This is a genomic window from Xenorhabdus sp. TS4 (assembly GCF_014467265.1).
Taxonomy (GTDB): Bacteria; Pseudomonadota; Gammaproteobacteria; order Enterobacterales; family Enterobacteriaceae; genus Xenorhabdus; species Xenorhabdus ehlersii.
Genome location: NZ_NKHQ01000006.1, coordinates 63,914 through 179,256 on the forward strand (window position 1 = coordinate 63,914; position 115,343 = coordinate 179,256).

111 protein-coding genes, 9 tRNA genes and 3 pseudogenes are annotated in these 115,343 nt (G+C 42.9%); 41 read left to right on the forward strand and 82 right to left on the reverse strand.

Annotated elements, in window-relative coordinates; all coding sequences use genetic code 11:
* Positions 1-2,305, forward strand: a 2,305-nt coding sequence (locus Xets_RS04415) for an amino acid adenylation domain-containing protein (RefSeq protein ID WP_187651217.1), incomplete at its 5' end; no start/stop codon positions are given.
* A gap of 309 nt (positions 2,306-2,614) precedes the next feature.
* Entirely contained in the window at positions 2,615-3,232 is a 618-nt protein-coding gene (locus tag Xets_RS04420; protein WP_099132011.1) for a beta/gamma crystallin domain-containing protein, read from the forward strand.
* 102 nt (positions 3,233-3,334) lie between these two features.
* Here the strand turns inward: Xets_RS04420 and yfcD are convergent, their stop codons facing one another.
* Entirely contained in the window at positions 3,335-3,853 is a 519-nt protein-coding gene (gene yfcD / locus Xets_RS04425) for an NUDIX hydrolase YfcD (RefSeq protein ID WP_187651218.1), read from the reverse strand.
* A gap of 124 nt (positions 3,854-3,977) precedes the next feature.
* Here yfcD and Xets_RS04430 point away from each other — a divergent pair, with 124 nt between their 5' ends.
* Together Xets_RS04430 and Xets_RS04435 are read left to right on the forward strand one after the other, a co-directional pair.
* Positions 3,978-4,598, forward strand: a complete 621-nt coding sequence (locus tag Xets_RS04430; protein WP_099132013.1) for a glutathione binding-like protein — start codon at positions 3,978-3,980, stop codon at positions 4,596-4,598.
* Positions 4,599-4,746: 148 nt separating this feature from the next.
* Positions 4,747-5,667 carry a TIGR01777 family oxidoreductase gene (locus Xets_RS04435; protein ID WP_099132014.1) on the forward strand — a complete coding sequence of 307 codons (921 nt, stop codon included), beginning with the start codon at positions 4,747-4,749 and terminating at the stop codon, positions 5,665-5,667.
* Positions 5,668-5,730: 63 nt separating this feature from the next.
* Here Xets_RS04435 and Xets_RS04440 read toward each other — a convergent pair whose 3' ends face one another.
* From Xets_RS04440 to Xets_RS04490, 11 genes are all read right to left on the reverse strand, one after another.
* Complete coding sequence (locus Xets_RS04440; RefSeq protein ID WP_099132015.1) at positions 5,731-6,321, reverse strand: UbiX family flavin prenyltransferase; 591 nt, start codon at positions 6,319-6,321, stop codon at positions 5,731-5,733.
* A gap of 45 nt (positions 6,322-6,366) precedes the next feature.
* The gene (purF, locus tag Xets_RS04445; protein ID WP_099132016.1) at positions 6,367-7,884 is read right to left on the reverse strand and encodes an amidophosphoribosyltransferase; all 1,518 of its coding nucleotides are present in this window, start codon (positions 7,882-7,884) and stop codon (positions 6,367-6,369) included.
* A gap of 32 nt (positions 7,885-7,916) precedes the next feature.
* Positions 7,917-8,405 carry a colicin V production protein gene (gene cvpA / locus Xets_RS04450; RefSeq protein ID WP_099132017.1) on the reverse strand — a complete coding sequence of 163 codons (489 nt, stop codon included), beginning with the start codon at positions 8,403-8,405 and terminating at the stop codon, positions 7,917-7,919.
* A gap of 140 nt (positions 8,406-8,545) precedes the next feature.
* Positions 8,546-9,229 (reverse strand): cell division protein DedD, encoded by a 684-nt coding sequence (gene dedD / locus Xets_RS04455; RefSeq protein WP_099132018.1) that lies wholly within the window; start codon positions 9,227-9,229, stop codon positions 8,546-8,548.
* Positions 9,219-10,523 (reverse strand): bifunctional tetrahydrofolate synthase/dihydrofolate synthase, encoded by a 1,305-nt coding sequence (gene folC / locus Xets_RS04460; protein WP_187651219.1) that lies wholly within the window; start codon positions 10,521-10,523, stop codon positions 9,219-9,221. The genes dedD and folC overlap by 11 nt, the downstream gene beginning before the upstream one ends.
* Positions 10,516-11,463, reverse strand: coding sequence for an acetyl-CoA carboxylase, carboxyltransferase subunit beta (gene accD, locus Xets_RS04465; protein WP_099132020.1), 948 nt, complete (start codon positions 11,461-11,463; stop codon positions 10,516-10,518). Before accD ends, folC begins: the two co-directional genes overlap by 8 nt.
* A gap of 125 nt (positions 11,464-11,588) precedes the next feature.
* The gene (locus Xets_RS04470) at positions 11,589-12,287 is read right to left on the reverse strand and encodes a DedA family protein (protein WP_099132021.1); all 699 of its coding nucleotides are present in this window, start codon (positions 12,285-12,287) and stop codon (positions 11,589-11,591) included.
* 70 nt (positions 12,288-12,357) lie between these two features.
* On the reverse strand, positions 12,358-13,191 hold the full coding sequence (gene truA / locus Xets_RS04475) for a tRNA pseudouridine(38-40) synthase TruA (protein ID WP_099132022.1): 834 nt from the start codon (positions 13,189-13,191) through the stop codon (positions 12,358-12,360).
* On the reverse strand, positions 13,191-14,201 hold the full coding sequence (locus Xets_RS04480; protein ID WP_187651220.1) for an aspartate-semialdehyde dehydrogenase: 1,011 nt from the start codon (positions 14,199-14,201) through the stop codon (positions 13,191-13,193). Before Xets_RS04480 ends, truA begins: the two co-directional genes overlap by 1 nt.
* A 54-nt stretch (positions 14,202-14,255) precedes the next feature.
* Positions 14,256-15,383: a 4-phosphoerythronate dehydrogenase PdxB gene (gene pdxB, locus Xets_RS04485; protein WP_099132024.1), complete on the reverse strand. Its 1,128-nt coding sequence runs from the start codon at positions 15,381-15,383 to the stop codon at positions 14,256-14,258.
* Between the two features lie 73 nt (positions 15,384-15,456).
* A complete protein-coding gene (locus Xets_RS04490; RefSeq protein WP_099132025.1) occupies positions 15,457-16,236 on the reverse strand; it encodes a helix-turn-helix domain-containing protein in 780 nt (259 codons plus the stop codon).
* A 149-nt stretch (positions 16,237-16,385) separates the two neighbouring features.
* On the opposite strand from Xets_RS04490, the gene Xets_RS04495 reads away from it, so the two are divergent.
* Positions 16,386-17,288, forward strand: a complete 903-nt coding sequence (locus tag Xets_RS04495; RefSeq protein WP_187651221.1) for a DMT family transporter — start codon at positions 16,386-16,388, stop codon at positions 17,286-17,288.
* On the opposite strand, the gene Xets_RS04500 is transcribed toward Xets_RS04495, so the two are convergent.
* Both Xets_RS04500 and tctD read right to left on the reverse strand, forming a co-directional pair.
* A complete protein-coding gene (locus Xets_RS04500; protein WP_187651222.1) occupies positions 17,238-18,671 on the reverse strand; it encodes a sensor histidine kinase in 1,434 nt (477 codons plus the stop codon). The two genes, Xets_RS04495 and Xets_RS04500, sit on opposite strands and share 51 nt — an antisense overlap.
* On the reverse strand, positions 18,671-19,336 hold the full coding sequence (gene tctD, locus Xets_RS04505) for a transcriptional regulator TctD (RefSeq protein WP_099132028.1): 666 nt from the start codon (positions 19,334-19,336) through the stop codon (positions 18,671-18,673). The genes Xets_RS04500 and tctD overlap by 1 nt, the downstream gene beginning before the upstream one ends.
* A gap of 284 nt (positions 19,337-19,620) precedes the next feature.
* Here tctD and Xets_RS04510 point away from each other — a divergent pair, with 284 nt between their 5' ends.
* Genes Xets_RS04510 through Xets_RS04520 form a run of 3 tightly spaced genes read left to right on the forward strand, consistent with a single transcriptional unit; the run spans position 19,621 to position 22,559 of the window.
* Positions 19,621-20,595 (forward strand): tripartite tricarboxylate transporter substrate binding protein, encoded by a 975-nt coding sequence (locus tag Xets_RS04510; RefSeq protein WP_222941512.1) that lies wholly within the window; start codon positions 19,621-19,623, stop codon positions 20,593-20,595.
* Between the two features lie 13 nt (positions 20,596-20,608).
* Positions 20,609-21,040, forward strand: coding sequence for a tripartite tricarboxylate transporter TctB family protein (locus tag Xets_RS04515; protein ID WP_099132030.1), 432 nt, complete (start codon positions 20,609-20,611; stop codon positions 21,038-21,040).
* A 10-nt stretch (positions 21,041-21,050) separates the two neighbouring features.
* Positions 21,051-22,559 carry a tripartite tricarboxylate transporter permease gene (locus Xets_RS04520; protein ID WP_099132031.1) on the forward strand — a complete coding sequence of 503 codons (1,509 nt, stop codon included), beginning with the start codon at positions 21,051-21,053 and terminating at the stop codon, positions 22,557-22,559.
* A gap of 60 nt (positions 22,560-22,619) precedes the next feature.
* Here Xets_RS04520 and fabB read toward each other — a convergent pair whose 3' ends face one another.
* Entirely contained in the window at positions 22,620-23,834 is a 1,215-nt protein-coding gene (gene fabB / locus Xets_RS04525; RefSeq protein ID WP_099132032.1) for a beta-ketoacyl-ACP synthase I, read from the reverse strand.
* Positions 23,835-24,038: 204 nt separating this feature from the next.
* On the opposite strand from fabB, the gene mnmC reads away from it, so the two are divergent.
* Positions 24,039-26,087, forward strand: coding sequence for a bifunctional tRNA (5-methylaminomethyl-2-thiouridine)(34)-methyltransferase MnmD/FAD-dependent 5-carboxymethylaminomethyl-2-thiouridine(34) oxidoreductase MnmC (gene mnmC, locus Xets_RS04530; RefSeq protein WP_099132033.1), 2,049 nt, complete (start codon positions 24,039-24,041; stop codon positions 26,085-26,087).
* 95 nt (positions 26,088-26,182) lie between these two features.
* On the opposite strand, the gene Xets_RS04535 is transcribed toward mnmC, so the two are convergent.
* From Xets_RS04535 to hutI, 13 genes are all read right to left on the reverse strand, one after another.
* Positions 26,183-26,716, reverse strand: a complete 534-nt coding sequence (locus Xets_RS04535) for a GNAT family N-acetyltransferase (protein ID WP_099132034.1) — start codon at positions 26,714-26,716, stop codon at positions 26,183-26,185.
* Positions 26,717-26,721: 5 nt separating this feature from the next.
* Positions 26,722-27,558: a hypothetical protein gene (locus Xets_RS04540; RefSeq protein WP_099132035.1), complete on the reverse strand. Its 837-nt coding sequence runs from the start codon at positions 27,556-27,558 to the stop codon at positions 26,722-26,724.
* Positions 27,559-28,294: 736 nt separating this feature from the next.
* On the reverse strand, positions 28,295-28,570 hold the full coding sequence (locus Xets_RS04545) for a YfcL family protein (RefSeq protein ID WP_099132036.1): 276 nt from the start codon (positions 28,568-28,570) through the stop codon (positions 28,295-28,297).
* A 16-nt stretch (positions 28,571-28,586) separates the two neighbouring features.
* A complete protein-coding gene (locus Xets_RS04550; RefSeq protein ID WP_099132037.1) occupies positions 28,587-29,144 on the reverse strand; it encodes an elongation factor P hydroxylase in 558 nt (185 codons plus the stop codon).
* Between the two features lie 21 nt (positions 29,145-29,165).
* Positions 29,166-29,966 carry a sulfite exporter TauE/SafE family protein gene (locus tag Xets_RS04555; protein WP_099132038.1) on the reverse strand — a complete coding sequence of 267 codons (801 nt, stop codon included), beginning with the start codon at positions 29,964-29,966 and terminating at the stop codon, positions 29,166-29,168.
* 86 nt (positions 29,967-30,052) lie between these two features.
* A complete protein-coding gene (gene aroC / locus Xets_RS04560) occupies positions 30,053-31,138 on the reverse strand; it encodes a chorismate synthase (protein ID WP_099132039.1) in 1,086 nt (361 codons plus the stop codon).
* 211 nt (positions 31,139-31,349) lie between these two features.
* Positions 31,350-32,285 carry a 50S ribosomal protein L3 N(5)-glutamine methyltransferase gene (gene prmB, locus Xets_RS04565; RefSeq protein ID WP_099132040.1) on the reverse strand — a complete coding sequence of 312 codons (936 nt, stop codon included), beginning with the start codon at positions 32,283-32,285 and terminating at the stop codon, positions 31,350-31,352.
* A gap of 137 nt (positions 32,286-32,422) precedes the next feature.
* On the reverse strand, positions 32,423-33,787 hold the full coding sequence (locus Xets_RS04570; protein ID WP_187651223.1) for an amino acid permease: 1,365 nt from the start codon (positions 33,785-33,787) through the stop codon (positions 32,423-32,425).
* 92 nt (positions 33,788-33,879) lie between these two features.
* Positions 33,880-35,412, reverse strand: coding sequence for a histidine ammonia-lyase (gene hutH, locus Xets_RS04575; RefSeq protein WP_099132042.1), 1,533 nt, complete (start codon positions 35,410-35,412; stop codon positions 33,880-33,882).
* A 14-nt stretch (positions 35,413-35,426) separates the two neighbouring features.
* A complete protein-coding gene (gene hutU, locus Xets_RS04580) occupies positions 35,427-37,121 on the reverse strand; it encodes a urocanate hydratase (RefSeq protein ID WP_099132043.1) in 1,695 nt (564 codons plus the stop codon).
* A gap of 301 nt (positions 37,122-37,422) precedes the next feature.
* Positions 37,423-38,154 carry a histidine utilization repressor gene (gene hutC, locus Xets_RS04585; RefSeq protein ID WP_370588204.1) on the reverse strand — a complete coding sequence of 244 codons (732 nt, stop codon included), beginning with the start codon at positions 38,152-38,154 and terminating at the stop codon, positions 37,423-37,425.
* Between the two features lie 37 nt (positions 38,155-38,191).
* Entirely contained in the window at positions 38,192-39,151 is a 960-nt protein-coding gene (gene hutG, locus Xets_RS04590; RefSeq protein ID WP_099132149.1) for a formimidoylglutamase, read from the reverse strand.
* Between the two features lie 19 nt (positions 39,152-39,170).
* Positions 39,171-40,439 carry an imidazolonepropionase gene (gene hutI, locus Xets_RS04595; RefSeq protein ID WP_187651225.1) on the reverse strand — a complete coding sequence of 423 codons (1,269 nt, stop codon included), beginning with the start codon at positions 40,437-40,439 and terminating at the stop codon, positions 39,171-39,173.
* 181 nt (positions 40,440-40,620) lie between these two features.
* Here hutI and smrB point away from each other — a divergent pair, with 181 nt between their 5' ends.
* Entirely contained in the window at positions 40,621-41,163 is a 543-nt protein-coding gene (gene smrB, locus Xets_RS04600) for an endonuclease SmrB (RefSeq protein ID WP_099132046.1), read from the forward strand.
* Between the two features lie 47 nt (positions 41,164-41,210).
* On the opposite strand, the gene sixA is transcribed toward smrB, so the two are convergent.
* The 4 genes from sixA to Xets_RS04620 all read right to left on the reverse strand — a co-directional run bounded on the left by sixA (position 41,211) and on the right by Xets_RS04620 (position 45,890).
* Complete coding sequence (sixA, locus tag Xets_RS04605; RefSeq protein ID WP_187651226.1) at positions 41,211-41,693, reverse strand: phosphohistidine phosphatase SixA; 483 nt, start codon at positions 41,691-41,693, stop codon at positions 41,211-41,213.
* Positions 41,694-41,807: 114 nt separating this feature from the next.
* The gene (gene fadJ / locus Xets_RS04610) at positions 41,808-43,991 is read right to left on the reverse strand and encodes a fatty acid oxidation complex subunit alpha FadJ (RefSeq protein ID WP_187651227.1); all 2,184 of its coding nucleotides are present in this window, start codon (positions 43,989-43,991) and stop codon (positions 41,808-41,810) included.
* The gene (gene fadI, locus Xets_RS04615; protein ID WP_187651228.1) at positions 43,991-45,301 is read right to left on the reverse strand and encodes an acetyl-CoA C-acyltransferase FadI; all 1,311 of its coding nucleotides are present in this window, start codon (positions 45,299-45,301) and stop codon (positions 43,991-43,993) included. The genes fadJ and fadI overlap by 1 nt, the downstream gene beginning before the upstream one ends.
* A 292-nt stretch (positions 45,302-45,593) precedes the next feature.
* Positions 45,594-45,890 carry a YfcZ/YiiS family protein gene (locus Xets_RS04620; protein ID WP_187651229.1) on the reverse strand — a complete coding sequence of 99 codons (297 nt, stop codon included), beginning with the start codon at positions 45,888-45,890 and terminating at the stop codon, positions 45,594-45,596.
* Between the two features lie 360 nt (positions 45,891-46,250).
* Between Xets_RS04620 and fadL the strand changes: the two genes are divergently transcribed.
* Positions 46,251-47,561, forward strand: coding sequence for a long-chain fatty acid transporter FadL (gene fadL, locus Xets_RS04625; protein ID WP_187651230.1), 1,311 nt, complete (start codon positions 46,251-46,253; stop codon positions 47,559-47,561).
* 67 nt (positions 47,562-47,628) lie between these two features.
* Here the strand turns inward: fadL and mlaA are convergent, their stop codons facing one another.
* A complete protein-coding gene (mlaA, locus tag Xets_RS04630) occupies positions 47,629-48,381 on the reverse strand; it encodes a phospholipid-binding lipoprotein MlaA (protein WP_099132052.1) in 753 nt (250 codons plus the stop codon).
* Between the two features lie 544 nt (positions 48,382-48,925).
* Here mlaA and Xets_RS04635 point away from each other — a divergent pair.
* Positions 48,926-49,106: pseudogene (locus Xets_RS04635) on the forward strand (helix-turn-helix transcriptional regulator).
* Here the strand turns inward: Xets_RS04635 and Xets_RS04640 are convergent.
* Entirely contained in the window at positions 49,093-50,268 is a 1,176-nt protein-coding gene (locus Xets_RS04640; protein WP_099132053.1) for a site-specific integrase, read from the reverse strand. The pseudogene Xets_RS04635 and the gene Xets_RS04640 overlap by 14 nt on opposite strands.
* A gap of 193 nt (positions 50,269-50,461) precedes the next feature.
* Between Xets_RS04640 and Xets_RS04645 the strand changes: the two genes are divergently transcribed.
* Positions 50,462-50,536 (forward strand) — tRNA-Arg (locus tag Xets_RS04645).
* A 161-nt stretch (positions 50,537-50,697) separates the two neighbouring features.
* Here the strand turns inward: Xets_RS04645 and Xets_RS04650 are convergent.
* From Xets_RS04650 to Xets_RS04680, 7 genes are read right to left on the reverse strand one after another with little or no spacing between them, the layout of a single operon-like run.
* Positions 50,698-51,552, reverse strand: coding sequence for a tagatose bisphosphate family class II aldolase (locus Xets_RS04650; RefSeq protein WP_187651231.1), 855 nt, complete (start codon positions 51,550-51,552; stop codon positions 50,698-50,700).
* Positions 51,553-51,561: 9 nt separating this feature from the next.
* Positions 51,562-51,996: a PTS galactosamine/N-acetylgalactosamine transporter subunit IIA gene (agaF, locus tag Xets_RS04655; protein WP_099132055.1), complete on the reverse strand. Its 435-nt coding sequence runs from the start codon at positions 51,994-51,996 to the stop codon at positions 51,562-51,564.
* 9 nt (positions 51,997-52,005) lie between these two features.
* Complete coding sequence (locus Xets_RS04660; RefSeq protein WP_099132056.1) at positions 52,006-52,899, reverse strand: PTS system mannose/fructose/sorbose family transporter subunit IID; 894 nt, start codon at positions 52,897-52,899, stop codon at positions 52,006-52,008.
* Positions 52,889-53,677, reverse strand: a complete 789-nt coding sequence (agaW, locus tag Xets_RS04665; RefSeq protein WP_099132057.1) for a PTS N-acetylgalactosamine transporter subunit IIC — start codon at positions 53,675-53,677, stop codon at positions 52,889-52,891. The genes Xets_RS04660 and agaW overlap by 11 nt, the downstream gene beginning before the upstream one ends.
* Positions 53,678-53,687: 10 nt before the next feature.
* Positions 53,688-54,170, reverse strand: a complete 483-nt coding sequence (agaV, locus tag Xets_RS04670; RefSeq protein ID WP_099132058.1) for a PTS N-acetylgalactosamine transporter subunit IIB — start codon at positions 54,168-54,170, stop codon at positions 53,688-53,690.
* A gap of 14 nt (positions 54,171-54,184) precedes the next feature.
* On the reverse strand, positions 54,185-55,354 hold the full coding sequence (locus Xets_RS04675) for an SIS domain-containing protein (protein ID WP_099132059.1): 1,170 nt from the start codon (positions 55,352-55,354) through the stop codon (positions 54,185-54,187).
* A complete protein-coding gene (locus Xets_RS04680) occupies positions 55,351-56,646 on the reverse strand; it encodes a D-tagatose-bisphosphate aldolase, class II, non-catalytic subunit (protein ID WP_099132060.1) in 1,296 nt (431 codons plus the stop codon). The genes Xets_RS04675 and Xets_RS04680 overlap by 4 nt, the downstream gene beginning before the upstream one ends.
* A gap of 530 nt (positions 56,647-57,176) precedes the next feature.
* Here Xets_RS04680 and Xets_RS04685 point away from each other — a divergent pair.
* The 5 genes from Xets_RS04685 (at position 57,177) to Xets_RS04705 (ending at position 61,900) form a co-directional block, all read left to right on the forward strand.
* Positions 57,177-58,124 carry a glycosyltransferase family 9 protein gene (locus Xets_RS04685; RefSeq protein WP_187651232.1) on the forward strand — a complete coding sequence of 316 codons (948 nt, stop codon included), beginning with the start codon at positions 57,177-57,179 and terminating at the stop codon, positions 58,122-58,124.
* Between the two features lie 173 nt (positions 58,125-58,297).
* Positions 58,298-58,669, forward strand: coding sequence for a YkgJ family cysteine cluster protein (locus tag Xets_RS04690; protein ID WP_099132062.1), 372 nt, complete (start codon positions 58,298-58,300; stop codon positions 58,667-58,669).
* 189 nt (positions 58,670-58,858) lie between these two features.
* On the forward strand, positions 58,859-60,124 hold the full coding sequence (gene mtnK, locus Xets_RS04695; protein ID WP_099132063.1) for an S-methyl-5-thioribose kinase: 1,266 nt from the start codon (positions 58,859-58,861) through the stop codon (positions 60,122-60,124).
* A gap of 9 nt (positions 60,125-60,133) precedes the next feature.
* Complete coding sequence (gene mtnA / locus Xets_RS04700) at positions 60,134-61,228, forward strand: S-methyl-5-thioribose-1-phosphate isomerase (protein ID WP_099132064.1); 1,095 nt, start codon at positions 60,134-60,136, stop codon at positions 61,226-61,228.
* A gap of 27 nt (positions 61,229-61,255) precedes the next feature.
* Positions 61,256-61,900: an L-fuculose-phosphate aldolase gene (locus Xets_RS04705; protein WP_099132065.1), complete on the forward strand. Its 645-nt coding sequence runs from the start codon at positions 61,256-61,258 to the stop codon at positions 61,898-61,900.
* A gap of 89 nt (positions 61,901-61,989) precedes the next feature.
* Here Xets_RS04705 and Xets_RS04710 read toward each other — a convergent pair.
* The 6 genes from Xets_RS04710 to Xets_RS04735 all read right to left on the reverse strand — a co-directional run bounded on the left by Xets_RS04710 (position 61,990) and on the right by Xets_RS04735 (position 62,630).
* Positions 61,990-62,065: transfer RNA gene (locus Xets_RS04710), tRNA-Lys, on the reverse strand.
* A gap of 30 nt (positions 62,066-62,095) precedes the next feature.
* Positions 62,096-62,171: transfer RNA gene (locus tag Xets_RS04715), tRNA-Lys, on the reverse strand.
* Positions 62,172-62,201: 30 nt separating this feature from the next.
* Positions 62,202-62,277: transfer RNA gene (locus tag Xets_RS04720), tRNA-Lys, on the reverse strand.
* A 46-nt stretch (positions 62,278-62,323) separates the two neighbouring features.
* Positions 62,324-62,399 (reverse strand) — tRNA-Val (locus Xets_RS04725).
* Between the two features lie 45 nt (positions 62,400-62,444).
* Positions 62,445-62,520, reverse strand: a tRNA-Val gene (locus Xets_RS04730).
* A gap of 34 nt (positions 62,521-62,554) precedes the next feature.
* Positions 62,555-62,630, reverse strand: a tRNA-Val gene (locus tag Xets_RS04735).
* A gap of 270 nt (positions 62,631-62,900) precedes the next feature.
* On the opposite strand from Xets_RS04735, the gene gltX reads away from it, so the two are divergent.
* The 3 genes from gltX to Xets_RS04750 all read left to right on the forward strand — a co-directional run bounded on the left by gltX (position 62,901) and on the right by Xets_RS04750 (position 64,731).
* Positions 62,901-64,316, forward strand: a complete 1,416-nt coding sequence (gltX, locus tag Xets_RS04740; protein WP_187651233.1) for a glutamate--tRNA ligase — start codon at positions 62,901-62,903, stop codon at positions 64,314-64,316.
* Positions 64,317-64,513: 197 nt separating this feature from the next.
* Positions 64,514-64,589, forward strand: a tRNA-Ala gene (locus Xets_RS04745).
* A gap of 66 nt (positions 64,590-64,655) precedes the next feature.
* A tRNA-Ala gene (locus Xets_RS04750) sits at positions 64,656-64,731 on the forward strand.
* Positions 64,732-64,831: 100 nt separating this feature from the next.
* Here the strand turns inward: Xets_RS04750 and Xets_RS04755 are convergent.
* The 5 genes from Xets_RS04755 to zipA all read right to left on the reverse strand — a co-directional run bounded on the left by Xets_RS04755 (position 64,832) and on the right by zipA (position 69,696).
* Complete coding sequence (locus Xets_RS04755; protein ID WP_244589803.1) at positions 64,832-64,987, reverse strand: hypothetical protein; 156 nt, start codon at positions 64,985-64,987, stop codon at positions 64,832-64,834.
* Positions 64,987-65,202, reverse strand: a complete 216-nt coding sequence (locus Xets_RS04760) for a DUF3820 family protein (protein WP_187651277.1) — start codon at positions 65,200-65,202, stop codon at positions 64,987-64,989. The genes Xets_RS04755 and Xets_RS04760 overlap by 1 nt, the downstream gene beginning before the upstream one ends.
* Positions 65,203-65,311: 109 nt before the next feature.
* Positions 65,312-66,502, reverse strand: coding sequence for a NupC/NupG family nucleoside CNT transporter (locus tag Xets_RS04765; RefSeq protein ID WP_099132151.1), 1,191 nt, complete (start codon positions 66,500-66,502; stop codon positions 65,312-65,314).
* 176 nt (positions 66,503-66,678) lie between these two features.
* Positions 66,679-68,697, reverse strand: a complete 2,019-nt coding sequence (gene ligA, locus Xets_RS04770) for an NAD-dependent DNA ligase LigA (RefSeq protein ID WP_099132067.1) — start codon at positions 68,695-68,697, stop codon at positions 66,679-66,681.
* Positions 68,698-68,760: 63 nt separating this feature from the next.
* Positions 68,761-69,696: a cell division protein ZipA gene (zipA, locus tag Xets_RS04775; RefSeq protein ID WP_187651234.1), complete on the reverse strand. Its 936-nt coding sequence runs from the start codon at positions 69,694-69,696 to the stop codon at positions 68,761-68,763.
* A 220-nt stretch (positions 69,697-69,916) separates the two neighbouring features.
* Here zipA and cysZ point away from each other — a divergent pair, with 220 nt between their 5' ends.
* From cysZ to crr, 5 genes are all read left to right on the forward strand, one after another.
* A complete protein-coding gene (gene cysZ / locus Xets_RS04780; protein ID WP_099132069.1) occupies positions 69,917-70,693 on the forward strand; it encodes a sulfate transporter CysZ in 777 nt (258 codons plus the stop codon).
* A gap of 230 nt (positions 70,694-70,923) precedes the next feature.
* Positions 70,924-71,877: a cysteine synthase A gene (cysK, locus tag Xets_RS04785; protein WP_099132070.1), complete on the forward strand. Its 954-nt coding sequence runs from the start codon at positions 70,924-70,926 to the stop codon at positions 71,875-71,877.
* Positions 71,878-72,319: 442 nt separating this feature from the next.
* Entirely contained in the window at positions 72,320-72,577 is a 258-nt protein-coding gene (gene ptsH / locus Xets_RS04790; protein ID WP_047767271.1) for a phosphocarrier protein Hpr, read from the forward strand.
* 124 nt (positions 72,578-72,701) lie between these two features.
* A complete protein-coding gene (ptsI, locus tag Xets_RS04795; RefSeq protein ID WP_099132071.1) occupies positions 72,702-74,429 on the forward strand; it encodes a phosphoenolpyruvate-protein phosphotransferase PtsI in 1,728 nt (575 codons plus the stop codon).
* Positions 74,430-74,474: 45 nt separating this feature from the next.
* Positions 74,475-74,984, forward strand: coding sequence for a PTS glucose transporter subunit IIA (gene crr / locus Xets_RS04800; protein ID WP_047767273.1), 510 nt, complete (start codon positions 74,475-74,477; stop codon positions 74,982-74,984).
* Positions 74,985-75,132: 148 nt separating this feature from the next.
* Here crr and cysM read toward each other — a convergent pair whose 3' ends face one another.
* The 6 genes from cysM to Xets_RS04830 all read right to left on the reverse strand — a co-directional run bounded on the left by cysM (position 75,133) and on the right by Xets_RS04830 (position 80,803).
* Positions 75,133-76,014: a cysteine synthase CysM gene (cysM, locus tag Xets_RS04805; RefSeq protein ID WP_099132072.1), complete on the reverse strand. Its 882-nt coding sequence runs from the start codon at positions 76,012-76,014 to the stop codon at positions 75,133-75,135.
* 132 nt (positions 76,015-76,146) lie between these two features.
* Positions 76,147-77,235 carry a sulfate/thiosulfate ABC transporter ATP-binding protein CysA gene (gene cysA / locus Xets_RS04810; RefSeq protein ID WP_187651235.1) on the reverse strand — a complete coding sequence of 363 codons (1,089 nt, stop codon included), beginning with the start codon at positions 77,233-77,235 and terminating at the stop codon, positions 76,147-76,149.
* Positions 77,236-77,249: 14 nt separating this feature from the next.
* Positions 77,250-78,095, reverse strand: coding sequence for a sulfate/thiosulfate ABC transporter permease CysW (gene cysW / locus Xets_RS04815; RefSeq protein WP_187651236.1), 846 nt, complete (start codon positions 78,093-78,095; stop codon positions 77,250-77,252).
* Entirely contained in the window at positions 78,095-78,925 is an 831-nt protein-coding gene (gene cysT, locus Xets_RS04820; protein ID WP_222941514.1) for a sulfate/thiosulfate ABC transporter permease CysT, read from the reverse strand. Before cysT ends, cysW begins: the two co-directional genes overlap by 1 nt.
* Positions 78,925-79,923: a sulfate ABC transporter substrate-binding protein gene (locus tag Xets_RS04825; protein WP_255430567.1), complete on the reverse strand. Its 999-nt coding sequence runs from the start codon at positions 79,921-79,923 to the stop codon at positions 78,925-78,927. The genes cysT and Xets_RS04825 overlap by 1 nt, the downstream gene beginning before the upstream one ends.
* A 304-nt stretch (positions 79,924-80,227) precedes the next feature.
* Positions 80,228-80,803 carry an RpoE-regulated lipoprotein gene (locus Xets_RS04830; protein ID WP_244589804.1) on the reverse strand — a complete coding sequence of 192 codons (576 nt, stop codon included), beginning with the start codon at positions 80,801-80,803 and terminating at the stop codon, positions 80,228-80,230.
* A gap of 331 nt (positions 80,804-81,134) precedes the next feature.
* Between Xets_RS04830 and Xets_RS04835 the strand changes: the two genes are divergently transcribed.
* The gene (locus tag Xets_RS04835; protein WP_099132078.1) at positions 81,135-81,377 is read left to right on the forward strand and encodes a hypothetical protein; all 243 of its coding nucleotides are present in this window, start codon (positions 81,135-81,137) and stop codon (positions 81,375-81,377) included.
* A 94-nt stretch (positions 81,378-81,471) separates the two neighbouring features.
* Here the strand turns inward: Xets_RS04835 and Xets_RS04840 are convergent, their stop codons facing one another.
* The gene (locus tag Xets_RS04840; protein WP_074019750.1) at positions 81,472-81,894 is read right to left on the reverse strand and encodes a GNAT family acetyltransferase; all 423 of its coding nucleotides are present in this window, start codon (positions 81,892-81,894) and stop codon (positions 81,472-81,474) included.
* 320 nt (positions 81,895-82,214) lie between these two features.
* Between Xets_RS04840 and Xets_RS04845 the strand changes: the two genes are divergently transcribed.
* Together Xets_RS04845 and Xets_RS04850 are read left to right on the forward strand one after the other, a co-directional pair.
* Entirely contained in the window at positions 82,215-83,432 is a 1,218-nt protein-coding gene (locus Xets_RS04845; protein ID WP_187651279.1) for a site-specific integrase, read from the forward strand.
* A 133-nt stretch (positions 83,433-83,565) separates the two neighbouring features.
* Positions 83,566-83,844 (forward strand): AlpA family transcriptional regulator, encoded by a 279-nt coding sequence (locus Xets_RS04850; protein ID WP_187651238.1) that lies wholly within the window; start codon positions 83,566-83,568, stop codon positions 83,842-83,844.
* A gap of 173 nt (positions 83,845-84,017) precedes the next feature.
* Here Xets_RS04850 and Xets_RS04855 read toward each other — a convergent pair whose 3' ends face one another.
* Complete coding sequence (locus Xets_RS04855) at positions 84,018-84,203, reverse strand: YlcI/YnfO family protein (RefSeq protein ID WP_038205529.1); 186 nt, start codon at positions 84,201-84,203, stop codon at positions 84,018-84,020.
* A 193-nt stretch (positions 84,204-84,396) separates the two neighbouring features.
* Here Xets_RS04855 and Xets_RS23645 point away from each other — a divergent pair, with 193 nt between their 5' ends.
* From Xets_RS23645 to Xets_RS04910, 12 genes and pseudogenes are all read left to right on the forward strand, one after another.
* Complete coding sequence (locus tag Xets_RS23645; RefSeq protein WP_255430562.1) at positions 84,397-84,522, forward strand: hypothetical protein; 126 nt, start codon at positions 84,397-84,399, stop codon at positions 84,520-84,522.
* Complete coding sequence (locus Xets_RS04860; RefSeq protein WP_099132081.1) at positions 84,515-84,922, forward strand: hypothetical protein; 408 nt, start codon at positions 84,515-84,517, stop codon at positions 84,920-84,922. The genes Xets_RS23645 and Xets_RS04860 overlap by 8 nt, the downstream gene beginning before the upstream one ends.
* 48 nt (positions 84,923-84,970) lie before the next feature.
* Positions 84,971-87,340: a primase-like DNA-binding domain-containing protein gene (locus Xets_RS04865; RefSeq protein ID WP_370588206.1), complete on the forward strand. Its 2,370-nt coding sequence runs from the start codon at positions 84,971-84,973 to the stop codon at positions 87,338-87,340.
* Positions 87,341-87,865: 525 nt separating this feature from the next.
* Positions 87,866-88,831 (forward strand): hypothetical protein, encoded by a 966-nt coding sequence (locus Xets_RS04870; protein ID WP_187651239.1) that lies wholly within the window; start codon positions 87,866-87,868, stop codon positions 88,829-88,831.
* Positions 88,828-89,223: a DUF1240 domain-containing protein gene (locus Xets_RS04875; RefSeq protein ID WP_099132084.1), complete on the forward strand. Its 396-nt coding sequence runs from the start codon at positions 88,828-88,830 to the stop codon at positions 89,221-89,223. Before Xets_RS04870 ends, Xets_RS04875 begins: the two co-directional genes overlap by 4 nt.
* Positions 89,224-89,347: 124 nt before the next feature.
* Entirely contained in the window at positions 89,348-90,499 is a 1,152-nt protein-coding gene (locus Xets_RS04880) for a phage major capsid protein (protein ID WP_187651240.1), read from the forward strand.
* Between the two features lie 44 nt (positions 90,500-90,543).
* Positions 90,544-91,092: an HK97 family phage prohead protease gene (locus Xets_RS04885; RefSeq protein WP_099132086.1), complete on the forward strand. Its 549-nt coding sequence runs from the start codon at positions 90,544-90,546 to the stop codon at positions 91,090-91,092.
* A 2-nt stretch (positions 91,093-91,094) separates the two neighbouring features.
* Positions 91,095-91,529, forward strand: a pseudogene (locus Xets_RS04890) (phage portal protein); the annotation flags it as partial.
* Between the two features lie 272 nt (positions 91,530-91,801).
* Entirely contained in the window at positions 91,802-92,710 is a 909-nt protein-coding gene (hemF, locus tag Xets_RS04895; protein ID WP_187651281.1) for an oxygen-dependent coproporphyrinogen oxidase, read from the forward strand.
* A gap of 248 nt (positions 92,711-92,958) precedes the next feature.
* Positions 92,959-94,029: a M4 family metallopeptidase gene (locus Xets_RS04900; protein WP_187651241.1), complete on the forward strand. Its 1,071-nt coding sequence runs from the start codon at positions 92,959-92,961 to the stop codon at positions 94,027-94,029.
* Positions 94,030-94,262: 233 nt separating this feature from the next.
* Positions 94,263-95,321 (forward strand): M4 family metallopeptidase, encoded by a 1,059-nt coding sequence (locus tag Xets_RS04905; RefSeq protein WP_099132089.1) that lies wholly within the window; start codon positions 94,263-94,265, stop codon positions 95,319-95,321.
* 235 nt (positions 95,322-95,556) lie between these two features.
* On the forward strand, positions 95,557-95,793 hold the full coding sequence (locus Xets_RS04910; protein ID WP_099132090.1) for a protealysin propeptide domain-containing protein: 237 nt from the start codon (positions 95,557-95,559) through the stop codon (positions 95,791-95,793).
* A gap of 233 nt (positions 95,794-96,026) precedes the next feature.
* Here Xets_RS04910 and der read toward each other — a convergent pair whose 3' ends face one another.
* The 22 genes and pseudogenes from der to trmJ form a co-directional block, all read right to left on the reverse strand.
* A complete protein-coding gene (gene der, locus Xets_RS04915) occupies positions 96,027-97,523 on the reverse strand; it encodes a ribosome biogenesis GTPase Der (protein ID WP_099132091.1) in 1,497 nt (498 codons plus the stop codon).
* Between the two features lie 162 nt (positions 97,524-97,685).
* Entirely contained in the window at positions 97,686-98,858 is a 1,173-nt protein-coding gene (gene bamB, locus Xets_RS04920) for an outer membrane protein assembly factor BamB (RefSeq protein WP_099132092.1), read from the reverse strand.
* A 16-nt stretch (positions 98,859-98,874) separates the two neighbouring features.
* Positions 98,875-99,495, reverse strand: coding sequence for a YfgM family protein (locus tag Xets_RS04925; RefSeq protein ID WP_099132093.1), 621 nt, complete (start codon positions 99,493-99,495; stop codon positions 98,875-98,877).
* 14 nt (positions 99,496-99,509) lie between these two features.
* On the reverse strand, positions 99,510-100,787 hold the full coding sequence (hisS, locus tag Xets_RS04930) for a histidine--tRNA ligase (protein WP_187651242.1): 1,278 nt from the start codon (positions 100,785-100,787) through the stop codon (positions 99,510-99,512).
* 103 nt (positions 100,788-100,890) lie between these two features.
* Positions 100,891-102,012: a flavodoxin-dependent (E)-4-hydroxy-3-methylbut-2-enyl-diphosphate synthase gene (gene ispG, locus Xets_RS04935; protein ID WP_099132095.1), complete on the reverse strand. Its 1,122-nt coding sequence runs from the start codon at positions 102,010-102,012 to the stop codon at positions 100,891-100,893.
* A 91-nt stretch (positions 102,013-102,103) separates the two neighbouring features.
* Entirely contained in the window at positions 102,104-103,120 is a 1,017-nt protein-coding gene (rodZ, locus tag Xets_RS04940) for a cytoskeleton protein RodZ (protein ID WP_187651243.1), read from the reverse strand.
* A 123-nt stretch (positions 103,121-103,243) separates the two neighbouring features.
* The gene (locus Xets_RS04945; protein ID WP_244208827.1) at positions 103,244-103,615 is read right to left on the reverse strand and encodes a fimbrial assembly protein; all 372 of its coding nucleotides are present in this window, start codon (positions 103,613-103,615) and stop codon (positions 103,244-103,246) included.
* Between the two features lie 127 nt (positions 103,616-103,742).
* Positions 103,743-104,921 (reverse strand): bifunctional tRNA (adenosine(37)-C2)-methyltransferase TrmG/ribosomal RNA large subunit methyltransferase RlmN, encoded by a 1,179-nt coding sequence (locus Xets_RS04950; RefSeq protein ID WP_099132098.1) that lies wholly within the window; start codon positions 104,919-104,921, stop codon positions 103,743-103,745.
* Between the two features lie 238 nt (positions 104,922-105,159).
* Entirely contained in the window at positions 105,160-105,588 is a 429-nt protein-coding gene (gene ndk, locus Xets_RS04955) for a nucleoside-diphosphate kinase (protein ID WP_099132099.1), read from the reverse strand.
* A gap of 327 nt (positions 105,589-105,915) precedes the next feature.
* Positions 105,916-106,218: a hypothetical protein gene (locus Xets_RS04960; RefSeq protein WP_255430563.1), complete on the reverse strand. Its 303-nt coding sequence runs from the start codon at positions 106,216-106,218 to the stop codon at positions 105,916-105,918.
* A 60-nt stretch (positions 106,219-106,278) separates the two neighbouring features.
* A pseudogene (locus Xets_RS27695) lies at positions 106,279-106,365 on the reverse strand (helix-turn-helix domain-containing protein); the annotation flags it as partial.
* A gap of 300 nt (positions 106,366-106,665) precedes the next feature.
* Entirely contained in the window at positions 106,666-107,094 is a 429-nt protein-coding gene (locus tag Xets_RS04970) for an enhanced serine sensitivity protein SseB C-terminal domain-containing protein (RefSeq protein ID WP_099132100.1), read from the reverse strand.
* Positions 107,095-107,193: 99 nt separating this feature from the next.
* Positions 107,194-108,489, reverse strand: coding sequence for an aminopeptidase PepB (gene pepB, locus Xets_RS04975; protein WP_099132101.1), 1,296 nt, complete (start codon positions 108,487-108,489; stop codon positions 107,194-107,196).
* Positions 108,490-108,657: 168 nt separating this feature from the next.
* Complete coding sequence (gene iscX / locus Xets_RS04980; protein ID WP_099132102.1) at positions 108,658-108,852, reverse strand: Fe-S cluster assembly protein IscX; 195 nt, start codon at positions 108,850-108,852, stop codon at positions 108,658-108,660.
* A 14-nt stretch (positions 108,853-108,866) separates the two neighbouring features.
* Positions 108,867-109,202: an ISC system 2Fe-2S type ferredoxin gene (gene fdx / locus Xets_RS04985; protein WP_099132103.1), complete on the reverse strand. Its 336-nt coding sequence runs from the start codon at positions 109,200-109,202 to the stop codon at positions 108,867-108,869.
* A gap of 2 nt (positions 109,203-109,204) precedes the next feature.
* A complete protein-coding gene (gene hscA, locus Xets_RS04990; RefSeq protein WP_187651244.1) occupies positions 109,205-111,052 on the reverse strand; it encodes a Fe-S protein assembly chaperone HscA in 1,848 nt (615 codons plus the stop codon).
* A gap of 108 nt (positions 111,053-111,160) precedes the next feature.
* Positions 111,161-111,682 (reverse strand): co-chaperone HscB, encoded by a 522-nt coding sequence (gene hscB, locus Xets_RS04995; RefSeq protein WP_099132105.1) that lies wholly within the window; start codon positions 111,680-111,682, stop codon positions 111,161-111,163.
* A gap of 42 nt (positions 111,683-111,724) precedes the next feature.
* Entirely contained in the window at positions 111,725-112,048 is a 324-nt protein-coding gene (iscA, locus tag Xets_RS05000) for an iron-sulfur cluster assembly protein IscA (protein WP_099132106.1), read from the reverse strand.
* 78 nt (positions 112,049-112,126) lie between these two features.
* The gene (iscU, locus tag Xets_RS05005) at positions 112,127-112,513 is read right to left on the reverse strand and encodes a Fe-S cluster assembly scaffold IscU (protein ID WP_099132107.1); all 387 of its coding nucleotides are present in this window, start codon (positions 112,511-112,513) and stop codon (positions 112,127-112,129) included.
* A 24-nt stretch (positions 112,514-112,537) separates the two neighbouring features.
* Positions 112,538-113,752: an IscS subfamily cysteine desulfurase gene (locus Xets_RS05010; RefSeq protein WP_099132108.1), complete on the reverse strand. Its 1,215-nt coding sequence runs from the start codon at positions 113,750-113,752 to the stop codon at positions 112,538-112,540.
* A 62-nt stretch (positions 113,753-113,814) separates the two neighbouring features.
* Positions 113,815-114,315, reverse strand: coding sequence for a Fe-S cluster assembly transcriptional regulator IscR (gene iscR, locus Xets_RS05015; protein WP_099132109.1), 501 nt, complete (start codon positions 114,313-114,315; stop codon positions 113,815-113,817).
* Between the two features lie 255 nt (positions 114,316-114,570).
* On the reverse strand, positions 114,571-115,305 hold the full coding sequence (trmJ, locus tag Xets_RS05020; RefSeq protein ID WP_099132110.1) for a tRNA (cytosine(32)/uridine(32)-2'-O)-methyltransferase TrmJ: 735 nt from the start codon (positions 115,303-115,305) through the stop codon (positions 114,571-114,573).
* Positions 115,306-115,343 lie beyond the last annotated feature (38 nt).

Consider the following 115,343-nt stretch of genomic DNA (forward strand, 5'->3'; position numbering starts at 1 on the left):
CCTGCCCGTCTGGTTGCTGGACGATAAAACCCAGCGAAATAACGTGGCACAACAGCCGATCCATAATCCTGATGTGCAACTTAAGCCCCATCATCTGGCTTATATCATCTATACCTCCGGCTCCACCGGTCAGCCCAAAGGTGTGATGCTGGAGCACCGTAATGTGGTGAACTTTATCCATGCTCAGCACCAGATCAGTGAACCACAATTAGGGGATCGTATCCTGCAATTTGCGACCATTGCCTTTGATACCTCGGTATCCGATATTTTTCCCACCCTGGCCGCCGGTGCGACACTGGTTCTGCGTCCTGCTCATATCCGTGTACCGGATGCAGAATTTGTCGATCTGTTAAATAAGCAGAAAATCACTATTATGGATATGCCCACCGCCTTCTGGCATCAATGGGTACAAGAGATGATGGCAGGACGCAGTGGTTTCAGCCAATACCTGCGCACAGTTATTGTCGGTGGTGAGAAAGCGGAACTACGCCATTTGCTGAGCTGGCAATCTATAGCAGAAACGCAATCCTGCCGCTGGATTAACTCTTATGGCCCTACCGAAACCACGGTAATTGCCACCACCTTAACCCTCAATGATAAAGGTCAAGATTCGCCTGAATTGACTGACATTATCCCGATTGGTTATCCGCTGCCCAATACCCGTATTTATATTCTGGATACACACGGCCGGCCGGTTCCCCTAGGTGTCAGTGGTGAAATCCATATCGGTGGAGCAGGTGTTGCCCGTGGCTATCTCAATCGCCCCGATTTAACTGCGAAAAAATTTGTGGCGGATCCGTTTAGCGAACAGTCAGATGCCCGTATGTACAAAACGGGTGATCTGGGACGTTGGTTACCCAATGGTATGATTGAGTATTTGGGACGCAATGATTTTCAGGTTAAGATCCGTGGCTTCCGCATTGAACTCGGTGAAATAGAAACTCGTCTGGCGCAATGCCAGGGCGTGCAGGAAGCCATTGTCCTGGTCCGAGAAATAACACCTGATGATAAACGTCTCGTTGCATATGTTCAGCCTGAATCCGGTGTAAACTTGGTTCCCAGTGAGCTGCGTCAGCAACTTGCTCAACATCTTGCCGAGTATATGCTGCCCAGTGCATTTGTAACCCTTGACACTTTCCCGCTTACCTCTAATGGCAAAATCGATCGTCAGGCTTTCCCTGCTCCCGATCAATCTGCCATCGTAGCCCGTGATTATGAAGCCCCTCAAGGTGAGGTTGAAATAACACTGGCGCAAATTTGGCAAGATCTGCTCGGATTAGAACGTGTCAGCCGGCATGACCATTTCTTTGAGTTAGGAGGACATTCGCTGCTTATTTTGAAAGCCTGCTCTTTGGCAATTGAAAAACTTGGACTTCAGCAGAATATGATGGCGAGCTTGATGACGTTTACCACTATCAAAGAACAAGCCAGAACCATTGAAGATCGAGATAATATCTATGTTGGTTCTATGGTCGGCCTGTCACGAAACATCAAAGCAACACCGCTGTTCTTTGCTCCCGGCGCCGGAGGACATGTGCTCTATTTACGGGAATTGGCGACAGCATTGGAAGGTGCTTATTCCGTTTGGGGTATGCAATCACCAGAGTTAGATGGACGCAGCGATCCCCCACCATACCTTGAGATGAACGGCCTTGAAGCAATGGCCAGCGTTATGATCGATGATCTTAAGAAAGTTCAACCAAATGGCCCTTATTACTTAGGTGGACACTCTTTCGGAGGCTGGCTCGCATTCGAAATGGCCCGACAACTCCTCCAGCAAGGTGAAAGCATTGGCTTGCTGGCTTTAGTTGATTGTGAATCCCCTCTGGAGAGCTTAACCCAAGAGATCGAATCAGAATGGCCTAATAGCCGCTGGCTGGCCGAGTTTGGCAATGTACTTGCTGCATTGGAGGGAGCAGAGGAAAACTTTACCGAAGAAGAATTCCAATCCATGACAGAAGAAGAACAACTCGATAACTTGCGACTTCGTCTAATTGAAGAGGAACTCTTACCGCCTCAACTTGAACTTAAAGAAATCGCCACCTATTTAAGTGTTTTCAAGGCTCACTCTTTAGCAACTTATCAGCCGCAAGAACGCTATCCAGGAACACTTCATCTGTTTCTGGCTAACGATAACCAAGAATATGAAGGACGAGATACCTCTGTTGAGAGCATTATTGATGGATGGAAAACGTTAGTGACTGGAGAAGTTATCTCCGAAACTTTATCCGGTGACCACATAACGATTATGCGTCAACCTTGCATTCAGGGTTTAGCATCCGCTATAGTCGGTGTGAATAAATGAGTATAAATATAAACCACCCATAAATTGCTGGCAGCTAATGGCTGCCTTATCCACTAAAAAACCTCGTTGAAAATAGCGAGGTTTTTTTATCTCAGGAAATTAAAATAAAAAACAGTGATAAAAACAGAATAAAAATAAATCTTACAAATTTAAATGGTATTATTTATTAATCAAAAACAATATAAAACTAAATGAATACTTTTTAAAGGCCAGATTCAATATAAGAGCCACCCCTCACCTTGACATATAAACACACCCCCTTATTCTAGTTATTCATCTCAGTTATCAACCATAAGGAAAAAAGCCATTATGTCTAAAGATAAATTAATTCATGGTGCTATATTCTATACTGAAAAGAATTATAGCGGGGATATTTATGCATATTCAGAAAATAGTCAGGAAGTTAATTTAATTGGTACTCCATTAAATGATAAGTTTCGTTCCGTTAAAATTGGAACAAATTCTATCGTGTTCGCTTGGCGGCATGGAAATGATAGTCAAGCAGGACAAATTTACCGTGAATGGGATACAAGCCAACCAGATATCAGCGATATTCAAGGATTATCAAAGTTTATTGTATCACCCGCAAACCGTGATTTACTCGCGGTAAAATTGATTAATGAATCAGGTGTTGATCAAATATTCAGAGCTCATATTCAAACCTATAAAATTCCCAATCCCGTAGATTGCTATTCAAATGGAGACTATGAAATAGTCGGGTTAATTCCTAAAGATGGTCTACAGTATGTGGCATTCGTTGTCGTCTTTGATCAGAAGAATATTCCGGTTACTCAAGGAGCCGTCTATTTTAAACATGATGATCAAGGTCTTGAAATCATTACTTATGATACAACCAAACCACCCCATATTCGGTTTGAAAAAATAGATGGTTATCATTTTAAATTCTTCCTGGAAAAATTTAATTAATAAAAATGAAATACCAAATTAGATATTTACTAATGTTCATAAAATAACAAAGCATGTAATAAAAAAGGGGTATGTTTTGTAAATAGACATCCCCCTGACAAACTACTCCACTTGATTGTTACGCGCTAACCATAAGGAGAGAGCCTTCAGTGAATCCTGTGTGAACTCATCACAACGCGCCGTGATCTCTTGTGGCGTTAACCAGTAAACTGCGGCGACTTCTTCTTCCTGCAATGCAAATGGTCCATGGCTCACACAACTGAACAAACCACCCCATATACGACAAGTGTCCTCTTCATAATAAAAAACACCATGTTCGGCAAAAGGAACACCTGCAATCCCCAATTCCTCTTCGGCTTCCCGACGCGCAGCCTCAAGCAAAGTTTCTCCCGCCATCACAACACCACCAGCCGTTGCATCCAATTTTCCCGGATAAAAGTCTTTCGTTTCTGTACGATGCTGAACCAGAATTTTGCCCATTCCATCATGCATGACAACATAAGTGGCACGATGCCTCAAATTTTGCGCTCTCATCTGCTGACGAGACGATTGCGCAATGACTTCATTGTCTTCATTGACAATGTCAATCCATTCAATATTTGCTGATTTTTCTTGCATCATTCTAAAAACCTTTTATCAATGAGTTGCATGTTACTTTTTGCAGTAAATTTATAACATTTATAAACAAACGATGGTAAGGTAACATCGTTACATTTTTCAGAAAGTTATTATCGCTGGAGGTTATATGATAGATCTATACTATGCCCCAACTCCAAATGGCTATAAAATCACCTTTTTTCTTGAAGAAGTCGGCATTCCTTACACTATCTATCCCATCAATATCAGCACTGGCGAACAGTTCAAACCTGAATTTCTCACCGTTTCACCCAATAACAAGATCCCGGCTATTGTCGATCATCAACCCACCGATGGAGGAGAGCCTGTCTCTATCTTCGAATCAGGGGCCATTTTACTTTATCTGGCAAACAAAACAGGCCAGCTATTAAGCAAAGATTTGCGTGAACGTACCGCACAACTGCAATGGCTGTTTTGGCAAGTTGCTGGCTTTGGCCCAATGCTCGGTCAAAATCACCATTTCAACCGCTACGCTCCAGAAGTTGTACCCTATGCCATTAATCGCTATGTGGAAGAATCAAAACGTTTATACAAGGTGCTAAATACCCAACTGGAAAAAACGGCTTATCTTGGAGGAGACGAATATAGCATCGCAGATATTGCCACTTATCCGTGGGCGAGATGTCATGAACACCAAAAAATCAACCTACAGGATTATCCGGCGGTTGCTAAATGGCTGGATAAGATCAACCAACGCCCTGCAACACAAGCAGCCTATAAGGAAGCTTAACTCCATATATGTAATAAATTCATCTGATGGCGAGATTTTTCACCATAAAACTTGATATTGGTAACAGATAGCAGCCTATTTCGCTGCCACTTAAGTCATCCCTTGTTATAGTCCAATACACAATTATCTTTTGTTACAGGGGGTGGCTATGCGTATCTTAATTACGGGGGGAACAGGGTTAATTGGTCATCGCTTAACCTGTCAGTTGATTTCTCTCTCCCATTCCATCACCATTTTAAGTCGTTCACCACAAAAGGTGTATTCACTGTTTTCTGATCGCGTTGAATGTTGGACAACGCTAAATGACCAACACGATCTTAATGGCTTTGATGCTGTTATCAATCTTGCTGGTGAGCCTATTATCAATAAACGATGGACACCGAAACAAAAAGAGAAACTTTGTCAAAGCCGCTGGCAGATCACTGAACAATTGAGCAGGCTAATCAAGGCCAGTGAATCTCCGCCATCTGTATTTATTTCCGGTTCAGCCGTTGGCTATTACGGCAACCAGGGGCAATCAGTCGTTACCGAAAACGTTCTTCCTCACAATGAATTTGCCCATCAGCTTTGTGAACGTTGGGAACAGCTTGCCCTACAGTCCCAAAGTGACAAAACCCGTGTATGCCTGTTACGTACAGGCATTGTCTTGGCTCCCAAAGGGGGCGCACTGCAAAAAATGCTGCCACTGTTCCGGTTAGGTTTAGGAGGAGCAATCGGCACTGGCAAGCAGTATATGCCGTGGATACACATTGACGACATGGTCAATGGTATTTATTACTTGCTGGTATCACCTGATCTCTATGGTCCCTTTAATATGACATCTCCTTACCCTGTTCATAATGAGCTGTTTAGTGCCACACTCGCCATTGTATTACATCGTCCTGCTTTTATGCGCATTCCTGCATTTGTGTTAAAAGCAATAATGGGACAAGCCGCAGAGTTAGTCTTAGGGGGTCAACAAGCCATTCCCAAAAGACTGGAAGAAGCCGGATTTGGTTTCCGTTATTTTCAACTGGAAGAAGCCTTGCAAGATGTAATAGAGGAAAGGGACAATGTTTATGTAGCCTGAACAAATATAGGGCAATAAACGATATGCTGTTGTGGTTTCCTCACAACAGCATATTGGCTCAACTTATATGCCATATCCAATGGGCTTAACACCCTGCCAACGGCTAAACAGATCTTCTGGCAAGTCAATATCAAATTGATCAAGCACACGGTTAACCGTCTGGTCGATAATATCCTGAATATGTTCGGGACGGTGATAAAATGCCGGAACAGGTGGCATGATCACCGCCCCAATTTCTGCTGCCTGCGTCATTAATCTCAAGTGCCCCAAGTGCAAAGGGGTTTCTCTCACCCCCAACACGAGTTTGCGCTTCTCTTTCAAAACAACATCTGCGGCACGGGTAATTAAGCCGTCAGTGTAACTATGCACAATTCCTGATAGGGTTTTTATGGAGCAAGGCAAAATCACCATACCCAATGTTTTAAAAGAGCCAGAGGAAATGGATGCGGCAATATCACGATTGTCATGTACAACATCTGCCAAAGCTTGTACATCTCGCAATGTATAGTCCGTCTCCAATGCCAGAGTCTGCCGGGCTGATTGACTGATCACTAAATGCGTTTCAATGCCTTCTATTGGTCGCAAAACTTGCAGCAACCTGACACCATAAATCGCACCACTCGCGCCGGTCAGTCCGACAATCAATTTTTTCATGTTTTCCCCTGAGATTCTGGCTATAACTGCATGATAATAACAACATTATCCTTCATTATATATTTCCAGATCCTCTATTTCGCTCTGGCCACGCACTTTCATGGCATCATCTTTGCGCAGGTTTTCCAGATAGTCGAGGTAACACTGGTCAATGTCTTTCGTGACATAGATACCATCGAATACGGAGCATTCGAATTTTTCAATATCAGGGTTTTCTTCCCTGACAGCCTGGACAAGATCGTGGAGGTTTTGGTATATCAGGGCATCAGCACCAATGATCTGACGAATTTCATCCACTTCCCGGCCGTGAGCAATCAGTTCATTGGCATTTGGCATATCAATACCATAAACATTCGGGAAGCGAACTTCCGGTGCCGCCGAAGCAAAATAGACTTTCTTAGCTCCCGCTTCACGCGCCAGTTCAACAATCTGTTCAGAAGTGGTTCCACGCACTATGGAATCATCCACCAGCAAAACATTCTTACCCCGGAATTCAGCGCGATTAGCATTCAGTTTACGACGAACAGATTTACGTCGCTCCTGCTGACCTGGCATGATAAAGGTACGCCCTACATAACGGTTTTTGACAAATCCCTGACGATAGGGTTTATCCAGAATATGGGCGATTTCCAGGGCGATATCACAAGAGGTTTCCGGTACGGGAATAACGACATCAATATGTAAGTCTTCCCATTCACGGGCAATTTTTTCCCCCAATTTCCGCCCCATCCGCAACCGGGCGTTATATACCGAAACCTTGTCAATAAAGGAATCCGGACGAGCGAAATAGACAAATTCAAACAAACAAGGTGTTAATGACGGATTTTCTGTGCACTGGCGAGTAAACAATTGCCCATTTTCAGTAATATAAATCGCTTCCCCAGAAGCCACATCACGCAGGAACTCAAAACCCAATGTATCCAGCGCCACACTTTCCGATGCCACCATGTATTCATTGCGACCATCTTTCAGTGTTTTCTTTCCCAACACCAGAGGGCGAATGCCATGTGGATCACGAAAAGCCACTACCCCATGCCCAATAATCATGGCAACACAAGCGTAAGCTCCACGAATTTTTTTGTGCATTTTTGAGACTGCCGAGAAAATATCATCAGGCTCTAAGGGGAAATGGGGAAATTGGGCCAATTCATTGGCAAAAATATTCAGTAGAATTTCAGAATCTGAGGTTGTGTTGACATGACGGCGGGCATTTTCAAACAGCATTTTTTTCAATTCATGTGCGTTTGTCAGATTGCCGTTATGTGCCAACGTGATACCAAAAGGAGAATTCACATAAAAGGGCTGCGCTTCAGATGCACTGGAACTGCCCGCCGTAGGATAACGGACATGCCCAATGCCGACGGTTCCCTGTAAACGTAACATGTGCCGTGTTTCAAACACATCCTTGACCAAACCATTAGCCTTACGTAAACGAAACCCATTGTTACCATCAATAGTTGCAATACCTGCTGCATCTTGCCCACGGTGCTGAAGCACCGTCAATGCATCATAAATCGACTGGTTAACCGGTGTAAAACCGACGATACCGACAATACCGCACATGTAGTCTTTCCTCATCAGCCAAGCGGAGAGCGTTATCTCTCCGGCAGGAAACTCGACGCACTTTGTAGGTAGTCAAAAAACCACCTGATAATTTGACTAAATTGTGGGATCAGTTGTGATTGTTGCCAATCCTGACTTTTGGGTAGTGGCGTGAAAGAGTCCGCAATAAACAAAATAGCAGACACCACCAAGACACCACGCAAGGCGCCAAAGCAGATCCCCAGAACCCGATCAGTGCCTGACAGGCCCGTTCGCTGAACAAGTGAACCAATGACATAGTTTACTACTGCGCCAACAATCAGTGTTGCAATAAATAAGATAGCAATCGCTACCCCATTGCGCACCAGTTCATCCTCAAGGCGGGTAAAATAAGCCGCCAGATAAGTATAGAAATGGCTCGCAACAAAGAAAGCACAGCCCCACGTTATCAGGGAAAGCGCTTCGCGAACAAAACCACGAATCAAGCTAACCAGTGCCGAAAAACCAATGATGGCAATGATCGTATAATCAATCCAGACCATATTTTAATCCAAAACAGGCTCCCGACATTCAGGTCGGGCGCATTCTAACAGAAAACGAAAACGTTTGCGTAGTAGATTCATCACTCTACTGAAAATAATTTTCGACAGGTAAACAAACAGCATTTGCTGTGCCAATCAGATTATGGCTTATAATTTTTGATCTGCCCTTGTAATCCCGTAAGTTCCCTTAATTCGGACAAAACAGATTCCAGTGCCTGCCTTGATGCATTCGGTCCTACATAGATTCGGGTTAATTGTCCCTGTACCGGGGAAGAAGGAACTGTATATACCTGGTGCCCAGAAAGACGCAGCCTTGCCACTATTTCGTCAACCTTATCCGCATTTTTTAACGCACCAAGCTGAACAACATATGCTGTTGCCTGAGGAGGCTGTTCTGTTGGCTTTTTAGTTTCTGGCTTGCTTTCAACACGAGGTTCAGGTTTAACCTGTGGCTTAGTTTCCGCTTTCTGTTGAGGAGATGGCTCAGGTTCCACTGCTGTTTTAGGATTTTGAGTAACAGTGACAGGAGGCGCTGTTATTGGCTCTGAAGGCGATGGCCTGGACAACATGTCTATATCTGGCTCTTGCTCCTGTGATTGCATTGCTTGTGCAGCACCTTCTGGCGGTGTAGATGGCATATTTTGTGTCAATGGAGGAATCGAGTCAACATCTTCTTCATCACCAGGTTTTGGCACCAAAGGAATCGAAGCAAATTGCTCTTCGTTATATTTCTTATCGCCATCAAAAATCATGGGCAGGACAATCACGCCCAATGCGACAAGAACGATGACACCCACCAAGCGATTTTGGAATTTACTGGCCACTTTCCTTGCCCTCCTCCAGTGCTTCCATGACATGTGCGACAGTGTGGAAAGAGCCACAAACCACGATAATATCTTGCACCGATGCATCTTCCATTGCCTGCTGCCAGGCTGTTTTTACTTCGGAGAATGTCCGAGTCCGAGCCTGCACAAGATGTCCAGATAGTACTTCGGCCTCTGTTCCCCTCAATTCATGCAATGATGCGCAATACCACTCATCAATCTGTTGGGAAAGGCAAGCAAGTGTACCTGCTATGTCTTTATCTCCCAACATGCCAACTACACCACGGATCTTACTGTCTGGTAAGCGAGGAAGTTCGGCCAGTTTTTGCACTAGATAGCTCGCAGCATGTGGATTATGAGCCACATCCAAAATGACTAACGGATTTTCCCTGACAATTTGGAAACGCCCTGGTAATTGCGCATTTCTTAACCCTGCACAGATCGCTTGTTCATTAATGGCTCGGCTGATTTTGTCATCCTGCTGCAACAAGCAATGTATCACTCCCATTGCAGTCGCGGCATTTGCCAACGGCAAATTAGGTAAAGGTAACTCATTGAATTGTTGCTTACCGCTTAACCAGTTCCAGCTATTTTCACGCTGTGAGAAATGCCAATCAATCCCACGACGAAAGAGCTTAGCGCCTAATTCATCCGCAACTTCAGCAATTGAGTGAGGCATATCATATTCACCCACCACCGCAAAATGTTCACGGCGGAAAATACCCGCTTTTTCACGACCAATGTGTTCGCGATCTGCGCCCAACCAATCTGTATGATCCAATGCAATACTGGTGATTGCGGCAATATCGGCATCAACGATATTGGTGGCATCCAAACGCCCACCCAGACCAACTTCCAAAATCACAACATCAAGTTTCGCTTCTTTAAAAAGCTGTAATGCTGCCAACGTCCCATATTCAAAATAGGTTAATGAGATGTCGCCACGTTGAGCTTCAATCGCAGCAAATACACGGCAAAAGTCTTGTTCCGCGGGTTCTTTCCCCTGAATACGCACCCTTTCGGTGTAGCGTACTAAGTGCGGGGAACTATACACGCCGACTTTAAGCCCTGCAGCCAGAAAAATAGATTCCAGGCTATGACAGGTGGTTCCCTTGCCATTGGTGCCTGATACTGTGATAACTTTTGGAGCCGGGTTCAATAAGCCTAACTGGCGACCCAGTTTACCCACACGTTCAAGCCCCATATCAATGGCTTTGGTATGCAGGTTTCCCAGATAGGAAAGCCACGTCATCAGTGGCGACGTGGCTTGAGGAATTTGTGAAATATCAGACATCTTCTTTATTAGGATTGATGTTTATATCAGCTTCGACATCGGCAGAATCAACAACGATTGCTTCTACTGGCTCTGCTTTTGTGCCCGGATGGGGTTTGTGGGTCAACATGGCAAGCAGGCTGGCAACCTTATCGCGCATGTCTGGACGACGCACGATCATATCAATCGCACCTTTCTCCAACAAGAATTCACTGCGCTGGAAACCTTCCGGTAATTTTTCACGCACAGTCTGCTCGATGACACGAGGACCCGCAAAGCCAATCAATGCCTTAGGTTCAGCGATATTGATATCACCCAGCATACCCATACTTGCCGTTACCCCACCCATTGTTGGGTTGGTCAACACACAGATATAAGGCAAACCACGATGTTGCATTTTTGCCAGCGCAGCACTGGTTTTTGCCATCTGCATCAGTGACATCAACGCTTCCTGCATACGCGCCCCGCCACTGGAAGCAAAACAGACAAATGGACAGTTGTCTTCCAGAGCCTGCTCAACAGCACGCACAAAACGAGCGCCAACCACAGACCCCATTGAACCACCCATAAAATTGAACTCAAAGGCACCAGCCACAACTGGCATATCATGCAGCTTACCCTTCATAACGATGAGTGCATCTTTTTCTTGCGTCTGCTTCTGGGCTGCAACTAAGCGATCTTTATATTTTTTGATATCGCGGAATTTCAGGGTATCTTTGGGTTCCAGTTCACTGCCTAATTCTGTGCCAGTACCTTCATCCAAAAATGAATGCAATCTCTTACGGGCTGAAATGCGCATGTGGTGGTCACATTTTGGACACACTTCAAGATTACGCTCTAATTCAGCACGATAAAGTACCTGACTGCAACTGTCGCATTTTGTCCAAACTCCTTCAGGGATGCTTGCCTTACGAGTTTGTATAATTTTGCTTTTGTTTAGAATCTTTTCAATCCAGCTCATTAATGAACCTTTCCGTCTGAATCTGGCTGCTGCCAGCTTTTGTTTTACGTGCCATTAAACCACAATGCTATTGCAGTGTGGATAAAAAACTGCTCAAACCTGTTTACGGTTTATCTATCTTCTATTTATCTATCTACTGCACTGCCTGCTGCTTTTTTCGATGCAGCGCGGCGATGACGCCAAATTTCTATGATGCCAGGCAGAATAGAAATAAAAATAATTGCAACAATCAATAACTTCAGATTTTGTTGTATAACTGGCATATCACCAAATAAATAACCGGCATAAGTGAATAATAGCACCCAGATAAATGCACCGATTACATTATAAGCAGCAAAGTGGCGGTAAGACATTTTCCCCATTCCTGCCACAAACGGTGCAAACGTTCTAACAATTGGCACAAACCGAGCCAAGATTATTGCTTTACCACCATGTTTTTCATAAAACTCATGAGTCTTATCTAAATAACTGCGGCGAAAAATCTTTGAATTGGGATTGGTAAATAATTTCTCACCAAAAATTCTGCCAATGGTATAGTTGATAGCATCACCAATAATCGCGGCCGTAATCATCAAAGCCACCATAATGTGTACATTCAGATCATTGGTATCTAATGCAGATAGTGCGCCAGCCACAAACAGCAAGGAGTCCCCTGGCAAAAATGGCGTGACCACCAAGCCTGTTTCACAAAATATAATCAGAAATAGGATGCCATAAACCCAATCACCATAACTAGCAACCAATTCAGCTAAATGAGCATCAATGTGTAAGATAAAATCGACAATGAATTTCGCAAAATCAACAAAATGAGTCAAAAACTCCATAATATTCCTCGTTATGACCAAACATCCCTGTCACTATTCGAAAATGTCAGATTAAATGATTTGCCAGAAACTAATCATTTTCCAGAAACAGAGGCCCCATAATTGGTTCAGGTAAACCAAAACGCTCAGGATAATCCACAGCAACTAAATATAAGCCTTCAGCCTTAGCAGTTGCTGCCGCTTTTGTCCTGTCTTTTAATGCCAATAGTTCAGCCATCCAGCCAATATCCTGGTTACCGCAACCAATCTCCAGTAAGCTGCCAACGATATTGCGTACCATGTGATGAACGAAAGCATTCGCCTTAATGTCCACGACAATATAATGCCCGTATCGACTAACGTTAACATGCATCACATTGCGCCACGGTGAATTAGACTGGCACTGCACTGCCCGGAAAGAGGTGAAGTCATTTTCTCCCAATAAGCTCTGTGCCGCTTCATGCATTTTTTTCTCATCCAATGGATAATGAAAATGCGTGACGCCGTGCGCCAATACCGCCGGACGATAGCGATGGTTAAAAATCACATAGCGATAACGGCGAGCGGTTGCACTAAAACGGGCATGGAATTCATCATCCACCGTTTTAACCCAACGTACTGCAATATTTGGTGGCAAATGGGTATTTACCCCCATTGTCCATGCAGCATCTTTACGTTGGGCCGAGGTTTCAAAATGCACGACCTGCCCAGTCGCATGTACTCCTGCATCCGTTCTACCCGCACAAAAAACTGAGATCGGCTCATTCGCGACTTTCGACAGGGCTTTTTCCAGGCATTCCTGTACGCTTTTCACTTCTTGCTGACGCTGCCAACCATAATATCGACTGCCGTCATATTCAATCCCCAGTGCAATTTTCACTTTTTCTGCCTCTGGCACAGACTGACTCAGCTCTGTATCAGACATCAGTAAAATTGCTCCTGCATCAGTTTCTCGGCGATCTCAACTGCCATCAAAGCGCCACCAAAACGGATATTATCGGCAACTGACCAGAATTGCAGCATCTCTGGCATACCATAGTCATTGCGCAGACAGCCTATGCTCAAGCTATCACTGCCCGAAGCATCAGTGACCTGAGTCGGATAATCCCCCTCTTCTGAAACCTGAATATCTTCAAGGCGTTCAAATTCACTACGGGCTTCTTCTATGCCAACCGGACGCAGCGTTTCCAAATTCACCATTTGGGCAGTGCCATAGAAAACCGAAGATTGGACACAGTTTACGGAAACCGGCAATCCTTCATCTTGTAGTACTTTGCGAATTTGATCGACAATACGACGCTCTTCGCGCACCACACCTTCAGCATCAGGCAACAACGGCAGCACATTGAAAGCCAATTGTTTGCTGAAACGGCCTTCATCCGGTGGAATTCCATTCAATAAACGCGCACTCTGCCCTGCCAAATCATCAATGGCTGCTTTGCCATGAACAGAAACTGGCAATATATTGGTTAAATGTAAACGGGCAATGCCCGCCGTATCGATCAATGGCTTGATGGCGGTCAGAACCTGACTCGTTGAGCTATCTGCCACAGCAATGATGTTACGGTTACGATATTCAGCCAATGCATAAGGGTTAACGCCAGGAACAACCAGAGGCACATCTGGCTCTGCTGCAAACAAGCCGCTGCTATCAATCACCAGGCAACCAGATTCTGTTGCTTTTTCAATATGTTGTGCAGTTATTTCCATCGTCGCGGCAAAAAAAGCGAGTTGTACCTGTGACCAGTCAAATTCTGCCGCATCACGAACCGTGATGTTTTTTCCGTTAAAACGCTGGATCTTTCCAACACTTTGTTCACTGGCAAGAAGATGCAGTTCACCAACCGGAAATTGACGTTCCTGTAATAACGCCAATATCGCTTCACCTACTGCGCCCGTTGCACCCAAAAGCGCAATATTCCAACCTTCTGACATGTTGGTTCTCTCCACTTCTCTTATTTTGCTGACAGACAGGGATCCCTGCCTGTATTAAATCACTTTTGCATTAAACCCAATTCTGGACAGTAATTGAGCACTCTCTTCTGAGTCACAATGCACGGTCAGGGAAGACCATTCCCGACGTTCTGGATAGTATTTGCGTAATCGATCAAAAGCACCTTCCTGATCCGCAACCTGACGTAAGGGCGCATCATCACGGCGCACATCATACACTAAATGCATTAAACGCTTGAGGAGACTTTGTGTCACTTCCCCCTGCACTGTGACCTGATTAAAATCTGGTGTCGGCAACAGATCAGCCAACTCCGTCTGGCGAGATTGCCCCAAGAATTCACAATAGGCCTCAAAAACCTGAGTTGTACCCCGTGCTTTGCCTTCCAAGGTATAACCAGCAATATGTGGAGTTGCAATATCAACCAAAGCTAACAGGGGTAGAGAAAGGTTAGGCTCTGGTTCCCAAACATCAAGCACTACACGTAACTTTTTCCCATTTTGTAGCACGGAAAGTAACGCTTGATTATCAACCACCTCACCACGGCTGGCATTAATCAAAATACGGTTGTCCGGTAATGCAGAAAGTAATTCTGCATCAGCCAAATGATAAGTCTGGTACGGACCAGAGTCATTAAGAGGTGTATGGAAAGTCAGAATATCTGCTTCTTGAACTAATTTTTCTAAAGACCAAAACTCCCCCTCATCACCACGATCTGCACGGGGGGGATCGCATAATAACGTCTTCACGCCCAAAGCCGCCAGTCGATCAGCTAATCGCCCTCCGACATTGCCAACACCGACAATACCGACCGTTTTATCTTTAAGCTGAAATTGATCTTGCTCAGCCAATAGCATCAATGCCGAGAATACATATTCAACCACGGCAATGGCGTTACATCCAGGAGCAGCGGAAAAACCAATCCCTGCCTGAGATAACCATTGCTGATCAACATGATCCATTCCCGCAGTGGCAGTTCCAACAAATTTCACCGAACTGCCTTGCAATAAAGACTCATTGACTTTAGTGACAGATCGAACCATAAAGGCATCAGCATGTTCCAAAATTCCCTCAGGCACTGGACGCCCCGGAATTGCCTGCACTTCACCTAATTGCTGGAAGAGTTGCTCAGCATAAGGCATATTTTCATCAACTAAGATTTTCACTTTTCTCATCCAATGGCTTAAATGGGCGTGATCGACTATTCTGCCATTTTATCCACATAAAACCTATATGCCCTTAGCCTTTTCTGAAACGTTCTGGCGTTGTGCCCGCAATCTGCTGAAACATGGCGATGAAAGCTGATGATGAGCTATACCCCATATCAAACGCGATTTCGTGAATACTTTTCCCCTGTTCTAATAAGGATATGGAATACAGAAAACGCAGCCGCTGCCGCCATTCACTAAATGACATTCCTAACTCCTGCTTACAGCGCCGCGATAAAGTTCTCTCTGAGGTATAACGCTTTTTGGCCCACTCAGCTAAAGAGGTATTATCCGCCGGATTGCGTTCTAACATCTGTAATACTGGAGCGAGCAACTTATCTTTTGAAGAAGGTAAGTAGGTACACTGCCTTGGTGACAATTCCAACTGATCAATCAATATTTGTGCTAACCGCCGATCTTTTTCTGTTTCCGGCTGCCAGATCTTTCGTTCAAAAAAATCCACCATAATGGCATTAAAGATGCCACTCAATCGAATAATACAAGGTTGTTGTGGTAAGGTATCCGTCCGTTGGGGGGAAATATCAATTATCCAAAATCGCAATGCCTTCCGGTTATAACTCGAATGGGCCGCATTTTTCGGTATCCAGATACAAAACTCTGGTGGAGCAAGAAAACGCTGCTTTCTCACCTGTATTTCCATCACGCCACAAACTACATAAATTAATTGACCAAAAGGATGCGTCTGTAACTGACATTCAGTATCAGCATTCAATATTTCATCACGAAAAGAGAGTATATCTGGCATGATTGGTTGAAATATAGCTTGATTCCTCTCCACCCGTTCTACCATTTTTACTCCCGTAATCTTTTATCCATAAAATAATAAAGGGTAAATATCTTGTCTTAATTGCCATATCTGTTGTCTGATTATCAATATATATAATAAATTGGTCATTGCTAAACTAAATAGACGAAACACTTACATAAATATCCAGCCTAATGAAGAATTTATTATTCCCCTTTGTCGCTGTGCTGATCTGGTCAATCAATGCCGTTGTCAGTAAAGCGGCTGCCACCCTTATTGAACCGGCTGCAATTGCTTTCTACCGATGGTTTATTGCCTTTCTGGCCCTGACGCCTTTTATCTTATTGCCAATCCTGAAGCAGCGGAAAATCGTTGCTCAATATTGGTGGAAATTATTGATTTTGGGTTCTCTGGGCATGGTGCTTAACCAAAGCCTGGCCTATTATGCAGCCCACACTGTCAGCGCGACAATCATCGGCATTTTCACTTCATTGATACCATTATTAACTGTCATTATCAGCATCTTTGCCTTGCGGGCTGCCCCTACTGTTGGTATCACCCTCGGCACCGTGCTGTCTCTATTCGGCCTTGTGTGGTTAGTCAGCAAAGGGGAGCCATCTTCCTTATTGCAACACGGTCTGGGTATTGGAGAAGTGATGATGTTTATTGCAGCAGCTTCTTATGCCTTGTATGGGGTTTTAACCAAACGCTGGGCAATTCCATTACCCAACTGGCAATCACTCTATGTACAAATTGGGTTTGGCGTTTTATTGCTTTTACCCAATTTTATGATGACAGATGATATTCAGTTAACCGCTGATAATATTTCTCTTGTTCTGTTTGCCGGCATTCCCGCATCCATTCTTGCACCCTATTTGTGGATACAAGGTGTCATTCGCATTGGAGCAAACATGACTTCTATTTTTATGAATCTGGCGCCCGTATTTACTGCCATCATTGCTATCGTGGCTCTCCATGAAGAAATGCACAGTTACCACTTAATTGGAGGAGGTATTGTTTTAGTTGGTGTGATACTTGCGCAACAGTTACGCATCCCGCTCACTCATAGAAAGCCCGAATATAATTCTCACCAATAATCCACCCAATACCTCACTGGGTAAAAGCTGGAGAGTGGCATTGTGGTATCGGCAGATTTCTTTAACAATAGTCAACCCTAATCCCGTCCCCTCCAGCCCAGCAGCGTTGTCCAATCGGTTAAACGCCATAAGCGATTGACAAATATCTTTTTGATCGATACCCGGTCCTGAATCATCGATCTCAAGGAAAGCCTGTTTTTTATCTGCCATTATGCTTACTCTTCCCGTCACCACTCCCATTTGCGGGGTATATTTGATGGCATTATCCAGCAAATTGGCACACATTTCGGCTAACAATAGGGGATCTCCCCTGATCCATAACACATCTTCCCCTTCGTAACCTAAATCAATATTTTTGCTTTCTGCTGGCTGTAAACGAGAAAAACAGACTTGTTGCAATAGTTCCACGATATTGACTGGCTGATAATTTTGTATTGCTTCTTTTTCATGCACTTTAAGCTGTGAAAGTTGCAATAGGCGATCAGTCAGTAATATCATGTTATCCAAACTCTTATCAATCGCCGTCAGTATATTATCCCTTTGTTCTGGATCTTGACTGCCACATGCTACTGCAACCTGTGTTTTCAATACCGCTAAAGGTGTTCTCAATTGATGAGAAGCGTCCGCACTGAATCGCTCTTGGCGTCCAACCATTAATTCCAACCGCCCAATATATCGGTTAAACGATTGCAGTAATGGAGCAAGTTCTGACCACGGTAAAATATTTGGTAATGGTGTTAGATCATTAGCAGAACGGAGGCTCATAATGCCTGAAAGTTTTCGTAACGGTTTAAGCAGAAGTTTGAGCAGAATGTAAGCAAGGAGTAATGTCAATAATACGACTGCCCCCTGATTAACCAACGAAGATAACAACAATTGGTTAGCCATATATTGGCGAGAATTCACAGTTTCTGCCACCAATATCAACGCCATCCCCATGATGTTGCCTTCATTGACCGGTTGATACAATCCCACTACACGTATAGGTTGCCCCTTGTATTCCGCATTATAAAAATAGGCTAATGCTGTATACAAGGATGAACGCTGGATGTTCTGCGGTATCCGAGGAAGGTCATCATAACCGGAAATCGTCTTTCCTTCCGGCGAGATAACCTGATAGTACAGGCGATCATTTGTATTGCGCTCGAAACTGTCCAAGACAACATAAGGTACATCAACGATCAAGTTATGATCCCGAACAGACAAGCGTTCAGCGACTGTTCTTGCTGATGCAAGCAGAGTTCTGTCATAAGCCAGCATTGCGGCATTTCTCACACTAATATACTGACTATAAACAGAAGCACAGCCCAGTAACAGTAGAGGTACACCAAAGAACAGCAACAATTGGTGGAATAACAACCGTGGTATTTTGAGATATTTCATTATACCAGTCTCTCCAACCGATATCCCAACCCACGCAATGTCCTGATCTCTACATCACTGTTGAGTAATTTTTTCCGCAACCGATGAACATACAGTTCTATGCTTTGTGGATTCGCCTCATCCGATAGGGAGAATACCTGCTCAAACAGTTGTTGTTTAGAGACCGGACGCCCTCGACGATGAAATAGTGTTGTTAAAACAGATAGCTCTCTGGGGGTCAGTGCCAACGGGACATTGTTCAATACAAAATACCCTTCGCCTTCATAAGATAATGAACCAAATTTCTGTTCCTCTTGTGGTATAGCTGAACTACGACGCAACAATGCACGAACACGCGCTTCCAGCTCTTGAAAATCAAAAGGCTTGGTCAAATAGTCATCAGCACCAGAGTTCAATCCTTTCACACGATCCGTAACCTCTGTTTTGGCAGTTAATAACAGTACGGGTAAGTTTTGACCACGCTTACGCAACCGCAATAACAGAGACAAGCCATCCAATCTGGGTAAAGCCACATCCAGAATCAACAAGGCATAATTTTCAGTCTGCAAAAGCTGATCTGCCACAATACCATCTTTCGCCAAATCAACCACAAACCCAGCATTATTCAATGCTTTTTGTAACCAATGTGATAATTCTGGGTGATCTTCAACCAATAAGAGCCGCATGAATAATACCTATTGTTAAAAATTAACCAGAGAAATAAAACGGAGATATCGCATAATTGCAATATTAAGATTCAGCAATTGCTTAGGGGTTAACAAAAAAATATTAATACAAACAAACAATTAACAAGATTATGTAAAACACTACGCAAATTAAGCGATTAAGGTCACATCCAGACAACTTTTGTTGTTAATGAAAGGTAATTGAAAGGTTTCGTTTTTATAAATAAACATGCACCAGAAATTTGTTATTCATATCCTTTACTGGTGCTATGTGAGGAATAAAAATGAGAACTTTTAAAACGTTATTAACCGCTGCAAGCCTGTTTATTTGTGCCTGCGCTTTTGCAACTTCTACTCCCAATAGAACCGAATGTATTGCACCAGCCAAACCTGGTGGAGGCTTTGATTTAACCTGTAAACTCATCCAAATTTCACTATTAGAAACCAAAACTATCGACTCTCCCATGAGAGTGACATTTATGCCCGGAGGTGTCGGTGCGGTTGCCTATAATGCCATTATTGCCCAGCGGCCTGGTGAACCCGGCACTATCGTTGCCTTCTCTGGGGGTTCCTTATTGAATCTTGCGCAAGGTAAATTTGGTCGCTACAACGTCAATGATGTACGCTGGCTAGCCAGTGTCGGCACAGACTACGGCATGATTGCTGTACGCGATGATTCTCCTTACAAAACACTGACAGATTTGATGGAGGCTTTTAAAAAATCTCCCGATAGTATTGTGTTTGGCGCAGGTGCTTCCATCGGTAGTCAAGACTGGATGAAAACCGCATTACTGGCAAAAGAGGTCGGTATTGATCCCCGCAAAATGCGCTATGTCGCGTTTGAAGGTGGCGGAGAACCTATTACTGCCCTGCTGGGTAATCATATTCAGGTCGTATCCGGTGATCTAAGTGAAACTTTACCTTATCTCAATGGCAATAAAATTCGCATACTCGCTGTTTATGCAGATAAACGTCTGGATGGTGATCTGGCAAAAATTCCAACAGCAAAAGAACAGGGTTATGACCTTGTTTGGCCAATTATTCGCGGTTTTTATATAGGGCCAAAAGTTTCTGATGAACAATATCAATGGTGGGTAGATACCTTTAAAAAACTCCAACAAACTGACGAATTCAAAAAACAACGTGAACTGCGCGGGTTATTTGAATTCAATATGACTGGCAAAGAGCTGGATGACTATGTGAAAAAACAAGTTATTCAATATCATGAAATGGCCAAATCCTTTGGTTTAGCAAAATAACAGGGGTAGCATCATGAGCGATCGTATCTTTGCTACTGTATGGCTAGTGCTATGTGGAATAGGGTTGGTTATTGGATGGGGTATCCATAGCGAATATAGCTATGAACCTCTGGGTCCTCGTCCATTTCCAATTGCGATTATTTCACTAATGGCACTCTGTGCTTTATTGTTGCTGTTTAAAAAACCTGATCCTATTTACTGGCCGACACCACAAGTGTTACGTCGCTTAATTTTATTGATTGCCACACTAACCATTTATGCATGGTCATTTGAGTGGTTGGGTTTTCCACTAGCAACCACATTATTGACTATCTGTGTGGCACTACTCTTTAACGCTACTCTTCTTGCCGCGATTATTTCTGGGATATTTCTCGGCAGTTCGCTCTTTTTTGCCTTTGATCGTCTGTTAGAGGTCACACTGCCCGTCGGCAGTTGGCTCAGCTAAGGAGACAACGATGGATACTTGGATTTATCTGAGCCATGGTTTTGAAGTCGCATTAGTACCCAAAAACCTGGTCATTGCATTGATAGGCTGTTTTATCGGTACTGTTGTTGGGTTACTGCCTGGTCTTGGTCCCATAAATGGGGTGGCGATCCTGCTGCCATTGGCTTTTGCGTTAAAATTACCCGCTGAATCTGCCCTAATTTTATTGGCAACTGTCTACATTGGTTGTGAGTATGGAGGTCGTATCTCTTCAATCTTACTGAATGTACCGGGAGATGCCGCTGCCATTATGACAACGCTTGATGGTTACCCGATGGCAAAACAAGGGAGAGCCGGCGTTGCACTCTCTATTTCTGCCGTTAGTTCGTTTTGTGGCTCGCTTTTGGCTATCATGGGTATCATTTTATTCGCTCCACTTTTGGCTCAGTGGTCTTTGGCATTTGGGCCAGCTGAGTACTTTGCACTCATGGTATTTGCCATTGCTTGTCTCGGCAGCATGATGAGCCAAAACCCCATAAAATCACTACTCGCGGCCTTAATCGGTTTGGCTTTAGCAACCGTGGGCGTGGACGCTAATTCCGGCGTTTATCGTTTTACCTTCAATAACGTGCACCTCTCCGATGGTATCCAATTTATTGTTGTCGTCATTGGGCTATTTTCAGTCAGTGAAATTTTATTGATGTTGGAGAGTACTTCTTCGGGGCAAAAAGTCATTAGACAAACAGGGCGCTTGCTATTCAATAGAAAAGAAGCGGCAACGTGTGTAGGGCCAACCTTACGTTCCTCAGTGATCGGCTTTTTTGTGGGAATATTACCCGGCGCAGGGGCTACAATCGCCAGTGCAATTACATACATGACTGAAAAACGGCTCAGCGGTAACAGTGATTCATTTGGTAAAGGTGATATCCGTGGTGTAGCTGCACCAGAGGCAGCCAATAACGCATCAGCATGTGGTTCATTCATCCCCATGCTGACTCTCGGTGTACCTGGTTCAGGTACAACCGCTGTGATGCTAGGTGCTTTGACACTTTACAACATCACTCCTGGCCCTACCATGTTCACCGAGCAACCTAATATCGTCTGGGGACTCATTGCGGCTTTGTTGATCGCCAATATTTTGTTACTGATCATGAATATCCCAATGATTGGGCTATTTACCCGTATGCTGAGTATTCCAATGTGGTTCTTGGTTCCTTCAATCGCCATCGTTTCCGCAGTTGGGGTATATGCTATCCACAGTACTACTTTTGATCTTATGTTGATGATCGGATTAGGCGTTTTCGGCTACATACTGCGAAAAATGAATTTCCCAATGTCACCACTGATTTTAGGTTTCGTCTTAGGCGAAATGCTGGAACAAAATCTACGGCGGGCATTATCAATCAGCAATGGAGATTTTGAGATCCTATGGAGTAGTACTATTACACAAGTTTTGCTAGCTCTGGCAGTATTGGTAATTGTTATTCCACCAGTTCTGCGCATCATTAATAAACGCCGCAATAAAATCACGGCTCCTTAATAAAAATAGCCAATCCACATAATCAATGGATTGGCTGTAAATTCTTTATGACTTAAAAAATCAGTTTGAATACTTGCGCATCACCAGGGATGCGTTTGTACCACCGAACCCGAAGCTATTGGACATCACTGTGCTTAGCTCGCGTTCGGTAGGTTCAGTAATAATATTCATGCCCTGCGCTTTTTCATCCAGGTCTTCAATATTAATGCTTGGTGCAATAATTCCATGCTCCAACATCAACAAGCTATAAATCGCTTCATGGGCACCCGCTGCACCCAATGAATGCCCTGTCATCGCTTTAGTGGCGGAAATGGCAGGTGTATTGTCACCAAAAACTTCTCTAATAGCTTCCAGTTCTTTCAAATCACCAATTGGTGTCGAAGTTCCGTGGGTATTGATGTAATCGACTCCACCTTCAACACCATCTAATGCCATCTTCATACAACGTACAGCGCCTTCTCCCGAAGGAGCGACCATATCTGCACCATCTGAATTTGCGCCATAACCGATAATTTCAGCATAAATATGCGCACCACGGGCCAGTGCATGCTCTAATTCTTCAACAACAACAATACCACCCCCCCCAGCGATCACGAAACCATCGCGATTCTGGTCATAAGTACGGGAGGCTAGTTCTGGGGTTTCATTATACTTAGTGGAAAGTGCTCCCATTGCATCAAATTCACAAGCCATTTCCCAGCTTAATTCCTCACCACCGCCGGCAAAAATAATATCTTGCTTACCAAGTTGGATTAACTCAACGGCATGACCAATACAATGTGCCGAAGTTGAACAGGCAGAACTGATGGAATAGTTGACTCCCTTGATCTTAAACGGTGTTGCTAAACACGCTGATACGCCAGAGGCCATTGCCCGTGTGACCATATAAGGCCCCACACCACGCAACCCACGAGCACGCATGCCATCTGAACCAGCGACTTGGTTATAGGGAGAGCCTCCTCCTGAACCAACAACCAATCCAGTACGAAGGTTAGAAACTTGTTCATCGGACAGGCCAGAATCTTTAATTGCCTCATCCATTGCCAGATAAGCATAAATAGATGCGTCACTCATGAAACGTAAAGTTTTGCGGTCAATCAAACCAGAAGTATCCAGTTTTACATTACCCCAAACGTGGCTGCGCATACCCATTTCTTTAAATTTTTCAGAGAAAGTTATCCCGGAACGACCTTCTTTCAGAGATTCCAGCACCTCTTTCTGGTTATTACCAATACTGGAAACAATACCCAGACCGGTGATCACTGCACGTTTCATTACTTACCTCATCAATATGTTTACCTGCGGGATTTACTCACCCGCACTTTAGCGTACACTTGTACGCCGAACAAGTCCGATCAGGTTAAAAATTCAAGGAAAAATTGATCTGGACTCAACTCTGAATCTTTACTATGGGTGGTGCAACTGAATGAAGACCGTTAAAATCCACATATTATTGTTATCAACAGTACAGGCATTATTGTGAAAAGCAGTGCTATCAACAACGCAACCCTAAGCTGGAATGAGCAGGGCACTCCTATTTCAGAGCATTTTGATGATGTTTATTTTTCAAATCAAGATGGCTTGGAAGAAACGTTATATGTATTTTTGCAAGGCAATCATTTTCCTCAACGTTTTAATACACATTCCCGTTCAGAATGCGTTATTGCAGAAACAGGATTCGGTACTGGATTGAATTTTCTGACACTTTGGCGATCTTTCTCTCATTTTAGACAACAATATCCTGAAGCTGCATTAAAACGACTGCATTATATCAGTTTTGAAAAATATCCATTAAAAACAACTGACCTGAAAACAGCACACCAACGTTGGCCAGAACTTAAGGCGTTTTCTGCCCAATTATACCAACAATGGCCCTTACCACTGGCAGGCTGCCATCGATTAATTCTGGATAATGGCGCTATTACCTTGGATCTTTGGTTTGGCGATGTAAATGATCTATTACCGAAGATAAATTCCAGCCTGACAGGGAAAGTTGATGCCTGGTTCTTAGATGGTTTTGCGCCAGCAAAAAATCCACAAATGTGGAGTGAACAGTTGTTCGCTGCAATGGCAAGATTTTGTCGTCCTGAAGGTACTTTTGCAACCTTTACCTCCGCCGGAATAGTCCGCCGAGGATTACAAGCAGCAGGCTTTAATGTCACTAAGGTTAAAGGATTTGGACGTAAAAGAGAGATGCTAACTGGTACTTTATCTCCATTAAGTAACCCACTTTCCTTACCTTATACACCATGGTTTTCTCGCAAATCCGCTACCTGTACCAATGATATTGCCATTATCGGTGGTGGTATTGCTAGTACATTAACTGCACTTGCTCTACTGCACCGTGGCGCCAAAGTTACGCTATATTGCCAGGATGCTCAACCTGCCCAAAATGCGTCCGGCAATCAACAAGGGGCCCTTTATCCTTTACTAAATGGTAATGACGATCCATTAGAACGCTTCTTTACATCAGCATTTACTTTTGCCCGCCGTCAATACGATCAGTTAATTGACGAAAATATATCGTTCGATCATCAATGGTGTGGCGTCAGCCAATTAGCTTATGATGAAAAAAGCGCGAATAAAATAAGCAAAATGCTACGAACAACATGGCCAGAAGAAATTGCACTCGGTATGAACCGCGATCAATTAAGCCATGTAAGTGGACTAGATGTAAATTATGATGGCATTCACTATCCACAAGGAGGATGGTTATACCCCGCACAACTGACTCAAGCAGTGATTAAACTGGCTGAGCAACGTGGAATGCAGGTTTATTTTAATCATAAAGTAACTGAGCTCATCCAAAGTGAAAACGGCTGGCAATTGCAGATTGAACACAAAGAAAACCTGCAATGCAAGGATCACAACGTTGTCATTATTGCCAATGGTCACTGTCTGCCACAATTTGAACAGACTAAAAAACTCCCTGTAACCGCTGTTCGTGGTCAAGTTAGCCATATTCCAACTACAGATAGCCTAAGTCAATTAAAAAGTGTACTGTGCTACGATGGCTACATGACTCCCGTTAATCCTAATAACCAATATCACTGTATCGGCGCCAGTTATCAACGCAATCAGTTAGATACACTGTATTCTTCTATCGAGCAACAAGAAAACCGAGATCGTTTACTAAAATGTTTTCCTGATGTTGGTTGGCCACAGGAAGCTGACATTTCAGAAGAGAAATCTCGCCAGGGTATCCGGTGTGTCATTCGGGATCATATGCCAATGGTCGGTAATGTTCCTGTTTTCAGTAAGCTTATGGATAAATATGCAAATTTATCTCTGCAAATAAACGCTAATAAAATCATTGAAGAATCTCCTTGTTACCCAGACTTATTTGTTCTTGGTGCGTTGGGTTCACGTGGATTATGTTCTGCTCCTTTAAGTGCCGAATTATTGGCTAGCCAAATTTTTGGGGAACCTCTACCGCTTGATGATGAAACATTAGCGGCTTTACACCCAAATCGCTTTTGGGTTAGGAAGCTATTACGTGGCAAAGCAGTAAGAACAGAAAAACCTTAAAGTAGTTTATTCTGTTGCATCAGGTATGGAAACAATCATGCCTGGTGCCCCACGGTCTTTATTCCCAAAACTGATATTATTTCAAATTCAGTATGTTATTTAGGTATGGTGGTCATAGTAAGCAAACGTCTCATTGCACAACGTTGTTCTTCAGCAAATCCATCATCAATTTCACTTTGTAGTATTTGCTGCAATGACACAGAAAGTTGCTGCGAATCTAAGATCTCAAATCCCAATTTATGGTAAAAGGGTGCGTTCCAATTAACATAACGAAAAGTTGTTAATGTCACAGCGTTAAGATGGCGTTGTTCAGCAACCTGAATGACTTTTTCAATCAATGCCCTTCCGATACCTTTTCTCTGCCAATTTTCATGCACAGAAAGCTCCATAATATGTAACCCATCATCTAATGGCTTAGCTAAAATAAAACCAATAGGACAAGAGTTTTCGTTAAGGGCAACCCAGCTATTGCCTTGCATAATATAGTCCAAATGTTGCTGCTCCGTTTGCACATAACCATCAACTATCCAAGCCAGTTCAGATATAAACCTAAATAATTTCGCAGCAGAATGTTCTATTGCGGGTAAATGAGTTACATCTGATTTTTGTGTTAAGCGAATAGAAGACATTGTATTCAAATCATAAACCTCATTGCTGCAATAATGGCACCAGAAAAACCAAACATTATTGTTACCATCCATTTAGTTTGAGCAACTATTTTATTGGATAGCTCCTCACTTACAGTTGATATTTTCTGATGTATAGATGATATATCACTACGTACAACTACCATATCCTTCTGCAAAGTCGATATGTCACTACGTACAACTACCATATCCTTCTGCAAAGTCGATATATCGCTACGTACAGCTACCATATCCTTCTGCAAAGTCGATATATCACTACGTACAACTACCATATCCTTCTGCAAAGTCGATATATCGCTACGTACAGCTACCATATCCTTCTGCAAAGTCGATATATCACTACGTACAGCTACCATATCCTTCTGCAAAGTCGATATATCACTACGTACAGCTACCATATCCTTCTGCAAAGTCGATATATCGCTACGTACAGCTACCATATCCTTCTGCAAAGTCGATATATCGCTACGTACAGCTACCATATCCTTCTGCAAAGTCGATATATTATTGCTTACAGATCCCATATTATTCTGCAAGGGTAATATATTTCCACGCATAGAAGATATTTCTTTATTAATCAATACATTAATAGACTCAATATCCGCTTTTGTTGCATAATTTGATTTTATAACAGCAACATCCATTTTTATTTGAGCAACGTCTGATTCCAGATTTTCAACCCTTTTTTCCAGTGTTGTATTCATCACTTTTTTCTCAGCAAATTTTAATGAGTCAGAATTTATCGATTCAGGTAACAAAAGTATTTTGTTACTTTCAGTATGATCTCTGTAACCACTCTGAACAAAATTATTTTCCAGCTTCATGCCACTATTTCCTGAATAATCCTTTTCTGATTTTGACTTTCCAAGGGAAATTTATCTGTTTTGTTAATATAAAATTTTACTGATTTTTTATTTAGCAATATTTCACCTACTCCATCAGTCTTTTAGTGCGGAATTACCATCATTATTACTGTTCATTTGTTCTGAACAAGGATTTGTCCATATACCAGAGATATCTTATTGCATATCAACCTCTTATTATTTATGGTTTTCCGTTAGTTAATCAGGTAAAAATCACTTCATTTTCCAACATATCATTGTCAAAACTTTAGCATCTCTACTTATTTTAATCATCAGTTGTTCTATTAATAACATGATTAATAAAAATAAATAATAAAATAATTATATTAACAACCGTTAAAACAGAACACATTTATACATTATTTAGATAGCAAGTAAAAAACCTTTTTAAATAACAACAATAAATAGAATTTCATTATTTTGTCCACCGCATTATATTCATATTAAACATATTAACACCCTAATCATTTTAATTGTAAATAATTAAAAACACATGTAGGATAGATTTAACAACCAAATTACTGTACTTTATATTTACTATAAAAAGATCAATAAAGATTTAATTATCACTATTTATTCTCATTATTGAGAAGCACTACGAGTTTTTTTGTAACTGAAGATGGGAAGTTACTCAGTTAAAGCAAAAATAAAGGGCTACATGAATAGCCCTAAATAAAGTTATTTTTATATCAAAGAATTAATCTTTTGCACCATTCAGCAATTTTTGCCAAGTTGCCAAAACCAAAATCTGATCCGGTGGAGTCAGTTCTCCCACTTTAATTGCTTTGTGGATGCTTTCTTCAACACGCTGATGGAGCTGTTCGATAGTGTTTGCACCTTCTTGCTCTAATTCAGCAACAGCTAATGTCAGATGCCCGCGGAGGTAACCACCAGCAAATAATTCATCATCACTGGCCTGTTCAACCATATCATCAATTTGCGCCAGAATACGTGTTTCAAACTCTGCGAGCATTATTTTTTCCTCAAAATCAATTTCTGTTAGCAAAGAGATCTTCCGGATAAGGAAAATGCTCTGCTTTTAATGGAGGCGTATTGTAGAACGATTGCAGACCTTGAATAAAGCGTTCAGCTCGTGCGGGTATCCCATTTTCAAGGTATTGCATGACTTGCGCATGCACTTTCTGCTGAAAAGCCAGGCGATCCGGCTCAAAATCGCCTTCAAGGTTGTCACAACTGATATTAAAGGGAAACCCCGCTGCTATACAGAATAACCACTCCAGCGATTGTGGTTTAATCTCCACCTTTTCAAACTTCTCCTGAGTTTGGGCATCGCGCCCATCAGGGCAATACCAGTAACCAAAATCGATCAGTTTGCGACGCTCTTCACCCGCAATGCACCAATGAGAAATTTCATGTAATCCACTGGCATAAAATCCGTGGGCAAACACTATCCGGTTATAGTTAACTTCATCATCTGCAGGCAGATAAATCGGCTCATCATCACCTTTTATCAAACGGGTGTTATAGTCATTGCTAAAGCAATTATCAAAAATTTCAATCAGTTGCTGATAATGATGTGCGGTCATGTATTAATGCCAGATCCTAAATCAAAAATAAAATGCCAGCCAAGAACGGACTGTATCTCCGTGATGATCATAAAGAAGTTTGATGCTCATCAAAAAGGAAATTGTCACCAACAGCGGACGAATAAGTTTCTTCCCTTTGCTCAGTACTAAACTCGCCCCAAATCGCGCACCGATTATTTGTCCTACCAACATCACAACTCCCGCCAGCCATAAGATCTGTCCGCCAAGAACAAAGAATCCTAAGGCTCCGATGTTAGATGCAAAGTTCAGTACCTTGGCATGAGCCGTTGCTTTTGCCAAATTGTAGCCACAAAGCATGACATAAGAGAGTGCAAAAAAAGATCCCGTCCCTGGCCCAAACACGCCATCGTAAAAACCAATACCACATCCGGCAAGGCAACCAAACGCAATTGGACCAAGACGATGTTGCCGATCTTCTGCCCCAATATTCGGCACCAATAGGAAATAAACGCCGATAATGATCACTAATGCCGGCAATAAATAACGCAAAAAATCCGGTGAGATAAATTGAACCAGCAAAGCTCCTAACATGGCGCCAATTATCGTCATGAAGATAGCAAAACGCTGGGAACGCAAATCCACTACGCCACGGCGGATAAAATAGAGGCTGGCAGAGAAAGAGCTACCTATAGCCTGTAACTTACTTGTTGCCAGCGCTTGGACAGGAGAAACGCCCACCGATAGCAACGCAGGGATGGTCAATAATCCACCACCTCCGGCAATGGAATCGATAAACCCTGCCACCATCGCAACTAAAAAGAGGAAACCGTAAATTTCCGGCCCCAATAATGACCATTCCATTATGCATTTCACCAGAAAACTGCTTGCCTATTCTCATGATACCTTTCAGCACCAACCAAAGCGGGTATCAGGAGCCTCTTCCCTAATTACCAGCGTGGAAGTGATGATATCACATCAGCACATTGTGCCCGCTGGCGCAGTAAGTGATCCATCAGTACAATTGCCATCATTGCTTCTGCGATAGGTACGGCACGAATACCAACACAAGGATCGTGGCGGCCGCGAGTTACCATATCCACTTCTTCTCCCTGACGATTGATAGTTCTGCCTGGCACCATAATGCTGGATGTTGGTTTCAAGGCGATATGCGCAATAATTGGCTGACTACTGCTAATTCCGCCTAAAATGCCGCCTGCATGGTTACTGGTAAATCCCTGTGTCGTCATTTCATCGCGGTTCTCGCTGCCACGTAAGTTGATAACACCGAAACCCTCACCGATTTCAACACCTTTGACCGCGTTAATGCTCATCAAAGCATGAGCGATGTCTGCATCCAAACGGTCAAAAACCGGTTCACCCAATCCGGCAGGAACGTTTTCGGCAACCACACTCACTTTCGCACCGATAGAATCCCCCTCTTTTTTCAATGTACGGAGTAATTCATCAAGCTGAGTCAACTTACTTGCATCCGGGCAGAAAAAAGGATTCTGTTCAACAAGATCCCAATCTTTCAGTTCACAATGAATATCACCCATCTGAGTCAGGCAAGCACGAATAAGAATACCGTGTTTTTCGAGTAGATATTTTTTAGCAATTGCCCCTGCTGCAACGCGCATAGCGGTTTCACGGGCAGATGAACGCCCGCCACCACGGTAATCACGCACCCCATATTTCTGTTCGTAGGTATAGTCAGCATGGCCAGGGCGGAAAACATCTTTAATTGCACTGTAATCTTGTGAACGCTGATCGGTGTTTTCAATCATCAGGCCAATGCTAGTACCGGTTGTCACGCCGTTAAAAACACCAGAAAGAATGCGAACTTGATCGGGTTCACGACGCTGCGTCGTATAACGGGAAGTTCCCGGACGACGCCTGTCTAAATCGATTTGCAAATCAGCTTCTGTAATAGCAATACCCGGTGGAACACCATCGACAACGCATCCCAGTGCGATCCCGTGAGATTCACCAAATGTGGTGACACGAAAAAACTGTCCAATACTATTTCCTGCCATTCTTACCCTGCCATCATTATTTATGCGTTACAAATGAGATCGAATAACAATAACTCACCCAATGATTAAAACCTATCTTATTTCAGTAATTTTATTTGCCTTTTATCCTTAATCTTTCGAGCAACAATATTGCTAGCTGCTACTCGAAATCCACTGGATATAGATACAATTATGAAATATCTGTTTTAACCATTGGATGAATGAAAAAATATCAGTCTTTGAATTGCTGGAAATATTCGTGATATTCAACAAGCTGCTGGCGAGTCAGCACGAAAACACCATCACCATAATCATGTTCGAATGTCAGCCATTTGAATGGTACTTCAGGGTATTGCTCAATCAGGTGTACCATACTGTTACCTACTTCACATACCAGTATTCCATCTTCTGAAAGGAAATCCGGGGCAGTTGCCAGAATACGACGAACCAAATCCAACCCGTCAATACCTGCAGCCATGGCTAATTCAGGTTCATGATCGTATTCCTGAGGAAAATCACTCATATCTTCTTCATCGACATAAGGAGGGTTAGTGACAATGATGTCGTATTTCACCGATGGTATATCATGAAATAGATCTGAACGAATCGGGATTACACGGTGAGAAAGCTTATGATTCTCTATATTTATTTCTGCAACTTCCAAAGCATCTGGAGAAATATCAACAGCATCAACTTCGGCTTCTGGGAAGGCATGGGCACAGGCGATTGCAATACAACCGCTTCCTGTACAAAGATCCAAAATTGTCGATGGCTGACGTGAGATAAGTCCTTCAAAATGGTTTTCAATCACATCTCTAATCAGTGAACGTGGAATCAAAACTCGCTCATCGACATAAAATTCATGACCACAGAACCAAGCTCGATTTATCAAATAAGCAACAGGAATACGTTCATTAATACGACGTAAGACAAGTTCCACGATACGTTGACGCTCTGTTGATGTCAGGCGTGAAGCCATCATTGAATCAGGGACATCCATAGGCAAACGCAATGAGGGGAGAACTAATTGCAAAGCCTCGTCCCACGGATTACATGCAGTATGTCCACAATAGATATCCGATTCGCTAAAACGGCTAGTAGACCAACGCAACATATCTAAAATAGTACGCAGCTCTGCAACAGCCTCATCGACTAAAATCTTATCCAAAAAACACCTCCAAACAACAAAAAAGATATATCAACTCGTTAGTTTGCCATGATCCAGAACACAAATCAGCTTTCTTAACACTGAGTTATCTTAGGATGAAATTGTATTCACAAAATACATAAGGTCGTATGGGAGGGTTAACCATGACTTGGTTTTTTTACCCATAAATAATAGCTGATAGTCAATAATACTATCCATACTATCCCTACGTATAATGCAATCCGGGTATTAGGGAAATAGCCTAATACCACAATAACAAATGCCATAAAAGCAATGGCTAAAGTCGGCGCAACAGGCCAGAAGGGAACGGGGAATTTAAGTTGCTTGGCCTCCTCTGCCGGCATTTTTCGGCGCATAACATATTGTGACAGCAAAATCATCAGCCATACCCAAACGGTTGCAAATGTTGCGATGGAAGCAATGATGACGAAAACTTTTTCCGGCAACAAATAATTCAAAAGGACGCCCACCAACAAGATCCCAGACATTGCCAGCACCGTAACCCACGGTACTCCGTTTTTAGTCAGTTGGGTAAAAGAAGCTGGTGCCTGTTTTTCCTGTGCCATGCCATACATCATCCGTCCGGCACCAAAAATATCACTGTTGATCGCGGAAATTGCAGCGGTAATCACGACAATATTTAAAATATTGGCTGCGGAATCAATTCCCAGGCTGGAGAAGATCTGGACAAATGGGCTGCCATTTTGTCCCACTTGATTCCACGGATAAATGCACATCAAAACAAACAGTGTAAGAACATAAAACAGTAAGATACGGAACGGAACCGCATTGATCGCACGTGGGATAGATTTTTCTGGATTTTTAGCTTCACTGGCCGTGATGCCGATGACTTCAATGCCACCAAAGGCAAACATAACGACTGTAAACGAAGCAATTACCCCCGCTATGCCGTTTGGCATAAATCCACCATGTTCCCATAAATTCGACAGGCCTGTGACATGCCCTGCTTCCTGACCAAACCCATACATCATGATGGCAAAACCACCGACAATCATGGCGATAATCGCAGCAACTTTGATGATAGACAGCCAAAATTCCATTTCACCAAATACCTTGACGTTACATAGGTTGATTGCGCCAATAAAAAAGACAATGCCAAGAACCCAAATCCACTGGTCAACATGGGGAAACCAGAGCTTCATATAGATGCCAAATGCGGTGACGTCAGCAAGACAAACAACCAGCATTTCAAAGACGTAAGTCCATCCGGTCAGAAAACCTGCCAATGGCCCTAAGTATTGGGTGGCATAATAAGAGAAAGAGCCAGGTGCAGAGCGATGTACCGCCATTTCCCCCAATGCCCGCATGACCATAAAAACGGCTGCACCACCAATGGCATAAGCCAGCAATACCGCCGGTCCTGCGGCTTTAATAGCGCCTGCCGAACCATAGAAAAGACCTGTGCCAATTGCCGAACCCAGAGCCATAAACCGAATGTGGCGAACGCTTAACCCGCGCTTGAGTTGTGAAATGTTTTGCATGATTTATCCTTATGTCTTTTATTATTAGATTGGAAGAGATAAATACTACGATAAGGCCGGATTTTATCCGGCCTAAAACGATGTGTTTGTACTTAGTTTTCTAAGATATTCCCAGCAGGCAACAAAGCAGAAAGTTGCTGCTCGGCCAACAACTGAATTGTTACATCAATATCCGGAGCAAAAAAGCGGTCTTTATCATAATGTGTAACTTTATCACGAAGAATATGGCGAGCTTTTTCTAATACCGGACTACTCTTCAAGCCATGACGGAAATCCATGCCCTGGCAAGCTGTCAACCATTCAATTGCTAAGATCCCACGCACGTTATCTGCCATCTCCCACAGGCGACGGCCCGCTGCGGGTGCCATTGAAACGTGATCTTCTTGATTGGCAGATGTCGGCAGACTATCGACACTGGAAGGATGCGCCAGTGCCTTGTTTTCACTTGCCAGCGCAGCCGCCGTCACCTGTGCAATCATGAAACCAGAGTTAACACCGCTGTTTTCAACTAAGAATGGTGGCAACTGGGACATATTGCTATCCATCAGCAAGGCAATGCGACGTTCTGACAATGAGCCGATTTCTGCCAAAGCAATAGCCAGATTATCTGATGCCATAGCGACGGGTTCCGCGTGGAAATTACCACCAGAAATCACCTCATCTTCTTCGGTAAATACCAGTGGGTTATCAGAGACTGCATTGGCTTCAACCATAATAACATCAGCAGCATGGCGGATTTGGGTTAAACAAGCCCCCATCACTTGTGGCTGGCAGCGCAATGAATAAGGATCCTGAACTTTCGGGCAGTTTTTATGGGATTCACAAATCTCACTTTGTTCTTCCAATATCAAACGGTAAAGGGCTGCCACATCAATCTGGCCTTTCTGTCCACGTACTTCATGGATACGGGCATCAAAGGGTTTACGGGAGCCAAGAGCGGCTTCAACAGACATGGCGCCACAAACAATCGCTGATGCGAGTAAATCTTCTGCGGCAAATAGCCCTTTTAAGGCAAAAGCGGTAGAAGCCTGCGTACCGTTGAGCAGTGCCAAACCTTCTTTTGCGACAAGACACATCGGCTCAAGTCCTGCTTTTTCCAGTGCCTCTTTTGCCGGTAACCATTCACCACGATAACGGGCTTTACCTTCGCCCAACAATAACAAGCTCATATGCGCCAAGGGTGCTAAGTCACCGGAAGCCCCTACCGAACCTTTGCTTGGAATACAGGGATAAACCTCAGCGTTGACCAAGGCAATCAGTCCCTGAATGACTTCCAGACGAATGCCAGAATAACCACGGGCAAGGCTATTAATTTTCAACACCATAATCAAGCGGACAATTTCATCCGGCAGAGGTTCACCCACTCCCGCCGCATGTGACAACACGATAGAACGCTGCAACTCTTCCAAATCCTGCTCTGCAATACGGGTATTCGCGAGCAAACCAAAACCGGTATTGATACCGTAAGCCGTTTTATTTTCACTGATAATGCGATTCACACAAGCAACACTACCTTCAATGGCAGGGAAACAGTGTTCGTCCAAACTAATGTGAACAGGATGCTGATAAACATGACGTAATTCTTCAAGCGTCATTTTTCCCGGATGAATAGTAATATTTTTCATTTTAACAACGCTCCTTATTTCGCATCAGTCACTGGCAGGTTTAACATTGGCAGGTTTAGCCCCTGCTCTTTCGCACACTGGATAGCCAATTCATAGCCCGCATCAGCATGACGCATAACGCCCGTTGCCGGATCATTGTGTAATACACGGGCAATGCGCTCAGCAGCTTCATCAGTTCCATCACAAACAATGACCATGCCAGAATGTTGAGAGAATCCCATACCAACGCCACCACCATGATGCAGGGAAACCCATGTTGCACCACCAGCCGTATTCAGTAAGGCATTCAGTAATGGCCAATCAGAAACAGCGTCAGAACCATCTTGCATGGATTCAGTTTCACGATTAGGGCTGGCGACAGAGCCAGAATCCAAATGATCACGGCCAATCACGATTGGTGCAGAAAGTTCCCCTCGGCGAACCATTTCATTGAATGCTAAACCTAATTTGGCACGATCTCCCAACCCTACCCAACAAATACGTGCAGGCAAGCCTTGGAAACTGATGCGCTCTCTCGCCATATCTAACCAGCGGTGTAAATGGGCATCATTCGGCAACAGTTCTTTTACCTTGGCGTCAGTTTTATAAATATCCTCAGGATCACCGGAAAGCGCCGCCCAACGGAAAGGTCCTATGCCTCGACAGAACAGCGGGCGAATGTAAGCGGGAACAAAGCCAGGAAAATCAAAAGCGTGTTCAATACCCACCTCTTTCGCCATTTGGCGGATATTATTGCCATAATCGAAGGTAGGTATACCCTGTTCCTGAAAGGCCAACATAGCTTCAACATGTGCGGCCATTGACGCTTTTGCCGCTTGGATCACCACTTCTGGCTCACTTTCGGCACGGCGGCAATACGCTTCCCATGTCCAACCAGCCGGCAAGTAACCGTGTAATGGATCATGGGCACTGGTTTGGTCTGTTACCATATCAGGACGCACGCCACGGCGTACCAGCTCAGGTAAAATCTCTGAAGCATTACCACACAATGCTATCGAGATTGCTTTACCTTCCTGGGTATAACGTTCAATACGCGCCAAAGCATCATCCAGATCAACGGCCTGCTCATCCACGTATTTGGTACGCAGACGAAAGTCAATGCGACTTTGTTGGCACTCTATGGTTAATGAAGAGGCACCTGCCAATGTCGCAGCCAGTGGCTGGGCACCGCCCATACCGCCCAAACCCGCCGTCAGTATCCAACGTCCGGTCAAGTTGCCGTTGTAGTGTTGGCGGCCTGCTTCGACAAAAGTTTCGTAAGTTCCCTGAACAATGCCCTGACTGCCAATGTAAATCCAACTACCGGCTGTCATCTGGCCATACATAGCCAGCCCTTTGGCATCCAATTCGTTAAAATGTTCCCATGTCGCCCAGTGTGGCACCAAATTCGAGTTGGCAATTAATACACGCGGGGCATTCTCATGGGTTTTGAACACCCCCACAGGTTTACCGGATTGCACCAGCAGGGTTTCGTCATTTTCCAGATTCTTTAAGGTTTCAACGATTTTTTCATAGCATTCCCAGTTTCTGGCTGCACGACCAATGCCACCATACACCACCAATTCACAGGGATTTTCCGCCACATCGGGATCAAGGTTATTCATGAGCATACGAAGTGGTGCTTCGGTTAGCCAACTTTTTGCTGTCAGTTGCGTCCCTCTGGGAGCGCGAATGGTTACGTTGCTGAATTTATTATTTTGCGTCGTCACGGTTTTTTCCTATCTCATCGTTGTGAATTTTATTAATTGTATAGTTGTATATACATGTACGTTCAATAGGCAAAAATGTGACGGAGATAAAGTTAATGATGCGGGTAAAATATTTTTTTGATGAAAATCAAAAAGATGATATTGATTTATTTCGTGATAAACAGGGAAATATTTTTGCTGGTTTTGTGTTTAACATCACATTGATTTTACATTATTGTTACAAGGACTAATGAAAAACCTCTTCTCCCCAAAGGAAAAAAGAGGTTTTTGCAGCCTGATTTTTTGTAGCTCCATTAGGGAACTATGAACTAAAACGCCCTTTCAATTTATATCGATACCCAGGAAACAATAACCTGGCACTGGAAACAATAAATTCTCTCGACCAGGTTCGTCGGCTGATTAACAAACAGGGCGTATTTGCCTCAATTTGTAATAACCGACAAGAGAGGGCATCTCCCGCCACGGCTTCAACGATATGTTCCCCTTCTGTCAATGGCGCTACCTGGGATAAATAATCATGGGCCGTTTGCTGACGGAAATCTTGCCGCAAATATTCCGGTGCTGCCTGAACATTGACAAAGCGATCTTCAATTTGCACAGGTACATCATTTTCATAATGTACAATAATGGAATGGTAGAGCGGCGCACCTACTGCAATACTGAATTCCTCAGCCTGAGTCATATTGGCGCTCACTTCAGCGAGTTTCAACACCTTGCAACTATGTCGGTTAGAGCGGGAAGCAATTTCATCTGCAATACTGTGAATTTCAAATAACGCAGATTGTCCTTTCGGCTCAGAGACAAACGAACCCACCCCTTGCAGACGGAATAGAAAACCTTCTGCCGTTAGCTCCCTTAATGCCCGGTTAGCCGTCATGCGACTACAGTTAAATTGCCTGACCAATTCCGCTTCCGAAGGAATCCGATCATGCGGTTTCCATTCCCCTGTATAGATCTTTTCAATAATCGCTTGTTTAACTTTTGCATATAAAGGTACTGGCTTGGTATATATATCTGGTAAATCGTCTGTCACTATTCCTTCCTTCTCACTTTCTACTCTTCCCACCAGCCTATTTATTCCACCAATGCACCAACTGCCATGCAAGGCGAGCCGCCGCTTTCCCTCCCATTCCCTGGATATCATATAAAGGGTTAAGCTCAACTAAATCTACGGCTTGCAATTTTTTGCTCTGACAGATGAGTTGAACTAATGGCAATAAACGCTCCAGCGGAACTCCCAACGCCGCAGGTGCAGAAACGGCTGGCATTTGCCAAATTGGCAGCACATCCAAATCGATAGTCATATAAATGATATCAACCTGATTAATGATATCTTGTAATTGCTTCTGTACCTTATCCAACATGGATTCAACACAGTGGGTATCCCAAATAATGGTGACATCAAGATGATTAGCCTCATCCAGTAATGCCTGGGTATTTGATGCCAAGCTGGCGCCAACACAACTGTAATTAAATGGACGCTGATGTTGCTGGCAGTAATGCGCAAGTTGCCGAAATGGGGTTCCTGATGTAGGCTGCGGCGAATTTCTCAGATCCAAGTGGGCATCAAAATTGATGATACCGACACGCTGCTCCGAAAACGCACGGTAAATTCCCATCCCATGAGCAAAAGCCGTTTCATGCCCACCGCCAAAAATCAGCGTTTTCATATTATGCTGCTGGCATTCATAGACAGCATCACTGAGTGCCTGCTGTGCTTCACTCAATTCCCCAGAATTAGCGCGAATATTTCCCAAATCCACCAATCTATCATGACCATCATAACTCGCCAGGTTTGCCAAGGATTGGCGCAAATATTCTGGTCCTAACTTCGCTCCCGGACGTCCCTGATTAAGTTTAACGCCTTCATCACATTCAAATCCCAATAGCGCAATATGATGAGGAAATTCAGCTGGAGAAAAACTGGCCGGCTGTTTTATTGTCTGGAATAGACGTAAGGCGTTATTGGCTTCTGCAAGATCATTGCGCCCTTGCCAAATGTTTTCTGATGTTGGATGCCATAAATTCATATTTTTTCCCTCACCACCATTAATTAAAGCCATTTAAGTCATCACGATGCGTGATTTCACCATGATAAATACGATAAACCAACGGGTTATGTCCCAGTTCATATAAAATATCAACTGGATTCTGGGCATCCCAAACGACAAAGTCCGCTATAAAACCTGCCGCTAATTGACCGTGACTATCCGCTCGTCCCAGTGCCTGAGCTGCATGAATAGTCACTCCTCGCCAAGCTTCTTCTGGTGTCAAGCCAAATTGTACACAAGCCATATTCATAATCAGGCGCAAGGAAGCAAAAGGACTCGTACCGGGATTAAAATCTGTTGAAATAGCCATTGGAACACCATATTGACGCAATAATGCAATAGGAGGACGTTGAGTTTCTCTCAGAAAATAAAATGCCCCCGGCAATAACACTGCTACTGTTCCACTACGGCTAATGGCTTCAATACCCTTTTCATCCAAATGCTCAATATGATCAACGGATAAACCTTGATATTCAGCAACCAGTTCACTTCCTCCCAAATTGGAAAGTTGCTCAACATGACCTTTTACGGGAATATTTAAGCGTTTTGCGGTTTCAAAAAAGCGTTTGGTCTGATTCAAAGTGAAACCAACTGTTTCACAGAATACATCTACAGCGTCGAATAACTGTTTTTGCCAAAGAGTAGGCAGGATGGAGTCACAAACTAAATCAATATAGGCATCAGGATCATGTTTATATTCAGGTGGGACAGCATGGGCAGAAAGTAATGTTGGGCTAATTTCGATGGGATTTTTCTGTGCCAATGCCCGCACAACCTTCAATTGTTTTTCTTCATTTGCCAGATCCAACCCATAACCTGATTTCATCTCAATCGTTGTCACCCCTTCGGCCATCAATGCATTGAGACGCTTCTGGGATACGTTTTCCAACTGTTGAGCCGAACTATTGCGGGTGGCATTAACTGTGGAATTAATACCTCCCCCTTTGGCGCTAATTTCTTCATAAGAAACCCCATTCAGGCGTTGTTCCCACTCAGAGGCTCTATTGCCACCAAAAACTAAGTGAGTGTGGCAATCGATTAAGCCAGGTGTGATCAAGCGCTGTTCTGCGTCAATGATTTTACATTGATTGGCGGGTACACTATCTGTCGGCAAAATCGCTAAGATTTTTTCATCCCGCACAATAAGGTCATGCTGTTCTAACATGCCGTAATAACTTTCACCATCAACGTTTTTAATTGCAGGGTTCATTGTGGCAAGTTTGACATTGCGCCATATAACATCAGTGTCTCTTAGTTCAATCGACATTGTACTATCCTGTTATTTTTCTCGTTTGTATCAGAACTCATGTTGTATATACATTTATTTTATAACCAAACATAATTGTCAAATCATTTTGTGAACGATTTGTTACTTAAAATGATAACTGCCAGGAAAAATCACAAAAAATCATGTACACTTGCCAAAAGTGTGAGTAAATGAATGTGTAATGAAGAAGAAATATCAATTAAACTCAGAAGACATCAGTCTATTCAGAACGTCTGTTACAGGAACCCGTCGTATTACGCAAGATACGGTTTCCCATCCCCCGAAAAGAAAAAAAATCAACCATGTTGCCCCTGAACGCTTAATGCAAGAACAAGCTGATGCCAGTTACTATTTTTCCGATGAGTTCCAGCCAAATTTGGATATGGAAGGCCCGACTCGTTACATTCGGGAAGATGCCAGTCATTATGAATTAAAGAAATTGCGTCGTGGAGATTATTCCCCTGAACTTTTTCTGGATTTACATGGGCTAACTCAGTTACAGGCCAAACAAGAAATTGGGGCATTAATCGCTGCCTGTCGTCGTGAGCATGTCTATTGTGCCTGCGTTATGCATGGACACGGTAAACACATTCTCAAACAACAAACCCCGCTATGGCTTGCCCAACATCCTGATATTATTGCTTTCCATCAAGCCCCCAAAGAGTGGGGAGGGAACGCTGCGTTACTCATTTTGGTGGAAATGGATGAGTTTACGCGGCGCTAATTTGGTTTTTATATTTAATTAAATTGCCTAATAATTAAGGTGTCTGGTTAGGATTTCGCCGCCAATTGTGCAGGTGATGTTTGCCATAACAGACACCCTTTTTCTGTTTGGGGTTCCAACTCGACACAAGCAATGCTGGATGTAGCAAACATTGGCGGAGTTTGTCCAGGGCAAAGCTCAGACACCAAATAGCCGACTAACGGTAAATGGGAAACTACCAATACAGATTTATGCCCTTGTGTTGACAAAACGTGCAAATAGCTGGCAACCAACATGACATCTCCTGATGGCGTTAACTCAGCCAGTATTTCTTCATTGTCAGGAAGTACCAAATTTTCTCGCACCACCTTTAATGTTTGTTCTGCACGGACATAAGGGCTGACCAAAACACAATCGATGTCAGGCGATGGCTGCGAAAGCCAGCCAGCCATTGTCTGTGATTCCTGGCACCCTCTGGGTGTAAGTTCCCGTGCTGCATCACTGATTGCATTCAAGGCAGCATCACCATGACGCATAATAAAAACGTACATAATCCACCGTTTAGTTAATTGCGAACCTATCTCAGAATAATCATTTAATTCCTATAAAACATCGACTCTTAATTAAAAGAGCCGATCTAACTGTTTTAACAAGAAAAATTAAAATTATGCGTGAAATTTATTTTTCTGTTCAGCCATCTGGATTAAACGCTCACAGGGAGCAAACCTTTCGCCATATTGCGCCTCCAGACGACGTAGGATTTCTACAACTTTATCGCTGCCAAGCCTATCAATATAACGGAATGGTCCTCCCAGGAATGGCGGGAATCCGATGCCAAATACAGCACCAATATCACCATCACGAGGACTTCTGATAATTCCCTCATCCAAACAGCGCACTGCTTCATTCAGCATCAGCATCACACAACGCTGGGCTATGTCAGCAGGCAACATTTTTATAGCTGGCTTGATCTTTAATAAGGAATAAATCGATGCGTCCACTTCTTTGTTAGGTTTTTTGCCAAAAGGCCAGAATGAACTTTTTTTACTCGCATACAAATAGAAACCGCGGCCATTCTTTTTGCCCTTTCGGTCATCCCGCAAAATTGCATCCAAAATCTCTGGCGCTTCAAATCGACTTCCCAATTCTTCTACCAAAACAGGGATAATTTTAGTGCCTACATCTATGCCAACTTCATCCAGCAGATTGATTGGGCCAATAGGAAAACCGAAATTCATTAAAGCATTATCAATATGTTCAATCGGCTCACCTTCCAATACACAATAACCAGCCTCATTAATGTAAGGTGTCAGAATTCGGTTCACATAAAAACCTGCTTTATCCCCGACAACAATCGCTGTTTTTCCCTGTTTCTTGGCCAACGCCACAACAGTTGCGATCGTTTTTTCACTCGTTCCCGCATGTGGAATGACTTCCACCAACGGCATTTTGTCTACAGGGCTGAAATAGTGAAGGCCAATTACCTGTTCTGGTCGAGTCGCCGCTTCAGCGATCTTATGGATTGGCAATGAAGAAGTGTTAGATGCAAAAATAGTTTCGGGTTTCGTATTTTCTTCAATTTCTGCAACCATTTGGCGTTTCAATACTAAATCTTCAAATACCGCTTCAACTATAATATCAGCTTGCTTAAACCCACTGTAATCCGTCGTTCCTGTCAATAACGACATCTGACGAGAACGCTCACTTGATTTCAAACGACGCTGTTTTACCCGCTTAGAAAGGAGATCCCATGTATATTTCAATGCCTGATTAATGCCTTTTTCATTAATATCTTTAATGCGAGCAGGCAAATTTCCCCGCGTCACAGTCACATTGGCAATACCGCCCCCCATCAGGCCTCCTCCCAAAATCCCCACATGTCTGATTTCCGCGGGCTGTTCTGAAGAGCCAGTTTCATTCTTCAACGTTGTAGAAGCAAAGAACAGGCTCCGCAATGCTTCTGATTCCTGTGTCATCGCCAGTTCACCAAATGCCTTGGCTTCAAACTGAAAACCTTTCTCTGAGCCTTTTTCCAGGCCAGCACAAATCACATTGATGATTTTCTCTGGAGCAGGATAATGGCCACGAGTTTTTTCTCGCGTTTTTTTATGAACCATTTGGAATAACAACGGCCTGCCTAACGCACTTGCCAGTATACGCTGCGACCATGCCAATGGCTTACGCTTCACGATGCCTTTTTTAACATATTGCACAGCAACATCTAGCAAGATATCTAAAGGAACTGCCTCATCTACAACACCCAACCGTTGCGCCTGTTTTGCCTTAAGCTGACGGCCGGTCAATATGATGTCCAAAGCAGCACTGACACCAATCAAACGAGGCAATCTCTGCGTTCCGCCTGAACCTGGTAATAACCCTAGCTGAACTTCCGGCAAACCAAGACGGGTTTTTTCATCCAAAGAACAGATACGCGCATGACAAGCCAATGCCAACTCCAGCCCACCACCTAAGCACGCGCCATGAATTGCTGCCACAACAGGCAGAGGATAATTAGCAATCTGCGCAAACAGTTTTTGCCCTTTTTCAGCCAATGCTGTCGCTTCTTCCTGGGTTTGGCAATTCGCTATCATGCTAATATCAGCACCTGCAATGAAGGTATCTGGCTTACCGGATACAATAACCAGCCCTTTCAAGCCTGAAACTTGTCGTGCTTTTTCAAACATGATCAGGAACTGTTCAACAAATTCGGCTTTCAGTGTGTTAACTTTCTCTCCTGGTACATCAATGGTGATAATTCCCACCTTGTCGTCCCTGACAGAAAAACTGAATACCGATTGCTCCGGTTGCATTACTGCTGACATAACCGTTTCTTTTTCAGCCTGAACCATTATTCCACCTCCAATACCATTGCTGCACCCAAACCACCCGCGGCACAAGCTGTTGTTAATCCAAACCCACCCCCACGGCGACGCAATTCATTCAACGTTTGGGTAACCATTCTGGCTCCTGTCGCCGCGAAGGGGTGCCCATAAGCAATTGATCCACCCAATACATTGAATTTATCCATATCCACTTCACCAATTGCCTGAGTACGCCCCAACTTTTCACGGGCAAATTTCTCACTGGCAAACATTTTTAAATTCGTTAGTGTTTGGGCAGCAAATGCTTCATGCATGTCGATAAGAGTCAGTTCATTCAAAGTGATACCAGCACGCTCCAGTGCCAACGGGGTTGCATAGGACGGCCCCAGTAACATGTCCTGCCAAACATCAATGGCAGAAAATGCATAACTACGTAAATACCCCAGTGGAACCATACCGAGTTCTTTGGCAACGGATTCACGCATTAACATCACTGCTGCTGCACCATCCGTTAGTGGTGTGCTGTTTGCTGCAGTCACTGTGCCATGTTTACGATCAAAGGCCGGACGCAATTTGGCATACGAAGCTAACGTCGAGTTTTTTCTGATGTTGTTATCTTCTGCCAAGGTTTTGCTGTATGGCGGGAAATATGCCGATATAATTTCCTCTTGCAAAAGCCCTTGCTCCCAGGCTTTGGCTGCCATTACATGAGAGCGGTGCGCAAATGCATCCTGATCTTCGCGACTGATATGATAAGTTTTTGCCATCTGCTCAGCGGTATCCCCCATTCTCAACCCCGTGGAATACTCAGCAACAGCAGGAGATACAGGCAATAAATCACATAATTTCAATCGGCTGAGTAATTTTAATCGTTGGGGGAGACTTTTGGCTTTGTTCATGTCAACTAACGTGCGCGCCAATGACTTAGTCACTCCGATAGGCAAAACAGATGAGGAATCCGCGCCTCCAGCGATCCCTATATTGACTACTCCTGCCATAATACTTTCAGCCACGTTTGCGATTGCCTGAAAACTCGTTGCACAGGCACGGGAAACACTATAAGCATCAGTATTCACACTTAAGCCTGCCCCCAAAACAATTTCCCTTGCAATATTTGGAGCTTCCGGCATTTGAACAACCTGCCCAAAAACCAATTGGTCGATCTTCTCAGGCGACAAACCGCTCCTAATAACCAGCTCGCTTACAACAGCCTTTCCCAAGTCAACAGCCGGAATACCGTGGTAGAAAGTTGCTTGTTTCGCAAAAGGAATGCGCAACCCGCTGACAATAGCGACACGTTCCCTTTGCGGTATTACTTTTGTTGAAGAACGACCCATAGCAACTCCTAATTATTATTAACTAAATCAATTGATTGATTAAAAATATTTACTTACCTCATAAGAGGTCAGACCTGATGATGCATTGTTAACGCAATGTTGGAAAATAGCAAATAGGTATAAACTAAAAATGAGAACAAACTCAACTTTAAACTATTTATAATTTATACAACTTAAATGAAGAATAAGTGGCAGGAGTACAAAGAAAAGGCCATAATTTACAATCTATTACTAGCGATTTTCTCACTGTTTGGCATGACAAAACAATGAGAAAACCGTTGTTCAGCGTGAATTAACGCAAGCCTAACTGAAAAATGAGAGCTTCTGCTTGACAACTAAAGGTAAAATCCACAGATAGTTGCATTCCACCGTCAACTGCTTCGATGCTGTGATGTATAATACATGGATCAGATTCCACTGATTTAGCCTTTTTGATCAATGCATTAAGCATAACTTCGGCTTCTTGTTCACTCACAAAAACACACTGGTAAGAAGCGGTGCAATCTTCATTATCAATAACGGTTCCCACATCAACACAGCAGCAAGCAGCCGTTTCTTCGGCACTACAGCGGTTAATCGCATCAGACATTTAAATTTCTCCGGCTAAAAAACATGCTGATAATTCTACGTTCTCCTGACTACTGATAACCAGCATTTACGCTGTTTGGAGCCATTTATCTCACAATTTATTGATCTGACCACACCAACAGAAATCCATTTACACTTCATTAACGGAAGCTGTCTACTTTTTGTTAAGCAAGTCCCAATTTAAGAATCATTTTAGTTATATTTAGAAAACATTCTTGCAACATATTCTATTATCAAGCCTATACTTCGTGCACTGGTCTGATTTGTCATTGTTGTCATTGCGACAAATCGACTCTACAATCCCGCGCTCTCAGCTACTTGAGTGGCATGTTAATAATAATTAGACAATGAGGTTTTGGTTATGGACCAGAAAAACCTATTTACACGTTCAGCGTTAGCAGTGGCGGTTGCAATCCTCTCATCCAACGCTAGTGCTGCTGGTTTTCAATTGAATGAATATTCATCATCAGGACTAGGCCGTGCATTTTCTGGGGCTGGTGCCGTTGCAGATAACGCTTCCGTAGGCAGTCGTAACCCTGCGGCCATGACCTTATTTGATCGTCCATCGTTTTCTGGTGGTTTGGTGTATGTCAACCCAGATGTTGATATTACCGGAAAGTCACCTGTGACTGGTCAGAGCACAGATGCTAAAAACATCGCACCACATGCATGGATCCCAAACCTGCATTTTATCACTCCAATCAATGATCAATGGTATGTTGGTGCATCAGCCGTGAGCAACTTTGGCTTATCCACGGAATTCAGTAATAATTATCCTGCTGGCCTAATTGGTGGGAAGACATCACTCAAAACGTTGAACTTTAATCTAAGTGGTGCTTACAAATTTAATGATCAATTCAGCTTTGGCTTAGGTGTCAATGCTGTTTATGCCGATGCCAAAATCACTCGTCATATGGGTGAAACTGGTTCTGCAACATCCACAATGACAGGACTTAATACCCAAGCAACTACTGAAGCTGCCAAATTGGAAGGTAAAGATTGGGGCTATGGCTGGAATGTAGGATTCCTATATCAGTACGATGAAAACAACCGTTATAGCCTGACGTATCGTTCCAAGGTCAAAGTTAAGTTCAAAAAGGGGGATTACAGCAATGAAATGCCAGCTCTGCTCCCCGGTGGCCTCGCTGGCAACACCATTAAAGGTACTCTGGATCTGAACTTACCTGATATGTGGGAACTTTCGGGCTATAACCGTGTTGCACCACAATGGGCAATTCACTATAGCTTCTTGTATACAGGCTGGAGCGAATTTAAAGAATTACGTGGTAAAAGCAAAGATTCCGGTGCTACCTTATTCCAAAAGCACGAAGGTTTCCGCGATGCTTACCGTATCTCGCTAGGTACAACTTACTACTATGATGATAACTGGACATTCCGTACCGGTATCGCCTTTGATGAAAGTCCTGTACCAGCCAAAAATCGTTCTATCTCCATTCCGGATCAAGATCGTTTTTGGTTTAGCTTAGGAACCACTTATGCATTCAATAAAGATGCTTCTGTGGATGTCGGTGTTTCCTATATGCGCGGTAAGAAAGTACATGCTAGCGAGAAACTGCAAGAGAATGCACCTGCTCCTTTCAATACACCATATGAGTTTGATTCCAAAGGAACCGCATGGTTGTATGGCATAAGCTTTAACTACTCGTTCTAGTACATATTAGAACCGAATCTAAAAAAAGGATAGCACCGCTATCCTTTTTTTAGTTATAGGTAACGAATTAATCTATAGAATCCAATTCATCTTGAATACTTGCCGCATTAGGATTTTTTTCCGGCTCCAACTTGCCACCATTAGCCATAAAATCGTGGCGTTGGAAGTAAGCATCGCGCATCATCAAATAAGGATCTGAAGAGTTTTTTAGCAGGCCATCAGAGTCCAGCAAGCGAGCGCGGGTTTCTATACCTTCGAACACCCATTTGCCTACCAACATCCAACCAGTAAGATAACTCAATACGGGATAAGTCATATCCGCAAAGTTACCGCCTTCATCACGCAATGTAAAACTACCGTAACCGGGCAGAACAACATATGGGCCATACCCCACGTTATAGTGTCCTAATGTGCTACCAAAGCGCATTGGATCTTCTTTTGCCAGTTTGGGATTCGCCATGGAAGCAACATCAATAAGCCCCCCCATTCCCAACAAGGTATTCAAAAAGAAACGGTTAAAGTGTTTCGCACCTTCATGAACATCTCCACGCAAAAAACTGTTAACCATGCTGGCTGGTTCTTCAAGATTACTCATAAAATTGCCAATGCCATTTCGCGCTGGCATCGGCATATAATTACGCCAACCTACAGCAACCGGGCGCAGTACATACGGATCGAGAACATCATAATTAAAGTTGAACATAGCACGGTTAAACCCTTCCAGCGGATCAGAACGCCCCTGTTCCATCATATTCGATGAACTGGCACATCCCACAAGTAAGACTGCTGTAAGAGCAACCCCGCTCAGACGAGACTTCATATTGTTCTCCATATAATTATTTTTAGATATTAACTATCACGCTGCATACCAGCTAATGCACCCAATATGTAAAATATACCGCCAATCTTTCATTAATGGTAATCAAAAAGAGGGGTGATTATATAGGCAAACAGTTCGTTATGCCTTATCTTTGACAAGAAAAACAGGTATACAGCGTTTCGTTGTCCCCTTAGTGGATATAACGAACCAATAAGGTAATTAGTTGATAATTAAATAAAAAATATTAAATAAATATCTTACAAGTACACCAATATCTACACAACTTCAAAAACAACCCTCTTTTTCTTACTTCTTATTTTACTATCTCTATCTTAATCCCGACAGTTACCTGTGGTTATCTTTCGGGACCCGTCCCAAATGCGTTCCACCTTTTTAGTCTCTTGATATTTCATATTGTCATTTATTAACTTAACCGCAATTCTCGATAAATACACACCTAAATTCAAACCATTCAACCACATGAAGTTCAGCGCTAAATCTGTGCTGGCGTATTATGTGAGGATAATTCAGAAGGAGATGAAGGATGGATAAAAACTTAATTGAAGAAAAAGAGGTTTTTGATATGTTAGGAAAGAAAAGAACGGCAATATATCGGCTCAGGAAAAAAATATGGATTTCCTGAACCAGTTCTCAATCATCCCGCCCGATACAGCCATTCAGCTATACGTGAGTGGCTCGACAATGGCGGAGTCAACCGTTCGTGAGTTGCTTAATATGCCAAAATACTTTATCTGCATATAGCTCATACGCCTCTTTTTGTTCATCAATCCAATCGTGCTTGTTGTACACAGCCATCACCCCGCCTAATTCGTGCCCCAGCATCTTCTCGGTGACATGGGGTGCAATCCCCTCGCTTGATAAATTAGTCACCAGCGAACGTCTAAAATCATGTGTACGCCATTCAGGTATACCGATAGACTTCCTTAGCTTGTTCATATAGAGGTTTGCTGACGATCTGTCTATGGCTTTATCCAATTCCTGTCCAGGAAACAAAATATCATTACCCATGTTTAATAGTCGTTCTATATATGGCGTGATCTGCTTAAATATAGGCCTTCTAATTACATTGCCCATTTTCGAGTGAGCTACCGGAGTCGTCCAGATCAAATCATCCATATTAAATTCATTGGCAGTAGCTAGCCGTAACTCAGATAATCGAGCACCCCATAACAAAAGGAGTTGATGTAATATTTTGTTGGATGAAACTATCTTATTATTTTCCAGTGCTAACCAGACCTTAGCCAGTTCCGTGTAAGTTAAAACTCGGCTACCAGTGTCTGGTTTTTTGCCTATATTTTTCACGCTAAGTTTCATGACCTCGCATGATGGGATAAATTGCCTTCCTATGCACCAGTTAACCACTGAGCGCATTTGAGTTAAAAGCACTCTGGCTTTTTTAGGGTTTCCCTTTTCCTGTTTGTCGAAAAACTTAACCCAAGATGACACAGGTATGCTAGCTACTGGTGTATCCAAGAATTGTGTGTACATCGTGTTGTACACGACGGACTTATAAAGTATCTGAGTATTGGGTTTTAGCGTAGATACGTACTTATCCCACCAGTAGTCAAGGCAGTCTTTTAATGTTGCCTCTTCTTCAGAATGAGAGAAATACATTTTTGGATCAAGACCCTTTATGTACAATGAGCGCATATTACCTACTGCTACTCGTGCGTCCTTTAATGACATCTCAGGATATCGACCAACAGTAAGGCGAACGGGCTTGCCATTCCAGCGATATCTGTGCTGAAATGTTATGGTTCCGTTTGGAGTGATCCTGACACTCAAGCCGTCACCATCGGTTAATTCAGGTTTGCCTTTGTAGGGCTTGTTGTGGATGCCACGAAGTTTAGTGTCGCTCAATGCCATAGCTATAACCTGTACACAAGATGAAATGTGATTATGTACTCAATCTGTACACAATGGCAAGTGAACGAACCGACTACAACGAAAAACAAACGACAACAAAACGAAACAAACAAAGGCAAAAAACTTGATTAAAACAGGCATAAAGAGATAAGATACAAACGACTCAAAACAGTCTGAAACAAAGCAGTAAAAAGTCCCCTTAGTTAAATGGATATAACGAGCCCCTCCTAAGGGCTAGTTGCAGGTTCGATTCCTGCAGGGGACGCCAGAGTCAACTAAACTGCAATAAAGTACATGATGGGATTGTCTATCTGAAGGAATTGGGTACTTGTCATACAGGTCAGTATCAACACCATGATCAGGCAAACCACAGGTATAGAGAAGTCAGCCATTGTGATCTCTATAAAGGGTGGCTACCCTGATTTATGATTACATCATTCCTGCGCTACCGCAAATGCGGATTTTAGTTTCGACCACCTTGCGCATTGCCTCTTTACCCGGTGTGATATATTTGCGCGGATCGTTTGCATCCGGGTGTTCAGCAAAATATGCTTTAACCGCGTCAGCAAAAGCAATTTTCAGATCTGTCGCCACATTCACCTTGCAGATCCCGAAATTAATCGCATGCCGTACCATCTCCTCAGGGATACCTGATGCACCATGCAGAACCAGTGGAATATCAACCTGCTGCCTGATAGCGGCCAGGCGATCAAAATCAAGGTGTGGCTCTCCGTGATACAGGCCATGCGCTGAACCTATCGCGACCGCCAGTGAATCAATGCCTGTACGAGCAACATATTCTTTCGCAGCCATAGGATCAGTATAGAAACTATCTTTGCTATCGACGGCTAAGTCATCTTCCTGCCCGCCGAGCCTGCCTAATTCTGCCTCAACACTGACATCGTAGTTCTGACAAAATCGAACCACACGGGATACCGCCTCGATATTCTGCTCAAAAGGCAGATGTGAACCATCAATCATCACAGAACGGATACCGGACTGCACTTTATGACAGATATCATCATACTCTTCATGGTGATCCAGATGCAGTGCTATCGGCAGATGGTTGATATACGCCGCTTCACGACAGATAGACACCATATATTCCAGCCCTGCGTAGGTAAAGGTGCCAGGTGTTCCCGCCAATATCACCGGTGATGACAGTGCGGCAGCGGTTTCTACCACCACCTGCACTGTTTCAAGGTTATGGACATTAAAGGCAGGTACAGCGTATCTGCCACGCTGCGCTTTTTTCAGCATTTCCCGGTTAGAAATCAGATACATGTTATCTCCTCAGATACCATCAATACCCTGTGATGCCTGTCTTTCACGCTGCTGCTCATGCCACAGGCTGGTCAGCCCACGATGTCCGCATTCCAGTGCCATGTCGCGAAACTCGGTGACTGTCATACCGTCACGCTCAAGCATCATTTCCGCAGCCATCTGCATATTAGTACCAGTAATGACCTGATATGCAGGATGATTTAATGCCATCTGCGCAGCCTGTCTGAACGGAGAACCGCCGAGCAAGTCAGTGAGAAAAACCAGCCCTTCACCCTGATCACATTGGTAGCACGCAGCCTCCAGTGCTTTTTTCAGTGCCTCAGTACACATTCCTTCTGGAAAATCCACGGCTACACACTGCTCTTGCGGACCGATAACCTGTTCTACCGCCTGCAACAGACCACTGGCAAAACCGCCATGTCCGGTTATCACTACACCTAGCATCTGCACTCCTTATAGAAAACCGACGAACTTACCGACAATCCCAAACACCACTGTGATACCAATCAATTTCACAGGTGATGCTCCCTTCTTCATCAGCCAGTAAACCAACAGAGTAAAAGCCAGAGGCAACAGATTAGGCATCACTTTATCCAGTACATCCGTCTGTAGAGCGAGCTTCGCTTCGCCGGCCTTCAAGACTAACGGTGTGGAAAGATGAACGTAGGAAGCCACCAGTGCGCCTATTACTGTCATACCGACAATTGAAGCCGCATGAGAAATGTTCTTGGTGTGCGCTTTCAGCATGGCAATCGCTTTGATTCCTGCCCGATAACCGTAATGTGCCAGTCCGAAACGCAGGACAAAGTGCGCAATGTTGAACATCAGCAGAAAAATAATTGGCCCGAATAAACTGCCCTGAAGTGCCAGAGAGGCACCAATGCCGGCACAAATAGGTAGTAGTGTTAACCAGAATAAAGCATCACCAATCCCGCCTAAAGGCCCCATCAATGCAACTTTCACAGCACGGATGGTAGACACCTTCTCTTTACTCCTTTCCATCGCTAGTACAAGCCCAGAAAGGAAAGTGACGTCAAAGGGATGGACATTGATAAACTCCATATGCATTTTCATGGAGTTGGATAGGTCCTGTGGATTTTTATGGATCTTGCGCAGTGCCGGTATCAGGGTATATAACCAGCCCCCTGCCTGCATACGCTCATAGTTAAACGATGCCTGTAATAATAGTGAGCGCAGCGCCATTACGTTAATATCGCGGTTTGTCAGTTCAGGACTAAGCTCATTGTCAATATAGTCGTCCCGATCAACCTGGCTGGTTGCTATAGCCTGAGCCATCCTCTGTTCCGCTTTTGCCGCCAGCGCTTCATCTGAGTCATTAAATGCCATCGTTCATCTCCTGTGCAGTAGTCTGAGAGCCAGTACTCTGATCGTCGTTGCTGTCGTTACGGGTACGATTAAAAAAATCAATCAATGCAATTGCGAATGCGCCAAGTGCTACTGCAATAATCGGCATATTCAGGAAAGTCACAGAAATAAAACCTAGAATGAAGTAGGCCACATAGGTTTTTTTCATCATAAACTTCATTAGTAATGAGAAACCGATAGCAGGCATCATTCCCCCTGCTACCGCAAGGCCATCAAGCAGCCATTGTGGTGCTTTCCGAACCATTGTGCTCGCCGCATCTGCACCGAAATAGACAGGCAGGAAAGCAACAATAAAGTAGAAAAAGAACAGAATGAGTATACCGAAATAGTTGACCCATTCTACACCACGCCAGTTCAGTTTTCTCACCATTTCATCGCACTTATGCATCATCGGCGAATAGATAGTAAACAACAGTGTGATACAACCCTGTACGGCTATCGAAAACGGCACAGCTATTCCTATCGCCACTTTCGGATCGGTATGGGCCATGATCGCAAACGTTGTCCCAATCACCCCGCCGATAACCACATTAGGCGGTTGCGCTCCGGCCAGCGGCACCATGCCCATCCAGACCAATTCCAGCGTTCCACCAACCAACAAACCAGTCTGTACATCTCCTAAAATCAGTCCGACTAAAGGACCAATCACTATGGGACGGTGAATGTGAGTCAGTCCGTTAAACAGGTCAACACCGGCGATCCCTGCCAGTAAAGCGATAAGTAGTGCGCTAGTAAGCATACTGGCCTCCTCAGCTAATCAGCTTAGAGACAGATTCACCTGCTTCATCCGGCACCCTACGGATTTCACAAGTGATTCCCAATTTATCCAACTCACGGAATGCATTGATATCAGCGTCATCAACAGAGACCGTTTTGTGGATCTGTTTTTTTCCTTCCGAGAAATGCATATTTCCGACATTGACAAATTTGATAGGAACACCTCCTTTAACCAGAGTAAGCACATCCTGAGGTGTTTTGCAGACAATAAAAATTTTCTGCCTGTCCGCCGCCTTGTGAATGACAGCGATTGTTTTCTGCAATGTGAAATAGCGGGTCTGCACACCGTCAGAGACCACCATATCCATTAAAGATTGGGCAACAGGGTCGGCTGATGCTTCATCATTTGCCACCACAACCAAATTCGCGCCCAGTGAATTTGTCCAAGTCACGCCAACCTGACCATGAATCAGACGGTTATCGATTCGGGTCATCAATATGTTTGGGGCAGACATACTCACTCCTATTATTATTTTGTATATTGATAAGGGTATAATTGGACACCTTTTACAACTCGGTTTACTTCCCCTGTCGGGCAAGGATTATCGGGTGATAAGCTATGTGACAACGAGGTATTGAATGCCAACAACTGGAAGAAGATAAGATATGGAAACATCAGCCAAATATCAGAAAACCCGCTATTCAGTTCAACAGCTCCCGGCAGTGGCAGGCTGCTAAGCGGAATAATCTGTTTTGCCAGTTCATCATGTTTCAGTTCATTGAGCAGATCGATATCATAACGGCGGCAATACGCTTCTGCCGACAGCATCACGATAACTAAGGTATTTTCATCAATCATGAATTTAGGCCCGTGACGTACACCGAGTGTAGAGTCAAAACGGGTTGCCACTTTACCGGCTGTCAGTTCGAGCATCTTCAGAGCGCCTTCTTCCGCAATACCGGTAAAACAGCCGGAACCCAATGCTACCATTCTGCTGAAACCAGACTGTGATACTTTCTGAACCCGCGGCAACCATTCTGAAAAACACGTTTCACAGAGAGTGGCCATCTTTTCGACTGACTTATCTGCCCGTGCAAAATCCAGTTTGCCAAGCAGTAACAATGTCGCCAACGTCATGCAACTGAAGCTGGATGTCATTGCAAAACTACGATCATGGGAACCTTTAGGCATAATCAGCGCACAGGCATTGTTCTTGCCCTCTGCGCGCTTGACCTTTGCATAATGGGCAAGCGCACCATCTGGATTACAGGTAAGTATCAAGTGATAAACATCATCTGCTAACTGATCCGCCAGCTCAATTGCCCCGACACTTTCCGGGCTGTTACCGGAACGTGCGTAGGAGACCAGTAAGGTCGGACGCTGTTTTTCAAGATACTGCCACGGTGTCGGCACAATATCCGTTGACGCATAGGCGTAGACATCCAACCCACAATGTTCACGTAACCACGGAGCCATCGCTTTACCGATAAAAGCGGAAGAACCGGCACCACAGAGGATAATCTGTAAATCAGGCTTAACTAACAATGAAGACAAAAAAGGCTGCCACTGTGCCGCACTGGATTCCAGTTCACGATAGAGTTCACGCCATAAACGGGGTTGATGGGCAATCTCCTCTGCGGTAAACAGCGCATTGTGTTCTTCCAGCCATGACTGTGAATATGACAGTATCGTCCTCATGCTACAGCTCCTTCACTCTGTCCCTCACACGCTAGTGCGTACTGAAGTAAAACGGTTCTCACTTTATCCATCACCCACGCTTTCGGATCATGTTCCAGCCGCCCTGCTTTTACTGCTTCGGCCTGCTCAGGTAGGTACTGACTTAGCATCGACAAGGGTATTGGATTATTACGCAGGTTATTCAACAGATTATTGACTGCCGTTTCTGCCTTTGGAGCTGCCCAGTAGTAACGGATGCGGTCACTAAGACTGTATTGGCGGTCGATATATTGCTGATGTGCACTACCTTGGTAATAAGGACTCCAGTACTGAGGCTGTTCATGCATGATTTGCTCCAGCGTACTGTGCAGGTGAGCTGCATTCAGCTCACCATTCCATTCACGGTCTAGCTTATCGAGAGCAAACAACCCCTCACGCAAGGCAAACGTCAGCGCCGGCCCTACCTTTAGGATGGCAAAGTGGTCACGCACCAATTCACGGTAAGCACGCAGAGTCTGATAATCCGTAGAATGAGCCTCATAAACCAAATGGGGGACGGTTTCGATAAACTGGCTTAGTGTTTGTGCTTTCGCTGACTTGTAATGTTCAACATTATGATGATCAAATTCGACGCCAGGCTGAACCACAAGGCCAATAACCCGCGGCCAGACATCCGCTAAACCGTGCTCTTGCCATGCGTGTTGATGAATTTTCAGCGTCGTTTCTGCTGCCTGAGGTGAAGTGATCTGCATCCCTGCCATTGACGCCTTAGCACCTCCCGGTACAGGAACTTCAGTACCAATCACATAAACAGGGCGTTCACCGCTGTGCTCTTTCCAACTACGCTCAGCAACCTGACACAGCCTCGCTGCACGGGATGCTACGATTCCATCACTAAGCGGCACCGGATCATCTGCACAGGACATTGAACAATCGAGATGAATTTTCCTGAAACCTGCCGCAATATAATCGTAAATCAGTGTTTCAGAGAGCTGCATAGCCTCTTGCGCGCTACGGTTCTGCCATGCATTAGGACCCAGATGATCGCCACCGAGCCAGACTCTTTCGCGGGGAAGCCCTATTTTGTCAGCAATTTTCCAGATCATTGCGCGGAAATCTGCCGGTTGCATTCCGGTATATCCGCCGAACTGATTAACCTGATTAGAAGTCGCCTCAATAAGTACCGAAGAGTTTCTCTCTTTGGCTAAACGAATTGCACTTTCCAGCACCCAAGGATGCGCCGAGCAGACAGAGTAAATCCCTACGTTCTCGCCTGATTTATGGCGACGGATCAACTGTAATAGTGGCTGCATAGTATCTCCAGTCTATTCAGATAGGGTTAAAAACATTCGTTTTTAATTAAAATAGATATTTCTTATTCATCAACCACAATGACATCGACATCAAAAAAATCAGCGCCTGACGATAATCCCAGCTTCAAGGTCAAAACCGTCCACATCAAGAAACAATTACAGCAGAGTGGATCAATCGAAAATGTGATCCTTATTAAAGTTCATTTTTAGAGAAAAACCACCCCCGAAAATATTTCATTTTCATTCAAATCGAAAGCATGATCTTTCATTCGGCTTATTCGTTCTTCTACTTAAAGGCAGTCAGGAACTATAATTAAAGGAATTAAAAAATTAACAAACTTTAGTATTTTTTACGGCAACGACATCACGAATAAATTAAAAATCAATCATCACATTGATTTTGTGGATAAAATAGCCTGTAATCTCGACTATATGTGAGAAATTTGCTCAGTGGTGTTAAAGAATGGAATTAATTTAACTATAATGAAATCAACTTTAAACGATAGAATTTTTAATTCTGACAATGCTCTATGAAAATAGCCATACTACGTCGAAATGGACTTGGTGATCTCATTTGCACTCAACCATTAATAAAATTTTTACAGAAAACATATCCTGACGCAGAGATCAGCCTATTTATAGATTCTGGCAATGCTGAACTTGCTCATTATTTGTACCCTGAAATCAATATCTGTATCATCCCTAAAGGAAATAAATACCTGGCTATTATTAAAACTGCATTAGCATTTCGTCGAAAAAAATTTACTATTGCTATCTCAGCCAAACCTACACCTATGAAGCTAAATAATCTATTCTTATGGCTATTAGGGGCTAAAAAACGCTATGCTGTTGTTACAGATAAGCATTGGCATGCAAAGTTAATTAACTATCCAGTGAATCAGGAACAAGTTAATGGTTACCATCAGGCATTAAAAGTATTACGTACATTTTCACCTAATGAAAATAAATTATCTGCTGAACTTTTTCCTTGTATCAAATTTAACAATACCTTTCAACCTATTGAACCGCAGACTCCCATGATTTTATTTTCTGTATCTAACAATAGAAAATACAGTCTCATAAATAATGAACGTCTCACTTTAATAGCAAATAAAATTCTAGAAAATCACCCAGATACAAAATTTTTTATTTCTTCATATCAGCATGACACTCCTTTAGCTGAGGATTTAAAATTACGTATAGGAAAAAATAGTGAAGTTGTAGTATCCGATTCTCTGGATTCTTTTTTAGCTTTATTGAATAGCATGACACTCATTGTTGTCGGTGATGGTGGTATTTGTCATTTAGCAGCCGCGCTACAGAAAAAGCTTGTTGCCTTTTATGGTGTAACAAAACCTGAAAATTGGGCACCACTGGCTACAAAAGATAAGTCTATCACATTATACGATCCTGAAAATGTCAACAATATTGATTTAAATAAAGTTTATCCAGCTATATTTTCTTTGCTAAAGGAGTGATTTATTAAATAACTTCAATTACATCCAAAAGATATAAATTTATCTTGAAAATAGATATAATTTGACAACATAATTTATTTTTAAGGAGGCTCGCTTTCCATTGGAGAACAGGCTTTTGAGGAAAGGTTATTTTACCTAAGTATATACCTTAAACATCAGATAGTGACTCTGGTATGAGTAAGACGTTAATTTCTCAATCTAAGTTACAAGACAATCCCTGTATTAGCTGCGGTGCTTGCTGTGCATATTTTCGTGTTTCATTTTATTGGGCTGAAGCTGAGGATGGTGGCGGTACAGTTCCCGTATCTATGACCGAAAAATTAAATGATTTCATGCGCTGCATGAAAGGCACAAACGAAGCTCACCCCCGATGTATCAATTTATGTGGTGAAATTGGTAAATCGGTTTCCTGTTCTATCTATGATAAAAGGCCCTCTCCTTGCAGGGAATTTCCCCAGGCCTGGGAAACAGAAGATTATAATGAAAGTTGTGATCGTGCCAGAGCTGCTTATGGCCTTCCCCCTCTGCCAAAATCTCAACCATAGTTGATACTCGTTTGATATTAGTCGAATAAAAAACAGAATATTTCACTCAAGAGGAATTCGTTAGTCCCATCACAGACACCTTACTTTTGCATATCTATAGTTAACAAATGTAAATTTCATTACAGCAGAATGAGTTATCGCTGTGCAATTTATGAACTTTCCTTCATGAAATTATCAGGATGAAAAATAATGTCTGCTCATCTTCCTACAGGATATATTCCACAAACTTGCGAATCTTTATCACATTATCTTGCTAAAAATTTACCAACCACCATTTCACCAGGCGGTTCCCCTGAAACCTGGCAAATTCAAGAAGTGGGTGATGGAAATCTTAATTTAGTATTTATCGTCTCTGGAAAAGAAAAAACGATTGTCGTCAAACAAGCCCTGCCTTATGTACGGGCTGCGGGTGAATCATGGCCACTTTCCCTTGTTCGTGCGCATTTTGAATATCATGCTCTAATTGAAGAAAAAAAAGTCGCCAAAGAATATGTTCCTGATGTCTATTTTTATGATGAGAAAATGTCTCTCTTTGTCATGGAGTATTTATCTCAGCATATCATCCTGCGCAATCGCCTTATTGCCGGAGAAAAGTTTCCCCATCTCGCCGAAGATATTGGCATTTTCCTTGCGAATACGCTGTTCCATACCTCCGATATTGGCATGGCTGGTAAAGATAAAAAAAATCTTACTGCTCTCTTCGTTAATAATCATGAACTTTGCAAGATCACTGAAGATCTGATTTTTACTGAACCCTATTTTAACGCAGAGAGAAATAACTGGACTGCCCCCCAACTTGACGATGAGATTGACTCCATTTGGCAAGATCGAGCACTCATTCAAGCCGCCATGCAGTATAAGTATCAATTCATGACGCAAACACAAGCTTTGCTGCATGGTGATCTCCATTCCGGCTCAATCATGGTGACGCCAAATTCCACCAAAGTTATTGATCCAGAATTTAGTTTTATGGGGCCAATGGCGTTTGATATCGGTAACTATATCGGTAATTTATTGATGGCTTACTTCGCCCAGCCAGCCCTGCGAGAAAATAATGCCCAGTGCGTTGATTACCAGACATGGCTTTTAGGGCAAATAGAAACAACCTGGTCGGTGTTTGAACGCCATTTTCGCCAATTATGGAATGAAAAAGACATTGGGGATGCCTATCCTGTCGTGCTTTATCAACAGGGCACATTCGATGCTTCCTTCTTAAAAACAGTGCAAGATAACTTTCTATCCACCTTATTTAAAGACACACTCGCCTATGCTGGCTTAGAAATTAATCGTCGTATTGTTGGGTTTGCCGGTGTTGCCGATTTTAAACAAATTGAAGATCAAACCCAGCGCGCTATCTGTGAAAAACGGGCACTAAAACTGGCACGAGAATTGGTAGTCAATGGAGAAAATTATCCCACTTTTTCGCTAATCAGACGTTATATTGCACAGTGTTAAGAGATTGATATGAAAATTAACGGCATTCATTACCGTTCTGTTTGGCTTGCCAGCGATGGTTATACCGTCGAAATTTTCGACCAAACCAAACTTCCTTTTGAAGTGCAGACTATTCAACTACGCACTATGCAAGATGCTGCAACAGCCATCAAAGAAATGTGGGTACGGGGAGCGCCTTTGATTGGTGCCGTCGCCGCATATGGTATGGCTTTGGCAATGCATCAAGAAAGTAGCGATGAAAGTCTGCAACAAGCTTACAATGTTTTGGTGAAAACCCGCCCTACTGCGATCAATTTAAAGTGGGCTTTGGAGCGAACTTATCGAGTACTAGAAAATCTCGAACATTCACAACGTGAAACAACGGCTTATCGTATCGCCAATGAAATTGCAAATGAAGATGTGGAATTCTGTCACAAAATTGGTGAGCATGGATTAAAAATAATCCAGAGTATCGCAGAAACCAAATCAACAGGCGAAACGGTCAATATTTTGACTCACTGCAATGCCGGCTGGCTCGCGACGGTAGATTGGGGGACGGCTCTGGCGCCAATTTATATGGCACATGATGTCGGGATCAAGGTTCATGTCTGGGTTGATGAAACCCGCCCACGTAATCAAGGAGGGTTAACTGCTTTCGAATTGGGTTCACATGGTGTACCACATACTTTAATTGCTGATAACGCCGGTGGGCATTTGATGCAACATGGCAAAGTGGATCTCTGTATTGTTGGCACAGACCGGACAACTGCTCGAGGCGATGTATGCAACAAAATCGGTACTTACCTCAAGGCATTAGCAGCCAAAGCCAATCAGGTGCCTTTTTACGTTGCCCTGCCATCTCCTACACTGGATTTAACAGTCTGGGATGGCGTAAAAGAAATTCCCATTGAGCTACGTTCAGGTGAAGAACAATCCCACGTATATGGCATCACACCTGAAGGTCTACGAAGCTGGGTCAACACAGCGCCACATGGAACATCTTGCGAAAACTATGCTTTTGATGTTACACCTGCTGAACTTATCACCGGATTGATTACTGAACGTGGGATTTGTGATGCCAGTGCGGAAGGATTACGGGCGCTTTTCCCTGATCTGTGTGGGTAACCGTCATTATCATGCAAGGTAAAAATGATGAATAGAGAGCAAATCGCCCAAGAGATTATTGAAACTTGTCTCAAAATGAACGCGCTTGGATTGAACCAAGGGACATCGGGCAATATCAGTGCCCGCTATCAAGCCGGTTTTCTGATTACTCCCAGTGGCATACCTTATGAAAAGCTAACGGCTGATCAAATCGTATTTGTCAGTAATCAGGGGGAATATGAAGCCGATAAGGTGCCTTCAAGCGAATGGCATTTTCATCTCTCTTGCTATCAAGCACGTTCTAATCTCAATGCCGTTGTACATAACCATGCTGTTAATGCCACGGCAGTCTCTATTCTCAATCATGCCATACCTGCTATCCACTATATGGTTGCCGTTACAGGTACTGATCATGTTCCCTGCATTCCCTATGCCACTTTTGGGACGACTGAATTAGCTGACAATGTAAAAAAGGGGATCGCATACAGTAAGGCATTATTGATGCAGCATCATGGCATGATTGCAATGGAAGTTAATCTGGAAAAAGCGCTATGGCTGGCCAATGAAATTGAGATATTGGCACAACTTTATTTAAAAGTGCTGCCAATTATAGGAACAGTTCCGATACTTTCTCCGGCAGAAATGCAGCAAGTGCTGGAAAAATTCAAAAGTTATGGACTAAAGGTAAAATAGCCGCGAGATTCTATATATCAGAAGAAAAAGTATTAAGGGGATATTACGCTAAGGTAAGCGATTTCCTGATAAGAAATGCTGGGATGAAATGGTGGGTCGTGCAGGATTCGAACCTGCGACCAATTGATTAAAAGTCAACTGCTCTACCGACTGAGCTAACGACCCGATTAGGTAATTCTGATTTTGGTATCTAAATGGTGGGTCGTGCAGGATTCGAACCTGCGACCAATTGATTAAAAGTCAACTGCTCTACCGACTGAGCTAACGACCCGATTAGATAATTTTGATTTTGATATTTAAATGGTGGGTCGTGCAGGATTCGAACCTGCGACCAATTGATTAAAAGTCAACTGCTCTACCGACTGAGCTAACGACCCATTCTAAATATCAATGTGATACTGGAGACGAAACAACCCGATGAAGTGGTGGGCGATACCAGATTCGAACTGATGACCCCCTCCTTGTAAGGGAGATGCTCTACCAACTGAGCTAATCGCCCACTTCACGATGACTATTAACGACATCAATACCACTGATTTATGATTGGTGGGCGATACCAGATTCGAACTGATGACCCCCTCCTTGTAAGGGAGATGCTCTACCAACTGAGCTAATCGCCCAATCACAAAATCATTTTTATCACTACGAGAAATATGGTGGGCGATACCAGATTCGAACTGATGACCCCCTCCTTGTAAGGGAGATGCTCTACCAACTGAGCTAATCGCCCCGTCGTGATGGAGTCGCATTATAGGGATAGTTCGAAGTGAGTCAACGCTTTTTATCACTAAAACAATCGTTCGTCGTAAAATTAAACAGAATGAAACAATTATAGTCACGTAATGGTATCATTTAGGCGGGTTATTTTAGCTTTTCTCAATAACCTGCCGTTAACGCCATTGAGGAATTGAAGTGCAGTGATAAAATAACTCCCACTGTTGTTACTTCAATCATCCAACACGCTCTCTAATAAAGAGAAACGTAATTAAGGCAATTCCTGATGAGTAAAATTAAAACCCGTTTTGCACCAAGTCCTACTGGCTATCTGCATGTTGGTGGTGCGCGTACTGCTCTTTATTCCTGGTTATACAGTCGCCACAATCAAGGTGAATTTGTTCTTCGCATCGAAGATACCGATCTGGAACGTTCTACCCAAGAAGCCATCGACGCAATTATGGACGGGATGAACTGGTTAAATCTGAATTGGGATGAAGGCCCTTATTATCAGACCAAACGTTTCGACCGTTACAACCAGGTTATTGATGAAATGTTAGAGCAAGGTACTGCTTATCGTTGCTATTGCTCTAAAGAGCGTTTGGAACAATTGCGTGAAACTCAGATGGCTAATGGTGAAAAACCACGTTATGACGGAAAATGCCGTGATAACGAGTGCCAGCATAGTCACGATGAGCCACATGTTGTGCGTTTCCGCAACCCACAAGAAGGGTCTGTCGTTTTTAATGACAGTATCCGTGGCCCGATTGAATTCAGTAACCAAGAGCTGGACGATTTGATCATTCGCCGTACCGACGGCTCACCAACTTATAACTTCTGTGTGGTAATTGATGATTGGGATATGGAAATCACCCATGTTATTCGTGGTGAAGACCATATCAACAATACCCCACGTCAGATCAATATCCTGAAAGCGCTTGGCGCACCTGTCCCAGAATATGCCCATGTTTCTATGATCCTCGGCGACGATGGTAAAAAACTGTCCAAACGCCACGGTGCAGTCAGCGTAATGCAATACCGTGATGATGGTTATCTGCCAGAAGCACTGTTGAACTATCTGGTTCGTCTGGGCTGGTCACATGGTGATCAGGAAATTTTCACCGTTGAAGAAATGACTGAACTGTTTAGCCTTGATGCCATCAGCAAATCTGCCAGTGCATTCAATACGGAAAAATTGCAATGGTTGAACCATCACTACATTAATACTCTGCCAGCAGAAAAAGTTGCTGTACATTTAGCGTGGCATATTGAACAGCAAGGTATTGATACTCGCACAGGTCCAGAACTGGTTGATTTGATCAAACTGTTGGGTGAGCGCTGCAAGACCTTGAAAGAAATGGCTGAATCTTGCCGTTATTTCTATGAAGAATTTGCCGAGTTTGATGCAGATGCCGCGAAAAAACATCTGCGTCCTGTTGCTCGCCAGCCATTAGAAGTTGCCCGTGCGAAACTGGCAGCGATAACTGAATGGACACCTGAGAATATCCATCACGCTATTCAGGCGACGGCTGACGAACTGGAAGTTGGGATGGGTAAGGTAGGCATGCCACTGCGTGTTGCTGTTACAGGTGCGGGTCAGTCTCCGAGTGTTGATGTAACAATCCATGCTATTAACCAAGCTCGTTCATTATCTCGTATTGATAAGGCACTGGTTTATATTGCTCAGCGTGAAGCGCAATAAATCGTCATTTACCGATGTTACGTCATAATGTGGCGTGAATAATCAAGGCACTCAATTTATTACAGTGCCTTGATTTGTTACCCTCCAGACTGGTCACTGACGGCTTTTTCAGCGCTTACACAGAGAATGTTAATGAATTCATTGACAGAATTCTCTGGTTTTCATATGATTCGCCCCGTTCTACAGAATTTTGATTTGGGGCTATAGCTCAGCTGGGAGAGCGCTTGCATGGCATGCAAGAGGTCAGCGGTTCGATCCCGCTTAGCTCCACCAAATACTTATCTTACTTACTCATCAGAGTAATCAGTATTTGGTATTCAAAACCTGAACCACATTCGTGGGGCTATAGCTCAGCTGGGAGAGCGCTTGCATGGCATGCAAGAGGTCAGCGGTTCGATCCCGCTTAGCTCCACCAAAATTCTTAATCCCTGAAGACGCAAGTTTTCAGGGATTTTTCTTATATCGCTGTATTCGTAATCCCATTAAGGGTTAAGGTCGATTATTAAAAAAATTGGCTATAAGAGCCTGTCCCTGTCATCATTTATTGTATTTACACGTTTCATTGGATGACTATTTGCCATCCATTCTCTGACATCTGTAGGCAGGGTTTGCATGTACGGAGTATCAACATAACCTGGTCCAACTGCAATGAACAAAAAAACTTTATCCATCAGGTTCCTTTCAACGGTTTTACCAGCGAGTCCAATCCTTCAATTTTTATTGCAAGCGTCATTTCCATCAATGCTCCCAGTTTTCCCTGTGGGAACTCCCCTTTGCGGGCAAACCAAAGTAAATACTCTTCCGGCAAATCAATTAACATTCGCCCTTTATATTTACCAAATGGCATAGCTGTATTCGCTATTTCCAACAAGTTTTCTTTGTTCATCATAATCAACCTCATTATCTCACTATGAATATAAGACTATGAATATAAAAAAGTGGCGTCCGCCAGAACGCCACTTTCGATTGTTTTCTATCAAATCTAATGAAACAGATTAGAGGCTCAAAATCAGTCCGGTAATTGCTGCGGACAGGAAACTCACCAGCGTTGAACCAAACAGCAATTTCAAGCCAAAGCGCGCAACAGCATTACCCTGTTGTTCATCCAGCCCTTTAACAGCGCCAGAAATAATCCCAATGGAACCGAAGTTAGCGAAAGAAACCAAAAATACGGACAGAATACCTTTCGAATGTTCACTTAGTTGAGCAGACATCTCTTGCAGGCTCTGCATCGCCACAAATTCGTTGGAAACCAACTTGGTTGCCATGATACTGCCGACTTTCAGCGCTTCATCACTTGGAATACCAATGATCCATGCAAACGGATAAAACACATATCCCATACACTCCTGGAAAGTAATACCAAATACCAGATGGAAAATTGCGTTAATTCCTGCAATCAAGGCAATAAAACCGATCAACATCGCAGTGACAATCAAAGCAACTTTGAAACCCGCCAGAATATAATCGCCCAGCATTTCAAAGAAACTTTGCCCCTCGTGGAGGTTGCTCATATGGATATCTTCTTCATTCTCAACAGAGTAAGGATTGATGAGAGATAAGATGATAAAAGTGCTGAACATATTGAGGATCAGTGCCGCAACCACATATTTTGCATCCAGCATCGTCATGTAAGCCCCGACGATAGCCATAGATACGGTAGACATTGCTGTTGCCGCCATCGTATACATCCGGCGTTCAGACATGTTGCCCAACACATTCTTATAAGCAATGAAGTTCTCTGACTGCCCCAGAATCAATGAACTCACCGCATTAAATGATTCCAGTTTACCCATGCCATTGATTTTAGACAGTATTGTACCTATTACACGAATAATAATTGGCAATACTTTGATGTGTTGCAAAATACCAATCAGGGCGGAAATAAAAATGATAGGACACAATACATTTAGGAAGAAAAAGGCCAGATTTGCTTCTATCATGCCACCGAAAACAAAGCTGGTCCCTTTCGCTGCATAAGACAATAGATGGACAAATAAATCGTCAAATCCTTTAACGACCCCCAAACCCACGTTAGAGTTCAGGAAGAACCAGGCCAGAAAGAGTTCAATTATAATTAACTGAATAATATAACGAATCTTAATACCCTTCCGGTTATTACTTGCCAAAACCGCCAGGCCGCCAATGACCACTAATGAGAGGAAAAAATGTAAAATATGAGATATAGACATAAAGAAGAGCTCCAAACACGATTCTGTGCAAATTTACATCTGTATTTTATGTAACACATAATAGTAAATTTTGATTACTATCACACTAATTTACTATTTAGGTGGTTACATGTCTCTATTTAGCTAACTCGATCACACTTTAATAATCGCCTCCCTAAGTAGAAGACATATTATCCACCCAATAAACGGAGCATTTCCTCTTCATCAATAACGTAAATTCCCAGCTCATTAGCCTTAGCTAATTTGGAACCCGCAGCTTCACCTGCAATAACCAGATCTGTTTTCTTAGACACGCTTCCTGTCACTTTTGCACCTAAGGCTGTCAGCTTATCTTTAGCTTCGTCTCGGGATAAACGACTCAATGAGCCCGTCAATACTATTGTCTTGCCAGCCAATGGACTGTCGACTTCATCAAAGTTCAAGCTTTCAGTCGATTCCCAGTGAATACCAATATTGTTAACCAGATCATCAATCACCACCTGATTGTGTGGCTCATTAAAGAAATTCACAACATGGCGGGCAACAACATTTCCCACATCCTGCACCGCAATCAGTGCCTCAATGTCCGCTGCACGTAATTTTTCTAACGTGCCAAAATGTGCAACCAGGTTGGCAGCTGTCGCTTCGCCAACTTCACGAATACCCAAAGAGTAAATAAAGCGTGCAAAAGTGGTTTTCTTCGCTTTCTCCAAGGCATTAATGATATTTTGCGCAGACTTAGGCCCCATACGATCAAGACCCGTTAATTTTCCGGCTGTCAGTCGGAAAAGCTCAGCTGGCGTTTTGACATACTCTTTATCCACAAGCTGCTCAATAATTTTTTCGCCCATGCCATCAACATCCATAGCACGACGGGAAACAAAATGTTTCAGTGCCTCTTTCCGCTGCGCTCCACAGAACAAGCCTCCTGTACAACGAGCGACTGCTTCACCTTCGACACGCTCTATATCTGAGCCACAAACCGGACAATGTGCGGGAAAAATCACTTCCTGAGTTTCTGCTGGCCTGTTTTCATAAACAACGCCCACGACTTGCGGAATAACATCTCCAGCACGACGAATAATCACCGTATCACCAATACGCAGCCCCAGACGTTCAATTTCATCTGCATTATGCAGCGTGGCATTACTCACCGTAACACCTGCCACCAATACAGGCTCCAGACGAGCAACCGGAGTAATGGCGCCAGTACGTCCTACCTGAAACTCGACATCACGGATGATAGTTATCTGCTCTTGAGCCGGAAACTTGAAAGCTGTCGCCCAACGTGGCGCTCGGGCAACAAAGCCCAACCTTTCTTGTAATTCGAGGGAATCGACCTTGACGACAATTCCATCAATATCAAAGCCCAGTGTCGGCCGCTTCTGCTCAATGTCATGGTAAAAATCCATCACCCGTTGAGTTCCCTGGCATAATTTCACATTGTCATTGACAGGCAGTCCCCACCGCTTGAATTGCATCAGGCGTTCATAGTGGCTTGCTGGTAACTCTCCGCCTTCCAACACACCAACCCCATAGCAATAGAAAGTAAGTGGACGCTTGGCAGTAATGCGAGGGTCAAGTTGACGCAATGATCCAGCCGCTGCATTGCGGGGATTAGCGAAGACTTTATTTCCTGTGCGACGCGCTTCTTCGTTGAATTTTTCAAATCCGGCTTGTTTCATAAAGACTTCACCACGGATTTCGACGCGAGCGGGAATATTATCCCCTTTCAAACGCAAGGGAATGGCACGAATAGTACGAACGTTGGCGGTAATATTCTCCCCCGTTGTCCCATCACCACGAGTCGCTGCCTGCACCAATTCCCCATTTTCATACAGCAAACTGACCGCCAAACCATCAAGTTTTAACTCACAACAAAACACCAAATCCTGGCTGTCTTTCAGACGATCACGAACGCGTTTGTCAAATGCCAGGTAGCTCTCTTCATCAAATACGTTATCCAGAGATAGCATAGGGATCTCATGGCGTACCTGCTCAAACGCCGTTAACGGTGCAGCTCCCACTCGTTGGGTAGGAGAATCCGCAGTAACCAGTTCTGGATGCTGCTCTTCCAGTGCTTTTAATTCTCGCATCAAACGATCATATTCTGCATCAGGGATCTCTGGCGCATCCATAACATGATACAAATATTCGTGATGACGTAATGTAACTCTTAATTCTTTGATTTTTTGTATAATATTTTCCATGACTTCTCACCAGAGATGAAAAACCCCCGACTAGCGGGGGCTTGATACTAATAAAAAGAGAGGTTATTCACTGACATTGAGCGTATCACGGATACGCGCCTTATAGAGTTCGATCATCTGTGGTGTCAGCAACTTGCGCTCACCATCCAGAACTACGCCTCCCACATCGGCAGCGATGCGCTGTGCTGCCTGTAACATCAGTTTAAAATTCTGATTGGAATCACCATATGAAGGCACAAGCATAAATATGGAAACACCAGGAGTAGTGAAATCTGTCATTTGGTCTGGGTCAAATGAGCCAGGTTTTACCATGTTAGCTAAACTGAATAACACAGCACCGCTACCCGATGGATTTAGATGGCGATGAAAAATATTCATCTCACCAAACCGGAAGCCTGCCTGTAAAACGCTTTGGAACAAGACTTCACCATCCAGTTCCTGCCCATGATGAGCGGCCACATGCAACACCAACACTGTCTCTTTTTTAGTCTGTTCAGATTTAGACTGTGCTTCATTTTTCGCTGCCTTTGGCTGCCCTTCCACAATGTCAGAGTCTGACTCTGCTACCCTGGCTTCTTTCGATTCAGCGGATTCAATCGGGTCGAACAAACCAAGTTGTGGTTCTTCCTGTTGATCATCGACACCTTTTACCTTGACTGTAGAAGCATCAGATTGATGCCTTGCAAGTAAAGGATCAGTACCATCATCAGGCACTATGGCCGACGATTCAGACGCATGACGTTCGATAACCGGCTCTGCGCGGTGTTCAGTATGCGGTTTCGCCGATTCCTGAACATTCGATTTTGACGTATTATCAAACAGTTCATCGCCATCATCATCCTTTGGCTCTTCCTGACGCCCCTGTTTATGACGTTTAACTGGGCGATCACGAAAGAGTGATGAACGCTCTTTACGGCTGGTCCACAACCCATGTAATAGCAAAGCTATTATGGCTATCGCACCAACAACGATTAATATCAGACGCAAATCCTGCATCATTGCTATCTCTGTTGTTTAAATTAATTGCCATCACGGCGGAATATTCTTTAGATAAGAGTATTTGTCAAATAAGACAAGTGCAAGTCTCTACATACTTTTCTTACCATAATGAGAGAATTTCTCTGTTTTTTTGGATGTTTTTTACTCATAAAACGACTGGTCAGTAGAAAGTCCTGCCTATATCATACCGTCTCAATCATCTAAGGGAGAATAAGAAAATATGACGAATTCGACAAAGTTGCCAAAACATGCGAGTGGATTTCACTATATTGCCCAAGGTTGGCAACTAATAACCCGTCCTGGCATTAAGAGATTCGTTCTATTACCTTTATTGGCTAACATCTTATTGCTAGGTGGTTCATTTTGGTGGCTATATCATAAACTGGGTGACTGGATACAATGGACTCTCGATAAAATACCAGACTGGATGCAATGGTTAAGCTATTTAATTTGGCCACTTGCAGTTATCTCTATCTTACTGGTTTTTACTTATTTTTTCAGTACACTAGCTAATTTTATCGCTTCACCATTCAATGGCTTGCTGGCAGAAAAACTGGAAGCTGACTTAACAGGCATTCCGGCACCAGATACTGGCGTTATCGACTTACTCAAAGACACGCCCCGTATTCTGAAACGCGAAGTAGTGAAAATTCTTTATTATATTCCGCGTGCACTTATCCTATTGTTACTTTACTTCATTCCAGGAATAGGCCAAACCATCGCTCCTCTCCTTTGGTTTATTTTCAGTGCCTGGATGCTGACAATCCAATATTGTGATTACCCGTTTGATACTCATAAAGTCAGTTTTACCACTATGCGCAATACATTACGCCAAAATAAAATAGATAACCTGCAATTCGGCGCAGCAGTAAGCATTCTGACCATGCTCCCAATTGTGAATCTGTTTATCATGCCCGTTGCGGTTTGTGGAGCCACTGCGATGTGGGTTGATCGCTACCGTGCTCAATATGCCCTGAATCACACTTTATCAAACTAATTTAATCTTCTGTTTACTACCTTTTGCCTACGACAAGCCCCCTGACAGGTCATAAGCATGTCTGGGGGCTTTGTTTAAAAATTCATGCCAATCTTAAATAATCAGAAGAATATAAAATGACCATCAATTATTCTTTTATATAATAAGAATAGACTGAAACCTTATTTCCATAAATAGGATGTTAGCGTATGGTTAATCAGTATTTACGGTATGTTAGGGGCAAACGAACAATGAGCAAAATTTATGAAGATAATTCGTTGACTATTGGTCACACTCCGCTAGTACGTTTAAAAAATTTCGCAAATGGTCGCATTCTCGCGAAAGTAGAATCCCGTAACCCCAGCTTTAGTGTCAAATGCCGCATTGGTGCCAATATGATTTGGGATGCTGAAAAACGTGGCATTCTGACCAAAGATAAAGAACTTATCGAGCCAACCAGTGGTAATACAGGGATTGCACTTGCCTATGTGGCAGCTGCCCGTGGTTATAAGCTGACATTGACCATGCCTGAAACAATGAGTCTTGAACGACGTAAGTTGCTAAAAGCACTCGGCGCAAATTTGGTGCTGACCGAAGGTGCAAAAGGCATGAAAGGTGCGATTGAGAAAGCTAATGAAATTCATGACAGCAATCCCGACCGTTATATACTCCTGCAACAATTCAGCAATCCTGCCAACCCGGAAATTCATCAAAAAACTACTGGCCCTGAAATTTGGGAAGATACTGACGGTAATGTAGACGTTTTTGTTGCTGGCGTAGGAACTGGCGGCACAATCACGGGTGTTGCCCGTTACTTAAAAAATACTCGGGGCAAACAAGTTACCATCGTTGCGGTAGAACCAGAAAGTTCACCTGTTATCAGCCAAAAATTGGCGGGTGAAGAACTTAAACCAGGCCCACATAAAATTCAGGGAATTGGCGCTGGATTCATTCCTGATAACTTAGATTTAACATTAGTTGACCGTGTATTTAAAATCAGCAATGAAGAAGCGATGCAAATTGCACGTGAAATCACTGAAAAAGAAGGTATTCTTGCCGGTATTTCTTCAGGTGCTGCTGTTGCGGCGGCCATCAAAATAGCGCAAGAAGATGCATACAAGGATAAAAATATCGTGGTGATTTTGCCTTCGTCAGCTGAACGTTATCTCAGTACAGCACTGTTTGCTGACTTACTCGGTGAGTAAAAATCACTCTATAGAATTTTTCACTACATTGACAAAAAGGCACCTCTAGGGTGCTTTTTTGTGCATCAGATCAAAGTTTAAAACTTTCTTAGATGATTTATTCAAGTAGCTTTAGTATTTAACCAGTAATTATTTCGATGCACGAAATTAATCACCAACCAGATGGCAAATAAGGGTGTTCAATTGAAAGCCTTCTTCGGATAGCGAGTATTAACACCAAATCAACAATTGAGTGCATCAAGTATGTTAATTTTTTGATAATGATTATTATAATCCCACTAAATTTCAAGTTAAAATTAGCAACGCAATAACTTGAAAAGCGAAGGGAATACGCTTTACTTCATTATCATTTTAACGGTTGTATAAGCCGCAGGGAATTCAGCTATATCCAATGGAATTCTCTTAGCTTATCAACGAATATTTAAGTTATTGAGGAAATACTATGTTCCAGCAAGAAGTTACTATTACTGCACCAAACGGTCTCCACACTCGCCCTGCGGCACAATTTGTCAAAGAAGCAAAAGGCTTTGCTTCTGACATTACTCTAACTTCTGGGGGCAAGTCTGCCAGCGCAAAAAGCCTGTTCAAATTACAAACGCTGGGATTGACTCAAGGTACAGTCGTAACGATTTCTGCTGAAGGCGAAGATGAGCAACAGGCTGTTGAACATTTAGTTAAATTAATGGGTGAATTGGAATAATCGTCCGTTCAATCAAGCCAATCTATTTCATTCAGCTTATCCCCAGGCCAATAAAATCTGGGGATATTTAGGGCATCTCCTAAGTCTTAATGAAAGGTAATCACCCGCAGTAAGGTCATATAATATGATTTCAGGCATCTTAGTATCACCAGGAATTGCTTTCGGTAAAGCGTTATTACTGAAAGAAGATCCCATCATTATCAATCATAAAAAAATTATTCCTGAACAAGTCGAACAAGAAATTTCCCGCTTTAAGCAAGGCCGTGACAAATCTTCCGCACAATTAGAGATTATTAGAGAAACAGCCGAAAAAAATCTGGGTGCAGAAAAGGCCGAAATCTTCGAAGGCCATATTATGTTGCTGGAAGATGAAGAGCTAGAGCAGGAAATTATTACTCTTATTAAAAAAAATCTGTTAACAGCAGATGCAGCCGTTCATTCCGTTATTGAAGATCAGGCCAATGCGCTGGAAGAACTGGATGATGAATATTTGAAAGAGCGAGCCGCCGATGTCCGTGATATTGGTAAGCGCTTACTGAAAAATATTCTGGATATGCCAATTATCGACTTAGGTTCCATTGAAGAAGAAGTCATCCTGGTTGCCAATGACCTGACCCCATCAGAAACCGCACAACTCAATCTGGACAAGGTATTAGGTTTCATTACTGATCTTGGTGGCCGGACTTCTCACACTTCCATTATGGCTCGCTCTCTGGAATTACCAGCGATTGTTGGTACAACCAATGCGACCAAACAAATCCAAAATGGCAGTTACCTGATTCTGGATGCCGTCAATAATCACATTTATGTGAACCCATCTGATACCGAAATCGAGAAACTGAAAACAGCGAAAAGTGAGTATCTGACAGAAAAAACCGAACTGGCGAAGCTGAAAGACTTACCGGCCATCACATTGGATGGTCATCAAGTTGAAGTTTGCGCCAATATCGGTACGGTACGTGACATCGCTGGCGCTGAACGCAATGGTGCCGAAGGTATTGGTTTATACCGTACTGAATTCCTGTTTATGGATCGTGATTCTCTGCCAACCGAAGACGAACAATTTGAAGCCTATAAAGCAGTTGCAGAGGCTGTTGGTAATCAAGCCGTCATTATTCGTACGATGGACATTGGTGGCGATAAAGACTTACCTTACATGAATCTGCCAAAAGAAGAGAACCCATTCCTTGGCTGGCGCGCGATCCGTATTTGCCTTGACCGTAAAGAGATCTTACATTCTCAATTACGTGCTATCCTGAGAGCTTCTGCATTTGGTAAACTGCGCATTATGTTCCCAATGATTATTTCAGTTGAAGAAATTCGGGAATTGAAAGCTGAGCTTGCGTTACTCAAAGAGCAATTACGCAATGAAAACAAAGCATTTGATGAATCGATTGAAGTTGGCATCATGGTGGAAACGCCTGCTGCTGCAACCATTGCTCATCATCTTGCAAAAGAAGTTGACTTTTTTAGTATTGGGACAAACGATCTAACTCAGTATACTCTTGCGGTAGACCGTGGTAATGAGCTGATTTCTCATCTCTACAACCCAATGTCACCAGCAGTGTTGAGCTTAATCAAGCAGGTTATTGATGCCTCACACGCAGAAGGTAAATGGACAGGCATGTGTGGAGAGCTTGCCGGTGATGAGCGCGCCACGCTGTTGCTCTTGGGCATGGGGTTGGATGAGTTCAGCATGAGTGCAATATCAATTCCACGCATTAAAAAGATCATCCGTAATACTAATTATGATGATGCAAAAGCACTGGCAGAGCAGGCCTTGACTCAGCCAACAGCAAAGGAATTGATGGATTTGGTTGACACTTTTACCAGAGAAAAAACACTCTGCTAAAAATTAGCCAGAATACGGTCCCATTAAACAATTAGGAGAAGATTCATGGGTCTGCTTGATAAATTAAAATCTCTGGTTTCAGACGATAAAAAAAATAGTGGCAGTATTGAAATTATCGCGCCATTGTCAGGTGAGATAGTCAACATCGAAGATGTTCCAGATGTTGTTTTTGCCGAAAAAATCGTTGGTGATGGTATCGCGATTAAACCAACCGGCAACAAAATTGTCGCTCCTGTTGATGGCACCATTGGCAAGATCTTCGAAACTAATCATGCTTTTTCTATCGAATCTGATAGTGGCATTGAGCTATTCGTCCATTTTGGCATTGATACCGTTGAACTGAAAGGTGAGGGTTTTAAACGCATTGCCGAAGAAGGTCAACGGGTACAAAAAGGTGATTTGGTTTTAGAGTTTGATCTGGCATTTCTGGAAGAAAGAGCTAAATCAACCTTAACTCCTGTTGTTATTTCTAACATGGATGAAATTAAAGAGTTAACGAAAGTAAATGGCTCCGTAGTCGTAGGTGAGTCAGTCATCATGCGAATCAAAAAGTAACAGAAGAATCATTGAAGGATATTTGCCTCTTTTTCTGTTAACCGATTCATTTTAATTGATGAACTGTTCGTAAATCGTCACTGCTTTATCAGGCTAGTCAGTAAAGTGTCTGATAAAACAGGACGATTTTTTTACGGATGATAAAAGGTTAATTAAATACCCCTGTAGACAAGTACCTGTCACCACGATCACAAATAATCGCTACAATGACTGCCCCAGGGTTTTCGGCTGCGATGCGTAACGCGCCAGAAACTGCGCCACCAGAGCTTACGCCACAGAAAATACCTTCCTTTTGGGCCAACAAACGCATGGTATTTTCCGCTTCCGTTTGGGTGATATTCAGAATCTGATCCACCAGCTCTTTCTGATAAATGCCGGGCATATAAGCTGGAGTCCAACGACGAATACCAGGAATATGACTATCTTCCGCAGGTTGTAATCCGGTAACTTTCACTCTGTCTGACTGAGATTTCAGATAGCGGCTCACCCCCGTAATTGTGCCTGTCGTTCCCATACTGGAAACAAAGTGCGTGATCCGTCCCTGTGTTTGCTGCCAAATTTCTGGGCCAGTAGTATTAAAATGAGCCAGTGAATTATCCGTATTATTAAATTGGTCCAGAACTTTTCCTTCCCCATTCTTCTCCATTTCTTGCGCCAAATCCCGCGCACCTTCCATTCCCAATTCTTTACTGACTAAAATTAATTCAGCACCGTAAGCCCGCATTGATGCCTGTCTCTCAAGGCTCATATTTTCAGGCATCAATAATTTTAGGCGATATCCTTTTACCGCCGCGATCATCGCCAGTGCAATACCGGTATTACCACTCGTTGCTTCAATCAAAACATCACCCGGAGCGATTTCCCCACGCAATTCCGCTTGCAGGATCATCGAAAGCGCTGCTCTGTCTTTTACGGAACCCGCCGGGTTATTGCCTTCCAACTTTACCCAAATCTCAGCGTCAACACATTCTGTAATTCGTTCTAATTTTACCAGTGGTGTATTACCTATAAATTCTTCCAAGCTTGCCACAGCATTACCTAGTTCGTATGAGAATGGATAAACAAATAATCATATTAAGGAAACTGTAGCAAGACATTAAGCAAAAAATCCCTACTTCCTTGCATTGCGGGAAATAGGGATTCAATATAAAGATGAATTAAATCAGGCAGATTCAGCAAATCGCAACACTTTTAATGGCAAATCCCCGGCATACAAGCGAGCACCTGTGCCGCCAATAAAATAGTCATTTCCCCTAACCGGTATGGATGAATCATCCCGCCAAATCACTGACAGGTATTCATCTCCCCATCCTAGCGGTTGAACAGATAGGAGGAAAAAATGACCGCGCGGACTCACTTCCACAACCTGCACTGGCAAAGGACAAGCAAGTGTTTGCTTAGCACTAAGCGTCATATCCCAAGGCCGAAAAAATACATCAACATTTCCTTGATGTAGCGGTGTGATATTCAATGGAAAAATTTTCCCGCCAATCCAGAGTTGGGAACCTTTAATTTCACCATTCAGTTTGTTTATTTCCCCCATGAATTCAAGGACAAATCGGCTTTCCGGTTCATGCCATACTTGCTGAGGAGTACCAACCTGTTCAATGCACCCTTGATTCATAAGTACCACCCTGTCAGCCACTTCCATTGCCTCTTCCTGATCATGGGTAACGAATACGCTGGTAAACTTCAATTCTTCATGTAACTGCCGCAACCAACGACGCAATTCCATACGAACCTGAGCATCTAATGCACCAAAAGGTTCATCCAACAAGAGGATCTGTGGTTCAACCGCCAATGCCCTTGCTAATGCCACACGCTGTTTTTGCCCACCAGAAAGCTGCGATGGATAACGTTCTGCCAAATGGGTAAGTTGCACCATATCCAGCAAAGCCATAACTTTACTACGCAATGCCTCAGCATGGGGACGCTGACGACGAGGAAGAACCGTCAGGCCAAAAGCCACGTTATCAAATACCGTCATATGGCGAAATAAGGCATAGTGCTGGAATACAAACCCAACACGCCGATCTTTTGCATGTAGCCGGCTGACATCTTGGCCGTGGAATTTCAATTGGCCCGCATTCTGCTGCTCAAGCCCTGCGATGATCCGCAACAGTGTCGTCTTGCCAGAACCCGATGGGCCAAGCAGGGCTACCATCTCACCAGATTCAATATCCAGTGAAATTTCATTCAGTATCTGAGATCGACCAAAAGATTTACTGATTTTACTGATTTCAATACTCATATTCCGCTCCTAACCTACCCTTGCTGGCGGCTTAAACGCCATTGCAATGCACTTTTGACAATCAGAGTAATAATCGCCATCACCGCCAATAAGGCCGCAGCCGTAAATGCGCCAACCGTGTTGTAATCTTGATACAACAGCTCAACCTGCAAAGGTAGCGTATAGGTTTCACCACGAATGGCCCCTGATACTACAGACACAGCACCAAATTCCCCAATCGCCCGCGCATTGGTCAAAACAACGCCATATAACAATGCCCAACGAATATTTGGCAATGTCACACGCCAGAACATCTTCCAGCCGGAGGCACCCAATAATAGGGCGGCTTCATCTTCCTGATTACCTTGACTCAACATCACCGGCACCAATTCACGGACCACAAACGGACATGTCACAAACACTGTCACCAATACCATACCCGGCCATGAGAACATCAATTGGATGTCATAACTCCCCAACCAGCTTCCTAACCAGCCATTCGCACCATAAAACAACAGATAAAGTAATCCTGCTACAACCGGCGAAATCGCAAACGGAATATCAATTAATGTCAGCAATAATTGTCTGCCTGGGAATTGGAAACGTGTCACTAACCATGCCGTCATCACACCAAAAACTACATTAAGGGGAACGGTAATAAGCGCAATCATCACGGTTAGCCAGATAGCGTGCAGCATATCGGAATCGAAAAGGTTCTGGGCAACCATGTCGATTCCTTTAGAAAAGGCAGTCAAGAAAATCCATGCTATCGGTATGACCAACAACAGAAGCGAAAAAAATACACCAGTGCCGATCAGTAACCATTTCCCCCAATTTATAGCGGGACGTTGTGCCACTGTGTATGTGGAAAATTCAGTCATTAATGTCCCCCTATCCGTTTACCAAAGCGGCTTTGCAATATATTGACGCTAAACAGCAGTAATAACGACGCTGCGAGGATAACGGAAGCGATCGCACTAGCAGCCGGATAGTCAAATTCTTGCAGGCGGACAAAGATCATCAGTGAGGCAACTTCGGTTTGCCAGGCAATATTGCCGGCAATGAAAATCACGGCACCAAATTCTCCCAGACTACGAGTAAAAGAGAGCACAGTTCCGGCAATCAATGCAGGTGAAACCTCTGGTAATATCACCCGCCGAAAAGTTTGCCAACGGCTTGCTCCCAATGTCTGTGCCGCTTCCTCATATTCAGGGCCTAGTTCTTCAAGCACAGGCTGAACAGTGCGCACCACAAACGGCAGGCTAGTGAATGCCATTGCGACCGCAATCCCCAGCCAGGTATTGGCGACTTTGATATCAAAATGACCAAGCCAGGCCCCATACCACCCAGTTGCAGAAAAGAGTGTCGCTAGCGTTAAACCAGCAACCGCCGTCGGTAAAGCAAATGGCAAATCCATCAAACCATCTAATAAACTACGTCCAGGAAATTGATAGCGCGTTAATATCCAAGCCATCAACATGCCAAAAAACATATTGAACAAACTGGCAACCGCTGAGGCCAACAATGTCACCTTATAAGCGGCAACAACCTGTGGGTTGATGATGACTTGCCAATATTGCACCCATGTCATACTGGAAAGCTGTACTACCAGAGCACTTAAAGGCAATAGCAGGATAAGGCAGACATAAAACAGGCTACAGCCTAAACTCAGCCCAAATCCGGGCAAGACTCGTTTGCTAAATACCCACATTATTTGTGCCCTTCTTTCAATAACTGATCAAGCATACCGCCAGTATTGAAGTGAGTTTTCATTACTTGAGGCCAGCTACCGAATTGTTCTTCGAGGCGAAACAGTTTGGTTACAGGAAAACGGGAGTGCTGTGCTTTCATAACATTTTGATCGATTACACGATAATTGAAGCGGGCTATGATTTGCTGGGCTGCCGGACTATACAGATAATCTAAATACGCTTTAGCAACTGCTTCCGTACCGTTTTTCTGAAGACTCTTATCCACCCAGGTTACAGGGAATTCAGCCAAAATATTCACTGGAGGTACAATGACTTGGTAATTATCTTCCCCATACTGTTTACGAATGTTATTGACCTCAGATTCGAAGCTAATCAACACATCCCCTATTCCCCGCTCAATAAAGGAAGTTGTTGCCCCACGACCTCCGGTATCAAACACCGCTACATTCTGTAAAAAATGCTGCATCAGTTGGCGAACCTTAGCGGGATCATGCGGATTTTTTTGCTGAAAAGCGCCCCATGCGGCCAAATAGGTATAGCGTCCATTACCTGACGTTTTTGGGTTTGGAAAAATTAACTTGACGTCATTTCGCACTAAATCTTCCCAAGTTTGGATATGCTTGGGATTACCTTTGCGCACCAAAAATGCCATGGTGGAATAATATGGAGAACTGTTATTCGGCAAACGCTGCTGCCAATTAGCGGGAATGAGATTGCCGCGATCGTGCAAGATCTGAATATCTGTGACTTGGTTATAAGTGACGACATCTGCCCGCAATCCATGCAAAATGGCCAATGCTTGTTTAGATGAACCTGCATGGGACTGCTTTATAGCCAGTTTATCCTGCGGGTTCTGTTCATTCCATTGTTTTTCAAATTCCGAATTCAAGCTCAAGAATAATTCTCGTCCAATATCATAAGAACTATTCAGCAACTCAACAGCCAAGGCGTTAGAGCTATAAACGTTGAGACAGGCACAAAACAACAGGCTAGTCATTCCGCTTAATAATTTATTTTTTATTGCCACTATTTTCATCTAACACCTTACTCATCACACCATTTGACAACACTTTCTCTACTGTATCCAGAATCCTTATAACAGGGTAGTTTACTGACTCCTGTTTTATATACCGAATTTTTATGAGAAATGATGAAAAGCGATAAGATGTAGAAAATATCAGGTTACAGGTGCCAGCCGCTTTTCAAGTAACTGAAACGGTTTGAACTCTGGCACTCTGCCCTCATCATACAAATGGATTAAAAGATTTTTTACTTGATATAAAGCTAGTTGTAGGCGTTTATCAGGATTTCCAAATAATACGCGAAACTTTCCAGCTCTTCAAAACATCATCAGAAGGCATTAACCCTTCAGGGCCTTCCCAAGCTCCGGTAAAAACATAACTGATATGCTGACTTTGTGGAGCAGTGCAAATGACTGTAGGCGGCACAGTGAAATCATGGGAGCGCTGACATTTTCCAAATGCCTGCTTATAGAGATCGGAGAAAGGTGTGCCTATTTTCGTTCCCCAAACTGTTTTAACCTCATCATCCAGCACGTCAATACGATTAACTTTACCATTGACCAGACCATGAAATTCCAGTTTTACCTGACCTTCTTCCATGCCCTGAATAACACTCACTAACTTGCCATCTTGCATCTCCATACCACTACGCAGACGATATTTTCCCGCCAATCCTTTTTCGATCGCAGATTGGGACATATCCGTCTGTTTATTGATTTTTCCTATACCCTGCTCAGAAACGCTTAAAGAACTACCAAACCAATTAAAAGGTGATAAAGTAGGCCATGACATTCTTAAAGTTCCAGCACAAGCCGTCAATAAGAATGAGCATCCGACTAAACTGCTGGCTACCATAACTCTCTTCTGTTTAGAACAGAAATTAAATGCAAAAAATTTATCCATCGCTGTTTTCTTACCTTTGGCTCTATGGCGTTGTCATTTGATATCTATCAGACCACATTCTAAAAAAAACATTCAATTGTAAATATACAAACCATTCATCAACAGAAACATCAAAATTATGTTTAAAAGATGTTATTTATCAAGTATTGCACATCTATTTATAAGATAAACTGTATGGTCAAATAGTATTTTAAATCTTCATCCGTACCTGACTGCCAATGATTATTTTCATATTTCCCTGTTATGGCTCATTGGCTAGGTGATATAACCCAAGAGAGAAATAATGAATACTCCTTATCAATATCATGTTAATTATCAACAGCCTTCTGACTGGATTGTATTAAAAGGAAAGTCCACATACTCTATACCTGAGCATTATTTTCTATCTAAGGATGAGAATGGGAATATTAAAGTGATACTTTACATTGACAATGAAAAGCCGGTAATGTCAAAAGATCTTCTTGTTATAAAAAACAAATATATGAGAAGATGGGTACACTCTATTCATGCTTCATCAAAAAAGTAATGATTCAAAAAGATAATGGCTAAATAGAGAGGTATATAAATAGTATGATTCCATTCAGCCATTTCATGGCTTGTATATTTATCTAACGATTCATTTAATCAATAATCAATCGCTTGCTAAACATGACATTTTCTTGGCCCAAATAATCATATTCCATTTTTTCACACATGCAGATTGTTGCATCATTTTCTTCTGGAACCACAATCAAAATACTGGGGCAACCTCTGGCCAATAATTTCTTTTCCAAGCGGGAGATCAATGCATTGGCTATTCCCCTGCCTCTGAATTCAGGATGCACTCCCAGATAATAGGCATGACCACGATGTCCATCATAACCGCCCATAACTGTACCAACCACTTCTCCCGCAACTTCAGCAACCAGAAATAAATCAGCGTCATGAGTAAGTTTACGCTCAATATCTATTTCTGGATCATCACCAGAGTTAATCAAATCACAACGTTCCCAAAGTGTGATAACGGCTTCAAAGTCGTCTTGCCGAAATACCCGAATTTCCATAGTTAGTAAGCCTATTTAATAAGCAGTTGAATCAATGTTAATTATCACTGCTTTTATTTTGGAATCAATATGAAAATGCGTTTATTGGTACTAGCAGGTATACTGCATATCTTTATAAACTAACCAAAATGAAAGCAGAAATGAATATACCTAATATATATTAGTTTAATGTTTCGATGTTTGTCTATGATTATTGTTTTTATTTTAAAATCAAATGATTAATTATTTATCTACCTGTATATTGTTCCAGTGCTTATTGACGTTTTACCTCTCTTGCAGCACACTATGTATAAACAATTATATAAATATCTTTAATGATCATGGCTGCCGAATTAAACAAGCTCAGTGATAAAAAACTTAAAACCCTACACGGAAAAGAAAGGAATAAGATTGAATTTTTTGCCGATGGCGCTGGATTGAGTGCAAAAGCATCTAAAGTTGGTGGTATTAGTTGGGTCTTTACCTACCGACTTGATGGTAAAAAGTTAAACCGTCTCACCATTGGGCGCTACCCTGATATGTCCCTCAAGCAAGCCCGTGAAACACGGGATAAATGCCGTAACTGGTTGGCATCCGGTAAAGATCCAAAGCTGCAATTTAATTTAACGATGCAGGAATCATTAAAACCAGTCACCGTAAAAGACGCCATTGAGTATTGGATCGAACACTATGGCAGAGACAATCGAGCCAATATTGATGCCCTCATTCGCCAATTAGAAAAGCATATTTATCTCTATATTGGTGAAATGGCATTATCTGACTGTGAAATAACATATTGGCTACAATGCTTTGATAAAATGAAAAAGGAAGCTCCTGTGGCTGCTGGCGGGATGCTTCAATTATGCAAACAATCTCTAAGATTTTGCCGTGTAAGAAGATATGCAATTAGCCATGTATTGGATGATTTGACTATTTCTGATGTCGGAAAAAAACAAACTAAAGGCCAGCGTTATTTAGAAGATAATGAACTTGGTCAATTATGGGAATCTATAAGATCAGGAAGCTACCTGCCCTATTATAATAATTTATTGAAAATTTTGATTGTATTTGGTTGCCGGACGAGAGAGATCAGATTATCTAAATGTTCAGAATGGAATTTGAATTCTATGTTATGGACTGTCCCAAAAGAAAATAGCAAGACAAGTGAAAGAATTATTCGCCCGATACCTGAGCGTATGAAATCATTCTTAGAAAATCTTGTTTATCAAAATAATAAAAATGATTATCTATTAGGAGAACTTAAAAGCACCGAAACAGTATCTGAGTATGGAACGAAGATATGGAGAAGATTAGGCCATGTAGATAAATGGTCTCTGCATGATTTAAGGCGTACTTTTTCCACAAAATTAAATGATATGAAAGTAGCTCCACATATCGTAGATCAACTTTTAGGTCATATCTTGCCGAGCGTCATGGCGATATACAACAAGAGCCAATACCTACCAGAGAAACGAGTTGCTTTAAACCAGTGGTGCGAGCGACTGGATCTATTAGCGGGTAATCATGATAACGTGGTTATATTAAAAACAGCTCAATAATGGGAACTAATGAGTTTGATGATGAACATGATCATTGTGATATATACGTAACAAATGTGGCTTTCTTTCGTAATAATTTCTATTAAGTAAAATACCCTCACAAAAACAATTAAACAGTGAGGGTAACATAATCATGCAATACAGCACTCCTATACCAGAAGAACGTCGCTCCATCCTTTCCGAATATGGTGAACCTTATGATCGTCTTATCCGTGAAAAAGAACGCCAGCACATCACCTCTATTTCCAGAACGTCAGCATGGAAACTGGAAAATGAAGGCCGTTTCCCTGCCCGTAAGCCATTAGGTCGCAATTCCTGTGCTTGGTTGCTCAGTGATTTGCTGCATTGGGTACGTAATCCGCCCACAGTAGAAAACGTAAATAACCCGTATAGCCGTAAACGTACCAATTAAAGAATAACATCATGGAAAAATTAACAACCTTAATTGGTTGCGATCTAACTCACTCTAAAATCAGCTTAATTTTTGGGAATCAGTGGATTAATGGTAAGTACTAGCTATAGAGGTTCTTTAAGATTAAGCAGCCATCAATTTGAGAGACAACCCTCTTTTAGAGGGTTAATTGATTATTCTTGCTCAGATGATGCTTTGGATTTGCGCTGGCGGCGTTTAATTTCACCTGTCATAGCCGAAATTATAAATTGTGCGGTACTTTCACCCTCTTCTTTAAGTTTTTCCATTGAGTCAACAAGTTCATGCGGTACACGTGCTTCTAATTTTTTTGACTTTGCATTTATTGCTTTCGTTGCCATATCTGTATCCATTAGTAGTTGGTGGCTGACAGTATACACAAAAAATTTTCATGAAAAAGGATTGACGTGGCTGACACTTAAAAATAACATGGTGGCTGACACCTTGAATCATTCAAGGAACAAAAACAGCGACGCCCCGAAGTGCGGTAACACTATCGAGGCGTCTAACCACAACATTATCGGAGCTAATGCTATGGCTGACATACAGTCTAACCAAACTCGCCTAAAATTTACATTCCTAATTGCATCCGGCACTCAGCGGCTGGCTGGTATGTCCTCACTGATCTTCGTATCACGTCAGGAGATACACCATGAGTAATAAACCTATCTCATTAAAACAGGCGCTATATCGCGCAAGTCTGGGTGTTTCACTCTTCACATTTATTACCAAAAAAGCCAAAGATGAATGCGAAATCAACTTAAATAATCTGATTGCACTGGCGGGCGATATTCATCAGGAGGTTCACCGAGCTTTGTTGAAACATTCTCCACAGCCTCTTGTGAATAAATTATTAAATTGCGTTGTGTATAGGAAATCCGACCCATTAGATCAGGCCGCGTTTCGGGCGGGTTTATGCATCTCTTTATATGAGATCATTCTTGAACAGTCTAGCCAGCACTGTTCCGAAGAATTACATGATTTGCTTTCACTGGCCTGTGATATCAATCAGGAAGTTTACTATTCGCTTTATGCGGCTGTTAATGGCGAGGACAAGTGATCATGAGTCAGGGAAATAATATTCAAAAAAGCCGGTCCGTTAGATGTTATTCGTGCAGTGAAGCAATCCGCCGCCAATTATTGGCAAAACCTGTTACCCGCTTGTGGCGTTGATATTCCCGCCAAGGGAAAGCATGGTGCTTGCCCGATATGCGGCGGAACTGACCGTTTTCACTTTATCGATGATAACCATAACGGCGACTGGCATTGTCGCCAGTGCGATGAGCCGAATCACGGTGATGGGTTGGATTTGGTGGCAAGAACCAAAGGGATCACCGTCTTTGCCGCGGCTAAGCTGGTGGCGGATGTGCTGGCAATGCCTTTGCCGGAACCCAAGATCGCCAAAGAACAATCTAGAGCAGCAAAACCTATTGCTGAACGCATCATGGCACTGGTTGCCACCGCTGTTAAGGGCGAATCTCAATATCTGCTGAAAAAGGGGCTGCAATGCCCCAATCAGCGGTTATTAAAAGATGGTTCGTTGCTGCTGGTGACTCAAACGCTGGATGGCACAATCACGGGCGCACAAACCATCAAGCCGAACGGTGAAAAACGCCTTGTTGCAGGTACGCAGAAGAAAGGCAGTTTTATCCCCATATCCAAAATTACCGGAACGCCGGACATTTTCATTATCACCGAAGGTTACGCCACCGCTTTAACGGTCAGGCAGTTACATAAAGGCGTTGTGCTGGCGGCCATTGATGAAAGTAATTTACTCACGGTTGCCGAACAGTTCAGAACACAGTGGCCCAACGCAAAAATCATCCTTGCTGCTGATAACGATTGGCACGAACCGGAAGAGCGGGACAAAAATGGTAGGTTAAAAAAGAATGTCGGCAAGATAGCGGCAGAAAAAGCCTCTATAGCGATTAACGGCTGGGTAACGTTACCGCCTACGGAATTAAAATCTGATTGGGACGATTATCGCCAGCGCTACGGCATTAAGATGGCAAAGCAGGCATTCAGCAACGGGTTATATCAGGTTGGGGAGCAAAAACTCATGGAAGCAGAAGCGGTGATTATCCACGAAACAAAGCCCAAAAAGGCCAATAACAATCTGGCACAAATGGCAGCCAGTCAGCGCGGGGCGCTATTGGTTGAGCGATACAGTAAAGTGGCAGTTAATCCTGATAGTGAAATGGTTTACCACTATAACGGTACAACATGGGAAACCGTGTCGGATAATGAGCTGCGCCGCGCAATGGTGGCAATCTTTGACCAGCACGAAACTCCTTACAGCCCGAACGGGATCAATAACGCTATCTATGCCATGAAATTACAAGTGCCTGTTATCGGCGAGCAGCGGCAGGATTTAATCGGGTTTCGTAATGGAGTGTATGAATTATCGACACAACAATTTACTCCTCATCAGTCGGAACACTGGTTAATGAACCATAACGGCATTGCATTCACCCCGCCTGCTGTCGGTGAAAATTTGCCGGATCATGCCCCAGATTTTTACCGCTGGTTATCTCATGCGGCAGGAAGCAATGAAAACAAAATGAATCGCATCAAAGCGGCCTTGTTTATGATTCTGGCAAACCGCTATGACTGGCAGCTATTTATTGAAGTGACGGGCGAAGGTGGCAGCGGTAAAAGCATCTTTACCTATATTGCAACCTTATTAGCAGGGGAGCACAATACCGCCAGTGGCAACATGCGAGCGCTGGACGAAGCCAGAGGCCGCTATCAATTCGTTGGGAAAAGCCTGATTACGCTGCCCGATCAGGTTAAATATGTCGGTGAGGGCGCAGGCATTAAGGCGGTGACAGGCGGCGACCTGATTGAAGTAGACGGAAAATATGAGAAACAGTTCTCAACTGTGATTAAAGCCGTGGTACTAGCCACCAATAATGAACCGATGAGCTTCACCGAACGCAACGGCAGCATAGCACGGCGGCGGGTGATATTCCCGTTTAACATTCCGGTCAAAGAGTCAGAGAAAGATCCACACTTGCCGGAGAAAATCCGTCGGGAACTGCCCGTTATTATTCGCCATTTATTAAACGAATTTGCCGACCAGAACAAAGCTAAAAAGCTGCTACAGGCACAACGCGATTCTAACGAAGCATTAACGGTGAAAAGCAATTCCGATCCGTTGTATCGTTTCTGCGGTTATCTGGTAACCGTCAATGAGGCTACTGGGATGAAGATGGGTAATAAGAACATCAGCCCACGCGCACCGAGGCTGTATTTGTATCACGCTTACCTCTCTTTTATGGAAGCACACGGCTTTGAACGCCCGCTTACACTGACCAAGTTCGGCGAATCACTGCCTAAAATTATGATGGAATACAAAAAGGAGTATCGGAAAGTGCGAACCAAGAAAGGTTACTCTTATAACGTTGAGTTATCAGAGGAGGCCGAAGAGTGGCTGCCGTCTGTGCCTGAGTGTGGAGGATTTAAATCCCCTCAATAAACTTTTTATGTTTTAGTCTGCATCCCCTACATCATTTTAAATATCTATCTGTATTTAAAGGAAAATAATAGAGGTATAGTTATTTCTTAGCTATACATCAAATATACATTCTCTTCATTAGGATAAAAAAGGGGTGAATAGGGGTTACAGTTAATGAATATTATATTAATTGCCAAAAACCCAGATGTAGCAAGGCTTTCAGGGGAATGTGCAGAGGGTGCATAACTGAGAGGAGAAAAAAGATTTATAGGGGGTATCTCTGGCAGGCAAATAAAAGCCGGATGAGTCTGGGATAATAAATTTAGTGCATAATTTTTTTATTATGGTATGACTGAAATTAAAATTAAGTAATTGTCTGATTTTGCTTAAGAATAGAGATTCATCACAAATTTAAAGGAGGATCTTTTCCATGCTGGAATGGGTAAGCATTGTTGTTATATCCTGCTTAATTGATGCTACATCGGAAATCTTGACACAAGTCAATCAATTATTAATTTGATATTGAGTGCTACGGAGAATTGAGGAATGACACATAAGAAATATAATCCCACTTGGGATGGCTATATGGGGGATGTTTTAAGGGGGAATGTGGGAATTAATCAGCTAAAGCCTCAACATGAATTTTTTGATGCTATTGGTCTAGAAAAAGTATTGAGGGATAATACCCAGTATCACTTTGTTCTCACATTATCAGAAGCTCAAAGCATTATTGAGGATATCAGTCCCCGCCGTCCACAAAGTCCAAATCATGGAGAAGCATTTGCAAGAGGTATGAACGAAACACACCTAAGTTATGAAGAAGCATTTGCAAGAGGTGTGGACGCAGGAAACAAGAAAAAAGATCCTATGGCGCGTGTATTTTCTGTCACTGATCCCATATCTACCTACGCAGGAAACATCTATGATTCACGTGGATTCCATGATGTTGTTCGAGAATTTAAGAGCTTAAGCATTAAAGCGGTAGAACATGTAGGAAAAAATGGGGAAAGGTATATTCACATATCAGGGCATGCAGGTCTTCGGAATCGTATCATGGGGACACGATATCGTGCCCAAAATCCCCAAATGCTTGGAATGGGAATTGGGCAGCAGGGTCTTAATGCAAGCGTTGTTCAAGGAGTTAGATTCTCCATCATTTTTTCTATTGGATATCGAGTAATAGAAAGTATTTTTAAGGATGAATATACGCTAGCCGATTTTCTTGGAAATGTAACCATGGATATGGCTAAAACTGCTATTATTGCTGCTTCCTCCTGGGTTGTAGGATCACTTTTAACTGCCACTGCATTTTTAGGTGGAAGTATTATTGCCGTTGCTCTGATAGTTTTAGCTGTTGGAGTTCTAGCGGCTTATATTTTAGATACTCTTGATAAGCAATATGGGATAAGTGAAAAATTAATAGCACTTTTGAAAGAAGAAATGAAAAGAAAACCAAGAACACCGGAAGCGGATTTACAGCATTTTTTTAATGAATTAGGAAGGTTTAGGTGAATAGTAAATACCTCCAAGCATTAGGTGTGCTAATATTATTATTGTTAGTAATATTTACGGTTATTTTCGTTATTGGCGATGCTGTTTCATTAATATTAATGAAAGATGAAATAACATTTTCTGCCACTGTTGTTATTGGTGTCATGACTTCACCTCTATTATTTTACGCGTTATTATGCTCTATTTTTTTCTTTATTTTTAATAGGCAACCTAAATTTAATAAAGTGATTGTTAACTTTATGGTTTGGTTGGCAATTTTATCATTCATCATCAGCTTACCTGTCTCTTTTTATGTTAGCTATAAGTTAAAAAATGATGGTTATCTGACATGTGATAAAATATCGTGGATGTCACCAACAACCTACGTAAAAAATTTATTACTTTGTAAATGAAATGTTTTGTAAATATTTTATCTTCATGTTTCCCCTTGTTTAGCCTCTAAATCACAGAGGCTTTTTTATTATTTTTCACGGTGTTAAATAGTGTTTTAAAGAAAATAACTATTCCAAAAACACCATGAAAAAACTACTCGAATTACGCCAACAGAAAGCCGATTTAACCCAGCAAATGCGTTCGCTGCTCACCAAAGCCGAAGACGAAAAACGCTCACTCAATCCCGATGAAGCCAAACAGTTCGACGAGCTGCGCAGTCAGTCCGATGCCCTGAATGCAGAAATTGCCCGTTATGAGGCGTTATCGGATGAAGAACGCAATCAGGCCAAGAACCAGCCTACCAATGAAAAACTCAGCAATGACGAACTCCGCCACTATATTGTGACCGGAGAAACCCGCACCTTGTCTACAGGCGTCCCCTCAGAGGGCGGCTATACCGTTATCCCCGAACTGAATAAGCAGATCATGCAGCAATTGGCTGATGAGTCAGTGATGCGCCAAATCTGTACGATCAAAACCACTCGCAGCAACGAATATAAACAGCTTGTTTCGGTCGGTGGTGCGGCGGTGGCACACGGCGAAGAAGGTAAGTCACGCGGCGAGACAACCACTCCGAAAATGGAAGAAGTCAGTATTAAGTTGTTCCCTGTCTACGCCTATCCCAAGACCACGCAAGAGATTATCGACTTTAGCGATGTGGATATCTTAGGCTGGCTGACCGCCGAGATTGCCGATACCTTCATTGATACCGAAGAAACGGATCTTGTCAGCGGTGACGGCAGCAAAAAAGCCAAAGGCTTTCTGTCTTATCCCCGTGACACCCAAGCTGACAAGGTACGTGCATTTGGTACGCTGCAAAAGCTGGAAGTTGCCAAACTGGAAGCCGATAGCCTAATTGACCTGAAATTTCTGCTCAGGAATAAGTACCGTAAGAATGCGGTGTGGGTAATGAACTCCACGACCGCCGCCCAAGTGCAGAAGCTGAAAAACGGTAATGGGGATTACATCTGGCGCGAACGTTTACAAGCGGGTGATCCCGATATGTTGCTAGGCTTACCTGTCCATTATCTCGAATTTATGCCCGATGGCGTGATCGGTCTGGGTGACTTCAAACGCGGTTATTTCATTGTTGACCATGAAACAGGTATTCGTACCCGTCCCGACAATATCACCGAGCCGGGATTCTATAAGGTACACACCGACAAGTACTTAGGTGGCGGTCTGGTGGACTCCAACGCCATCAAGGTGCTGGAAGTGAAAGCAGCCAGTAAATAAGCGAGAGGGGCGAAAAGCCCCTTGACTGCCTTGGAGTCCATAAGATGAATAATGATTTTGAAATCCGCACTGCCTCCCTGTCTGCCAGTGATAAAAAACTGACCGGTTATGTGATTAAGTGGAACAGCCGATCCCAAATCCTGTGGGATGAGTTTGTCGAACAGTTCGCCCCGAATGCATTTAGTGCCAGCTTAACAGCAAGTGCAGATGTCAGGGCATTGTATGAGCATGATCACATGAACCTGTTAGGCCGTACTACATCTGGCACGTTGAAGTTGACCGAAGATGCCACCGGATTACGCTTCGAACTAACCCCGCCTGATACGCAATTGGGGCGTGATGTGCTGACTCTGGTTGAACGGGGTGATATTTCCGGTATGTCCTTTGGATTCAGGGCGCTAAAAGATCAGTGGGATATTGGTCAGGAGCCTTATATCAGGACGGTATTAGAAGCGGAACTGAGGGAAATCACCATCACCAGTTTGCCCGCCTATCCTGAAAGCGGTGTTGAGATTGCCAAGCGCTCTTTGAATGCTCTCAAATCCCATGATGTGGATTTGTGTCATTACTGGCTGCAACTGTCTGAGGTGTAGTTATGTGGCCTTTTAAGCGTAAAGCCGCTGAGACTCGTAGTATCAGTATTGATGAGTTTCTTTCTCTGGCGGGTATGTCTAATACCAAATCCGGCGAGCATGTTTCCCCCTCAACCGCCGAGGGTTTACCTGCCGTGATGAATGCCGTCACGGTGATTAGTGAAGCCATTGCCACCATGCCCTGTTATCTCTATCGGGTTCAGCACCAGCACGGGAAAGAATCCCGCGAATGGTTGAGCGATCACCCGGTAGATTATCTGCTTAATGAATACCCGAACGACTGCCAGACCCCGTTTCAGTTTAAGCGAACACTGATGCGCCATTGCTTACTGAATGGTAATGCGTATGCGGTCATAGTCTGGGGAAAAGACGGACAGCCACAATCCTTGCACCCTTACCCGCCGTCAGCCGTTGTCGCGCAACGATTATCTTCTCACTAGCAGTAACATTCGTAGTTGTCCCTCCTAAAAACTTTCAGCGAGATAAACCGCAACTTCTTCACAAGATCAGAACGGTTAGCACATTAGCCTCGTTTTATTGATCACAAATTCACTCTTATTCTTTCTTTTCTCTCACATTGTTCTTATCTTATGTTTTGTTTATAGGTTTGTTCAGCGTTCTATGTATAAACAATTATATAAACAAACAAAAGATATCTCATTAAAAAATGAGGTTTATTTATTTAATATCAATTAGTTACATTATAAATATGAATATACCTAATATATATCAAGTTAAGAATTTTTTCCTCTCATTACAGGATCACCTCTGCAAGCAGTTAGAACAACTTGATGGTCAATCAACCTTCATGGAAGATTGCTGGCAACGAGAAGATGGTGGTGGCGGAAGAAGCCGTGTGTTGACGGAAGGTAAGGTTTTCGAAAAAGCTGGCGTGAATTTTTCACATATTTCCGGAGATTCAATGCCCGCTTCTGCTACGGCTCATCGTCCTGAGTTAGCAGGTCGCAGTTACCAAGCAATGGGAGTTTCTCTTGTCATTCATCCACTTAATCCCTATATCCCAACCAGCCATGCAAATGTACGTTTCTTTATTGCTGAAAAAAAAGGTGAACCTCCTGTATGGTGGTTTGGCGGTGGCTTTGATCTCACGCCTTATTATGGTTTCGAAGAAGATGCTATTCATTGGCACACCGTTGCCAAAAATTTATGTCAACCGTTTGGCGATGATATTTATCCTAAATATAAAAAATGGTGTGATGATTACTTTTTTATTAAGCACCGTAATGAACCACGTGGCATTGGTGGCTTGTTTTATGACGACCTGAATACGCCTGATTTTGATACCTGCTTTAATTTCACGCAAGCTGTCGGACATGGATTCCTATCTGCCTATTTACCTATTGTAGAAAGAAGAAAAGATTTAACCTGGGGTGAGCATGAAAGACAATTCCAATTATATCGTCGAAGCCGCTATGTTGAATTCAATCTTGTTTGGGACAGGGGAACGCTTTTTGGCCTGCAAAGCGGTGGAAGAACTGAATCCATATTAATGTCCATGCCCCCATTAGTACGTTGGGAATATGGCTACTCCCCAGAAGCAAACTCTCCTGAATCTGAATTATATACTTCATTTCTGATAAAAAAAGATTGGGTATAACAATTCAAAACAGGAATACAAGACAATTTCTTTATTCCTGTTTTACTCCTTGTTTATAAAAAATTTAATCTGAAAAAGATGGGTTATTTATCATAATACTGATAAAAACATTTATTATTTTTCATTAGCAATACCCTGCCATAAAAAGTCAATACTCACACTAATGACTCTCCTATTAATTACAGCTAGTATTCACTCCGGGCCCGAAAAAACGAATACAACATCTAACAACAAAACAGGGTATTATTATGAGCAATAATCAAACCAACATATACAGCTTAATTCCTCCATTTGTTCTGGAACATATCTCTGATGACTGTGATGCATATACTAATCAATATGTATTAAAGACATTAGGTCATGTTTATCAATTGATGAATGCTCCTGCTGAAGAAACTATTTCTCAACAGGATAAACAAGAAGCTAAAAAAGAGGTGAACGATAAACTACATCGCACTATCTATGATGCTAAAAATAAAGAGGAATTTCCAGGGGAAGAGTTATCTCGCAGTGAAGGTATGCCAGAGAGTTCAGATGATTCAGTTAATGAGGCTTATGAGTATATTGGTAAAACTCATGAATTCTATAAAAAAGTTTTCGGTCGCAATTCTCTTGATAACAAAGGAATCAAGTTAGTTGCTACAGTACATTATGGAAAAAATTATCTGAATGCATTCTGGACCAGAAAACAAATGGTATTTGGTGATGGTGATGGAAAATACTTCAATCGTTTTACCTCTGCCATTGATATTATAGCTCATGAGTTAACCCATGGTGTTATCGAAAGCGAAGCTGGACTGGATTATGTCTATCAGTCTGGCGCACTTAACGAATCCATCGCAGACGTATTTGGCATTATGGTAAAACAATATGTTAATAACCAAAAAGTCGATGAATCCAATTGGCTATTAGGCCAAGGTTTACTGGGACCAAAATTTAACCCAGAAAATAAATCCGATGTTAGCTTACGCACCTTTATTAACCCCGGAAGTGCATTTTCTGGAGATAAGCAAGTTGGTCATATGGATCAATATGAAGATTTCCCCTTCATCATTGATAATGGCGGCGTTCACATACACTCAGGCATTCCTAACAGGGCATTTTATTTAATGGCGATGGAGTTAGGAGGCTATGCCTGGGAAAAAGCAGGAAAAATTTGGTATGAAACGCTACTGGATAAACGTCTATCTTCAGATGCAGATTTCGAAGATTTTGCCAAACTGACGATTGATAATGCTGAAAAATTATTCAACAAGAAAACGTCAGATATTGTTAGTCATGGTTGGAAAGAAGTTGGTGTTCTACTTTCCGAAGAATAATTAAATTACCATTAATAAAATACTAATTCATATTTTAAGCAGTAACGTAAAGATAATCCTGAAATAAATGATAAAGGGTTAAGGATAACCCTTTATCATATTTATAAATTAATATTTTATATCCCAACAAAAACACCTTCCATTAGTAGAAAAAATCATCATTTAGATTAATAATTAATTAAAGTCCCTAGAGATAAAAATATGCATAACATCTAAAAAACGGGGGTATCATTATGCGCAATCATCAAGACAAATTAAATAAATCTGGTATCATCCCACCATATTTATTGGAATACGTTGTTAAAATTTGCGGCCAAATCGATAAAGCATACATATTAAAAACATTAGATCATGTTTACAATCTAATGAACAGCTCTGCTGAAATGGATATATTAATTCATGGATATCAGCCAGGTTTTGACAATAAATTAAATAGAACTATTTACAATGCTGAATATAATGATCAATACCCAGGGGATAAATTAATTTTATGCGAAGGCATGGCTGTGATTGATGATATTGCAGCTACTGAGGCTTATAATTATCTTGGTAAAACATATGAATTTTACCAGGAAATTTTTGGCCGTAATTCTATTGATAACAAGGGTCTTAAATTAGTTGCTACTGTGCATTACCAAAAAAACTATATGAATGCATTTTGGGATAATAATCAAATGGTCTTCGGTGATGGTTATGCCCCTTATTTTAACTATTTCACTTCCTGCATTGACATTACTGCACATGAACTAACTCATGGAGTAACTGAAAGTGAAGCAAATCTTGACTATGCCTATCAATCGGGTGCATTAAACGAATCGATCTCAGATGTATTCGGTATTATGGTAAAACAGTATGCAAATAACCAAAAGGCTAACGAATCTGATTGGTTGATAGGTCAGGGAATATTTGGCCCTGCACTTAATCCGGACAATGATCCTAATGTTGCCTTGCGCTCATTCAAAAATCCTGGAACAGCAAACCCGAAAGATAATCAAGTTGGTCATATGGACCAATATCAAGATTTATCCGTCAGAGATGATAATGGAGGTGTCCACAAGTATTCTGGTATTCCTAATAAGGCATTCTATTTATTGGCAACAGAGTTGGGAGGGTATTCTTGGGAACAAGCTGGAAAAATTTGGTATAATACATTATTAGACAAACGATTATCCCACAAAGCCAGTTTTAATGATTTTGCACAGCTAACCGTTGATAATGCTAGCACATTATTTGGCAAGGAAATTTCAGATATTGTGACTCATTCATGGAAACAAGTCGGAACTTTACTCTAAAAGTTGTAATACCTCTCTAATCATTCAAGACCAGGGAAGGTCTTGATTACGTTTATATATTTACTCTTAATTTAATTAAACTAATCATCTTATCCCTCCATGCCATATCATAAAAAGTCATATCATAAAAAAATTTACATTTTTAGTAGTGACTAACATGGTTAGTTTGGCTACTATTCAGATTGGGACAAATATACACCAACACCATAACATACATACAAAATAGGGCATTATCATGATTGACAATAAAGCAAAAAAACAAAATATAATCCCCCCTTATTTATTGGAGTATATTGCAAAAACCTGTGATGCTAATGACAAAGAGTATGTTTTGAAAACATTAGATCATGTTAACAAACTCATGAAGCAATCAACCAAAGAAGATGCCTTAAACTCTGAGGATGATCCTTTATTGTATAAAAATAGAAAAAATCCTGAACCAGAAGATAGTTATTCATTACCAGTAAAGTAGCGTTACTATCTGATTTATATACTTTTTAATATAATAAAAAAGAAATACCTAAATTAATAAAACTCAATATACAATAAATCCATTGATAAGTTTGAAAGATTTTAAAGCTAATTAGATTAATTTTTAAAATCATTTCTATCTGCTCTGTTTTATGATGGTTAAATTATTCTTTAAATACATAAATAATAAAGGGCTAAGAATAGCCCTCTATTTATATCAATATTTTTAAATAATTACCGTTTTTTCAGATGTTCCATTAAACGCTTACGTTTACGGAGCTGAGTTGCTGTTAATGTATTTTTCTTATCCGCATAAGGATTAGCCCCTTCTTTAAATTGGATGCGGATAGGTGTTCCCATCACCTTCAAAGAACGACGGAAATAATTCATCAAATAACGCTTATAGGAATCAGGTAAATCTGTTACTTGATTACCGTGGATAACCACGATAGGTGGGTTATATCCACCTGCATGGGCATATTTCATTTTCACCCTACGACCACGGATCATTGGCGGCTGGTGATCATCTTCTGCCATGCGCATTATACGGGTCAATAAGGAAGTACTAACGCGGCGAGTTGCACTTTCATAGGCTTCCAGAATTGACTCAAATAAATTCCCAACACCACTACCATGTAGTGCAGAAATAAAGTGAATACGGGCAAAATCAACAAAACCCAAACGTAGCTCAAGCATATCCTTAACGTGATCTTTGTCTTCCTGATTCATACCATCCCATTTGTTGATGGCAATAACCAGGGAACGACCACTGTTAAGAATAAAACCAAGCAGAGAGAGATCTTGATCAGAAATCCCTTCACGAGCATCCACTACCAGTAACACAACATTGGCATCTTCAATCGCCTGAAGCGTTTTAATCACAGAGAATTTTTCAACCGTTTCAGTGACTTTTCCACGCTTACGAACGCCCGCTGTATCAATCAAAATATATTCACGGCCATCACGCTCCATGGGAATATAAATGCTGTCACGGGTCGTACCAGGCATATCATAAACGACAACACGCTCTTCACCCAGAATACGGTTGGTTAATGTGGATTTACCCACATTAGGACGGCCAACAATTGCAAGTTTCAGAGGCAAAGTTGTAGGATCAAATGCCTCCTCCTCTTTTTCTTGTTCAGCAGAAGCATCCAATTCGGCTTGCTCCATTTCTGCCCAATAAGCTGCGTTAGCCTCTTCTTCCGTTAATTCAACGTCTTCTTCCGTTTCTTCTTTATCAGAAAACGGCAACAACACACGTTCAATCAATTGTGTTACACCACGGCCGTGAGAAGCTGCGATGGAATAAACATCCCCTAAACCTAGTGAATAAAACTCAGCTATAGAGGTATCAATATCGATACCATCGGTTTTATTCGCCACCAAAAAAGTTGCTTTTTCACGACTACGCAGATGCTTGGCAATCGAATGGTCAGCAGGCATCAATCCCGATCTGGCGTCAACCATAAATAGAACAATGTCTGCCTCTTCTATGGCCATAAGAGATTGCGTAGCCATATGCGTTTCTACGCCTTCTTCCGTACCATCGATACCCCCCGTATCAATGATGATGAATTCCTGCCCTTCAACCTCTGCCCGTCCATACTTACGATCACGGGTTAAGCCAGGGAAATCCGCTACCAGCGCATCTCTGGTTCGGGTTAATCGGTTAAATAAGGTGGATTTTCCAACATTGGGGCGCCCAACCAGCGCAACAACAGGTATCATTTTCTTGATGCCTCATGACTAGATTTAAATCGATACCCTGCTGAAAGTGACATCTCAATATTGTTCATCACAGCAAGATACAAAGATACTAAAAAGACGAAACGGCCCCTGTTATTGTCCAGGAGCCGTATAATTTCGTGTTATTTAAAACACGCTCTGAAGTTAGCGGGTATACAGATAAACTGTCCCGTCCTTCGCTTGCAACATCAGTTTATCGCTGGCAACAACCGGACGACTCAACAGGCCGGAACCATCAACCTTGTTCTGCGCCACAAATTTGCCATCAGCCATATTCAACCAATGCAAGTAACCTTCAGCATCACCAACAACCAGATAGCCATTGTACATTTCCGGAGCTGTCAGGTTACGGTGCAAGAGATCATTTTGCGACCATAATGTCACGCCATCACTCTTGCGCAGGGACAAAATACGATCATCTTGATCAACAATGAAAATGTTGCTGTCAGTGACCACCATATCATGCACCGATCCCAGATCACGCTTCCAGATGATTTGGCCTGAACGCATATCCATTGCCACCAAATTGCCATTATAAGCAATCGCGTAAATAACATTGTCAGAAATGACCGGAGTCATATCGACATCATTCAAGCGATCTATTTCGGTAGAACCCGTTACCTGAGAAATACGCTGTTGCCAAATTAGTTGCCCCTCAGACAACAGCACCGCACTAATACGGCCATTGTCACCACCTACAATAGCTGCACCATAGGCTACGGCAGGAGCGGATTCACCACGAACGGATAATGAAGGTGTATCCATGTTAACTGACCAGGCAATATTACCATCAGTTTCGTGTAATGCCTGCAACATACCATTGCCGGTATGAATCAAGACAAAACCATCACTCACTACAGGACGGGACAACGCTTCGCCAGCAACCGTCGATTCCCATTCAACCTTACCGTTCGTTGCATCCAGCGCGATGATTTTTGCTTTTTCTGTTCCAACATACAGACGATCACCGGATACAGTCAAACCACCAGAAAGCAGCGCTGGCAAACGAGATGACAATAAACCTGCTTTTTCTGACAGATCCGTTGCCCATATCTCTTTGCCGCTGTCTATATCAAATGCTTTGACAACACCATGACGGTCAGCAACATAAGCTGTTGAACCCTGCCAGGTTGGTGATAAATGAGAGTAATACTCCCCCGTACCACTCCCAACGGACTTATCCCAAACGATACGAGGTTTGAATTGATTTTCAACCTTCGGTAACGGTGACATTGTTACCGTATCCTGTTCACTTGAACAACCTGCCAGCAGAACAGAAGCAACCAGCCCAACCAAGAGTGTTTTTCGCAGCTGCATTATGAAGTTGGCTCCCTTAGTTGGATAAATTATTAAGTTTGATTTTCATAAAATCCTTAATTACCTGCGGGCCATCAAGTCCAAGCCCTGTGGAATAAGCTGCACGTGCGCCAGCAATATCCCCTTTTTTAGCCAGAATATCCCCACGAATATCCTCAACCATAACCTGCCAGCCTTTGCCTTTGACCAAATCCAGCGTTTTCAACGCAACTTCTGCTTTATCTTCCGCCAATTGAACCCGAGCCAGACGAAGGTTAGACAATGCCTGCATATTCTCATCTTTGGCTTTACCGGATGCCGCTAGCAAATTTTTCTCTGCCTGAGCCAGATCATTCTGAGCAATAGCCTGTTTTGCCAGTTCCAGATCAGCCATAACACCGTAGACATTGCCCGTTTCATTAGCGAACTTTTCTACGGCAACAACATTTTCTTTCGACCCCGACGCCAATGATTTGTTCAATTCTTCAAATACTGCCGCCGTATTATGTAATTGGTTGGTTTGATGACTCTGCCAGTAACGCCAACCCAACAAAGCACCAATGCCTAGCACCAGGCCAACAGCAAGGTATTTACCGTTGGTAGATAAAAAACGCTTGATCGCGTCAACTTGTTCAGTTTCTGTGGTATAGACTTGCACTAGAGTCTTTCTCCTTAGCCTAACAGTTCGCTCAAACGCGCTGCGACCGCTTGTTGTGACAACGTTTCTTGTTCACCGTTGCGTAAATCTTTCACTGTAATATTGCCTGCCTGAATTTCATCTTCTCCCAAAATCAAGGCAACTTTGGCACCGTGTTTACTTGCACGTGTCAACTGTTTCTTAAAGTTACCACCGCCATGGTTGGTCATCAAACGCAATTCTGGCAGTTGATCACGGATTTTTTCGGCCAATATCAATGCCGCTTGCTGGCTACCTTCACCAAAGGAAGAGAAATAAACATCGGCAACGGTCAGATCTGCAACAAAGTCAGGATTGACCTCCTGCACCAACAGGACCATACGTTCCATGCCCATGGCAAAACCAACCGCTGGTGTTGCCTTACCGCCCAATTGTTCAACCAAGCCATCGTAACGACCGCCGGCACAGACGGTTCCCTGCGCACCCAACGCTGATGTCACCCATTCAAAAACCGTACGGTTGTAATAATCCAGGCCGCGAACCAGACGCTGGTTAATGCGGTATTTGATCCCTGCGCTATCAAGTAGCTGACACAATCCATCAAAGTGCTCTTTTGACTCGGCATCAAGATAATCAAACAACTCCGGCGCATCATTTAAAAGTTGCTGAATTTCAGGGTTTTTAGAGTCCAATACACGCAGTGGATTGGTATACATACGGCGTTGACAATCCTCGTCCAATTTCTCTTTATGTTGTTCAAGGAATGCCACCAGTGCCTCACGATAATCTGCACGGGCTTCTAATGAACCAATTGAGTTCAATTCAAGTGTGACGTGATCAGCAATGCCGAGCTCGCGCCACCAACGTGCTGTCATTAAAATAAGTTCAGCATCAATATCTGGCCCTTGTAAGCCAAACACTTCAGCGCCTAACTGATGGAATTGACGGTAACGGCCTTTTTGTGGACGCTCATAACGGAACATAGGCCCGATATACCATAAGCGCTGTTCCTGATTGTACAGCAGACCATGCTGAATACCGGCACGGACACATCCTGCGGTATTTTCTGGGCGCAGGGTCAAGCTTTCACCATTGCGATCGTCAAAGGTATACATCTCTTTTTCGACAACATCAGTTACTTCCCCAATTGCACGTTTGAATAACGGGGTCTGCTCTACAATCGGTGTCCGAATTTCGCTAAAACCGTAACCTGACAGCACACGCTTTACTGTAGATTCAACTCGTTGCCAGATGGCCGTTTCAGCAGGAAGGCAGTCGTTCATGCCACGAATAGCTGGGATATTTTTTGTCACGTTTTATCTCTTATTAATATTTATACAATGCCACCGATTATAAAAGCGAATACTTGCAAGGTTCAATCTGCAAGCAAATCTATATGCTCATATCCCCAATAAATTACTCATCAAGCTGATTGATGCTGATTCGGTTCTTAGCATCAAGGATAGCTGCCTTCGCCCGAATCTTCGCCTCAAGTTGATCAATCAAGTTGTTATTGTCAAAACGCTCTTTTTGACGAATACCATCTTCATAAAAACCGCTTTTTGTTTTCGCTCCCGTTACGCCAAGCGTTGAAACTTCAGCTTCCCCAGGGCCATTCACGACACAACCAATGATAGAAACATCCATTGGGGTAATTAAGTCTTCAAGACGCTGCTCAAGCGCATTAACCGTCCCGATAACGTCAAATTCTTGGCGCGAACAAGTTGGACAGGCAATGAAATTAATGCCCCGTGAACGAATACGCAATGCTTTCAGAATATCAAAACCGACTTTAACTTCTTCTACTGGATCTGCGGCCAACGAGATACGCAGCGTATCGCCAATTCCTTCTGACAATAAAATGCCAAGCCCAATTGAAGATTTCACCGCACCAGCACGGGCTCCGCCTGCTTCCGTAATCCCCAAATGCAGCGGTTGATCAATTTTTTGCGCCAGTAAACGGTATGCCCCTACCGCCAGAAAAACGTCCGAGGCCTTGACGCTTACCTTAAATTGATCGAAGTTCAGGCGATCAAGAATATCTACATGGCGCATTGCCGATTCAACCAACGCTTCTGGTGTGGGTTCACCATATTTTTCCTGTAGATCTTTTTCCAGCGATCCACCATTAACCCCAATGCGAATCGGAATGTTATTGTGGCGGGCACAATCCACAACCTGACGAATACGCTCTTCGTTACCGATATTGCCAGGATTGATACGCAGACAGTCAACACCATATTCTGCAACTTTCAAGGCAATGCGGTAATCAAAATGAATATCGGCAACAAGAGGGACATTGACTTGCTGTTTGATGGACTTGAACGCTTCGGCTGCATCCATTGTTGGAACAGACACCCGAACAATATCAACACCTACACGCTCTAACGCCTTAATTTGATTAACTGTCGCTTCAACATCTGTTGTTCGTGTGTTAGTCATTGATTGCACTGCAATCGGTGCGTCATCCCCGATGGGAACATTACCGACATAAATACGTGTTGATTTACGTCTTTTTATCGGTGATTCATTATGCATTTTTACATTACTCCCCTACATCCCTGTATTTTTGTTTATAAGAATTACAACTATGCTGTGGTGAATAACTCTGCCAAAACAGTTAAGGCATTTATTTTAGTGTCAGTTTAGCCGTGATGCCTTTCTTCACGAAGGAACTCAGATCCACGGGTTTTCCCTGGAATTGAACCTTAACCTTGGCAGGTGCGCCAATATTCACCGAATAAGGTAATTTACCGGAAAGTTTTAGACTATCCCCTTTCTTTTTGATGCCGCTAAACAAAACCTTACCTTTAGCATCTTTGACTGCCAGCCAACATTCATCGCTGAAATCTATCACTAATTCATCGTTACTGGCCGTATTGATATTATTTACATCAGTCGATGAGGGACTCACAACAGCGCTATTCACCTCTGCATTGGCAGCAGCAGTTGTATTTTCTGGCGTTGCATTGGTTGCAGACTGATTTGTTGTTGTGGATACCGGCACGCTGGAAGATACTGGAGCATTACTGTTTACTTCAGTGCCATTTGCCTCTGCCGACGATGTTTTTCCTTGGGAAACACCATTTTGAGTAGCCGTTACGGATTGATTTTCTTTAAGAGGTGCTACATTATTTTCCCCAGCACTTGGAGCCAGTCGGTTATTTTCAGAATCTGTTATCTGACTATTCTGAGCATTTGATTGTGTGGCCATTGAAGACAGTTCTGTTTGTTGTACTTTATAGTTCTGCCACCACCACAGGAATGTCATTCCCAACAACACAATAATAACAGCCCATGTTATCTTCATTAACCAACCGTCACGTTTCTTGCGTTTTTTCCCCGCTGAAAAACTTTGCATAGGCGCCGTTTTTATAGCCTTGGAGGGGATCTGTTTATCCAAGGTACTCAAGATTTCAGATTCAGGCACCTGAACCAATTTTGCATAGGCACGAATATAACCACGAAGGAATGTTGGTGAAATATTTGACGGGATATTATCTTCTTCAATATCACGAACAGTGGACAGTTTAAGACACAAGCGATCTGCCACAGTTTGCTGAGAAAGCTCATGTTTTTCACGAGCCTGACGCAGAATCTGACCTGTTGTCAGATTGGCTTCTTCTGGATAAGTTTCAGTCTTCATTAGCAAGGGATACTGGTACTGTTCTGGGTTAAAGAATTTACGCAAATTAAGTTAATAGAACATATCACTTAATTTGTGTAGCGAAATCATCTAAATACTGCATACTGCGTTGAACGCGAAAAATCATTTATCACAGCGATAACGACCTGTGTCGCTTTTCATGCTTGCCGTACTTTCCATGATCAATTGCTCAGCTTTTTCATACTGCTTTTGTTCACAAAGAAAAATATAGTAGTGATGCACTACGGTATCACTTTCAGCCGCATACTGCATCGCCATTCTATAATGCTGACTGGCGGTTTCTGGGCGGCCTGCATATTGTTCATGCAGTGCCATGCCCAGATGTGCCTCTGGATGATGAGGTTCCGCCAGCAAGACTTTTTGAAAATGATACTTAGCGGCCGGTAAATTTCGTTCCGCCAAATAAGCCTTCCCTAGCTGCAATCGTGTATCTATGGCAACAACCTGATGGGCGCGATGCGTTGATCGTTCCACACATCCCGTTAACAGGACAAAACAAACTATAGACCAAATTATTGATTTCCGTATCATACCATCTTCATTTATAAGGATATGTTAAACTTTGCCAGATTTTTAGCCATTAATAGATATTAAACAAAAATTAGACTGTTTTTACCTGAATAGGTTCACCTGCAAGGCGTTTTTTCATGGTTCGCTTGGTTCTGTCAATGACATCACCGGCAAGCTGCCCACATGCTGCATCAATATCATCTCCCCTCGTTTTACGCACGATGGTTGTAAAACCGTATCCCATCAGGACCTTGGCAAAACGATCTATACGGCTGTTCGAGCTGCGCCCATAAGGTGCACCTGGGAACGGGTTCCACGGGATCAGATTGATCTTGCTAGGAGTATCTTTCAGGCATTCGGCCAATTGATGAGCCTGCTCAACGCTGTCATTGACATGATCAAGCATCACATACTCCACCGTAACACGTCCCTGGTTAGCATTAGATTTTGTCAGGTAACGACGTACTCCCGCCAAGAACTCGTCAATATTGTACTTGCGGTTAATGGGCACAATTTCGTCGCGAACGTCGTCAGTGGGTGCATGTAAAGAAATTGCCAGTGCAACATCGATCATATCTCCCAGTTTATCCAGTGCAGGAACAACACCAGACGTTGACAATGTCACACGGCGTTTCGACAAACCAAAACCGAAGTCATCCATCATGATTTCCATTGCTGGCACGACATTATTCAAATTGAGTAATGGTTCTCCCATTCCCATCATCACTACGTTGGTAATGGGGCGACGGCCACTGGATTTCAGTGATCCTATAATCTTGGCGGCGCGCCAAACCTGACCAATAATCTCGGAAACTCGCAGATTACGGTTAAAGCCCTGCTGAGCAGTAGAACAAAATTTACACTCTAAAGCACATCCCACCTGAGATGAAACACACAATGTCGCGCGATCATCTTCTGGGATATAAACCGTTTCAACCTGTTGATCACCTACGGTAATCGCCCATTTGATAGTGCCATCAGCAGAGCGTTGCTCTTCTGCAACTTCGGGTGCTCTGATTTCGGCAACTTGTTGCAATTTCGCCCTGAGCACTTTGTTGATATCGGTCATCTGCTCAAAATCGTCATAGCAATAATGGTAAATCCATTTCATGACCTGATCGGCACGAAAAGGCTTCTCTCCCATATCGACAAAAAATTGACGCATTTGTTTACGGTTAAGATCGAGCAAATTGATTTTACCGTTTTTCTTTTCAGGTGTGACAGATACGGCGGAAGTTGCAGGTGATACGGTTTCGTTAAGTTGGGACATTGTTACATCGCCTCGTTGTTACACTTTCGGCTCTATGCTGATCTGATTTCAGCATTAAGTTTTCATGCGGTGACTGCCAATTCAATGATCATTCTCTCTTTTAATCAGAGCCATATTGAATGGACATTGAAATAAAATAATAAACGCCCCGCTGAATCAAATCAGTGGGGCGCATCATTGTACAAACTTTACTGTTTATATGCTACTTAGAAGCTATTGCTACATACAACGAAAAGCGTTAGCAGCGAGGGAAGATTTCATCATCACTGAAAAAGTAAGCAATTTCACGACTTGCAGATTCAGTAGAGTCAGAACCGTGAACCGCATTTTCAGTAAAACTATCGGCATAATCTGCACGCAGAGTACCAGCCAAGGCATTATCAGGATTAGTGGCACCCATCAGATCGCGGTGACGTTGAACGGCATTTTCACCTTCCAGAACTTGTACCATAATTGGGCCAGAGGTCATGAACTCCACCAGACCATCAAAGAAAGGGCGGCCTTTGTGTTCAGCATAAAAACCTTCCGCTTGTTCGCGCGTCAAATGCAACATTTTGGCTGCGATAATTTTAAACCCTGCACTTTCAAAACGGGCATAGATAGAACCGATAACATCTTTCTTCACTGCATTGGGTTTAATAATGGAAAAAGTACGTTCAATTGTCATTGCGTAACCTCTTTGGCACTTTCAGTGATGATTCATTTTAATTTTTACGCCCCAAACAAAACTGAAGGGCAACTCTACCCTGTATCTGACAGGGATAAAAATAGGCGTTGATTATAGGAGGAGAGTTTCTGCTTGCCTACAAAAAACACAACATTTTATTAAAACTTTCTTAGCGAAAATATCATTTTTTAGCATAAATCACATTTTCGCTTCGTTATACACGATGAAAATAATCATTTTATAAAAATAATGCCTGTTCAGGCGATAAATTCCCAAACAGGCATACTGACCAAGATCATTGAATTAGTATTTTTCACTCAATGTCGATTATAAAACCTTCTCTGTTACACATTGAATAAAAGGCTTAATTTCGTCAGCCCTTTTCTTGCTTATATCTTGTTTACTTTCATCAGAGACTATAAATTTTCCTGTGAACTTTTCTTTAGGATCCTGGGTAGTTTTATCTGACGTACCAATAATACTGATAGTATATTTGTGTCCCGTCGGTAATAGATCTGTACACTCTCTTAGCATTCCCTGACGGGAAGATCCCTGATCTGTTATTTTTTGACTATTAGTTACTGATGTATCAGCAAATGAAGCAGGTATATAAAATGCGCCCAGCAGCAAAACAAATAAAAAATTTTTCCTCTTTTTTCCTCACTGTTTACGTTGAATTAATAATAACCACTATGCTATTGACTTGCTCTCATCGTCTTTGAATTCCAGTACATCTCCCGGCTGGCATTCTAAATATTGGCAAATGGCATGTAAGGTAGAAAAACGCTCTGATTTTCATCGTATATATCACATGTTTGGTAAAGAATACGTGAAATGATAGTCAGGCAAACTGAATACGTCTTATATTTATACCCCATGTTCTTGCCAACTTTCGACGTCCATCACAATATTTGTTTAGCCAGCGTTATCAAATTACATGAAAGTAGATTACAAGAAAGTCACAGGGCAGAATAGATGAAACAGCAATGTTATGCGTTACGTTTAAAATAAATTCTATTGCTGTAGTAGCTGGTTTCATGACGAAGAAAATAGTGTCATGGTAAAGCAATCAAGTTGTTATTGATTAACAATAGGGATGGTATCACGTAACCAACTCCCTAATTTTCGCTGATAAAAGGGTTGGGTATGATGAATCAAGAAATGGCTGATACCCCCTTCTTGTTCATCAAGCAGGCAAAAATCGACAGATTCCTCTTCATCAAGATATTTGCAAGCCAGTTCGCCGGCTTCTTGAATCAACAAATTAATCTCATTTTCTGTCAATGTCACACTGAATTCCAAGCCAATTAATACATTGGGTTTTTCATCCACACTTTTATCATGGGCCATAATTAAAAAAGCCTGTCGAACAGATTTATGTTGTTTAAATAATTCAATTAGTGACTCAATAAGCTGAGTCGGCTGTTCTTCTGGCTGACTTAGAGTAATAAGGCTTCCGCCAGGAACCTCTATTTCAGTAGCGATAGATCCATTTAATAAGCTCATGAAAATCTCCGACGGTACTGTTTGAATTGAAGTTAAGGTCATCGATAAATTCAACAATAGCTCCCCACAAGAGGAGCTATTAAGAATAAGTGTTTTAGTTTATTTCGCTTTTGTCAGCAATAAATTGGCAATGGTACGTACACCATATCCCGTTGCACCCGCAGCCCATTGTTCAACAGAGGATTTACGGTAAGTTGCTGAACAGTCAATATGTACCCAACCTTTTTTGTAATTTTCGACAAAGTGCGACAAGAATGCTGCTGCGGTACTTGCTCCTGCCGAATGTGCCGGTGACGCAATGTTGTTCAGATCAGCAAAATTGGATGGCAGATGGCTACGATGGAATTCAGCTAGCGGTAAGCGCCAGAATAATTCATTTTCATTATCAGCCGCTGCCATTAAGTCAGATACCAGTTGATCATCAAAACCTAATATTGAGTGGTAATCATTTCCTACTGCTGTTTTCGCTGCGCCAGTTAAAGTGGCAGCATCAATAATAAGTTGTGCTTTTTCTGCACTGGCATCAATCAAACCATCAGCCAGAACCAGACGCCCTTCCGCATCTGTGTTCATCACTTCAACAGTTTTACCATTGCGGTAGTGAATGATATCGCCCAATTTGAAAGCATTACCACTCACCATATTATCTGCGATACTCAGGAACAGTTTTACACGATGTTTTAAACCACGGCTGATTGCCAGAGCCAGTGCCCCCGTTAATGTCGCTGAACCGCCCATATCTGATTTCATAGAATCCATGAAATTAGAAGGTTTGAGGCTGTATCCACCGGAATCGAAGGTAATACCTTTACCAACCAAACAGGCAAAAACAGGTGCTTTTGCATCTTTTGTTGGATTGAAATCTAATGCCAAGAACACGGGATCACGAGAAGAGCCACGGCCGACGGTATATACCCCCGCATATCCCTGTTCACGCAACTCATCCCCTTTGATGATGCGATAACTAACAGCATCACCCGCTACCCCGCGCAATAAATCGATAGCTCTTTGGGCAAGCTGTTCTGGTCCCAAATCTTCTGCCGGAAGGTTGATGGTATCACGCACCCAATCAATGAATTTGATCCTTCTCTCCAGCTCCTGTTTTTCCGCCGCAGGGAGTTGTGGCCATTCAATTGTACGTAATCCCTTAGGTGAACGAAAGCCCAACCAAAATGACCAACTTTTTTCCAGATCCCAGCCATCACCCACTAAAGCAATATTGCGAATTCCTTGCCCGTCAATTTTACGCCCAGCACGTTGAATTGCGCCCAGCTTGCCATTGCCTTCCAAATGAATCGTGATCCCCTGCTCATTTGAGCTAATTAGTGCTTTTTCACCCCAGCAAGCGTTAGCTGGCTCATAAGACAGTGTTATGGGCATGATTTGTTTTGTCATTTTTTCTCACTTCTTATCTTATTTGTTCACTGTTTCACAGTGAGGGTTTATAAAAAAACTGGCGATTGCCAGTTTTCCACTAAATACAGACTATGCCAAGCTATTGAGCAAGAATCGGTGAGCTTACACTATTTTTTATTTGAAGTTTTGCCTTAGGCAAATTGCCCACTATTCATATTCATCCAGCCATACCAGCAAGATAGCTTCCAATATTTTTTCGTTGGATTTCTGTGGATCGTCATCAAAACCATCCAGCTCACAAATCCATTCATGCATGTCGGTGAAACGCACTGTTTTTGGATCTACATCAGGAAATTTATCATACAGTGCTTCGCCAATATCACGACTGTCAGACCATTTCATTTTCTGTTCTCCTGTCAGTGTTCGCGTGCATGGTTAATGGTGTATTTGGGGATTTCAACGACTAAATCCTCATCGGCAACTTTGGCCTGACAGCTCAATCGACTTTCTGGCTCCAATCCCCATGCCTTATCCAACATGTCATCTTCCAGTTCAGAGCTTTCTTCCAGTGAATCAAAGCCTTCCCTGACAATACAGTGACAAGTGGTACACGCACAGGATTTTTCACAGGCATGTTCAATTTCAATGCCATTACGTAATGCAACATCCAGAATGGATTCGCCTTCCTTCGCTTCCAATACTACCCCTTCAGGGCAAAGTTCGTTATGAGGTAAAAATACAATTTTAGGCATAATTAAATCTCATCCACAGAATGACCCGCCAAAGCCCGGCGGATTGATGTGTCCATACGGCGTGCTGCAAATTCTTGCGTTTGCTTGTCCAATTGTTTTATTGCACTTTCAATTAGCTCAGGAGAGGTTCCCTGAGCACTTTCAATTAATACATGTGCAGCAGAATCAATAGCAGCCAGCTCTTCTTGACTCAGTAAATCCGCATCTTTTTCCAATGCACTGGTTAAATTTTCCAGCATTCGAGCTGCTTCTACTTTTTGTTCAGCTAATTTGCGGGCCTGAACATCTTCCTGTGCATTAGACATGGAGTCTTTGAGCATATGGGCAATTTCTTCATCCGACAAACCATAGGAAGGTTTCACCTGAATCGAAGCTTCAACACCTGTGGATTTTTCTAATGCACTGACGCTTAACAGACCATCGGCATCAACCTGAAAGGTCACACGAATGTGTGCACCACCAGCCGGTAATGGTGGAATACCACGCAGTGTGAAACGCGCCAGTGAACGGCAATCATTTACCAGTTCTCTCTCGCCTTGCACCACATGAATGCTCATCGCACTTTGCCCATCTTTGAAAGTGGTAAATTCTTGCGCTTTGGCAACAGGAATGGTGGTATTACGTGGAATGACTTTTTCAACCAGCCCTCCCATTGTCTCCAGACCAAGTGACAGCGGGATAACATCAAGTAGCAGCATTTCGCTGTCTGGTTTGTTGCCCACCAAAATATCAGCCTGAATTGCAGCACCAACAGCTACCACTTTGTCTGGATCGATAGCAGTTAATGGTTCGCGGTCAAAAAACTCCCCCACCATGCTACGTACCAACGGCACTCGCGTTGAGCCACCCACCATGACGACCTGCAAAACCTCGTCAATCGTTACACCTGCATCTTTCAGCGCCCGACGGCAGGAAAGTAATGTGCGTTTGACCAAAGAGGCAATCAATGCGTTAAATTCGGTACGGGTAATACTGCCTTGCCAGTCAGCAATATCGATTTCCGCCTTATTAGCCTCGCTCAAGGCAATTTTGGTTTGGGTAGCGACATCCAGCAATTGACGCTGTAATCTGTGATCGTTATCGTTGATCCCAGCCTGTTCACGTATCCAATTTGCTAACAGCGAATCAAAATCGTCACCACCGAGGGCAGTATCTCCCCCCGTTGCCAGCACTTCAAACACCCCTCGGCTAAGGCGAAGAATAGAGACATCAAATGTTCCGCCACCAAGATCGTAAACGGCGATTATCCCCTCCTGACCGGAATCAAGACCATAAGCCACGGCTGCCGCAGTGGGTTCATTCAAGAGACGAAGAACATGTAAACCCGCCAAACGAGCAGCATCTTTAGTGCCCTGACGCTGGGCATCATCGAAATAAGCAGGCACGGTGATCACAACACCATCAAGTTTACCATCCAAGGTTTCTTCTGCCCGTTGCGCCAACGATTTCAATATCTCAGAAGAAACCTGAATAGGATCTACTAGCCCCGCCACGGTATTGATCAATGGCAAACCATTTTCACTGGCCTGGAACTGGTATGGCAGGTTAGGATAACGCTGTTGAACGTCAGCCAAAGAGCGTCCCATCATCCGCTTGACTGAACTGATTGTATTAGTAGGATCAGACGCAGCCTGTTGACGCGCTTGCCAACCAACTAGAATCTCTTCTTTGCCATACTGTACAACAGAAGGAAGTAAGTGACGGTTATCACTGTCTGCCAATGTTTCCGCCTGACCGCTACGGACGGTCGCAACCAGAGAGTGAGTTGTACCAAGATCAATCCCCGCAGCCAGCCGACGCTGGTGCGGTGCGGCAGATAAACCCGGTTCGCTGATTTGTAATAAAGCCATATGTGCCCCTATAAATCTATATCAGCATAAATCTATATCAGCCGAAATTTATTCAGCCAAAAATCATTCTAAACAATACGATTCAGCTAAAAATCAGTCAAAAGTCCGCTAAAAATCATCCAACAACCGCTCTTCCAGTTGTTCAACCTGCTGTTGCAATTTATCCAGAAAGCGTAATTTACGGACTGTATCGGCTGCAATTGACCATTCGGCAGCATTGAGTTGCTGTTCCATCTGCTCACTACGTGTTTTAATCATTTTATGCAAGCGAGAGGAAAACTCGTTCAAGGCTGTTTCTGAATCTACGCGATGTTCAATGGCATCAAGCTCTTCACGCAATTCCAACTGCTGCATCAAAAAAGCCGTATCCTGCATCGTGTGCTGCTCATTGGACAGATCAAATCCTTGCTGAGACAGCATATATTCTGCGCGTTTCAGGGGATGTTTTAGGGTCTGATAACCATCATTGATGGTAGCAGCTTGTTGGAGTGCCAGCGTTTTTTCACGTTCTGGCTGGTTGGCAAAACGATCAGGATGAAACTGGCGTTGCAATTCCTGATAACGAGTCGCCAACTGTTCACGATCAATCGCATAACGTGCCGGCAACCCAAACAAAGTAAAATAGTCCATAAGTTACTCTTAGTTTCGCAAAATGCGGGTCAAAAAATGGGGTTAAACGTGGAAACTTTCTCCACAGCCGCATTCGCTGGAAACATTGGGGTTGTTGAATTTAAAGCCTTCATTCAGACCTTCTTTAACGAAATCCAACTCAGTACCATCAAGATAAATGATGCTTTTACCATCAACGATGACTTTCACGCCCTTATCTTCAAAAATCTGATCTTCTTCATTTATTGCATCAGCAAATTCAATCACATATGCCATACCAGAGCAGCCGGATGTTCTCACTCCCAAGCGCAACCCGACACCTTTTCCTCGATTGGTAAGAAAAGCCAAAATACGTTGGGCTGCACTTTCCGTCAGGGAAATTGACATACAACACCTCACTTTAAAACCAGTAAAGGTGGATATTGCTGCAATATCCACCAGAATTATTTTCTTTTTGTGAAAAAGTTATTTGGCCTGGCGCTTGCTCTTGTAATCAGCAATAGCCGCTTTGATAGCATCTTCTGCCAAAATAGAACAATGGATTTTCACTGGTGGCAGTTCTAACTCTTCAGCAATATGAGTGTTTTTAATTGCCTCAGCCTGTTCCAACGATTTACCTTTCATCCATTCTGTTACCAAAGAACTGGATGCAATTGCTGAGCCGCAGCCATAGGTTTTGAAACGTGCGTCTTCAATGATACCTTCATCATTGACTTTGATTTGCAGCCGCATGACGTCACCGCAAGCGGGTGCCCCTACCATGCCACTACCCACTGTTGGATCTTCGTTATCGAATGAACCAACATTACGTGGGTTTTCATAGTGATCAATTACTTTGTCGCTGTAAGCCATGTCGTTACTCCTGAAACCGTCTGATTAATGATGAGACCATTCGATGGTGCTAATATCCACACCCTGCTTGAACATTTCCCACAATGGAGAAAGATCACGCAAGTGGCCAATCGCGTTGTGAATCAACTTGATTGCATAGTCTATTTCTTCTTCTGTGGTAAAACGTCCCAAAGAGAAACGAATAGAACTGTGCGCCAGTTCATCATTCATGCCCAATGCGCGCAGGACATAAGAAGGCTCCAGACTCGCTGAAGTACATGCCGAGCCAGAAGACACTGCCAGATCTTTCAATGACATCATCAATGATTCACCTTCAACATAGTTGAAGCTGACATTCAGAATGTGTGGCGCTCCCTGTTCCAAATCACCATTCAGGTAAACTTCTTCAATATCTTTGATACCGTTCCACAAACGCAGACGCAAACCACGCAGACGTTCTGCCTCTGATTCCAGCTCTTCTTTCGCGATACGGTAAGCTTCACCCATGCCAACAATCTGGTGAACAGGCAATGTACCTGAACGCATACCGCGTTCATGACCACCACCATGCTGTTGGGCTTCAATACGTACGCGAGGCTTACGGCGAACATACAGTGCACCAATTCCCATCGGGCCATAAAGTTTATGGGCAGAAAAGGACATCAGATCAACTTTTAGCAGGCTGAGATCAACAGGCAATTTACCAACACTTTGGGTGGCATCAACATGGAAAATAATGCCACGACTGCGGCATAATTCACCAATGGTCATGATATCCTGAACAATACCAATTTCGTTATTGACATGCATGATGGAAACCAGAATGGTGTCTTCACGCATGGTCGCTTCCAACTCTTTCAGATCAATCAGGCCGTTGTTCATTGGCGCCAGATACGTGATCTCAAAACCTTCGCGCTCCAGCTGACGACAAGTATCTAAAACCGCTTTATGCTCAGTTTTGCTGGTGATAATGTGCTTGCCTTTCTTCTGATAAAATTTTGCAGCACCTTTAATTGCCAGGTTATCTGATTCTGTCGCACCTGAAGTGAACACGATTTCACGTGGATCCGCACCAACTAAGTCAGCAATTTGATTGCGTGCAATATCAACCGCTTCTTCAGCCTGCCAACCAAAACGGTGTGAACGGGAAGCTGGGTTACCGAAGACTCCGTCAATAGTCAAATAGTTCATCATCTTTTCAGCAACACGTGGATCGACTGGTGTTGTTGCTGAATAGTCCAAATAAATGGGTAATTTCATTGCTCACATGCTCCGTAAGACACTTTTAATACTTTCATTGCCACACAAGTATTTGCCGCAAGTTACGCACGCAGATTAACGTTAATCGTCTCTTGAAGTCTGCCGTTAGGGCCAGGGGTACGGCGCTTATCGCCGTCTTGACGATCAGCAACATCCAATACTTCTTGGTTATTTACTAATTCTTCTAAACTGATGCTACTCAGGAAACTGGTGATACGATCACTTAGGTCACGCCACAAGGCATGAGTCAAACACCGATCGCCGCCTTGACAACCTTCTCGGCCCTGACAACGAGTGGCATCTACAGATTCATCAACGGCTGAAATCACTTCGGCAACGAAAATTTTACCGGCATCTCTGCCCAATAAATAGCCGCCACCTGGACCACGGACGCTAGAAACCAGACCATTTTTACGCAGGCGGGAAAACAACTGCTCAAGATAGGAAAGGGAAATACCCTGACGTTCAGAAATATCGGCTAACGGCACCGGCCCTTCTTGTGAATGCAATGCCACATCTAACATAGCTGTTACCGCATAACGTCCTTTTGATGTCAGTCTCATAACAAAAACTCCGTGGTGAAATATGGGTAAAATTGTGGCATTCCTGAGTATTTTAGTCAACTATTTAACCGAGTAATTTACTCAACTATTATTTGACGCCCTTTCACTTTTTCACGTGCCTATCCCACAGCTTTCCCAACTGCTTTCCGCTATTATCCAGTTACATATTTTGTCCCGTTACACTGTATTTCCTATCGGCTGCTTCCTGTTACTTTCTGCTACAGTTTTAACTGTACATTTTTTAACTGCATCAATTTATTTTTTATCCCACTTCTCCATGGAAGTCAGTATACCACGCAGGATATTCAGCTCTTGGGTTTCTGGCCGTGCACGAGTATAAAGACGTCTTAATTTGTTCATTATCTGGCCCGGATGCGCTTTGCGAATGAACCCAGACTTTTTCAATATCTGTTCAAGGTGCTGATAAAAACGCTCCATATCTTCGACAGGTGGATACTCTACTTCGTGCTCTGGAGACGTTGCCTCTTCTAATTGCTCTTGAGCCGCAAGGTATGCCATGCGAATTTCATAGCTAACCAGCTGAACCGCCATCGCCAAATTCAACGAACCATATTCCGGGTTAGTTGGGATATAAAGGTGATAATTACACTTTTGCAACTCTTCGTTAGTCAAGCCAACACGTTCACGGCCAAAGACAATAGCAACGGGAGAGTGACTGGCGGTTTCGACACAGCGTTCACCACATTCACGTGGCTCAACCATCGGCCAGGATAGGGTTCGGGAACGGGCACTGGTGCCAATGACTAACTCACACCCAGCCAATGCCTCATCCAACGAATTCACAATCGTTGCATTGCCGATAACATCACTTGCACCGGCTGAAAGTGCGATAGCGTGAGAGTCAGGTTGAACAAGCGGATTCACCAGATACAGGTTGGTCAATCCCATTGTTTTCATGGCCCTGGCGGTTGATCCCATGTTCCCCGTATGGGAGGTTTCTACCAGAATAATGCGGATATTCTCTAACATGACGGCTTTTAAATTCAGTATAAGAGCCGAATATCTTA

What these genes read in the sequence shown, in the direction of transcription:
- Xets_RS04420 (WP_099132011.1), top strand. Translation starts at nt 2,615, where the DNA reads ATGTCTAAAGATAAATTAATTCATGGTGCTATATTCTATACTGAAAAG.
- yfcD (WP_187651218.1), bottom strand. Translation starts at nt 3,853, where the DNA reads ATGATGCAAGAAAAATCAGCAAATATTGAATGGATTGACATTGTCAAT.
- Xets_RS04430 (WP_099132013.1), top strand. Translation starts at nt 3,978, where the DNA reads ATGATAGATCTATACTATGCCCCAACTCCAAATGGCTATAAAATCACC.
- Xets_RS04435 (WP_099132014.1), top strand. Translation starts at nt 4,747, where the DNA reads ATGCGTATCTTAATTACGGGGGGAACAGGGTTAATTGGTCATCGCTTA.
- Xets_RS04440 (WP_099132015.1), bottom strand. Translation starts at nt 6,321, where the DNA reads ATGAAAAAATTGATTGTCGGACTGACCGGCGCGAGTGGTGCGATTTAT.
- purF (WP_099132016.1), bottom strand. Translation starts at nt 7,884, where the DNA reads ATGTGCGGTATTGTCGGTATCGTCGGTTTTACACCGGTTAACCAGTCG.
- cvpA (WP_099132017.1), bottom strand. Translation starts at nt 8,405, where the DNA reads ATGGTCTGGATTGATTATACGATCATTGCCATCATTGGTTTTTCGGCA.
- folC (WP_187651219.1), bottom strand. Translation starts at nt 10,523, where the DNA reads ATGTCTGATATTTCACAAATTCCTCAAGCCACGTCGCCACTGATGACG.
- accD (WP_099132020.1), bottom strand. Translation starts at nt 11,463, where the DNA reads ATGAGCTGGATTGAAAAGATTCTAAACAAAAGCAAAATTATACAAACT.
- Xets_RS04470 (WP_099132021.1), bottom strand. Translation starts at nt 12,287, where the DNA reads ATGGAGTTTTTGACTCATTTTGTTGATTTTGCGAAATTCATTGTCGAT.
- truA (WP_099132022.1), bottom strand. Translation starts at nt 13,191, where the DNA reads ATGTCTGATACAGAGCTGAGTCAGTCTGTGCCAGAGGCAGAAAAAGTG.
- Xets_RS04480 (WP_187651220.1), bottom strand. Translation starts at nt 14,201, where the DNA reads ATGTCAGAAGGTTGGAATATTGCGCTTTTGGGTGCAACGGGCGCAGTA.
- Xets_RS04490 (WP_099132025.1), bottom strand. Translation starts at nt 16,236, where the DNA reads ATGGTAGAACGGGTGGAGAGGAATCAAGCTATATTTCAACCAATCATG.
- Xets_RS04495 (WP_187651221.1), top strand. Translation starts at nt 16,386, where the DNA reads ATGAAGAATTTATTATTCCCCTTTGTCGCTGTGCTGATCTGGTCAATC.
- Xets_RS04500 (WP_187651222.1), bottom strand. Translation starts at nt 18,671, where the DNA reads ATGAAATATCTCAAAATACCACGGTTGTTATTCCACCAATTGTTGCTG.
- tctD (WP_099132028.1), bottom strand. Translation starts at nt 19,336, where the DNA reads ATGCGGCTCTTATTGGTTGAAGATCACCCAGAATTATCACATTGGTTA.
- Xets_RS04510 (WP_222941512.1), top strand. Translation starts at nt 19,621, where the DNA reads ATGAGAACTTTTAAAACGTTATTAACCGCTGCAAGCCTGTTTATTTGT.
- Xets_RS04515 (WP_099132030.1), top strand. Translation starts at nt 20,609, where the DNA reads ATGAGCGATCGTATCTTTGCTACTGTATGGCTAGTGCTATGTGGAATA.
- Xets_RS04520 (WP_099132031.1), top strand. Translation starts at nt 21,051, where the DNA reads ATGGATACTTGGATTTATCTGAGCCATGGTTTTGAAGTCGCATTAGTA.
- fabB (WP_099132032.1), bottom strand. Translation starts at nt 23,834, where the DNA reads ATGAAACGTGCAGTGATCACCGGTCTGGGTATTGTTTCCAGTATTGGT.
- Xets_RS04535 (WP_099132034.1), bottom strand. Translation starts at nt 26,716, where the DNA reads ATGTCTTCTATTCGCTTAACACAAAAATCAGATGTAACTCATTTACCC.
- Xets_RS04540 (WP_099132035.1), bottom strand. Translation starts at nt 27,558, where the DNA reads ATGAAGCTGGAAAATAATTTTGTTCAGAGTGGTTACAGAGATCATACT.
- Xets_RS04545 (WP_099132036.1), bottom strand. Translation starts at nt 28,570, where the DNA reads ATGCTCGCAGAGTTTGAAACACGTATTCTGGCGCAAATTGATGATATG.
- Xets_RS04550 (WP_099132037.1), bottom strand. Translation starts at nt 29,144, where the DNA reads ATGACCGCACATCATTATCAGCAACTGATTGAAATTTTTGATAATTGC.
- Xets_RS04555 (WP_099132038.1), bottom strand. Translation starts at nt 29,966, where the DNA reads ATGGAATGGTCATTATTGGGGCCGGAAATTTACGGTTTCCTCTTTTTA.
- aroC (WP_099132039.1), bottom strand. Translation starts at nt 31,138, where the DNA reads ATGGCAGGAAATAGTATTGGACAGTTTTTTCGTGTCACCACATTTGGT.
- Xets_RS04570 (WP_187651223.1), bottom strand. Translation starts at nt 33,787, where the DNA reads ATGCAAAACATTTCACAACTCAAGCGCGGGTTAAGCGTTCGCCACATT.
- hutH (WP_099132042.1), bottom strand. Translation starts at nt 35,412, where the DNA reads ATGAAAAATATTACTATTCATCCGGGAAAAATGACGCTTGAAGAATTA.
- hutG (WP_099132149.1), bottom strand. Translation starts at nt 39,151, where the DNA reads ATGAATTTATGGCATCCAACATCAGAAAACATTTGGCAAGGGCGCAAT.
- hutI (WP_187651225.1), bottom strand. Translation starts at nt 40,439, where the DNA reads ATGTCGATTGAACTAAGAGACACTGATGTTATATGGCGCAATGTCAAA.
- smrB (WP_099132046.1), top strand. Translation starts at nt 40,621, where the DNA reads ATGAAGAAGAAATATCAATTAAACTCAGAAGACATCAGTCTATTCAGA.
- sixA (WP_187651226.1), bottom strand. Translation starts at nt 41,693, where the DNA reads ATGTACGTTTTTATTATGCGTCATGGTGATGCTGCCTTGAATGCAATC.
- fadJ (WP_187651227.1), bottom strand. Translation starts at nt 43,991, where the DNA reads ATGGTTCAGGCTGAAAAAGAAACGGTTATGTCAGCAGTAATGCAACCG.
- fadI (WP_187651228.1), bottom strand. Translation starts at nt 45,301, where the DNA reads ATGGGTCGTTCTTCAACAAAAGTAATACCGCAAAGGGAACGTGTCGCT.
- Xets_RS04620 (WP_187651229.1), bottom strand. Translation starts at nt 45,890, where the DNA reads ATGTCTGATGCGATTAACCGCTGTAGTGCCGAAGAAACGGCTGCTTGC.
- fadL (WP_187651230.1), top strand. Translation starts at nt 46,251, where the DNA reads ATGGACCAGAAAAACCTATTTACACGTTCAGCGTTAGCAGTGGCGGTT.
- mlaA (WP_099132052.1), bottom strand. Translation starts at nt 48,381, where the DNA reads ATGAAGTCTCGTCTGAGCGGGGTTGCTCTTACAGCAGTCTTACTTGTG.
- Xets_RS04640 (WP_099132053.1), bottom strand. Translation starts at nt 50,268, where the DNA reads ATGGCATTGAGCGACACTAAACTTCGTGGCATCCACAACAAGCCCTAC.
- Xets_RS04650 (WP_187651231.1), bottom strand. Translation starts at nt 51,552, where the DNA reads ATGTATCTGATTTCTAACCGGGAAATGCTGAAAAAAGCGCAGCGTGGC.
- agaF (WP_099132055.1), bottom strand. Translation starts at nt 51,996, where the DNA reads ATGCTAGGTGTAGTGATAACCGGACATGGCGGTTTTGCCAGTGGTCTG.
- Xets_RS04660 (WP_099132056.1), bottom strand. Translation starts at nt 52,899, where the DNA reads ATGGCATTTAATGACTCAGATGAAGCGCTGGCGGCAAAAGCGGAACAG.
- agaW (WP_099132057.1), bottom strand. Translation starts at nt 53,677, where the DNA reads ATGCTTACTAGCGCACTACTTATCGCTTTACTGGCAGGGATCGCCGGT.
- agaV (WP_099132058.1), bottom strand. Translation starts at nt 54,170, where the DNA reads ATGTCTGCCCCAAACATATTGATGACCCGAATCGATAACCGTCTGATT.
- Xets_RS04675 (WP_099132059.1), bottom strand. Translation starts at nt 55,354, where the DNA reads ATGAGGACGATACTGTCATATTCACAGTCATGGCTGGAAGAACACAAT.
- Xets_RS04680 (WP_099132060.1), bottom strand. Translation starts at nt 56,646, where the DNA reads ATGCAGCCACTATTACAGTTGATCCGTCGCCATAAATCAGGCGAGAAC.
- Xets_RS04685 (WP_187651232.1), top strand. Translation starts at nt 57,177, where the DNA reads ATGAAAATAGCCATACTACGTCGAAATGGACTTGGTGATCTCATTTGC.
- Xets_RS04690 (WP_099132062.1), top strand. Translation starts at nt 58,298, where the DNA reads ATGAGTAAGACGTTAATTTCTCAATCTAAGTTACAAGACAATCCCTGT.
- mtnK (WP_099132063.1), top strand. Translation starts at nt 58,859, where the DNA reads ATGTCTGCTCATCTTCCTACAGGATATATTCCACAAACTTGCGAATCT.
- mtnA (WP_099132064.1), top strand. Translation starts at nt 60,134, where the DNA reads ATGAAAATTAACGGCATTCATTACCGTTCTGTTTGGCTTGCCAGCGAT.
- Xets_RS04705 (WP_099132065.1), top strand. Translation starts at nt 61,256, where the DNA reads ATGAATAGAGAGCAAATCGCCCAAGAGATTATTGAAACTTGTCTCAAA.
- gltX (WP_187651233.1), top strand. Translation starts at nt 62,901, where the DNA reads ATGAGTAAAATTAAAACCCGTTTTGCACCAAGTCCTACTGGCTATCTG.
- Xets_RS04755 (WP_244589803.1), bottom strand. Translation starts at nt 64,987, where the DNA reads ATGGATAAAGTTTTTTTGTTCATTGCAGTTGGACCAGGTTATGTTGAT.
- Xets_RS04760 (WP_187651277.1), bottom strand. Translation starts at nt 65,202, where the DNA reads ATGAACAAAGAAAACTTGTTGGAAATAGCGAATACAGCTATGCCATTT.
- ligA (WP_099132067.1), bottom strand. Translation starts at nt 68,697, where the DNA reads ATGGAAAATATTATACAAAAAATCAAAGAATTAAGAGTTACATTACGT.
- zipA (WP_187651234.1), bottom strand. Translation starts at nt 69,696, where the DNA reads ATGATGCAGGATTTGCGTCTGATATTAATCGTTGTTGGTGCGATAGCC.
- cysZ (WP_099132069.1), top strand. Translation starts at nt 69,917, where the DNA reads ATGACGAATTCGACAAAGTTGCCAAAACATGCGAGTGGATTTCACTAT.
- cysK (WP_099132070.1), top strand. Translation starts at nt 70,924, where the DNA reads ATGAGCAAAATTTATGAAGATAATTCGTTGACTATTGGTCACACTCCG.
- ptsH (WP_047767271.1), top strand. Translation starts at nt 72,320, where the DNA reads ATGTTCCAGCAAGAAGTTACTATTACTGCACCAAACGGTCTCCACACT.
- ptsI (WP_099132071.1), top strand. Translation starts at nt 72,702, where the DNA reads ATGATTTCAGGCATCTTAGTATCACCAGGAATTGCTTTCGGTAAAGCG.
- crr (WP_047767273.1), top strand. Translation starts at nt 74,475, where the DNA reads ATGGGTCTGCTTGATAAATTAAAATCTCTGGTTTCAGACGATAAAAAA.
- cysA (WP_187651235.1), bottom strand. Translation starts at nt 77,235, where the DNA reads ATGAGTATTGAAATCAGTAAAATCAGTAAATCTTTTGGTCGATCTCAG.
- cysW (WP_187651236.1), bottom strand. Translation starts at nt 78,095, where the DNA reads ATGACTGAATTTTCCACATACACAGTGGCACAACGTCCCGCTATAAAT.
- cysT (WP_222941514.1), bottom strand. Translation starts at nt 78,925, where the DNA reads ATGTGGGTATTTAGCAAACGAGTCTTGCCCGGATTTGGGCTGAGTTTA.
- Xets_RS04825 (WP_255430567.1), bottom strand. Translation starts at nt 79,923, where the DNA reads ATGACTAGCCTGTTGTTTTGTGCCTGTCTCAACGTTTATAGCTCTAAC.
- Xets_RS04830 (WP_244589804.1), bottom strand. Translation starts at nt 80,803, where the DNA reads ATGGTAGCCAGCAGTTTAGTCGGATGCTCATTCTTATTGACGGCTTGT.
- Xets_RS04835 (WP_099132078.1), top strand. Translation starts at nt 81,135, where the DNA reads ATGAATACTCCTTATCAATATCATGTTAATTATCAACAGCCTTCTGAC.
- Xets_RS04840 (WP_074019750.1), bottom strand. Translation starts at nt 81,894, where the DNA reads ATGGAAATTCGGGTATTTCGGCAAGACGACTTTGAAGCCGTTATCACA.
- Xets_RS04845 (WP_187651279.1), top strand. Translation starts at nt 82,215, where the DNA reads ATGGCTGCCGAATTAAACAAGCTCAGTGATAAAAAACTTAAAACCCTA.
- Xets_RS04850 (WP_187651238.1), top strand. Translation starts at nt 83,566, where the DNA reads ATGCAATACAGCACTCCTATACCAGAAGAACGTCGCTCCATCCTTTCC.
- Xets_RS04855 (WP_038205529.1), bottom strand. Translation starts at nt 84,203, where the DNA reads ATGGCAACGAAAGCAATAAATGCAAAGTCAAAAAAATTAGAAGCACGT.
- Xets_RS23645 (WP_255430562.1), top strand. Translation starts at nt 84,397, where the DNA reads ATGGCTGACATACAGTCTAACCAAACTCGCCTAAAATTTACATTCCTA.
- Xets_RS04860 (WP_099132081.1), top strand. Translation starts at nt 84,515, where the DNA reads ATGAGTAATAAACCTATCTCATTAAAACAGGCGCTATATCGCGCAAGT.
- Xets_RS04870 (WP_187651239.1), top strand. Translation starts at nt 87,866, where the DNA reads ATGACACATAAGAAATATAATCCCACTTGGGATGGCTATATGGGGGAT.
- Xets_RS04880 (WP_187651240.1), top strand. Translation starts at nt 89,348, where the DNA reads ATGAAAAAACTACTCGAATTACGCCAACAGAAAGCCGATTTAACCCAG.
- Xets_RS04885 (WP_099132086.1), top strand. Translation starts at nt 90,544, where the DNA reads ATGAATAATGATTTTGAAATCCGCACTGCCTCCCTGTCTGCCAGTGAT.
- hemF (WP_187651281.1), top strand. Translation starts at nt 91,802, where the DNA reads ATGAATATACCTAATATATATCAAGTTAAGAATTTTTTCCTCTCATTA.
- Xets_RS04900 (WP_187651241.1), top strand. Translation starts at nt 92,959, where the DNA reads ATGAGCAATAATCAAACCAACATATACAGCTTAATTCCTCCATTTGTT.
- Xets_RS04905 (WP_099132089.1), top strand. Translation starts at nt 94,263, where the DNA reads ATGCGCAATCATCAAGACAAATTAAATAAATCTGGTATCATCCCACCA.
- Xets_RS04910 (WP_099132090.1), top strand. Translation starts at nt 95,557, where the DNA reads ATGATTGACAATAAAGCAAAAAAACAAAATATAATCCCCCCTTATTTA.
- der (WP_099132091.1), bottom strand. Translation starts at nt 97,523, where the DNA reads ATGATACCTGTTGTTGCGCTGGTTGGGCGCCCCAATGTTGGAAAATCC.
- bamB (WP_099132092.1), bottom strand. Translation starts at nt 98,858, where the DNA reads ATGCAGCTGCGAAAAACACTCTTGGTTGGGCTGGTTGCTTCTGTTCTG.
- ispG (WP_099132095.1), bottom strand. Translation starts at nt 102,012, where the DNA reads ATGCATAATGAATCACCGATAAAAAGACGTAAATCAACACGTATTTAT.
- rodZ (WP_187651243.1), bottom strand. Translation starts at nt 103,120, where the DNA reads ATGAAGACTGAAACTTATCCAGAAGAAGCCAATCTGACAACAGGTCAG.
- Xets_RS04950 (WP_099132098.1), bottom strand. Translation starts at nt 104,921, where the DNA reads ATGTCCCAACTTAACGAAACCGTATCACCTGCAACTTCCGCCGTATCT.
- ndk (WP_099132099.1), bottom strand. Translation starts at nt 105,588, where the DNA reads ATGACAATTGAACGTACTTTTTCCATTATTAAACCCAATGCAGTGAAG.
- Xets_RS04970 (WP_099132100.1), bottom strand. Translation starts at nt 107,094, where the DNA reads ATGAGCTTATTAAATGGATCTATCGCTACTGAAATAGAGGTTCCTGGC.
- pepB (WP_099132101.1), bottom strand. Translation starts at nt 108,489, where the DNA reads ATGACAAAACAAATCATGCCCATAACACTGTCTTATGAGCCAGCTAAC.
- iscX (WP_099132102.1), bottom strand. Translation starts at nt 108,852, where the DNA reads ATGAAATGGTCTGACAGTCGTGATATTGGCGAAGCACTGTATGATAAA.
- fdx (WP_099132103.1), bottom strand. Translation starts at nt 109,202, where the DNA reads ATGCCTAAAATTGTATTTTTACCTCATAACGAACTTTGCCCTGAAGGG.
- hscA (WP_187651244.1), bottom strand. Translation starts at nt 111,052, where the DNA reads ATGGCTTTATTACAAATCAGCGAACCGGGTTTATCTGCCGCACCGCAC.
- hscB (WP_099132105.1), bottom strand. Translation starts at nt 111,682, where the DNA reads ATGGACTATTTTACTTTGTTTGGGTTGCCGGCACGTTATGCGATTGAT.
- iscA (WP_099132106.1), bottom strand. Translation starts at nt 112,048, where the DNA reads ATGTCAATTTCCCTGACGGAAAGTGCAGCCCAACGTATTTTGGCTTTT.
- iscU (WP_099132107.1), bottom strand. Translation starts at nt 112,513, where the DNA reads ATGGCTTACAGCGACAAAGTAATTGATCACTATGAAAACCCACGTAAT.
- Xets_RS05010 (WP_099132108.1), bottom strand. Translation starts at nt 113,752, where the DNA reads ATGAAATTACCCATTTATTTGGACTATTCAGCAACAACACCAGTCGAT.
- iscR (WP_099132109.1), bottom strand. Translation starts at nt 114,315, where the DNA reads ATGAGACTGACATCAAAAGGACGTTATGCGGTAACAGCTATGTTAGAT.
- trmJ (WP_099132110.1), bottom strand. Translation starts at nt 115,305, where the DNA reads ATGTTAGAGAATATCCGCATTATTCTGGTAGAAACCTCCCATACGGGG.